101 protein-coding genes and 2 tRNA genes (1 of these 103 running past the window's edge) are annotated in these 115,343 nt (G+C 37.9%); 60 read left to right on the top strand and 43 right to left on the bottom strand.

Features of this window, described 5'->3' with window-relative positions; translation table 11 throughout:
- The 4 genes from HBN50_RS11890 to HBN50_RS11875 form a co-directional block, all read left to right on the top strand.
- Positions 1-722, top strand: the 3' portion of a protein-coding gene (locus tag HBN50_RS11890) for a hypothetical protein (RefSeq protein ID WP_273870274.1). Its footprint begins 418 nt before the window's first position; only the last 722 of its 1,140 coding nucleotides appear in the window; its start codon lies off the left edge, out of view; the stop codon is at positions 720-722.
- A gap of 78 nt (positions 723-800) precedes the next feature.
- Positions 801-2,093 (top strand): hypothetical protein, encoded by a 1,293-nt coding sequence (locus HBN50_RS11885; RefSeq protein ID WP_273870272.1) that lies wholly within the window; start codon positions 801-803, stop codon positions 2,091-2,093.
- Positions 2,094-2,357: 264 nt separating this feature from the next.
- A complete protein-coding gene (locus HBN50_RS11880; protein ID WP_273870270.1) occupies positions 2,358-3,671 on the top strand; it encodes a PhoH family protein in 1,314 nt (437 codons plus the stop codon).
- Positions 3,668-4,237: a PilZ domain-containing protein gene (locus HBN50_RS11875; protein WP_273870269.1), complete on the top strand. Its 570-nt coding sequence runs from the start codon at positions 3,668-3,670 to the stop codon at positions 4,235-4,237. Before HBN50_RS11880 ends, HBN50_RS11875 begins: the two co-directional genes overlap by 4 nt.
- Here HBN50_RS11875 and HBN50_RS11870 read toward each other — a convergent pair.
- From HBN50_RS11870 to HBN50_RS11855, 4 genes are all read right to left on the bottom strand, one after another.
- Positions 4,232-4,579: a hypothetical protein gene (locus HBN50_RS11870; protein ID WP_273870267.1), complete on the bottom strand. Its 348-nt coding sequence runs from the start codon at positions 4,577-4,579 to the stop codon at positions 4,232-4,234. The genes HBN50_RS11875 and HBN50_RS11870 overlap by 6 nt on opposite strands.
- Positions 4,580-4,821: 242 nt before the next feature.
- A complete protein-coding gene (locus HBN50_RS11865) occupies positions 4,822-5,415 on the bottom strand; it encodes a DedA family protein (protein WP_273870264.1) in 594 nt (197 codons plus the stop codon).
- A 93-nt stretch (positions 5,416-5,508) separates the two neighbouring features.
- The gene (locus HBN50_RS11860) at positions 5,509-6,573 is read right to left on the bottom strand and encodes a hypothetical protein (protein ID WP_273870262.1); all 1,065 of its coding nucleotides are present in this window, start codon (positions 6,571-6,573) and stop codon (positions 5,509-5,511) included.
- Between the two features lie 116 nt (positions 6,574-6,689).
- Positions 6,690-7,289: a peroxiredoxin gene (locus HBN50_RS11855; protein ID WP_273870260.1), complete on the bottom strand. Its 600-nt coding sequence runs from the start codon at positions 7,287-7,289 to the stop codon at positions 6,690-6,692.
- 291 nt (positions 7,290-7,580) lie between these two features.
- Here HBN50_RS11855 and HBN50_RS11850 point away from each other — a divergent pair, with 291 nt between their 5' ends.
- From HBN50_RS11850 to lon, 6 genes are all read left to right on the top strand, one after another.
- A complete protein-coding gene (locus HBN50_RS11850) occupies positions 7,581-8,180 on the top strand; it encodes an ATP-dependent Clp protease proteolytic subunit (protein ID WP_273870858.1) in 600 nt (199 codons plus the stop codon).
- Between the two features lie 60 nt (positions 8,181-8,240).
- Positions 8,241-9,548: an ATP-dependent Clp protease ATP-binding subunit ClpX gene (gene clpX / locus HBN50_RS11845; RefSeq protein WP_273870259.1), complete on the top strand. Its 1,308-nt coding sequence runs from the start codon at positions 8,241-8,243 to the stop codon at positions 9,546-9,548.
- A 176-nt stretch (positions 9,549-9,724) separates the two neighbouring features.
- Positions 9,725-9,970 carry a hypothetical protein gene (locus HBN50_RS11840; RefSeq protein WP_273870256.1) on the top strand — a complete coding sequence of 82 codons (246 nt, stop codon included), beginning with the start codon at positions 9,725-9,727 and terminating at the stop codon, positions 9,968-9,970.
- A gap of 27 nt (positions 9,971-9,997) precedes the next feature.
- A complete protein-coding gene (locus HBN50_RS11835) occupies positions 9,998-11,341 on the top strand; it encodes a DUF3373 family protein (protein ID WP_273870255.1) in 1,344 nt (447 codons plus the stop codon).
- Between the two features lie 189 nt (positions 11,342-11,530).
- Positions 11,531-13,567 carry an ATP-binding protein gene (locus HBN50_RS11830; RefSeq protein WP_273870253.1) on the top strand — a complete coding sequence of 679 codons (2,037 nt, stop codon included), beginning with the start codon at positions 11,531-11,533 and terminating at the stop codon, positions 13,565-13,567.
- 413 nt (positions 13,568-13,980) lie between these two features.
- On the top strand, positions 13,981-16,392 hold the full coding sequence (lon, locus tag HBN50_RS11825; protein WP_273870251.1) for an endopeptidase La: 2,412 nt from the start codon (positions 13,981-13,983) through the stop codon (positions 16,390-16,392).
- Positions 16,393-16,434: 42 nt separating this feature from the next.
- Here lon and HBN50_RS11820 read toward each other — a convergent pair whose 3' ends face one another.
- Entirely contained in the window at positions 16,435-17,121 is a 687-nt protein-coding gene (locus HBN50_RS11820) for a hypothetical protein (protein WP_273870250.1), read from the bottom strand.
- A 131-nt stretch (positions 17,122-17,252) separates the two neighbouring features.
- Between HBN50_RS11820 and HBN50_RS11815 the strand changes: the two genes are divergently transcribed.
- From HBN50_RS11815 to HBN50_RS11785, 7 genes are all read left to right on the top strand, one after another.
- A tRNA-Val gene (locus HBN50_RS11815) sits at positions 17,253-17,328 on the top strand.
- 153 nt (positions 17,329-17,481) lie between these two features.
- Entirely contained in the window at positions 17,482-17,895 is a 414-nt protein-coding gene (locus HBN50_RS11810; protein ID WP_273870249.1) for a hypothetical protein, read from the top strand.
- Positions 17,896-17,934: 39 nt separating this feature from the next.
- Positions 17,935-18,423, top strand: a complete 489-nt coding sequence (locus tag HBN50_RS11805) for a hypothetical protein (RefSeq protein WP_273870247.1) — start codon at positions 17,935-17,937, stop codon at positions 18,421-18,423.
- A 355-nt stretch (positions 18,424-18,778) separates the two neighbouring features.
- Complete coding sequence (locus HBN50_RS11800; RefSeq protein ID WP_273870245.1) at positions 18,779-20,845, top strand: chemotaxis protein CheA; 2,067 nt, start codon at positions 18,779-18,781, stop codon at positions 20,843-20,845.
- 1 nt (position 20,846) lies between these two features.
- Positions 20,847-21,347, top strand: coding sequence for a chemotaxis protein CheW (locus tag HBN50_RS11795; protein ID WP_273870244.1), 501 nt, complete (start codon positions 20,847-20,849; stop codon positions 21,345-21,347).
- An 82-nt stretch (positions 21,348-21,429) separates the two neighbouring features.
- Complete coding sequence (locus HBN50_RS11790) at positions 21,430-23,304, top strand: CheR family methyltransferase (RefSeq protein ID WP_273870243.1); 1,875 nt, start codon at positions 21,430-21,432, stop codon at positions 23,302-23,304.
- Between the two features lie 11 nt (positions 23,305-23,315).
- Positions 23,316-24,749, top strand: a complete 1,434-nt coding sequence (locus HBN50_RS11785; protein ID WP_273870238.1) for a protein-glutamate methylesterase/protein-glutamine glutaminase — start codon at positions 23,316-23,318, stop codon at positions 24,747-24,749.
- A gap of 31 nt (positions 24,750-24,780) precedes the next feature.
- On the opposite strand, the gene folE2 is transcribed toward HBN50_RS11785, so the two are convergent.
- A complete protein-coding gene (gene folE2, locus HBN50_RS11780) occupies positions 24,781-25,716 on the bottom strand; it encodes a GTP cyclohydrolase FolE2 (protein ID WP_273870236.1) in 936 nt (311 codons plus the stop codon).
- Positions 25,717-26,016: 300 nt separating this feature from the next.
- On the opposite strand from folE2, the gene HBN50_RS11775 reads away from it, so the two are divergent.
- Positions 26,017-26,229 carry a hypothetical protein gene (locus HBN50_RS11775; protein ID WP_273870233.1) on the top strand — a complete coding sequence of 71 codons (213 nt, stop codon included), beginning with the start codon at positions 26,017-26,019 and terminating at the stop codon, positions 26,227-26,229.
- Here HBN50_RS11775 and cdd read toward each other — a convergent pair.
- Together cdd and HBN50_RS11765 are read right to left on the bottom strand one after the other, a co-directional pair.
- Positions 26,226-26,636: a cytidine deaminase gene (cdd, locus tag HBN50_RS11770; protein WP_273870231.1), complete on the bottom strand. Its 411-nt coding sequence runs from the start codon at positions 26,634-26,636 to the stop codon at positions 26,226-26,228. The genes HBN50_RS11775 and cdd overlap by 4 nt on opposite strands.
- On the bottom strand, positions 26,630-27,958 hold the full coding sequence (locus HBN50_RS11765) for a dihydroorotase (RefSeq protein WP_273870229.1): 1,329 nt from the start codon (positions 27,956-27,958) through the stop codon (positions 26,630-26,632). The genes cdd and HBN50_RS11765 overlap by 7 nt, the downstream gene beginning before the upstream one ends.
- 136 nt (positions 27,959-28,094) lie before the next feature.
- Between HBN50_RS11765 and cysS the strand changes: the two genes are divergently transcribed.
- The 4 genes from cysS to priA all read left to right on the top strand — a co-directional run bounded on the left by cysS (position 28,095) and on the right by priA (position 34,362).
- Positions 28,095-29,558: a cysteine--tRNA ligase gene (cysS, locus tag HBN50_RS11760; RefSeq protein ID WP_273870227.1), complete on the top strand. Its 1,464-nt coding sequence runs from the start codon at positions 28,095-28,097 to the stop codon at positions 29,556-29,558.
- Positions 29,559-29,827: 269 nt separating this feature from the next.
- Entirely contained in the window at positions 29,828-31,516 is a 1,689-nt protein-coding gene (locus HBN50_RS11755; protein ID WP_273870225.1) for a hypothetical protein, read from the top strand.
- Positions 31,517-31,572: 56 nt separating this feature from the next.
- Positions 31,573-32,301 (top strand): DUF6901 family protein, encoded by a 729-nt coding sequence (locus tag HBN50_RS11750; RefSeq protein WP_273870224.1) that lies wholly within the window; start codon positions 31,573-31,575, stop codon positions 32,299-32,301.
- 57 nt (positions 32,302-32,358) lie between these two features.
- Positions 32,359-34,362: a replication restart helicase PriA gene (gene priA, locus HBN50_RS11745; protein WP_273870222.1), complete on the top strand. Its 2,004-nt coding sequence runs from the start codon at positions 32,359-32,361 to the stop codon at positions 34,360-34,362.
- Here the strand turns inward: priA and dacB are convergent.
- Complete coding sequence (gene dacB / locus HBN50_RS11740) at positions 34,359-35,840, bottom strand: D-alanyl-D-alanine carboxypeptidase/D-alanyl-D-alanine endopeptidase (RefSeq protein WP_273870220.1); 1,482 nt, start codon at positions 35,838-35,840, stop codon at positions 34,359-34,361. The two genes, priA and dacB, sit on opposite strands and share 4 nt — an antisense overlap.
- Complete coding sequence (gene yidD / locus HBN50_RS11735) at positions 35,773-36,033, bottom strand: membrane protein insertion efficiency factor YidD (protein WP_273870219.1); 261 nt, start codon at positions 36,031-36,033, stop codon at positions 35,773-35,775. Before yidD ends, dacB begins: the two co-directional genes overlap by 68 nt.
- 82 nt (positions 36,034-36,115) lie before the next feature.
- Between yidD and nth the strand changes: the two genes are divergently transcribed.
- The 3 genes from nth to HBN50_RS11720 are packed head-to-tail and all read left to right on the top strand — an operon-like array spanning position 36,116 to position 38,256.
- Positions 36,116-36,769: an endonuclease III gene (gene nth, locus HBN50_RS11730; protein WP_273870218.1), complete on the top strand. Its 654-nt coding sequence runs from the start codon at positions 36,116-36,118 to the stop codon at positions 36,767-36,769.
- Positions 36,770-36,777: 8 nt separating this feature from the next.
- The gene (locus HBN50_RS11725) at positions 36,778-37,449 is read left to right on the top strand and encodes an alpha/beta hydrolase (RefSeq protein ID WP_273870217.1); all 672 of its coding nucleotides are present in this window, start codon (positions 36,778-36,780) and stop codon (positions 37,447-37,449) included.
- A 12-nt stretch (positions 37,450-37,461) separates the two neighbouring features.
- Positions 37,462-38,256 carry a DUF2797 domain-containing protein gene (locus HBN50_RS11720; protein WP_443135174.1) on the top strand — a complete coding sequence of 265 codons (795 nt, stop codon included), beginning with the start codon at positions 37,462-37,464 and terminating at the stop codon, positions 38,254-38,256.
- A 1-nt stretch (position 38,257) separates the two neighbouring features.
- Here the strand turns inward: HBN50_RS11720 and HBN50_RS11715 are convergent, their stop codons facing one another.
- Both HBN50_RS11715 and HBN50_RS11710 read right to left on the bottom strand, forming a co-directional pair.
- The gene (locus HBN50_RS11715; RefSeq protein WP_273870213.1) at positions 38,258-38,515 is read right to left on the bottom strand and encodes a hypothetical protein; all 258 of its coding nucleotides are present in this window, start codon (positions 38,513-38,515) and stop codon (positions 38,258-38,260) included.
- A 48-nt stretch (positions 38,516-38,563) separates the two neighbouring features.
- Positions 38,564-39,214 (bottom strand): response regulator, encoded by a 651-nt coding sequence (locus HBN50_RS11710; protein ID WP_273870210.1) that lies wholly within the window; start codon positions 39,212-39,214, stop codon positions 38,564-38,566.
- Between the two features lie 77 nt (positions 39,215-39,291).
- Between HBN50_RS11710 and HBN50_RS11705 the strand changes: the two genes are divergently transcribed.
- Positions 39,292-39,747 carry a DUF4442 domain-containing protein gene (locus tag HBN50_RS11705; protein ID WP_273870209.1) on the top strand — a complete coding sequence of 152 codons (456 nt, stop codon included), beginning with the start codon at positions 39,292-39,294 and terminating at the stop codon, positions 39,745-39,747.
- On the opposite strand, the gene HBN50_RS11700 is transcribed toward HBN50_RS11705, so the two are convergent.
- Positions 39,731-40,117, bottom strand: a complete 387-nt coding sequence (locus tag HBN50_RS11700; protein WP_273870207.1) for a hypothetical protein — start codon at positions 40,115-40,117, stop codon at positions 39,731-39,733. The two genes, HBN50_RS11705 and HBN50_RS11700, sit on opposite strands and share 17 nt — an antisense overlap.
- A 111-nt stretch (positions 40,118-40,228) precedes the next feature.
- On the opposite strand from HBN50_RS11700, the gene HBN50_RS11695 reads away from it, so the two are divergent.
- Positions 40,229-41,089 (top strand): alpha/beta fold hydrolase, encoded by an 861-nt coding sequence (locus HBN50_RS11695; protein WP_273870205.1) that lies wholly within the window; start codon positions 40,229-40,231, stop codon positions 41,087-41,089.
- Here the strand turns inward: HBN50_RS11695 and HBN50_RS11690 are convergent.
- On the bottom strand, positions 41,086-41,733 hold the full coding sequence (locus HBN50_RS11690) for a type 1 glutamine amidotransferase (RefSeq protein WP_273870204.1): 648 nt from the start codon (positions 41,731-41,733) through the stop codon (positions 41,086-41,088). The two genes, HBN50_RS11695 and HBN50_RS11690, sit on opposite strands and share 4 nt — an antisense overlap.
- On the opposite strand from HBN50_RS11690, the gene HBN50_RS11685 reads away from it, so the two are divergent.
- The 3 genes from HBN50_RS11685 to HBN50_RS11675 all read left to right on the top strand — a co-directional run bounded on the left by HBN50_RS11685 (position 41,732) and on the right by HBN50_RS11675 (position 43,947).
- Entirely contained in the window at positions 41,732-42,193 is a 462-nt protein-coding gene (locus tag HBN50_RS11685) for a methylated-DNA--[protein]-cysteine S-methyltransferase (RefSeq protein ID WP_273870202.1), read from the top strand. The genes HBN50_RS11690 and HBN50_RS11685 overlap by 2 nt on opposite strands.
- A 79-nt stretch (positions 42,194-42,272) precedes the next feature.
- On the top strand, positions 42,273-43,391 hold the full coding sequence (locus HBN50_RS11680; protein ID WP_273870200.1) for a trypsin-like serine peptidase: 1,119 nt from the start codon (positions 42,273-42,275) through the stop codon (positions 43,389-43,391).
- 136 nt (positions 43,392-43,527) lie between these two features.
- Complete coding sequence (locus HBN50_RS11675) at positions 43,528-43,947, top strand: hypothetical protein (RefSeq protein ID WP_273870199.1); 420 nt, start codon at positions 43,528-43,530, stop codon at positions 43,945-43,947.
- Here the strand turns inward: HBN50_RS11675 and HBN50_RS11670 are convergent.
- A complete protein-coding gene (locus HBN50_RS11670) occupies positions 43,944-44,156 on the bottom strand; it encodes a hypothetical protein (protein ID WP_273870196.1) in 213 nt (70 codons plus the stop codon). The genes HBN50_RS11675 and HBN50_RS11670 overlap by 4 nt on opposite strands.
- A 182-nt stretch (positions 44,157-44,338) precedes the next feature.
- On the bottom strand, positions 44,339-45,595 hold the full coding sequence (locus HBN50_RS11665) for a M48 family metallopeptidase (protein WP_273870193.1): 1,257 nt from the start codon (positions 45,593-45,595) through the stop codon (positions 44,339-44,341).
- Between the two features lie 92 nt (positions 45,596-45,687).
- Here HBN50_RS11665 and HBN50_RS11660 point away from each other — a divergent pair, with 92 nt between their 5' ends.
- From HBN50_RS11660 to HBN50_RS11650, 3 genes are read left to right on the top strand one after another with little or no spacing between them, the layout of a single operon-like run.
- Positions 45,688-46,467 (top strand): hydroxyacylglutathione hydrolase, encoded by a 780-nt coding sequence (locus HBN50_RS11660; RefSeq protein WP_273870192.1) that lies wholly within the window; start codon positions 45,688-45,690, stop codon positions 46,465-46,467.
- 16 nt (positions 46,468-46,483) lie between these two features.
- On the top strand, positions 46,484-46,960 hold the full coding sequence (bcp, locus tag HBN50_RS11655) for a thioredoxin-dependent thiol peroxidase (RefSeq protein WP_273870190.1): 477 nt from the start codon (positions 46,484-46,486) through the stop codon (positions 46,958-46,960).
- Positions 46,961-46,974: 14 nt separating this feature from the next.
- A complete protein-coding gene (locus HBN50_RS11650; RefSeq protein WP_273870187.1) occupies positions 46,975-48,081 on the top strand; it encodes an endonuclease/exonuclease/phosphatase family protein in 1,107 nt (368 codons plus the stop codon).
- A gap of 36 nt (positions 48,082-48,117) precedes the next feature.
- Here HBN50_RS11650 and HBN50_RS11645 read toward each other — a convergent pair whose 3' ends face one another.
- The gene (locus HBN50_RS11645; RefSeq protein WP_273870185.1) at positions 48,118-48,438 is read right to left on the bottom strand and encodes a hypothetical protein; all 321 of its coding nucleotides are present in this window, start codon (positions 48,436-48,438) and stop codon (positions 48,118-48,120) included.
- Position 48,439: 1 nt separating this feature from the next.
- A complete protein-coding gene (locus HBN50_RS11640) occupies positions 48,440-48,688 on the bottom strand; it encodes a hypothetical protein (RefSeq protein WP_273870183.1) in 249 nt (82 codons plus the stop codon).
- A gap of 136 nt (positions 48,689-48,824) precedes the next feature.
- Between HBN50_RS11640 and HBN50_RS11635 the strand changes: the two genes are divergently transcribed.
- From HBN50_RS11635 to HBN50_RS11615, 5 genes are all read left to right on the top strand, one after another.
- Positions 48,825-49,553, top strand: a complete 729-nt coding sequence (locus tag HBN50_RS11635) for a tetratricopeptide repeat protein (RefSeq protein WP_273870181.1) — start codon at positions 48,825-48,827, stop codon at positions 49,551-49,553.
- Between the two features lie 21 nt (positions 49,554-49,574).
- Positions 49,575-51,704: a LysM peptidoglycan-binding domain-containing protein gene (locus HBN50_RS11630; RefSeq protein WP_273870179.1), complete on the top strand. Its 2,130-nt coding sequence runs from the start codon at positions 49,575-49,577 to the stop codon at positions 51,702-51,704.
- A gap of 83 nt (positions 51,705-51,787) precedes the next feature.
- Complete coding sequence (topA, locus tag HBN50_RS11625) at positions 51,788-54,280, top strand: type I DNA topoisomerase (protein WP_273870178.1); 2,493 nt, start codon at positions 51,788-51,790, stop codon at positions 54,278-54,280.
- Positions 54,273-55,250 (top strand): DUF368 domain-containing protein, encoded by a 978-nt coding sequence (locus HBN50_RS11620; RefSeq protein ID WP_273870176.1) that lies wholly within the window; start codon positions 54,273-54,275, stop codon positions 55,248-55,250. The genes topA and HBN50_RS11620 overlap by 8 nt, the downstream gene beginning before the upstream one ends.
- Positions 55,251-55,431: 181 nt before the next feature.
- A complete protein-coding gene (locus tag HBN50_RS11615; protein ID WP_273870174.1) occupies positions 55,432-56,934 on the top strand; it encodes a PAS domain-containing sensor histidine kinase in 1,503 nt (500 codons plus the stop codon).
- Here HBN50_RS11615 and HBN50_RS11610 read toward each other — a convergent pair.
- Complete coding sequence (locus HBN50_RS11610) at positions 56,931-58,328, bottom strand: L-serine ammonia-lyase (protein WP_273870172.1); 1,398 nt, start codon at positions 58,326-58,328, stop codon at positions 56,931-56,933. The two genes, HBN50_RS11615 and HBN50_RS11610, sit on opposite strands and share 4 nt — an antisense overlap.
- 143 nt (positions 58,329-58,471) lie before the next feature.
- On the opposite strand from HBN50_RS11610, the gene HBN50_RS11605 reads away from it, so the two are divergent.
- Positions 58,472-58,548 (top strand) — tRNA-Arg (locus HBN50_RS11605).
- A gap of 255 nt (positions 58,549-58,803) precedes the next feature.
- On the opposite strand, the gene HBN50_RS11600 is transcribed toward HBN50_RS11605, so the two are convergent.
- Together HBN50_RS11600 and HBN50_RS11595 are read right to left on the bottom strand one after the other, a co-directional pair.
- Positions 58,804-59,100: a hypothetical protein gene (locus HBN50_RS11600; RefSeq protein ID WP_273870170.1), complete on the bottom strand. Its 297-nt coding sequence runs from the start codon at positions 59,098-59,100 to the stop codon at positions 58,804-58,806.
- 85 nt (positions 59,101-59,185) lie between these two features.
- The gene (locus tag HBN50_RS11595) at positions 59,186-59,590 is read right to left on the bottom strand and encodes a GNAT family N-acetyltransferase (RefSeq protein WP_273870168.1); all 405 of its coding nucleotides are present in this window, start codon (positions 59,588-59,590) and stop codon (positions 59,186-59,188) included.
- 286 nt (positions 59,591-59,876) lie between these two features.
- On the opposite strand from HBN50_RS11595, the gene HBN50_RS11590 reads away from it, so the two are divergent.
- Positions 59,877-60,350 (top strand): hypothetical protein, encoded by a 474-nt coding sequence (locus HBN50_RS11590; protein WP_273870167.1) that lies wholly within the window; start codon positions 59,877-59,879, stop codon positions 60,348-60,350.
- Positions 60,347-61,651, top strand: coding sequence for a response regulator (locus HBN50_RS11585; RefSeq protein ID WP_273870166.1), 1,305 nt, complete (start codon positions 60,347-60,349; stop codon positions 61,649-61,651). Before HBN50_RS11590 ends, HBN50_RS11585 begins: the two co-directional genes overlap by 4 nt.
- Here the strand turns inward: HBN50_RS11585 and HBN50_RS11580 are convergent.
- Together HBN50_RS11580 and HBN50_RS11575 are read right to left on the bottom strand one after the other, a co-directional pair.
- A complete protein-coding gene (locus HBN50_RS11580) occupies positions 61,646-62,398 on the bottom strand; it encodes a hypothetical protein (RefSeq protein ID WP_273870165.1) in 753 nt (250 codons plus the stop codon). The genes HBN50_RS11585 and HBN50_RS11580 overlap by 6 nt on opposite strands.
- On the bottom strand, positions 62,395-64,212 hold the full coding sequence (locus HBN50_RS11575) for a hypothetical protein (RefSeq protein WP_273870163.1): 1,818 nt from the start codon (positions 64,210-64,212) through the stop codon (positions 62,395-62,397). The genes HBN50_RS11580 and HBN50_RS11575 overlap by 4 nt, the downstream gene beginning before the upstream one ends.
- Positions 64,213-64,388: 176 nt before the next feature.
- Between HBN50_RS11575 and HBN50_RS11570 the strand changes: the two genes are divergently transcribed.
- The 6 genes from HBN50_RS11570 (at position 64,389) to HBN50_RS11545 (ending at position 70,359) form a co-directional block, all read left to right on the top strand.
- Positions 64,389-64,685 carry a hypothetical protein gene (locus tag HBN50_RS11570; RefSeq protein ID WP_273870161.1) on the top strand — a complete coding sequence of 99 codons (297 nt, stop codon included), beginning with the start codon at positions 64,389-64,391 and terminating at the stop codon, positions 64,683-64,685.
- 86 nt (positions 64,686-64,771) lie between these two features.
- The gene (locus HBN50_RS11565) at positions 64,772-65,260 is read left to right on the top strand and encodes a hypothetical protein (RefSeq protein WP_273870159.1); all 489 of its coding nucleotides are present in this window, start codon (positions 64,772-64,774) and stop codon (positions 65,258-65,260) included.
- A gap of 2 nt (positions 65,261-65,262) precedes the next feature.
- On the top strand, positions 65,263-66,672 hold the full coding sequence (locus HBN50_RS11560) for a sensor histidine kinase (protein ID WP_273870158.1): 1,410 nt from the start codon (positions 65,263-65,265) through the stop codon (positions 66,670-66,672).
- Positions 66,669-67,442, top strand: coding sequence for a S1/P1 nuclease (locus HBN50_RS11555; RefSeq protein ID WP_273870156.1), 774 nt, complete (start codon positions 66,669-66,671; stop codon positions 67,440-67,442). The genes HBN50_RS11560 and HBN50_RS11555 overlap by 4 nt, the downstream gene beginning before the upstream one ends.
- A 64-nt stretch (positions 67,443-67,506) precedes the next feature.
- Complete coding sequence (locus HBN50_RS11550; protein ID WP_273870154.1) at positions 67,507-68,811, top strand: C1 family peptidase; 1,305 nt, start codon at positions 67,507-67,509, stop codon at positions 68,809-68,811.
- Between the two features lie 60 nt (positions 68,812-68,871).
- Positions 68,872-70,359, top strand: a complete 1,488-nt coding sequence (locus tag HBN50_RS11545) for a PAS domain-containing sensor histidine kinase (RefSeq protein WP_273870152.1) — start codon at positions 68,872-68,874, stop codon at positions 70,357-70,359.
- A 1-nt stretch (position 70,360) separates the two neighbouring features.
- Here the strand turns inward: HBN50_RS11545 and HBN50_RS11540 are convergent, their stop codons facing one another.
- Entirely contained in the window at positions 70,361-70,915 is a 555-nt protein-coding gene (locus HBN50_RS11540; RefSeq protein ID WP_273870150.1) for a pentapeptide repeat-containing protein, read from the bottom strand.
- A gap of 116 nt (positions 70,916-71,031) precedes the next feature.
- Between HBN50_RS11540 and HBN50_RS11535 the strand changes: the two genes are divergently transcribed.
- From HBN50_RS11535 to pdxH, 3 genes are all read left to right on the top strand, one after another.
- A complete protein-coding gene (locus HBN50_RS11535; RefSeq protein ID WP_273870147.1) occupies positions 71,032-71,988 on the top strand; it encodes a LysR family transcriptional regulator in 957 nt (318 codons plus the stop codon).
- 170 nt (positions 71,989-72,158) lie between these two features.
- Positions 72,159-74,084, top strand: a complete 1,926-nt coding sequence (locus HBN50_RS11530) for a hypothetical protein (RefSeq protein WP_273870145.1) — start codon at positions 72,159-72,161, stop codon at positions 74,082-74,084.
- Between the two features lie 105 nt (positions 74,085-74,189).
- Entirely contained in the window at positions 74,190-74,807 is a 618-nt protein-coding gene (gene pdxH, locus HBN50_RS11525) for a pyridoxamine 5'-phosphate oxidase (RefSeq protein ID WP_273870143.1), read from the top strand.
- Here pdxH and HBN50_RS11520 read toward each other — a convergent pair whose 3' ends face one another.
- Together HBN50_RS11520 and HBN50_RS11515 are read right to left on the bottom strand one after the other, a co-directional pair.
- The gene (locus HBN50_RS11520; RefSeq protein ID WP_273870141.1) at positions 74,808-75,638 is read right to left on the bottom strand and encodes a hypothetical protein; all 831 of its coding nucleotides are present in this window, start codon (positions 75,636-75,638) and stop codon (positions 74,808-74,810) included.
- Between the two features lie 118 nt (positions 75,639-75,756).
- Complete coding sequence (locus HBN50_RS11515) at positions 75,757-76,332, bottom strand: superoxide dismutase (protein ID WP_273870138.1); 576 nt, start codon at positions 76,330-76,332, stop codon at positions 75,757-75,759.
- 197 nt (positions 76,333-76,529) lie between these two features.
- On the opposite strand from HBN50_RS11515, the gene HBN50_RS11510 reads away from it, so the two are divergent.
- From HBN50_RS11510 to HBN50_RS11490, 5 genes are all read left to right on the top strand, one after another.
- Entirely contained in the window at positions 76,530-77,495 is a 966-nt protein-coding gene (locus tag HBN50_RS11510; protein ID WP_273870136.1) for a hypothetical protein, read from the top strand.
- Positions 77,496-77,657: 162 nt separating this feature from the next.
- Positions 77,658-78,140, top strand: a complete 483-nt coding sequence (locus HBN50_RS11505) for an NADH-quinone oxidoreductase subunit B (RefSeq protein ID WP_273870134.1) — start codon at positions 77,658-77,660, stop codon at positions 78,138-78,140.
- Positions 78,133-78,777, top strand: a complete 645-nt coding sequence (locus HBN50_RS11500) for an NADH-quinone oxidoreductase subunit C (protein WP_273870133.1) — start codon at positions 78,133-78,135, stop codon at positions 78,775-78,777. Before HBN50_RS11505 ends, HBN50_RS11500 begins: the two co-directional genes overlap by 8 nt.
- Positions 78,778-78,792: 15 nt before the next feature.
- Entirely contained in the window at positions 78,793-79,929 is a 1,137-nt protein-coding gene (locus HBN50_RS11495) for an NADH-quinone oxidoreductase subunit D (protein ID WP_273870132.1), read from the top strand.
- A complete protein-coding gene (locus HBN50_RS11490) occupies positions 79,926-80,462 on the top strand; it encodes a 4Fe-4S binding protein (protein ID WP_273870131.1) in 537 nt (178 codons plus the stop codon). Before HBN50_RS11495 ends, HBN50_RS11490 begins: the two co-directional genes overlap by 4 nt.
- A 38-nt stretch (positions 80,463-80,500) precedes the next feature.
- Here the strand turns inward: HBN50_RS11490 and HBN50_RS11485 are convergent, their stop codons facing one another.
- From HBN50_RS11485 to HBN50_RS11445, 9 genes are all read right to left on the bottom strand, one after another.
- Positions 80,501-81,256: a hypothetical protein gene (locus HBN50_RS11485; RefSeq protein ID WP_273870129.1), complete on the bottom strand. Its 756-nt coding sequence runs from the start codon at positions 81,254-81,256 to the stop codon at positions 80,501-80,503.
- Between the two features lie 93 nt (positions 81,257-81,349).
- Positions 81,350-82,099, bottom strand: coding sequence for a hypothetical protein (locus HBN50_RS11480; RefSeq protein WP_273870126.1), 750 nt, complete (start codon positions 82,097-82,099; stop codon positions 81,350-81,352).
- Positions 82,100-82,160: 61 nt separating this feature from the next.
- Positions 82,161-82,913 (bottom strand): alpha/beta fold hydrolase, encoded by a 753-nt coding sequence (locus tag HBN50_RS11475; protein ID WP_273870125.1) that lies wholly within the window; start codon positions 82,911-82,913, stop codon positions 82,161-82,163.
- Positions 82,894-83,865 (bottom strand): M14 family zinc carboxypeptidase, encoded by a 972-nt coding sequence (locus tag HBN50_RS11470; protein WP_273870122.1) that lies wholly within the window; start codon positions 83,863-83,865, stop codon positions 82,894-82,896. The genes HBN50_RS11475 and HBN50_RS11470 overlap by 20 nt, the downstream gene beginning before the upstream one ends.
- A 45-nt stretch (positions 83,866-83,910) precedes the next feature.
- A complete protein-coding gene (locus HBN50_RS11465) occupies positions 83,911-88,848 on the bottom strand; it encodes a beta strand repeat-containing protein (protein ID WP_273870119.1) in 4,938 nt (1,645 codons plus the stop codon).
- A 151-nt stretch (positions 88,849-88,999) separates the two neighbouring features.
- Complete coding sequence (locus HBN50_RS11460; protein WP_273870116.1) at positions 89,000-94,435, bottom strand: beta strand repeat-containing protein; 5,436 nt, start codon at positions 94,433-94,435, stop codon at positions 89,000-89,002.
- 179 nt (positions 94,436-94,614) lie between these two features.
- The gene (locus HBN50_RS11455) at positions 94,615-98,247 is read right to left on the bottom strand and encodes a fibrinogen-like YCDxxxxGGGW domain-containing protein (RefSeq protein WP_273870114.1); all 3,633 of its coding nucleotides are present in this window, start codon (positions 98,245-98,247) and stop codon (positions 94,615-94,617) included.
- Entirely contained in the window at positions 98,248-102,459 is a 4,212-nt protein-coding gene (locus HBN50_RS11450) for a tail fiber domain-containing protein (RefSeq protein WP_273870112.1), read from the bottom strand.
- Between the two features lie 171 nt (positions 102,460-102,630).
- Entirely contained in the window at positions 102,631-104,007 is a 1,377-nt protein-coding gene (locus HBN50_RS11445; protein ID WP_273870110.1) for a hypothetical protein, read from the bottom strand.
- Positions 104,008-104,285: 278 nt separating this feature from the next.
- Here HBN50_RS11445 and HBN50_RS11440 point away from each other — a divergent pair, with 278 nt between their 5' ends.
- A complete protein-coding gene (locus HBN50_RS11440; protein WP_273870108.1) occupies positions 104,286-105,341 on the top strand; it encodes a gamma-glutamyl-gamma-aminobutyrate hydrolase family protein in 1,056 nt (351 codons plus the stop codon).
- 5 nt (positions 105,342-105,346) lie between these two features.
- Here the strand turns inward: HBN50_RS11440 and HBN50_RS11435 are convergent, their stop codons facing one another.
- The 3 genes from HBN50_RS11435 to HBN50_RS11425 are packed head-to-tail and all read right to left on the bottom strand — an operon-like array spanning position 105,347 to position 107,367.
- Positions 105,347-105,802, bottom strand: coding sequence for a DMT family transporter (locus HBN50_RS11435; RefSeq protein WP_273870105.1), 456 nt, complete (start codon positions 105,800-105,802; stop codon positions 105,347-105,349).
- Positions 105,803-105,814: 12 nt separating this feature from the next.
- Complete coding sequence (locus HBN50_RS11430) at positions 105,815-107,077, bottom strand: class I SAM-dependent rRNA methyltransferase (RefSeq protein WP_273870104.1); 1,263 nt, start codon at positions 107,075-107,077, stop codon at positions 105,815-105,817.
- Positions 107,077-107,367 (bottom strand): hypothetical protein, encoded by a 291-nt coding sequence (locus tag HBN50_RS11425; RefSeq protein ID WP_273870103.1) that lies wholly within the window; start codon positions 107,365-107,367, stop codon positions 107,077-107,079. Before HBN50_RS11425 ends, HBN50_RS11430 begins: the two co-directional genes overlap by 1 nt.
- An 86-nt stretch (positions 107,368-107,453) precedes the next feature.
- Here HBN50_RS11425 and HBN50_RS11420 point away from each other — a divergent pair, with 86 nt between their 5' ends.
- From HBN50_RS11420 to HBN50_RS11410, 3 genes are all read left to right on the top strand, one after another.
- On the top strand, positions 107,454-108,329 hold the full coding sequence (locus HBN50_RS11420) for a hypothetical protein (RefSeq protein ID WP_273870101.1): 876 nt from the start codon (positions 107,454-107,456) through the stop codon (positions 108,327-108,329).
- Positions 108,330-108,419: 90 nt separating this feature from the next.
- The gene (gene ettA, locus HBN50_RS11415) at positions 108,420-110,105 is read left to right on the top strand and encodes an energy-dependent translational throttle protein EttA (RefSeq protein ID WP_273870100.1); all 1,686 of its coding nucleotides are present in this window, start codon (positions 108,420-108,422) and stop codon (positions 110,103-110,105) included.
- Between the two features lie 3 nt (positions 110,106-110,108).
- Positions 110,109-111,260 carry an aspartate kinase gene (locus HBN50_RS11410; protein ID WP_273870098.1) on the top strand — a complete coding sequence of 384 codons (1,152 nt, stop codon included), beginning with the start codon at positions 110,109-110,111 and terminating at the stop codon, positions 111,258-111,260.
- Here the strand turns inward: HBN50_RS11410 and HBN50_RS11405 are convergent.
- The gene (locus tag HBN50_RS11405; RefSeq protein WP_273870097.1) at positions 111,199-112,350 is read right to left on the bottom strand and encodes a CpaF/VirB11 family protein; all 1,152 of its coding nucleotides are present in this window, start codon (positions 112,348-112,350) and stop codon (positions 111,199-111,201) included. The genes HBN50_RS11410 and HBN50_RS11405 overlap by 62 nt on opposite strands.
- Positions 112,350-113,510, bottom strand: coding sequence for a hypothetical protein (locus HBN50_RS11400; RefSeq protein ID WP_273870095.1), 1,161 nt, complete (start codon positions 113,508-113,510; stop codon positions 112,350-112,352). Before HBN50_RS11400 ends, HBN50_RS11405 begins: the two co-directional genes overlap by 1 nt.
- Before the next feature lie 184 nt (positions 113,511-113,694).
- On the opposite strand from HBN50_RS11400, the gene HBN50_RS11395 reads away from it, so the two are divergent.
- Positions 113,695-113,826 carry a hypothetical protein gene (locus HBN50_RS11395; protein WP_273870094.1) on the top strand — a complete coding sequence of 44 codons (132 nt, stop codon included), beginning with the start codon at positions 113,695-113,697 and terminating at the stop codon, positions 113,824-113,826.
- A 66-nt stretch (positions 113,827-113,892) separates the two neighbouring features.
- Here HBN50_RS11395 and HBN50_RS11390 read toward each other — a convergent pair whose 3' ends face one another.
- From HBN50_RS11390 to HBN50_RS11380, 3 genes are all read right to left on the bottom strand, one after another.
- Positions 113,893-114,216, bottom strand: coding sequence for a hypothetical protein (locus HBN50_RS11390; RefSeq protein WP_273870092.1), 324 nt, complete (start codon positions 114,214-114,216; stop codon positions 113,893-113,895).
- Positions 114,200-114,682, bottom strand: coding sequence for a hypothetical protein (locus HBN50_RS11385; RefSeq protein ID WP_273870091.1), 483 nt, complete (start codon positions 114,680-114,682; stop codon positions 114,200-114,202). Before HBN50_RS11385 ends, HBN50_RS11390 begins: the two co-directional genes overlap by 17 nt.
- A gap of 75 nt (positions 114,683-114,757) precedes the next feature.
- On the bottom strand, positions 114,758-115,258 hold the full coding sequence (locus tag HBN50_RS11380; RefSeq protein WP_273870089.1) for a hypothetical protein: 501 nt from the start codon (positions 115,256-115,258) through the stop codon (positions 114,758-114,760).
- Positions 115,259-115,343 lie beyond the last annotated feature (85 nt).

Below are 115,343 nucleotides of genomic sequence, written 5' to 3'. Positions count from 1 at the left end.
TGAACGTGAAATATGCACTTGATAAAGGATTTGCTACTGGCTTTGCATTTTCTTTTGGTAATGGAGCAACAAGAAAAAAGGGATCTAAAAAAGTTTCTCCAGGAAGTCGAACGAGTGTCGGACTTGGAGTTAAGTTTATTAAAAGAGAAGGTCTTGATTCATCTTTTGACCTTTTTAGTACTGACATTCTTAATACTGTTAATAACGGCGTAGAAAGTGTAGCCGATCTAAGAGAGTCTCTCGGTTTTTCTAGAGGAAAAGGTTGGGGTTATGATCTTGGTGTTGAGCACATTTTTTCAACAGGAATAACTGAATTTCGCTTAGGAGCAAGTGTTCTCGATGTCGCCGATACAAGATTTAAGAAAACGAGTGGTGACGATGATATTCCAAGACAGGAGATGGCCGTCAATTTTGGTTCATCGATTCGACAGGACTTAAAACTTCTTGAGTGGACACTGGCCTTCGATCTTCACTCTCTTAATCAGCCTATTGACTACAGAAGGAAAATTCACGTCGGTGGTTCTTTTCGCATCTTAAACCTTGAGTTTCTTGGTGGATTTAGCCAAGGGTATGTCAGCTATGGTATTGGACTTAATCTTTGGCCGATTAAAATTATCGCTGGGTTCTACGGTGTCGAACTTGGTGAAAAGTACCGCGAAGAGAAGGGGAGCCGAGCGGTTATCCAGTTGAAACTTTTAGAGATTGACCTCGACTTATATTAAGCCAATTGACTAAAATATATACAGTATTTAGTCTAAAAACCTTTCTATTTTGGCCTTTCAGTTGCATCAAAAAGACCTATGGTGCGCCTTTTATTATTAACGCTATTTTTATTTACAACGCAAACTTTCGCAAAAGAGTATCGTCTCTTTGAAAGATCAGGTCACCCTGCTCAAAATTATAACTCTCTCATGAGAGCATTCCCCTTCAAAGAAGGTGATCATTTCTTCTTAGAAAATAGAAATTTAGAAGTTGTAAAGTTTCTAGGAAATGGCCGAGTCACCTATGTTTTTGAAGTTCTCGATGAGAAGGGAAATACTTTTGCTCTAAGAATACCGCGAAAAATGGGTGTCTTTGATCGCTATTACAACTTCACTGACTACCATGATTTCTTTATAAAAGGTCATAAGAAATTACAAAAGCACCAAGTTCTTACTCCTAAAATTAATTCGATGGGAACAAATTTTGTCCTAGTCGAAAGAATCGATAAGGCCTTTGACTTGTACGATTATTTAAATAATAAATCCTCGTTAGACTTCCACCATAAAGTTATTGCAGAAGATCGATTGAATCACTTTATAAGTGAGACGGCTCATTTTGCTAAAATTGGAGACTTTCACTTTGAGCAAATTGTATTTGATCAGACGAAGCTTGAATGGGTGCTGTTAGATTGGTCCAATTCTCACTCATTCGTTGATGGTCCTGATAATAAAGAAAGTAACTTCGATAAGTATATCTCTAATCTCTATTTAATGGGCAGGGGAAAAGATATTGATGAAGAGAATCTTTCTCTTCTTATTAAAAATGCGAGAAGACCTTCTGAAATGGAGAAGGCATTTTTTAGAAAAGCAGAATTTATTATCAAAGAAAAGAGAAAACAACTCTATAAGAAAGAGTTGAGTCTATTAAACCATTTCAAGACAATAAAAACGAATAAGGAGCTCTCTTCTTTTATTCAAAATCTGCCCGCAAAAGTAACGACTTTTCTTGGTGATCAGATGGTCGATCTTATTATAAAAAATGAAAATGAATTTAGTTATTCTTATGAGTCTTTAAGTGAAATACGCAACCGCTTAGAATTCTCTTTATTTCCCTATATCAGTCTTACACGAGAAATCGGAAAGTTCATTGAGAGCAAAAATCAGCTTATTCGACTCTTTACTGACAATCATAGTTATATTAATGAAGTGAAAAGAAGAAAGGTCTTTATTTCACTTCTTTATAAGTATCCTCACTTTATTTTCACTGAGCATGAAATCGAGCAACTATCACAAGGGGCACTAGGAGCGACATTTATTAAGCATTTTGCAAAAGAAATGAAGCGAAAGCGCAATAAAATGGGATGCTTTAGAATGGTCTATGCCTACTATTAAACCGATGGAAATGCTCGGGTAATTAAAAAAAAAGAACTGTTTTCTTGTCTTTTTACTCATGTACTTTAGAATATTAATATGAACTCACTGGAAGAGTTCATCGGGTTAAATTGTCCTGATATAAGAGTCAGGAAACAAAGGTAGAAAGATTAACCAGATAAAACCCCAAAATTCCTATTCTATTTCAAATTACTTTTCTTGCTATTCAAGGATTAAAGAATCGCTACTTTATTTTAGGAGTAGTGGGTCCCAATATCGGAGGTCATGTTGAAAAAAACATTTGTCATTGACACTAACGTTATCCTTTTTGATCCTATGTCGATCTTTAAGTTTCAAGAACACAATGTGTTTATTCCACTTGTCGTTGTTGAAGAAATCGATCGCTTTAAAAAAGATCAAAATGAAAATGGGCGTAATGCTCGTAACTTTTCTCGTATTGTTGATGATTTAAGAAAGCAAGGTTCTGTGACAGAAGGTGTTTCGCTTGAGCACGGTGGTAAGCTTATTATCTCTGTAGATAGAGAAGTTAGTAGTAACCACAGACACATTGATCTCACTTTAAACGATAATAAGATCTTGGCATCGGCCCTCTCTTTAAAAGAAGATGGACAAGATGTTCATTTGATTTCTAAAGATATCAACCTAAGACTTAAGGCCGATATTCTTGGTGTTACAGCTGAAGACTATGGAAAGAAAAATGTAAAACTTGAAGAACTTTACTCAGGCCAAAAAGTATTAGAAGTAACTGAGGAAGAACTACAAGAATTTGAAAAAAATAGATTTCTGTTTATTGAAAATACGGAAGAGAAAGAAATTTTTCCTAACGAGTATCTTATCATTCAAGTTAAAGGCAATGATAGAAGAAGAACTCTTGGACGTTATTCGAAACAAAAGGGTGGAGCTGTTCCTCTCATTCCAATGAGAGAAGGTGTTTGGGGAATTTACCCAAAGAATATGGAACAACAATTTGCTCTTGATGCTCTTTTAAATGATGAGATCAAGCTTGTAACTCTCGTTGGTAAAGCGGGGACAGGAAAGACTCTCTTAGCAATTGCTGCTGGGCTTGAGATGGCCATAAACCAAGAAAAGTATTCAAGACTTCTCGTTTCAAGACCTGTTCAACCTATGGGACGTGACCTTGGTTTCTTACCAGGGGATGTAAACGAAAAGCTTGCTCCATGGATGCAACCGATTTTTGATAATATGGATTTTCTCTTTGATCAAAGAAGACAGGGAACAAATTCATCATATGAATCATTAATTGAGCATGGTCTTCTTCATATTGAACCACTTACTTATATTCGTGGGCGTTCAATCCCTGGGCAGTACCTGATTGTTGATGAGGCACAGAACCTTTCTCCTCACGAAGTTAAAACAATTATTACACGTGCCGGAGAGGGAACGAAAATTGTTCTAACAGGAGATCCGCAACAGATTGATAGTCCTTATCTCGATGAGATTAATAACGGACTTGCTTATACTGTTGAGAGGTTAAAGTCGGAAGATATTATTGGACACTCAACACTTAAAGTTGGGGAGAGATCTGCTCTATCAGAGGCTGCTTCTAAGTTCCTATGACATCAAAAAGTTTTAGAAGGGCGCATCTACGCGCCCCTTTAATGACATCAATACTCTACGTCGACGATGACTATGTTCATCGTTGTCGTAGTTTAAATATTTCCAAAGGAGGAATTCTCCTTGGAGAGTTACCGCATATTCCAGAGATAAACGCACTTCCAATTATGTTTGCGCTTCCTGAAATCCCTCTTTTTTCTAAGTTGCTCCATCACGAAATTCTTGCACTTAATGAAGATCAATTTCATGTTGATATTGTGAGAGTGAAGGCCCGTATGGTTCGTCAATTCGATAAGAAGCAAAGGCTAGATGCTATTTTTACGAAAAATATTGGATGTGAATTTGTTAAAGCAAGTGAACAAACAAAAGATAAAATCGAATTATATGTACAAAGAATGGCCAAGAATACGGTCTTCTTATTAAGCCTATTTGAGAATAAGGCGAAGTCTGAGACAAATCTTAAAGTCATTCGTCGAGTTAGCCGACTTCTTGGCTACGACGAAGAAGAGAAGCTATCTCTTCTTCGCTTAAAAGTGCTCCACGATTACCAGAGCCTTGAGAGTCTATAAGAGATCATTTAGTTTGATAATATTCGCTTCAAATTGATCTTTCATTAAACGAAGTGCTCTTGAGAGCTTTTCGTTGCTTTCGTGATCGGCGCGATCTTGAAATTCCCTCATAAGTTCACTTGAAATGAGAGTGACATCGTCTCCAAGTTTTCCATTAGAAATCTCATTGATAACTTCTTGTGTTTCATTGATTAACTCATGAAAGCTTAGAAGTTTTAAGTAGGTGCGTACCGATTGGCGCGTTCCCCGTTGAGTTGATTTGAGTCGTTTCCAATTGGCCAGCGAAACGATTTTATCTTCTGGATTGAGGTTTTGTTGTTGTTGGTGTTGTTGTTGAATCACAGCTTCTCCGTTGTTGTTCACAAAGCTTGTGAATGTTATGCAGCTTTGAAACTGAATTCGCAAGTTTTGTGAACGAGAGTGTGGAAAAGTTTACACAGATTTTGTGAACATGTAAGAAGTTGTTAGAACTTGAGAATCAAAATCTTTGATTTCGGTAGTTTATAGGGTCAAGGTTAGGATTTTATTTTTGTAAGAAAGGGGTATTTTGGGCCATAAATAAGAGTTATGGCCCAGGGTTTTGACTATGATTTTTGTTTTTTCTTCTTGATAAAGAGACCAAGGGCCACGGCAATAAAGATGGCAAAGATAATTGTGTTGGCCTGTTTGACGTAGCTAATAACTGTCTCACCAAAAGTGTAGTAGAGATAGAAAAAGCTTACACATGAAATCGTACAGGCAATCAAGTCGCTTATAGCAAATTTGAGAGCGTTCATCTTTCCAAGGCCAGCCGTTAAGAAGAGAGCATTTCTAACACCAAAAGGAATAAAACGCCCCAAGATTAGCGTTAAAATTCCATACTTTTTGTAGAAGTTACTAACTTTCTCAATACGCTCTGGCGGGGCCATATTTGCAAAGAACTTAATTTTAAAGATCTTATTACCTAGGTAGCGTCCCATAAATCCATAGCAGATAAGGTCGCTGATATAGGCACCAGCAAATACTCCAATAAAGAGTGATGTTGTGTATTCTGGGTTTTTCGCTGCTAGAATTGCAGAGATAAAAAGCATGGCATCTTCTGAGACGGGAATATTGAATCCCGCAAGAAAGAGAAGTCCAAAGATTAAGAAAGGGGCCATGGCAATATTGGCCTGAATCATATCCATTAAAGAAGTCATGTCCATAAAATAAGTACCATTGATTGAATGCTAATAATGGCACTTATTTTATTCCAATTATCTAGTCTTGAATAGAATTATCGAAAAACAGCCTTAAAACTTACTGGCTAGCTTTTCCCATTGGTCGAGCATTTTCATTTGAGTATGAAAGAGTTGAAGGCTCATATAAGTAGGAATAAAGAGTTCTGGCATGTCGTTTAAATATTTTTCATATTGAGCAAGGGCCTCTTTTTCACCAACGCTCAGATACTGAATAACAGCGTGAAACGTTCTCGATGAGTAGGCGTGATTCTCAGTGAGTTCTTTTGAAATATCGATCATCTCGCTTAAAGAGAGATCTTGTATGGAAAAAGTGTAGGAGAGAAGTCTCTCTTGCGCTTTGTAGAGAACTGGAGCTAAGTAATAGACTGCGCCTTGTGCAATTGCATCAGGGTTACTCATTTTAGCAAGTTTTGGTCCTGCATATTTTGTATATAGACTTCTTAAAAGGGCCCTTTTATTTCCAAGGCGAAACATATCCTTTCTCTTTGCGAGCATAAAAAGAGCATTCACTTCCGCAAAACTTTCGGCCATGTGAAATTGATGAGCACCTCCATTAGAAACTTGAGCACGAGGAATGTACTTTGGATCTAGACAGTGTGAAAGCTCGTGATAGAGCGAATAGAGTAGAAATTCCTCGGCAGTGAAAAGGTCTTTAAGAGCGTTAATATCTTTTCCTTCGTAATTTTCAGGAGCAAAAGAGTAGCCACTTAGGCGCTTTACTTCTTCCATTGCCGATGGTGTTTCTTCTCTTGGAAAGACGACACACATTTCATATTCCATAGACCAACCCTTCGTAAAAGGAAAGGCGAGTGGGCTTGGAGTCTCTGTCATAAGGTAGTCATCGAGAGTGCTAAGTTGCCCTTTGGAGAGTTTTACTTGAACGCGAGATTGAACGTATTGGTCGATATAGTCGAGTCTCTCTTTTTCAGATTGAATCGCTTTTTCAATTATTTCCTTTTTAAGTTTTTCGCGTTCAAAAATTAAGATTGGGTACTTTGAATAATGGTTAAACTCTTCGTTGAGAGCTGTGATCTCTTCGTGCACCTCAGCGGCAAAAGTGGTTTGGAAGATATTGAGGATAAAGAGTGTCGCAATAAGTGTTGTAAGTGTTTTCATGGACCGATTTAAAAGCAAAATCAGTTATTTTATAAGGGAATTGTGAAGAATTTTCATGAAATGAGAGGAAATGAAAGAAAAAGGACCCTGCTGAGAGGGTCCTCGTAAAATGCAAATTAGAGCTTGTTGAAATACTCTTGAGAACCAGATGGATCTGGCTTCATTGTATCTGAACCATTTGTCCAACCAGCTGGGCAAACTTCCCCGTGCTTAGCTGTGTACTGGTAACCTTCAACAAGACGAGCGATTTCTTCAACGTTTCTACCAACTGAAAGGTTGTTGATTGAACACTGTTGAACAACATTGTTATCGTCGATAATGAATGTTCCACGGAATGCAACAGCATCGTCCATAAGAACACCGTAGCTTCTTGCAACATCTTTTGTAAGGTCAGCAAGTAGTGGGTATTTAATTTCCCCAAGTCCACCTTTGTTTCTTGGCTGTTGAGTCCAAGCAAGGTGAGAGAATTCAGAGTCAACTGAACAACCGATAACTTCACAGTTAAGGTTTTTGAACATTTCAATTTTGTCAGAGAAAGCTGTAATTTCTGTTGGACAAACAAATGTGAAATCTAGTGGGTAGAAGAAAAGAACTTTCCACTTTCCGTTATAGTCTGAAAGTGAGATTTCTTTAATTGCACCGTTAACAACGGCATTACCTTTAAATTCTGGCGCTTGCTTTCCAACAAGTGTTGTTGGGTAAACTTTTTCAGTCATATCCATCTCCTGTGTTATTCGTGGATTTTCTAGATTGTACGCAAAAACCTTAATGGGAAACGGGCCGTTAATCAAGGCTAGGCACACCATTTTGAAATAGATTTTATTGGAATAGGGGGAGTTTGTTTATCCTTGAAAAATTAACCACTTATGATGCACTTAACCGTTTTCAAACTCTTGCTCTAAAATTATCCTAGATCATTAAAGATTTGGCGATCTTACGCCGATATGAATCAGAGTAATGGATAATATTGCAAAAGGGAAAAAGGGGAAACTATGAACAAGCCCGCTATGAATTACATTCCAAACCCAATCGTTATTGAGCAAACATCTAGAGGTGAGCGTCAGTACGATATTTATTCGAGACTTCTCATTGATAGAATTATCTTTCTAGGGACTCAGGTTAACGACACTGTCGCCAACCTTCTTATTGCTCAGATGCTTTTCCTTGAGCAGGATAATCCAGAAGATCCAATTCACTTCTATATTAATAGTCCAGGTGGATCAGTTTACGCTGGTCTTGGTATCTACGATATTATGCAACACGTTTCTTGCCCAGTTTATACTTACTGTGTAGGTCTTGCTGCTTCAATGGGATCACTTCTTCTTGCTGCTGGTGAAGCTGGACACAGACACGCTCTTCCACACTCAAGAATCATGATTCACCAACCACTTGGTGGAGCTCAAGGTCAGTGTTCAGATATTCAAATTCAAGCACAAGAAATTCAAGATCTAAAAGATCAGCTTAATGGAATTTACATCAAGCACTCTTCTAAAGAAATGACGATGGATAAAATCGTTCAAGAAACAGATAGAGATAATTACCTATCACCGCAAAAAGCGATCGATTTAGGTATTATTGATTCGATGATCGAACCAAAAAAGAAATAAGACTACAATATGGCGAGTAGGGCGTAGGCCTTACTCGCTTTGATAAAAGGGTGTTAAAAAATGTCTGAGAAAAAAGCAAGCTACAACAGCACACTCCACTGTAACTTTTGTGGGAAATCACAAAGAGAAGTGAAAAAGCTTATCGCTGGTCCTGGTGTTTATATCTGTGATGAGTGTATTGAGCTTTGTAATGAAATCATCTTTGAAGATTCGGTAAAGTCGACTTCAAAAGCGGCCCTGGACAACGTTCCTAAGCCACATGAAATTAAAGCGAACCTCGATCAATATGTTATTGGTCAAGATCGTGCTAAAAAAATTATTTCAGTTGCTGTTCACAACCACTACAAGCGTCTTGCCCATGGAGATATGAAGCTTAAAGATGGTGTTGAACTGGCAAAATCAAATATTCTTCTAGCTGGACCAACAGGTTCAGGGAAGACTCTTATTGCTCAGTCTCTTGCTAAGTTTCTAAATGTTCCATTTGCAATTGCTGATGCGACATCTCTAACTGAAGCTGGTTATGTTGGTGAAGACGTTGAGAATATCATTCTTAATCTTCTTCAAAATTGTGACTACGATGTTGAGAGAGCTGAAAGAGGAATCGTCTATATTGATGAGATTGATAAGATTGCAAGAAAATCTGAAAACCCATCAATTACAAGAGACGTTTCTGGTGAAGGTGTTCAGCAGGCCCTTCTAAAACTTATCGAAGGAACTGTTGCAGCTGTTCCTCCTAAAGGTGGGCGTAAGCACCCTCAACAAGAATTTATTCAAGTTAATACAAAGAATATTCTTTTCATCGTAGCAGGTGCTTTTGTTGGTCTTGATAAGATTATCGAAAAGCGTATGACGAAAAGACCTATGGGGCTTGTAAAAACGGCCGATAAAAACCAAGAGCAATCTGTTGTAGAAAAACTTGGTGGAATCGAGGTTGAAGACTTAACTCGTTTTGGTCTTATTCCTGAATTTATTGGACGTCTTCCAGTTAACGCTCTTTTACAAGAACTTGATGAAGAAGCACTTGTTTCAATTCTAACAGAGCCAAAGAATGCGATTACGAAACAGTATACGCGTCTTTTTGAATTTGATGGAATTGAGCTTGAGTTCGAACAAGATGCTCTAATTGAAGTTGCTAAGATTGCGCTTGAAAAGAAAACAGGTGCACGTGGACTTCGCGCAATCCTTGAGCAAACAATGCTCGATGTAATGTATGAAGTTCCTGCTAATGAAAAAATCAACAAGGTTATCGTAACAGTTGATGCCATTAGAGGGAAAGAATCACCTAAACTTGAAGAAGGTGAAAGAAAAGAATTTAAGGTTTCTGAAAAAAATCTTAAATCAAAATCTAATATCGAATCAGCCTCTTAATTCTCAAGAGAATATAAAGGCACCCTAAAATTTCTTTTTTATAATTGGCCCACTTTGTTTTAAGGTGGGCCTTTTTTGTTGATCTTTTTGGTCAGTCATAAATAGCTTTTATTTTTAAGACCACTTAAATATAATAAATCTCAACAATTTATTAACTTTAGAGAGGGGAGAGTTTCATGAAGAAATTTACCTTGGTAATGCTTGTCCTTATGAGTGTGGCGCCTGCCAATGCTGGTGTAAAACAAGACTTTATCAAAGCTGTCGAAAATCAATGTAAGAAGTCAAAAGAAGAAGCTAAGAAGTTAGCGACTCCTGGAAGAGCTGGAAACGTGATCAAGTTTAAGACTTGTTCAAGTGCGACGATCACAATTGGTGATTGTACACTTAAGTGTAATGATGCTTCATCTTCTATTGGTGGATAATTATTAATTTCAAGGAAGGAATGAAAAATGATTAATAAAAAGAATATCACTACGTTATTACTTGCCGGAACACTTGCTGCTCCAGCATTTGCTGCAACAACAGCTGAACTTGAAGAGAGAATTGAAGAACTTGAGTTTGCTAATGATTCACGTTTTTTCAACTGGACGGGAACTCTTGAGAACCGTTATGACTATACAACTTCTGAAGAGAAGACAACAGGAAGCGAAGCTTCTGGTAACCAGTCTTACTTTCACTCTCAATTTCACCTAGATATGGAATCGCGTCCATCTGAAAAGTTAAGCTTCTTTGGTCGTCTTTCAATGAAGAAATATTGGAACGATGGATCTTTTGATGCGAACAAGCCAACATCAACTGAAAATGGTGATGCTAGAAACTCTGATGGTCTTTTTGATACTTGGGGATATGGGCGTGATCATGGAACAGCTGCTGTTTATGTAGAAAGAGCATTTGTTAACTACGATATGGGAATGAATCTTACGTATACTATTGGACGTCTTCCAACAATTGATGGAATGCCAAAGCATATTAATTCGGGTTCTCCTGCTCTTGGTTCATATCCAACACTTGCTTTCTCGGCAATTCTTGATGGTATGGCCCTAACTCACAATGCAGCGGTTGCTGGTGGAAGTTTAAAGACAAGACTTATCTACACTCCACTTCAATTTGCTAACTTTGATGGTGGGACAACTACTGGACGTGGAATTGATAACACAACAGATCTTTCTGGTGTGACAATCTCAACAAACTCACCAATGTATTCTTTCATGCTTGATTACACAAAAAATAATACAAGCTTTGCTAATGGAATGAATCTAATTTTTCAATGGGTTAAGATTGATAATGTATTCTTTGGTTCATCATCTACTTCAGCTCTAAGACTTACAAATAACCGTTTTGCTTTCTACGCTGAAGCAACAGGTGTTGCTGGCACTGGTTTAGATTTTGCTGCTCAATTTGCAATGTCTAAGTCTGAGTCAGAAGGAAAACTTGGTGGAGCTCAAGGTGTTTACTGTAATGATTCTAAATGTGATGAAGATGGTAACTCTTATGTTCTAACTGCTAAGTACAACTTTTCAAAGTTTGCCCTTGGATATGAGTACATTAAGCATGAGGAAAATTCTTTTGCTTATGATGTCGCTAACCGTGGTCCACTTAATATTTATGGAACTGCAGCTTCAAACACTCACCATATCTTTGCAAACTACAAAGTTGATAACAACATGAAGTTTGTTTTTGGTTACCAAGTGCAAGACATTGATCAAGTTTATAACTATGGTCTCTTTGGTAAAGGTACTGATGTAGATATTAAAAGAGATAATTTCTACACTAGAATGATTGCAACATTCTAAGATTAAGGCTTCTTAAGTCTTAGAAAAGTGCCAACTTGAAAGCACAAATTTTGTTTATCTTGTAATTAGGCCCGCTCTTTTGCGGGCCTTTTTTATGAGTAAATCTTCATCTTTGCTTAGAATTAAAAACTTAGGCTCTTAAGGGAAGTTTGAGTCTTTCTTCTTCTTGTTCACTTCTATACTTGAAGTATGAAAATACAAAAAAGACTCTACACAATTTTCTTTCTCTCCCTTGTTATCTTTGCTTTTTCGCTCTTATATGTGCGTGATCGAAATGCAAAAATCCAGGATCATTTAAACATAATTGCCGACCAAGAAATTCGTCTTGTGCAACAGACTTTTGGACTTGAAAGTGAAGTTAGAAACGTCTCGAATTCCGCAGCTAAAATTCTCTCTTTCATTCGTTCAACTTCTTATGACAAGGAGATTCTGATTCGAAATCTGCCAGCTCTTATTAAAGAATCTAAATTAGAAATGGATGAGTCTATTAAAAACACTCAGATCGTTTTGGATAGTATGAGGGAGACGATCAGTGGTGTCGGTGCAGCTTCAGACGCTGCTAGACTTGGTGTCTCTTCTTTTAGAGAAGAAATCGAGGGACTCAAGGCAATCGTTAATAATCTTCGTCCAGAACTGGAATTTGCTGTTAATAATGATAACCTTGAAAATTTAGAACAAAAATATGAAGAAGTTGTAAAGAGAACAGAATTCATCTCTAAGGCCATTCAAAATGATTTTCACTTAATATCGGCAACATCGAGAAGTTCAATTATAAAAGATTCGAATTCTATTTATAAATTTGTCTTCATTTCTTCCGGAGTACTCCTTCTGTGCGTGGGCCTTATTTATTTCTATATTTACAGAAAGATTTTTAGACCTCTAAACTTCGCCAAGCGTGTTGCTTATGATGTGAAGCGAGGAAGAAGAAAAATCTTTTCAGGGAATTTTGAAAATAATGAATTAGGGGACTTTTTAAATTCTGTTCGCTCAATGACTTATTCTCTTAGAGAGTATGAGCACAAGATTGAATTTGAAAGAAATAAGGCACAGCAATCAGAGAAGTCTTTAATTAACTTTTTAAAGAATCTCAATCACGAAGTGAGAAACCCGCTGTTTGTGATTTCTGGTCTGATAAATGAGTTGCTAGAAAATATGAATGAAGGCCATGAAAAGGAAGTTCTTCGAGAAACAAACTTAGAGATTAATCATATCCATCATGTATTTGATGAAGTGATGGATTTATTGACACTACGACTTGGAAATATGGATGTTCAGGATTCACCAATAACGATGACTGAGCTTAGTAGGTACTTAACTAAAGAATTCCACGCGAGGTCACAACAAAAGGGGATTGGCTTTAATATAAATGTTGATAAAGCTCTTGAAGATGTCATGGTGAAAACTGATAGCGAACTTTTAAAACGAATTCTTTTTGAGGTGATTGATAACTCAGTTAAAAATACTTTTGTTGGTGGAATCGATATCCTCTTTAAAATGACTGAAGAGAACTTCTCTATTCAAGTGAAAGACACGGGTGAGGGGATTGCAAGAGAGAAGCTTGATCGTTACTTCACAGGCTATGGAGCAGCGGGAGAAGATAATATTAATAAAGGCTCTGGGCTTGGTTTGGGACTTCTTCTTGTTAGCAAATTGGCCAAGAACCTTGATGGAAAAATTATCTATAAGACAGCACCAGGGAAAGGATGTTGTGTAACAATAAATTTTGAGCCTGAAATTATCACTGAAATTTCTGCTTCAAATCGTGATCTTCTTCCCGATGCTCTCGATACTTTCTCAATGAATGAAGCATTGATGGCCATGGGTGGTTTAAGAGTTCTCGTTGTTGATGATGATGAAGAAAATTACTTTCTATTAAAAGAACAATTAAAAAATTTCTTTATTCTCGATCACGCTATCAATGGAAAAATGGCCATGGAAAAAATTAAGTCCGATACCTACGATATTGTGATTATGGATTTACAGATGCCAGTCATGGATGGGATCGAAGCATCAAAACTCATTCATAAGTATGAAAAAGAACAGGGGGTACACATCCCGATCGTTGCCTTAACTGGTTATGCACAAGAAAAGGAAGAGAGAACGGCCAATGAAGGGGAGTTCTCGGCCTACTGTTTAAAACCAATTCGTAAAAAGGCGCTCGTGCGTACTCTTTTTGAAGTCTCAAATAAAGAAGAGGCCACAAAAGAGATGGAGCAAGCGGTATAAAGTTGAGCAATCAAATTAAGTATAAATTGAGAGGGCAATCTAATTCATTTTTATTAGCATAATTCTCAGGAATACTTATTGATTATAGTGTCTCTGCCTTCTACTATGGTCATAAATTGGATTCTCATTGGGCCTTTTTCTTAGAAATTAAATTAAGAAAAAGGCCTTTAAATTATTCCTTACAAAATCTAACTTTTTTCTATCCTCGTTTGACGGCCAGTTCTTCCTTTTAAATTCAGCTTTTTATCGGCTCTTTGGCGATCAAGTAAATTTGTGTAGGTTATGTTTGCCTCTCGATTTTTTTTGAGCCAAATCGGTTTCTGTGTCACAATTTTATTAAGACTCAAAGTAACTAGGGACATGAGGTCCATGTTATTTTGAATTTTGAACCCTATAATAGTGCAGGAGGTGCTATGGCAGACAGTAGGTCTGAAGCTTCCAAAAAGTTCCCACTTCTCCCTCTGAGAGACGTTATTATTTTCCCGCATATGGTGGTTCCACTATTTGTTGGAAGGGAGAAGTCGATCGCAGCTCTTGAAGAAGCCAGCAAGAACAACAACGAGTTATTCCTAGTCACACAACGCGACCCAAACATCCTCAATCCTGACAGAGAGGATCTCTACAATGTTGGTACGGTTGTTAACATCATTCAGATGCTTAGACTTCCTGACAATACTGTAAAAGTTCTCATCGAAGGGAAGTATAGAGCAAAGATTGATTCTTTCCATGCTTCAAGTGACGGGTACTGGGCAGAGGTTTCAAAGTGCGTTCCTGAACAGAGCAATCCTGTTAACATTGAAGCGACAATGCGTTCTATTAAGAGTGTGTTTGAGCAATATGTTAAGCTGAACAAAAGAATTCCACCTGAGCTACTGATGAGCATTTCTAGTATCACTGATGCTTCAAGACTTGCAGATATCATTGTTGCTCACCTCAATATGAAAATCCCTGAGAAACAACAGATTCTCGAAGCTGTTGAGATTGAAGCGCGTTTAAAGCTTCTTCTAGAAAAGATGCAGGGTGAAATTGAGATCATTAACGTAGAGAGAAGAATAAGAACTCGCGTTAAGTCTCAAATGGAAAAGTCTCAAAAAGAGTACTATTTGAATGAGCAGATGAATGCCATTCAAAAAGAGCTTGGGCAAAAAGATGACAAGACTGAACTTCAAGAAATGGAAGAGAAGCTTGCCAAGAAAAATATGCCAGAAGAGGCGAGAGCTAAAACTGAAAAAGAACTTAAAAAACTTAAGTCTATGTCTCCAATGTCAGCTGAAGCTGCTGTTGTGAGAAATTATGTCGACTGGATGCTTTCTCTTCCATGGGGAGAATATACAGAAGACAACAATAATATTAATCACGCTAGAGAGATTCTTGATGAGCATCACTTCGGAATGAAGGATGTTAAAGATAGAATCGTTGAGTATCTTGCTGTACGTTCTCTTGTTGGAACAGAAGGAAAAGGAACTCTTCTTTGTCTAGCTGGTCCTCCTGGTGTAGGGAAGACATCTATTGCTCGCTCACTTGCTGAGTCTCTTGGAAGAGAATTCCAAAGAATCTCTCTTGGTGGAGTTAGAGATGAATCTGAAATCAGAGGACATAGAAGAACTTACGTTGGAGCAATGCCAGGTAAGATTATCAATGCACTGAAAAAAGCTGGAACTTCAAATCCTGTTATTCTTCTCGATGAAATCGATAAAATGACGAGTGATATGAGAGGTGACCCTTCAGCTGCAATGTTAGAGGTTCTCGATCCTGAGCAGAATAAAAACTTTGGAGATCACTACATTGAAGTAGAATACGATCTTTCAAAAGTTATGTTCATTATGACGGCCAACGATCTTTCTAAAGTACCTGGTCCTCTAAGAGATAGAATGGAGATTATTAGTCTTTCTGGTTATACGCCTGATGAGAAACTACAAATCGGTAAGCGCTATCTTCTTGAGAGAGCTAAAAAGAACAACGGTCTTTTTAACTACGATGTCACAATGAATGACAAAACAATGCTAGAAGTTGTTCGTGGTTATACAAAAGAAGCAGGTGTTAGAGAGTTTGAAAGACTTCTTAACACTGTAGCAAGAAAGATTGCTACAGACGTTGTTTCTAAAGATATTGAAGAGGGAAGAAAGTTTAATGTTTCTTCTAAACAACTACCAAAACTACTTGGACCGAAGAGATTTGAAGGGACAGGAATTGAGCAGGAGCCACAAGTTGGTCTCGTTAATGGACTTGCTTACACTTCTGTTGGTGGTGAACTTCTTCATATTGAAGTTGTAACAGTTCCTGGAAATGGAAAAATCCAAATTACAGGTAAACTTGGAGAAGTAATGCAAGAATCTGCAAAAGCTGCTCTAAGTTATGTTCGCTCAGTAAGTGCTCGTTTAGGGATTTCTTCTGAGTGGTACGATAAAAATGATATTCATATTCACGTTCCTGAAGGAGCGACTCCAAAAGATGGTCCGTCAGCAGGTGTTACAATGACAACAGCACTTACATCCGCAATTACTGGGATACCTGTTTGGCAAAACGTGGCCATGACTGGAGAAGTTACGATCAGAGGACGAGTTCTTCCGATTGGTGGTCTCAAGGAGAAACTACTTGCAGCTAAACAAGCTGGAGTAACAAAAGTTGTGATCCCTAAGAAGAATGAAAAAGACCTTGCAGACATTCCAAGTGAGATTAAATCTGGTTTAGATATCTATCCAGTGGAATCTGCTGAAGAGGTTTTAAAGCTTGCACTTCAACTGCAAGAACCAGAGAAGTTTCTTCAACATGTTGGGCTTACTGTTATCGAAACAGACAGCTCTACAATGGAAGTGGCCAACTAGGTTCTGATTATAGGGTAAGTTATAGGGTTATAAAGGGTCGACTTAGTCGACCCTTTTTTTATTTCGAATTGCCTTTTCCACACTAAAGTCATTAGTGATAATTTGTTCTTTTAGCTCTTTTGTTATCTTCTCTTTGTATGGGAGAAGAGTATTGGAAATGTAGTGGTAGAGTTCAACGGAGCGCTTGGGTTTTTCAAGATAAGTAAAGTCTGTACTGTTGTAATAATACTTCGTTACCTTTGGTCCAATAAAGTAATCCGCCCTTCTTTTTTTCAATAGAAGAAAGGAAACATCCATATTGATTGATGTTATTATCTTTCTCGGTTTTAAATCTCTTGCAAAGTTGTTAGCAAATATGGAACCTCGCCTGTGGATAATTGAGGATTGTTCAAAAGGAATAGGGTCACTATCTTTAAGCATCCAGATAACATAATCAATAGGATCACCAAGCTGGACATTAATGATCGTTCCATTTTTTAGAATATTTTCGATGTAACTCGTTTTAAGAAAAAGTGTATCACAATCACCAATATTAAATTGATTCACTAAACGAATCTCTGGAACCAAGATGAAGTGGCTTTCAAGACCTATTTTTGAGTACGTGCTTTGTAGAATCGGAACGACTGTGGGAACGATCTGTGCGATGTCTTTACTAAGGCAATGACGAACAATGAGTGCCTTGGTTTGAATAGAGAGTGTGAGGGCAACGAGTACAATAATAAATTTCATCTATTTATTATAATAGTGCACCGCTTTGTGTGAAAAAAATTTAGCCTTAATTTTAGACAAATAAATTGTTGACAGTATGAAATGGATCACTTAATATTCAGGAACTTCAAAAGGAAACATCCTTTTCTTTTGGGCGATTAGCTCAGCTGGGAGAGCGCTACCCTTACAAGGTAGATGTCGGCGGTTCGATCCCGTCATCGCCCACCAAATTTTTTTATAACAAAAGCCACTTCTCGTAAGTGGCTTTTTTTTTGTCTTTTTTTCTTTCATTCTCTTTGAAATTTCAGCTCTTTTTGGTAGAACACCATCGTTCACAAACTTTGTTAACACAAGCACAACAACACAATAGGGGATACTAAAATGAAAAAAATGATGGCTTCAGTTTTACTACTTGCTGCATTTACTACTCAAGCACAAACATTCACTGTTTCATGTGAATCTCAAGATCTTGCTTACTTAAATAAAATGAATCTTGAAGCGTCTGTTTCAATCTCTGGGTCAGACTCTTCAACTCTAAGTGTATCGAGCCTGGTATTAACACCAGCTGGTTATGATGCCGAAGCTTTTGAAGTTGCTCCATTTAACACAAAAGGAACATTCACAAATTATCCTTCAGATGTTTTTGGTAGAGAAATGACAAGTCTTGTTTATCTCGTTGAGGGAAATGAAGAAGTGGCCTTTATTCGTATGAACATTGGTCTAAACACTCCAATCAATTCAGAGATCAGACTAAAAGATGGGTACACGTACCACGGAAAATGTCTTAAAAACTAATTTAACTGACCCTCTTTTTAGAGGGTCGCTCTTTTGCCTATGAAATTATATCTTGTTCTCTTTTCTTTATTCTTCGCTGCTTCTTCTTTGTCTTTCGAATCTGGTGGAATTCCCTTTTATGAGAATCCAAAGATTAATCAATGTTGGCCCAAATCGCCTTATTCGAAAAAGTACATCAGTGTTAAAAAGAAGTTATTTAAAAAGACTTACGTGTTTACTTGTCTCTACTCTTGCTTAGATCGCGATGGACTTGAGCATGAAATCGTGGGAACAAGAACGGTTAAAGTACGTTTCATCGACAGTGGCAAGAAAGTTGTTTGCAAAGGCTATGAAAAGGACATGATTTGGGTTGAAACACCGAGAGATCCTAAATATTGGGGTCATTGGGAAGTAGGCCAAGTACGTCCATTTCAAGCAAGAGGTTCTAAAATCGCCGAGATTGAACAGTGGGCCTTAGACTATACTAGCTCTTCAAAAAGTATGCTTATGCAATATAATGATGGCACAGAAGGCTTAGATAACGAATAATTCTTGCCTGTGCTACATTTGAGTACAATTTTTTTAATCTTAATTTTTTCTTCGAAATTCGCCTAATAAGAGCATATACCCAAGTAATAAGCTTAGGTATGAGTGTCTGTATTTTTTAATAATTCTTAATATTCAAGCTTTTATAGGCGAAACCTTTGCATGTAACTCTTTGAGAAAGTGACAAATCTTTAGACGTTCAATATGCGTGTTGGAATGAAAAGCTGAAGCTAATAAAAATCACAATTTGAAACCGGTTTGGGACTAATCTTTTATTAAAATAAAAAAATAAACTGACGATATGCTTCAAGAAGTAAAAGGATTTTTCGTCAATTTTTGAATTGATTAAGGGTTAGTGATGGATGATTTCGAAAGAGAATTAAAAGAGGATTTCCTTGAAGAGTCGATACAATTGCTTGAAGACTCTGAGCAAGCTTTCCTTCAGTTGGAAAACGACAAGGATAGTACTGAGTTAATGGATCAGATTTTTAGGCTGGCCCATAACTTAAAAGGAACTTCTCGTGCAGTTGGCTTTGGTGAAGTTGCCGAGTTTACACATGAGATGGAAAACCTCATTCTTAAAATTAAGACAGGAGATGTTACTGTCACTGATAGTACTGTGACTGTCTTATTAGAATGTAATGATCATATTACACATATGATTAATACTCTAAGAGATGATCTCGATGCAACTTTTGATAGTGCTGATACTGTAAGCCGCATTCACGCCGTTTTAAATGGTGAAGAAGTAGGTGAAGCGGGAGTAGATGCTGAAATTGAAGAAGTTGTTTCTTCAAGTGATATTCCTGATGCCTCAGACTTTGAAGAAGAACCAAGTGATGAGTGGGAAGGTATTGAAGATAGTATTGGCGAAATTATAGAAAGTTCTTCGGCACCAGAGGTCACTCAATCACAGGCAGCACAAGAACAAGCTGAAGATTTGATTGCCTCATCTCCCGATGAATTTGATGATGGTGAAGGTGAGATTTCTGCTGCTGCATTAGAATCGTTAAAAGAGCTGGGAATATCGGATCAATCGCTTTTAAGCGAGCTAGAAGTTAAAACTTCGAAGGCTCCTCAAGCGGATGAAGGTATGACAATTAAAAAGGGTGATGAAGTCATCGCTACACAAAATGTTACACCAATTGAAACAGCTAAAAAACCAGAAGCTCCAAAACCTGCTGCTTCTGCTAGTGCTGCCCCTGCAAGAAAAAAGAATGAAGATGAAAGTATTAGAGTTTCTCTAGCAAGAGTAGAGGAACTAAATAACGCCGTTGGCGAGCTTGTTATTTTACAAACGGTATTAGAGCAAAGACGCAATGGTGCGCTCGATGATGCTCTGGCCACAAAGTCGATTTCTCAACTGGGAAAATTATCAAAAGAAATTCAAGAGATTTCAATGTCTCTTAGAATGGTTCCAATTAAGTCGACTCTTCAAAAGATGAACAGAATCGTTCGAGATACTTCGAAGGCACTTGGTAAGAAAGTTCAATTGACTCTCGTTGGAGAGGAAACGGAAATTGATAAGACCGTGCTTGAACACCTTTCTGATCCACTTGTTCACATTGTAAGAAATGCCGTTGATCATGGTCTGGAAGATACTGAAGGTCGTGTTAAAACGGGGAAAAGCGAAGTCGGACAAGTTCAGATTAAGGCCTTCCACGAGGGGAATAACCTCGTTATTGAAATAAGTGATGATGGAAAAGGTATTGATGCTGAAATTATCAGAAGAAAGGCCATTGAGAAAAACCTTATTTCTGAGAGTTCAAATATTAGTGATCATGAAATGATCCAATATATTTTTCACCCAGGCTTTTCTACGAAAGAGCAGGTAACTGAAGTCTCTGGACGTGGTGTTGGAATGGATGTTGTAAAAACAAATATTGAAAAGCTCTCTGGAGATGTTCAAGTTATTACTAATATCGGATCTGGTTCTGTTTTTAGAGTTGTATTACCACTTACAATGGCAATTATTGAAGGGATGGTTGTTCGCGTTGGTGGAGATAAGTACATTCTACCTCTAGCTCAAGTACATGAGTCTTTAAAACCAACTAATGAAATGATCCACTCTATTACGGGGATGGGAGAATGTCTCAATCTTCGTGGAGAAGTTCTTCCTCTGTTTAACATTGGTAAGACTCTCAATAGAAAAATGGACGATACTATTTCGCAAGAAAAAATTGCAATTATCGTTCATTCAAGCAAATTCCATTATGCAGTCCTTGTCGATGATATCCTCCATCAGCAACAGGTTGTTATTAAAAAACTTGGTGATGAAATTAGAAATCAAAAAGGATTTATGGGAAGTTCAATTCTAGGTGATGGGCGTCCAGCTTTCATTTTAGATCTTAATGAATTGTATGCAACATCAATGAAAAAACAAAAAAGTTCGGTAAAAGATAAATTAATAGGAAAGGCGGCATAAAATGGCAGATCAAAACTTAGCAAAACTTGAAAAAAATGAAACTTCTAACTATGAACTTCAAAGATTTCTTGAGTTCAGTCTAGGAGAAGAAGATTATGCAATTCCTCTACTAAGTGTTAGAGAAGTTATCTCTGTTCCTGAAACAACTCCTATTCCAAAGGCCCCTGCGCACTTTCTTGGAATCATGAACCTAAGAGGACAGGTGATTTCCGTTGTAGACCTTAGGACAAAATTAAAAATTAAGCCTCTTGAAAATAATAGTGAAGAATCTGTTATCATTGTAGATATTAACGGCATGAATCTTGGAATCGTTGTTGATTCAATTAATAAAGTTCTTGCTTTTCAGGTTGATGAAATTAATGAAGTTCCTGAAATTGAATCACAAGTCAATGCTGAATACATCCAAGGTGTTTACCGCAAAGAAGATTCATTAACTGTTCTTCTTGACGTAGCAAAAGTTCTAGATCTTAAAGACAAGACTTTTGTTAAAAAAGCAGCTTAGTAAATAGTAAAATATTTTTTGATCAATATATAGGCCTTGAATTCTTATTTGGATCAAGGCCTATCGTTCTACAGGAAAGCTTATGACGGCACCTTTGAAATCGAGTAATTTTGAATTTAACGATCTAGTAAGAAAAGTTTCTGCAATAGTCGCTAAAATATCAGGTAATGTTCTAGAAGAGAAACAAGCATTGATGGTGCAAACTCGTGTAAAAAAACGCATGAGTGAGTTAAGTATCAAAGATCCTGCAGAGTATCTTAAACACCTTGATAAAAATATTAAGACAGAATCTCAAGTTCTTGTTTCGTTACTAACAACTCACCATACGTTCTTTTTTAGAGAGTTTGCTCACTTCGAATATCTTAAAAAGAATTTACCAGAAATTATCTCACGCGCTAAGGCAAGAGGTGATAAAAAGATTAAAATTTGGTCAGCTGCCTGTAGCCGTGGTCAAGAAGTGTATTCTCTGTCCATGTTTTTAAATTTTTATTTACCAAAAATAGATCCTTCAATGAGTTATGAAATTCTTGGTTCTGATATCGATCCTGAATCGGTAAAAATTGGTCAAAATGGTGTTTATCATAAGAGAGAAATCAAAACGGTTCCAATGAACTACCTTGCTGATCACTGGGCAAGAGGAACAGGTGATATATCTGACTTTGTAAAAGCGAAGAAGTCATTAACGGACAAAACTCGCTGGAAGGCCTTAAATCTTCTCGATTTTTCAGCAGGAATTGGTCGTGAAAAATTTGATATTATTTTCTGTCGTAACGTTTTCATATATTTTAGACCTGAGCAGATTAAGTCTATTGTAAATAATTTTATGAGATACCTTGAAAATGGCGGACTTCTCTTTTCCGGGATTTCGGAGTCATTAGGAGGACTTGATTTAAATATTAAAAACGTAGGTCCTTCAATTTATGTCGATAAATCTTTTGTTGAACAAAAAGCTCCTGCTGCAGTTACTCCAACTCCGAGTGCAAGGGAAATCATCTCAAGGGCACCAGCAAAACCTGCTGTTGCTGAACTACCAGATGTTCTTAGAGTTCTTTGTGTGGATGACTCTTCAAGTGTTCTAACGCTGTTGAAGAAAATCTTTTCAATGGACAAAGGTTTCGAGGTTGTCGGGACAGCTAAAAATGGTGTTGAGGCCCACGAATTTCTAAAAAATAATAAAGGTAAAGTTGATATCATGACTTTGGATATTCATATGCCAGAACTTGATGGGGTTAGTTATCTTGGCAAATACCATAATAGCCAGCACCCTCCTGTCGTTATGATTTCATCCGCTAGTCGTGAAGACTCATCTGCTGCCATGAAGGCCATTAGAAATGGAGCGAGTGATTTTATCGAAAAGCCAGCTCTTAATAATTTAATGGAGCGTGGTGAAGAGATTAAAACAAAGTTGAAAGTAGCCTACATGGATAAAGCACTCGTTAGCTCTCATGTAACGACTATTGATAAGCAATTTGAGCATGAAATTAAAATCGATAAAGCTGATACGAAGTTTAGAATGATTATGTCTTCAATTGCTGATCAGAAAAAAGTTGAAAAGTTTTTCAAGGAACTTGTTGGAGATCAACCTCCTACAGTCATGTTCTATGAGGGGCAAGACAATATTTTAGAGGCATTGAAAGATGACTTGAAGTTAAAAATATCTCGACCAGTTGAGGTCTTAGATAATATGAACGCAAAACTTGAAAAGAACAAAGTTTATCTTGCAGACTTTTCTAAGCTATTTGACGACGTCAAAGGCAAGTATGAGTCTAGTGCAACATCGATGATTGTTTTTGGAAAGTGTTCATCTCATGCTGGTGATAAACTCATCCATTGGAATGGAGCTCATCTTTTAATTGAAGACATCAATTATAAGTGCGATCTTTCGGATGTTGCGACAGATATTGTTCCTGCGACAAGTTTTGCATATATGTCATGTGAGTATTTAAGTAAGAAATAAAAGGTTTGGGCGTGAAAACAAATTCATTCATAAGTTCTGAGTTAGGGAAAGACTTTTACTTAAGAATAAAGGATATGCTCTTCGTTTCTATTCATGGAAGTAAAGATGCCTGTGCTATTATATTCAAAGATGGTGAAGTTACAGCTATTAACATTGAGGCCTTTATTGAAAAGGCTAAATCTATAAAATTTTCTTCAGCGACAGCGAAGTTAATTGGTCCAAGAACATTGATAATGAGAATGAAAACTCATTTATCTCGTCTTGGATTCAAAGACTTTAGAGAAGTAGAAAGACGAGGCGAGTTTGAAATCGTCTTTACACCAAACTCCGGTGCACTACGCGTTTCTAAGGCAACTGAGTCTGCCAATGTCAGTTCAAATGCTGCGAGAGAAATCAAAAAACAGGGCGACGTTAAAGTTCTTGTAGTTGATGATTCTAAGACTATTAGAAATCTTCTCTCACGTATTCTCAATCAAGCACCAGGTGTTAATGTTGTTGCAACAGCAGAGAAACCAAGTGATGTTGAAGAACTTATTAAAAAACATAATCCAGATGTCATCACTCTTGATATTCATATGCCTGAGATGACTGGGGTAGAGTTATTAAAAAAGATTCATCCCAAATTTAAAATACCAACGATCATGGTGACTTCAATTAGTATTGAAGAAGGTCCATTAGTTTTAGAGGCCCTCGAAAATGGTGCCTTTGATTATATTCAAAAACCAAAGATGGAAGAACTTGCTGAAGTGGCGCCTATTCTCATTGAGAAAGTAAGAGAGGCCTCAAAGTATGTTGAATCGAGCTCGCGTTCCTCTCAAACTAAGAGTGTTGGACAATTTAATCAGGAATCACTTGTGGTTATTGGCTCTTCAACAGGTGGTACCAACGCTCTAAAAGATATCCTAACTAAGATGCCTTCACAGATTCCACCGATGTTGATCGTTCAACATATCCCACCAGTTTTTTCTAAGGCCTTTGCCGATCGTTTGAATACGCTCTGTCCTTTTACTGTTAAAGAAGCTGAAGATGGTGAAGTGATTGAGCAAAATAAGGTTCTCGTAGCTCCTGGTGGAAAGCAGATGAAAGTCGAAAAGAGAGGGGGCAAATTGCATGTTGTGATAACAGATGATGCTCCTGTGAATCGATTTAAACCATCTGTTGATTATCTTTTTAATTCGACACTTGAAATTAGTAAAAGACGCCACGTTGTAGGTGTTATCTTAACTGGTATGGGTAAAGATGGCGCAGAAGGTTTATTAAAGCTTAGAAAGAATGGTGCTTATACGATTGCACAAGATGAAGAAAGCTGTGTTGTTTATGGAATGCCAAGAGAAGCTGCTCAGATTGGGGCCGCTATGTGTATTGAGCATAAAGATGATATAGCAGCAAAAATAGGGGAACTTTCTTTCCCCGATTCACAAGACTCAAAAAAAGAAGCTTCATAAAAAAAGGCCCTTATATAAGGGCCTTTTATTTTTATACTTTCGGATTTTCTTTGTGAATGTAAGCAACAGCGTTGTGGCTGTGAAGAGATTCAAGGTGTTCAACCTTGGCCGTCCAATCTAGGATCGTATCTTCGTGTTCAAAGACTGTAGAGAGTCTTCTTGTTGCGTGCTCGACAAACATCGGGTTATCACCATTAAGAATTGCAAATGCTTGCTCATCAATTCTTTTAACAAGTGATTGTGTTTCAGTTGGTAGAGCAATTCTTAAAAGTTCAATGAGTCTTTCAATATGAAAACCTGAATCAACATCGTAGACAACTTTAACTGTTGCTACTGAACGTTGAGAGTGGGCCGAAGCGATTCCTGAACCTTCAGTAATTTCTCCATTTCTGTATTGCTCTTCATATTGCTTTGACATTGAAAGAGAACATGGACAAGTAGAAGAGTATTCATACTTGATCGTAAGGTGCATAAGAACGCGACCTTCTTTGTTTTCAATACCTTCCCATTCACAAGCATAGTATTGCCATCCCCAGTTTTCTGACTTGAGTGACTTTTGCTTAACAGGATAGTTAAAGTTTAATTTTAAGTGTGCTTGTTCAATGAGTGCTTCATCGTCAAAGTCACGTAGGTCTGCTCTGTATCTTCCAAGAACTGTTTTGAAGAATTCGTGGTTGACGCTTTTTTGTCCACCTTCTTCTTGTAAAATTTTACAAAAGCGGCTCATGTTAGCACCTGTCTTGTGTTTAGCTAGGTAAACAAACATCGAGGCTTCTGCATCGTGGTTCATCGTGTGACCATCGTGGTGTTCGAAAGTTAGAGGAACGCGAAAACGCTCAATTCCAACGCGTGGAATAGCAATTTCGACCTGGTTTGGCTTCTTTTGGAAGTCGTTTAGACCAGATTGATCCTTAACCTCACAGTCCATAATATCATCACGTGTTTCTCTTAAAGCTTCTACATTCATAATCGTTTTCCCTAAATAGGTTATAAAAAACCTTATTTTTTATCTAAGCGATACCTTTTTATATGACATACCCAATGTTGTAAACCACCGGAGTCCCATAGTTATAAGCATAACAGGGTATTGGGTCCCACCCTAGAACATTGTCACATCTCTAAGTACTTGAAAAATAGGGAAAATCTATCAGTTGATAAAGAAATTCAATGACTTTGAGAGATCCTCATCAAAAACTAGACAGATTTACTAAATTATTTTTTGTGATTTTCCGATACTGATTTATGATGAAAAGAGAGGGAGAAGCCTATGGCCGCAAATAAACTCTATGAAATAGAGACTTATGAAGGTTATAAAATCGAAGTTGACGAAGTGATCAAGCAAATTGAGGATTGTCCAAAGTGTGGGGCCAAGCTCATCTTGACCCACTATAGCGATGCTAAAAACATGATGATGCAAGAGACCTCAAAATGTCTTGAGTGTGATTATGGCTCTCGCGATGTCCTTCATATTTTAAGCTAGCAGTCTAACGTATTAAATGGCATTGGAAGAAGTTCTTTAAAGAGGACTTTCTTCTTAATGCTTTCTAAATCTCCTAGATAGACTGGCATATCTTCACTAGCAAATTCACTCATTACTTGTAGGCAAAAAGCACAAGGAACTGTCACTGGATTTGTATCAACACTAACAACGACAAATTCGATTTCTTGTTTGGCATTTTCGATGATTCCTGAAAAGATAGCCGTGCGCTCTGCACAGACTGTTCCACCGTAACTGGCATTTTCAACGTTACACCCACCGTAGATTTTGTCGATTCCTTTAAACTTTACGGCTGCTCCAACTTGAAAATTTGAGTAAGGGGCATGAGCGTTTTCACGAGATTTTCTTGCAATCTCAAAACCCTCTTGAACTTTTGCATCAATTAACATGATCCTTCCTTTTTAATAGGTGTACTGGATTTACTTGGCAGTATCTTTCCATTTATCATGACAGGACTTCCCATGACAATAGTCGCTTCAACTTTTCCTTTGAGTTCCATACCATCAAAGGGCGTCCATCCACATTTTGAAGCTTGCTCAGTGTTTTTAATCTCTGTTGTTTTGGAGAGATCGACAATAGTAAAATCGGCATCTCGTCCGATTTCGATTCTTCCTTTATTGAGTTGGTAAAGCTCAGCAGGTCTTTCACAAAGAAGGTCGACAAGCCTTCTTCTATCGAGCTTACCGTTTAAATGGTGGTGAAGCATTAGGGGGAAGATTGTCTGAACACCTGGCATTCCCGACGGTGAGGCAGGGTAGGGATTTGATTTCTCTTCTAAAGTATGAGGTGCGTGGTCAGAGCCAATAACATCAACTGTTCCATCGAGTAGACCTTTCCAAAGACCATCTTGGTGATCTTGCGTTCGAATCGGTGGATTCATTTGAGCAAGAGTTCCGATGCGATCATAAATATCAGGAGCGTTTAAAGTGAGATGTTGAGGTGTGACTTCTACAGTGACATGTTCCTTATTTTCTTTTAGAAATTGCATTTCTTCTTTCGTTGTAATGTGGAGAACGTGCACTTTTCTCTTGGCCTTCTTTGCGATGTCGACGATCATTTTAGTCGAGCTTAGGGCCGTCTCAGCATTTCTCCATTCATAGTGAGCATGAACATCTTTGGCATTGTCGCGAATTGGCAGTCGCTCGTTGAGCATGACCTCTGATTCAGAGTGAACGGCAATCATTCCTTGAAGTGATTTAAAAATCTCTAATAGCTTTTCTTCATCATAGAGAAGGAGAGATCCGGTAGAGCTGCCAAGAAAGATTTTTACACCACAGCAACCCTCTAGGTCGTGGGCCTTTTTAAGCTCATCGAGGTTTTCTCCTGTTGCACCTATAAAGAAACCAAAATTGACATGGGACTTTTCTTTAGCAAGGTTTACTTTCTCTTTAATTGATTCGATAGTCGTTGTTGGAGGCTTGGTATTTGGCATTTCAAGAAAGGTGCAAACGCCTCCAAGTGCTGCTGCGCGAGAGCCGCTTTCTAGGTCTTCTTTATGAACGAGCCCTGGCTCTCTAAAATGAACCTGAGTGTCGATAATACCTGGGAAAATATGCATGCCCGTCGCATCAAAGACCTCTTTAGCATGACCTTGAAGATTTTTCGAAATAGATTTTATTTTTTTGCCAGATACACCGATATCAGCTATAGTTTCACCATCTTTTAAGATGAGGGTTCCGTTTTTTATGACGAGATCAAATTCAAAATCCATTCTTGCCTTCCTTTTTTCAGCAAACTCTTGTTGTTGCTGTTGCTGTTGTTGTTAGAATAAACAACTTCCCCCTATCATTGTAACGAATTCAATTTAAAATATAAGTTAAAATTTTGTTAAACGGAGAATAAATAAGATGAGCCTCGTAATTTATAACACTATGACCAAAGAAAAAGCCCCATTTAAGCCTATCGAAGAAAATAAGGTGAAAATGTATGTGTGTGGACCAACTGTTTATGACTATCTCCACATTGGAAACTTTCGTGGTCCTATCTTTTTTAATGCTGCTAGAAATTGGCTCAAGCACTTAGGTTATGATGTGACTTACGTTTATAACTACACAGATGTTGATGATAAGATTATTGATCGCGCTAAAGAAAGTGGAACGAGCGCAAGTGAAGTGAGCGAGAAGTTTATTAAGATCTTCGAAGAGGATTATAATCGTCTCGGTCTTGATAAGCATGATCACAATCCAAAAGTAACTGAGTATATGCCTCAAATTATCGATTACGTTCAATCACTTGTTGATCAAGAGAAGGCCTATGTTATTGATGGTGAAGTTTTCTACGCCATAGATAAATTTGATAACTATGGAGCACTCTCTGGAAAGAAATTGGAAGACCTGAATGCCGGACAACGTGTCGATGTTGATCAGCGAAAGAAGAATCCTTTTGACTTTGTTCTTTGGAAACCAGCTAAAGAAGGTGAGCCTTCTTGGCAATCTCCATGGGGAGAAGGTCGTCCAGGATGGCATATTGAATGTTCTGCCATGATTAAATCAATCTTAGGTGACTCTATTGATATTCACGGTGGAGGAATTGATCTTATTTTTCCTCACCATGAAAATGAAATCGCTCAAGGTGAGGGATGCACTGGTTGCAAGTACGTAAACTACTGGATGCATAATGAATTCATCAATATTAAAGGTGAGAAGATGAGTAAATCACTTGGAAACTTCATCACTGCTCGCGCTTTTATGGATGAATATCACCCAGAAGTTTTAAAATTTCTTATGCTCTCTGCGCACTATAGAAGTTTTCTCAATATTAGTGATGAGAAAATTGATCAGGCCTTCAGTGGACTGGCGCGCGTTTATCATTCATTAAAAGCAGCAAATACGATTGTAGCGACTTTTGAAGAAAAAGAAGGCGCAACTGTACTAAAGAGTTTCTCTCAAACTCTTGCGCAGCTTGATAAGAAAATTGAAAAGGCGATGAACGATGACTTCTCTACAAATGAAGTGATTGCTTCAATCTATGAAGCTGTTCGTGCCTTCAATTCATTAAATCTTATGAAAAAGAAGAAAGACCCTTCAACTGTACCTACTGCAAAGGTCTTTAAAGAGTGGCTTCACAAGTATGGACAGATGATGTCTCTTTTTGACTTAGAAGCGGAGAGCTTTTTAGTTGAAATGGATGATATCCTTCTTAAGAAGAAAGACATCAAGAGAGAAGAAGTCGATGCACTTGTTCAAGAGCGCTCAAAAGCAAGAGACGATAAGGATTTTGCTAAGTCCGATGAAATTCGCGACAAGCTCATTGAGATGGGGATCGACTTTCAAGACACACCTGAAGGACCTGTTTGGAATGTTAAAATTTAAGGGAGCGAAAGCTCCCTTTTTTGTTTTTGACAAGTATCTCGGCCACTTTTGAAAAGAAGGTCATTCTTCATAAATGTGATTGTTCTTAAATAGACCTTAACTATTAAGCATTTAAAACTCTAAAAAAACCACTCATTCAAATGAGAGATAAAATGAATGAAGAGGTTTTTATGACAATTAAGTCCCTTTATTCATGGCCTTTGCTACTCTTGATATTGGTCTTGAGCTCTCTTTGTAGCTCTTGTGGAAAGTCGAGCGGAGGGTCTTCCGTGACTTTGCTTGTTAGTGGAATTAAAACGACAGGGCCATCAAGTCATGTGCAGGGAGGAATTTATCTTTTAGGAAGACGAATCGATGACTTTCAAGATATTGCGGTAGGACTTAAGCTCGATGGAACTGATTATATTCTAGAATTAGAAAAGGGGACGTGGGAATTTGCGGCAGTGGGTTGGGAAGGTGGTGAAACGGGAAACTTAACAGGAAGGGCCAGATGTGCTTATACCGGCTTTGTTAATCTTCTCTCGGATAATGAAACCGTTTCAATTAATCTCTCAACAAGTAAGTGTGCAGAAGTCATCTCTACAAATGAGCGATTTAGCAATTCTAGCGACATCTCTCCAGCAGGCCTTGGCTTTAAAACGGTAAATTTCTATTCTTGTTTAGACCTCTCTAGTCCAACAAGTTTAAGTTCAAGTGATTGTGCTGGTTATGCTCACAATGGTCAAAATCTTGGACTCACGCGTTCTTATATTATTTCTTATGGTGGGAATCTGAGAACGGGAAGTTCTAATCAATCTCTTCCTGGAATAAGTTCTCGCTGTATCGACATTGAAAGTAACTCGGCCCTTAGAATTCCAACCGGCTTTAATGGTGATGCTTTTATTGAACCATTTCTAACAGCATTCTCTGAACCTAATTGCCAAGGAAGCGGCGTTGGTTATTTTTTTAAAGACGGGCTTAGAGTCAATAGTACGACAGTTAATAAAAGGTCCTATTTTCTCGCCTCTGACTATATCAACACATCTGATATTTCTGTCTTTTTTGAGCACAATGAGTTAACTAGTTCTATTCAAGCACCTCTTTATGGAAATGGAATTCTCGGTAATTTGGTAACGAGCCTAACTCTCGATTCAAGTTATTCTCTTCCGGTATCTGGTGTTCTTGCCAGTAACTCTTTTGCTTATACAACTTCTTTTGGTAGCCAGATAAATAACTATGATGAAGTCATGATTCATGTGAGTGTTGATGATGGAACTTGTGGGAGCGGGTATGGTTCGGGACGCTATGAATTTGCTAGAGTAAAATCCAAGAGTGCATCTTCTATTACTTTTTTTAAATCTCTTACGAGCTTGTTTGGAACAAGTTCTCTGCCATCTCCTGGAACGGGCTGCCGCATCCAAGTTGTTAAAGTTTTAAATTATGACAACATTACTTTAAATGATTCTAGTTCAATTAAACCGATGGCCTTTAGTGAAGCAGATAAACATGGTGGGATACTCGCGCTTAGAGTTCGAAATATTCTCTCCCTTCAAGAGGGAACAACATCTGCTCATTTAAGTGCAAATCAATATGGTATGACGAGTACTTATTCAAAGGCCCAGTGTCCAGCAAATACAAAGTGTGCTCCTCTTGGAAATGGGGATGGAACAAATAAGGGAGGTGGATTCATTTCACTTTTTGCAAGGAACTTACAGGCACAAGAAGTAAGTGCTTCAACGAGTAATACCGCCATTGATGCAGGCGGATTATCTGGAACAGAAAATGGGCATATTCACTATGTCGTGAGAAATATCACAACATCTGGAACTCTTGGGCTCAAGATTCATCTTGATGCTGGCGCGACAAATGGCCTTATCTTTGGACGCTATTGTCAACTCACTGAAATTAATGGAGGACTCACGGTAGATCCTGGTGCGGGATCACAAAATATTCAGCAAGTTAGCGACATCTGCTTTTAGATCGAATTAAATTTAAATTAAGGTCTTTTACTCTAGAGCTTTTTTATAATAGAGGTATGACAGATCCTATTATTAATTACGACTATTTTCTGAAATTCAAAAACGGTGAGACCTTTGAAAAAAAAGTCTCACTCAATAAACACTCAGGTGAGTTGATCTCTAAAACCTCGGCACCCATTGAACATGAGGAAATAGCAAAATTAGAAAATCACCAATGTGAAAATTGCCCTTACTCAAGTGAGGATTTTAAGAATTGTCCTGTCTTCGAAAATATTCTTCCCGTTCTCACTCTGTTTAAAAGCCACGAGTCAACTGAGGAAGTTGAGGCCATGGTGCGAGATCGTAATCGTACGTATCACAAGAGGACTCCACTTAGTGTTGCCTTGGCATCCCTTGTCGGTCTTATTATGGCCACAAGTGAATGTGAGCATTTTGACTTTTTAAAACCGATGGCCAAAACTCATCTGCCTTTCTCTGATGCTGAGGAGACCTTGATTCGCTCTGTTGGCTTCTATCTTATGGATCGCTATTTATGTGGCTCTTCAGAAGTGGCGAGCCTTAAAGATTTAAAAAAATCGTATGATCAATTGAGTGTCGTCAATCAAGGAATACTAGAGCGTATTAAAGATTTAAAGGGAGAAATGAAGCCTGATTCATCGGAGTCACTTCATATTCTTGAGAGCTTCATCCAGATGTTTGAAGTTGAATATGAAATTAATTTAGAAGACTTGAAAACATACTTCCACAAGAGTGATAATTTCTTTGATTTTGAAATTGATGATTAAAATGCACTCCGTGTCATGGGTTTGTTTCTGTTAAAATGAACTGAACCTAAGGAAGTTATGTTATACGCTCGTGTCGCAGTAAAGTACCCTGGTAAAGAAGGGATTCTCACATATTCACAAGGAGAGTTTGAACTCCAAACTGGAGATCTCGTCTCAGTACCTCTTGGAAGAAGAGAAACTCAAGGCTGTGTTCTCGAAGCAAACCTAGCACATGAGCAAGTTCAAAAAGAAATTGAAGGCTTTAAAATAAAAGATGTGGTTGAGCTCTTTGATCGAGACCTCTCTCTTAGTGTGTCTGAAATTTCCCTCTATCGATGGATGGCCAAGTACTATCATTACAATCTGGGAATGATCATTTTTGAATCCCTTCCAAAGATCTTAAAGAGACCAAGGAAAATTGAACTTCAAAGGGGAGAGGGAAGGGCCTTAGAACATCAGATGAGCTCTCTCCAACAAGCGGCCTATGATTCCATATCTAAACGTGGAGATCATTTTGATCGCTATTATATTCATGGAGTAACAGGAAGTGGTAAAACGCTTATATACCTGAATCTCATTCGTGATACGCTCTCTAAGGGAAAATCTGTCCTCTTTCTCTTACCTGAAATTAACCTGACTCCTCAGTTTACGGAAACTTTTCTAAACTTCGTAGATTGCCCAGTACTTGCCTATCATAGCGGTGTTTCAAACTCTGAAAAATTCACGATTTGGAAAAAACTCAAAGAGGCCGATGGTCCCGTGATTGTTATGGGTGTACGTAGTTCTGTGTTTTTACCGATGAAAGATTTAGGTCTTGTCGTTGTAGATGAAGAGCATGATAACTCCTTTAAACAAAGTGATCGTTGTCCTTATAATGGGCGTGATGTGGCCATAAAGAAAGCTCAAATAGCCAATTGTCCCGTCATATTAGGATCGGCGACACCATCAGTTGAAAATTATCATGCTTTCAAACAAACTGATCGCTACTTTACATTAAAAGAAAGAGTCGCCGGTAGCTTTCCTGAAATCGAACTTCTCGATGCGAGAAGGGGAGGAAGAAAGATTACTGAAGGAGAACTTGATATATGGCCTTTTGAGCAAAAATCAATTGATCTCATTCAGGGAGCACTCGATAGTGGTGAGCAAGTTCTCGTTTTCGTCAATAGACTTGGATTTGCAAATTATGTTCAGTGTCGCTCGTGCGGCCATAAGTTTGAAGACCCTAATACAGGTGTGGCCCTCAGATATTTTAAAAATAGAAACGTTCTTTCTTCGGCCCATAGTGAATATGAAATTCCTATGCCTGAGATGTGTCCTGATTGTGGAAATATGAGCTTACTTCAAAAGGGATATGGAACTGAGAGGTTACAAGAAGTTCTCGAAGCGCGATTTTCTGATCGTCGCATCGATCGATTTGATCGAGATGAAATTAAAAATCTCGATCAATTAAAAGATAAGTTAGACCGCTTTCACTCTGGAGATATCGATATTCTCGTAGGAACGCAAATGCTATCAAAAGGCCATAACTTTTCAAAAGTTAACCTCGTTCTTATTTTAGGTGTTGATAGCATGATGAACTTCCCTGACTTTAGGGCCATTGAAAAGACTTACCAAACGATTACACAAATTCTTGGACGTGCCGGACGCTATTCGAAAAAAGCTAAGGTGGCCATTCAAACACTTGTTCCTGAAAATGGAATCTTTCATACAATTAAGGAACATTCTTTTGATGGCTTTTATGAGGATGAAATGCAAATTAGAGAATTTGCCGAATTTCCTCCTTATTCAAAACTCGCTGTCATTCACTTCTCTTCTAGATTTAGAGAAAAAGTTGTCCAAAACTCAATGGCCGTTGCACGAGCACTCGAAGATTTTATTTCAAAAAATTCACTAGACGTTCAAGTTTTAGGCCCTGCACCAGCAAGTATTGAAAAAAGGGCCAACCAATATACTTGGACTATTCTTTTGAAAGGGAAGAATGTTAATCATTTACACGGACTTCTCAATTTCTTTGAGTCGCAATATATCCGTGTTTCAGGCATATCTTATAAAATAGATGTCGATCCCTACCACACTCTTTAATAATGACTCCACTGCTCGATAAGGGCGTCTATTACTTCATCAGTTTGGTGGTTCCATTTTTTTGAATCTAGGCGAATTGAATTAACGTAGTCATTATTTTCACTTTCAAGAATTTTTCTCTTTTTAAAATCATTGATGAAAATTGTATAACTTAGATTTTTACCTGTGTTAGTTGTAAGTACACCAGCAATATTATTAACATAATCAAGAGAACCTGTTTTTGCCCAAACGCGATAAGATGTATCTTTGCTGTTAAATCTCTTTCGAATCCATCCATTGTGGCCAGATAGAGAGAGAAGGGAGTGAAAGTAAGAATCAGAGAATTTTGTCTTCGCTGTATGGGCGATAAATTTCGAGAGAAACTCTGGCGTCAGTTGATTCGTAACACTAAGCCCAGAACCATTGGCCAGGCGAACTTGTTTCCAGTCGAGTTCTTTCAAGTTTTTCTCATACCAGCTTTTCATCTCAATCGCAGCTTGCTCAATCGAATTGACTTTCTTGTTAAGAGATTGAGCCGCTTTAATCAACAAGGACTCTGTAATGAGATTATTAGAATATTCCATCGCTAATTTAGAAAGCTCCAGATGTGTTTGGCTTTTGTGCGTATAGATTGATTTTAGGCCACTTTTATTTGTTATGAGAGGGGCCTTCAAATCAAGTCCGTGAAATTTTGCAACAGTTTTAAAGACATTGGCACTAAAAAGACTAGGGTGACGAATAGGGATTTCTTCAAGATAGGAATAGTTTTTTAATGTTGTGACTGACCAGGTCTCTTTGCCTTCTTTTAGTCCTTCATAACGAAATGTTCTTCCTGGTGTAAAGGTCTTGTAGTCTTTTACTATTTGTAGAGAGTCGACAGGCGGAATGATTTCAAAATCAGCTTTTGCTGTATATTTTGAATTGACCCTTCTGATTTGAAAGCGATTAAAGTCAATATTCAAGCTTCCTAGCCCTGGGTTGTAAGTTTGATCATCGAGTCCAAAGTCGGAGAGACGCTGTATTTCTGGGAAGCTATTGGAGACGAAATAGAAGTTACCATCGACTTTTGTAATTCCCTTGTCTCTTAAAGCATACATAAAATTGATGAGATCTCCACTAATGAGCATCGGATCGCCACTACCTTCTAGATAGAGGTTGCCTTTTAAAACGCCCTTTTGAATTTGACCATCATAAGAAAGACTTGTTTGGTAGCGACTATTCGGTCCTAAAACCCTTAGTGCAAAATAAATGGAGAGGATCTTATTAAGAGATGCGGGTGTAAATTCTGTTTTAGAGTGTGCTGTATCTAGGAATTTTTTATTTTTAATATCGTAAAGAGCGTAGCCGAGTTGATTCTTTTGAAGTCCTTTTTCCTTAATAACTTTTTGAAGAAGAGTCCCGCCTCTGGCCTCTAGTTCCTGAGCAAGTGAATTACTGTTTAGAATTAGAGGAATGAGTGCAAGAGCAATCTTTATTGTGTTTTTTTGGAATAGGATCATATCCGCCCTCGTGAAATGGATGACACTTAAGTATTCGAGTTAACGAATAGTATAAGGCCCAATACCAAGGAAGGGTAGTGAAACATTGTTTGGCATAATTAGAGCAAGTTGGATGGAAGCGGCACCTCGGTCCAAGAAGAGGAGAGATAAAGTATTGATAAAATTTAATGAGGAGCAGGGCCAAGCTTTTCATAGGGCAACCATACGAAGGATTTTGACTTGCGTCAATTACAAATGGTTCAAAATTTGTTAAATGTAGCCCTTAGGAGAAAACTATGAAAAAACTAGAGAGAGTTGCTTATATTCACGAGCGTCTGGATGACTTATTTCCTGAGACTCCAGTTCCGCTAGACCACACAAATGCTTTCACTTTACTCATTGCTGTTTTGCTTTCAGCTCAATGTACAGATGAGAGAGTGAATAAAGTGACGCCAAATCTCTTTAAACACGCTGACAATCCTTTTGATATGGTTAAGCTATCAATTGAAGAAATTGAGGCGATTGTAAAGCCATGTGGGCTTGCTCCTAGGAAGGCAAAAGCGATTTGGAATCTTTCTCAAATTCTTATTGATAAGCACAACGGTGAAGTCCCTGCAAGCTTTGAGCATTTAGAGGAGCTTCCTGGGGTTGGTCATAAAACAGCTGGTGTTGTTATGGCCCAGGCCTTCGATGTTCCGGCCTTTCCTGTTGATACACATATTCACCGTCTGGCACAGCAGTGGCAATTAACAAGTGGAAAAAATGTAGAGCAGACCGAGAAAGATCTTAAAAGACTTTTTCCAAAGGAAGCGTGGAATCGACTTCACTTACAAATTATTTTCTTTGGAAGAAAATTCTGTAGTGCTCGTCAGTGTGATGGCCTTCAGTGTGAACTTTGCCAAACTTGTTTTCCCGATAGAAAGCGACCAAGAAAGTATAAAAAGGCTTAATTATGGAAATGAAAAGAATAGCAGATATTGATTGTTTAGTAGAAAAAGGTTCGTCAAAAAAGGCTATCGTTGTTCTTCATGGCTATGGAGCAAGTTGCCAGGATTTAGCGCCTATTGGCAATTATATTGATCCAGATCAAGAGTATCATTGGTACTTTTTAGATGCTCCTTTATCGGTGGATTTGGGATATGGAATGCAGGGCAGAGCATGGTTTCCTATTGATATGATTGGCTTGCAACAGGCGATTATGAGTGGGCACTTTGCTAGTTTTTTTAAAGAGCTCCCTGAGGGATTTGATCTTTCAACTCATAAAGTAAAGAACTTTTTACAAACAATTGAGGACGAGTTTGATGAAATCTTACTTGGAGGTTTTTCACAAGGCTCGATGATAAGTTCTAATGTTGCCTTTTCAAATGAAGGTCTTGTTTCTAAATTGTTTTTACTTTCAAGTACTTTTGTTAATGAGACTCATTGGAGAGATCTACTTTCAAAGGGAATTAAATTACCAATCTTTCAAAGTCATGGAACAGCTGATCCGGTACTTCCTGTCAGTGAAGCGCAAAGGCTTCGAGATTTTCTAAAAGAAAATGATCAATTTCATGAGTACTATGAGTTTCAAGGCGGGCATGAGATCCCAATGCCAATTTTAAATAAACTTCAGAGCTTTTTAAAAGGGTAAGAGATGATTCAAATGGAAGGTAATATTTTAAAGATGAAGAGCTCTCTTGAAGAGGTCGTTCAATACTCTCTACCACTTGGAGATGAGCTATTGGAGATGAACCCTTTAATAGGTAAAAAAGTGAAGATTACTTTCGAGGGGCGTATTAATGATATCTATAATGGTGAGTTAATTAAAAAGTCCTATGGCCAAGGGTTTTCATATAAATCGTTTATTACTCTTGCACGTTGTGATTCCTGTATTGTAAAGCCCGAGCTTTGTCATTACGAGGAGGGGACTTGTCGTGAGCCAAAGTGGGGAGAAGAGAATTGTCTTATTCCGCACTATATTTATCTCTCTGTAACTGATCAAATGAAAGTGGGGATCACTCGTCACACTCAATTGCCTACAAGATGGATCGATCAAGGGGCGAGTTATGCCCTTCCTATAGCTGAAGTTTCTACGAGAAAGATTTCAGGTCTGATTGAAACGGAAATTAAGTCGATCATGAGTGATAAAACAAATTGGCGAAAGATGCTAAAAAACGAAGTGCCAGAGATTGATCTCTATGAAGAAAGAGAGAGAGTCTTTGAGCAATTTGGCGACCTCTTTGATGAGTTTGATGCTCTCGATTTGGATGATGACCTAACTGAAATTAAGTACCCTGTTTTAGAATATCCAGAAAAAGTAACTTCGATGTCACTTGATAAAAAGCCTATTGTTGAAGGGACTCTTATGGGGATCAAAGGGCAGTACCTGATTTTTGATAACGGTGTTATCAATATGAGAAAACATCAAGGTTATTATATTAAGATAGAGGCAAATTAAATTATTGCCTCGTTTCTTTTTTTATAATGAGCTGCTCAATTTCGCTAATTTTTATATCTTTTGCATGTTGAGTACTGAGAGATTTCTTTAAAAGAGCTAACTCAATTCCATTAGAAATGAGAGCGAGATTTTTCTCATTGTGACGGCAATTAGGACACATGGCCATGTGTAGTTTAGTCATTAAACGCGATAGAGGACCCTTCTTTTCAATTCCTCTCATTTTTCTCATCGTTAATTGTTTACATGTTGGCATAAGCATAGATCACCTCAAGTTCGCTGATAGTATACTTATCTTTTGAATTCAAAGCTAGGTCTTTAAATGATCTGTATTGTGGGATTTATCATCGATAAGGGCTCCCTTACAAAGTTCGTTGAATTGTTTCTCTGAAATTTCACTAACTTCTCTAACGATAGAAGTGATTTCATTAAGTTTATTTATGATCTGTGAACATTGCTCTAAATTTTGTTCATTGATTGAACGCTCGAGCTGCTTTCTGGCAACAGAAAGTGGTTCTTTAATTCTTCCGTTATAAGTCGAGATGATTCGATTGATCGTTTGGATCTCACGCTTTTTAAGATTGAGCATATAAAGCTCCCTAATCTTTAAAAGGGATTGAACTCGCGCTCTTAGAACTTCTTTATTAATAGGTTTAATTAAGTAGTCATTGGCCCCTAATCTCAAATAGTGGATGATCGTTTCATCTTCCATGGTGGAGGTTCCAACAATGATGGGGAGTTCATTCTTATCAAAGCTTTCACGTATTTTAGGGATCAGCTCTTTTCCATTTTGTCCTGGTAATTTGTCATCAATAATAATGAGATCAATGGGAAATTGTTCTATGGCCATAAAGGCCGAGCCACCATCTTCAGCATGGAGAATTGTCATTTGATCAGTGATAAAAATGTGTTCGACGCTCTTTCTAAAATCAAGATCGTCATCGATGATTAGGACTTTCATTATTTAATATTATGAAAGAGAATGGGAAAGAAATATTTTAATTAATTCTCAAGAGAACGTACCTTTAAGGGGTTAGATTGAAAAAGTTAATATCTAAGAAAATGCTCTACCGATTTATTAATTTTTACCCACCTTTCATTGGCGCAGGGGTCAAGGTTAGGGTTTTAAATGATGAGTGTTCAGAATTAGAGGTGAGCATGAAGCTCACTCGTTTTAATAAAAATTACGTCGGTACTCACTTTGGTGGGTCTTTATATTCTATGTGTGATCCCTTTTATATGCTCATTCTAATGCAGCACTTGGGGCGAGATTATCTTGTTTGGGACAAGAGTGCCTCGATTGATTTTAGGCGCCCTGGTAGAACAAAAGTGAAGGCCCATTTCAAAATAAGTAAAGATAGAATCAAAAGTATAATTGATGAAGTGAATGAGCTCGGAAAGTGCGAACCCATTTTCAATGTCGATGTTTTAGATGAAAACGATAAACTCGTTGCGACTATCGAGAAGAAGCTTTGGGTTAAGAAGAAGTCTTAGGTCCAAGATGAACTTGAACGCTATATTTCTTAGAAAGCTTTTCTAAAATGCCCTCAATTTTTGTTCTACTGACCATTACGTCTAGAATTGAAAAGCGATTGGCCATAGGAACATTGCATTTTTCTTCGCAAACAACATCTGAAGTACAAAGCTGAATTTTTGTGATGGCCTCTTTATTTTGAAAATTAGAGTACCATCTGAAAAATTCTTCGAGCTTCTTTGTGAGTTCCTCTAGAAAATGAGGATCATCAATATCATCAAGGTTGTAATAGAATCTTCCCGCATCCATTTGCTTATCATTAAGAATAACGTGAACCACGCCACTTGCACTAAAATTGAGAGTGTTGTTCATACACACCGGGCAATACATAGAGAATCCTTTTGTTGTTAATGTCTTATCGGATTTTTTTTTACGAATATTAGTTTCCTCTAAAATCTTTATTCTCTCCATGCTATTCTAATACTAATTGAGGTGAAATTTATGAAAGCTGAATATCAAACGTTGTGCTTAAGAGATGGAACAGACCTCCATCTTAAGGTTAAGGAAGTTGGTAGTCCAATATGGATCGTTGCCACACATGGAATAGGGGAGCATTTAGAAAGACATAGTTATTTAACGAAGCTCTTTGGAAGTGACTTCAATATTTGCCAATACGATCTTCGAGGACATGGAAAAAGTGGTGGAGAAGGCGCTTATGTCGACTCTTTTGAGCACTTCTATGAAGACCTAGAAGAAGTGATCCTCTATTTGCAGTCAAAGTATAAGATGTCTCGCTACATTCTTTTTGGTCACTCTATGGGTGCCCTCATTACATCAGGATTTTTACAAGAACGTTTAAGTAACGTTACAAATCCTGAATTAGTTTACTTAAATGCTCCACCAATAGGAATGCCTGGGCCAATGGGAGATGTCTTAGATCTCGCACCAAAGTCACTCTTTAGACAGTTGGTAAAGTTGCCTCTATCTCTTAAACTTGGTGGTTTAGTTGATTTGAGTTTTCTCTCTCATAATATCCAAGTTAAAGACGACTATATTCACGATGAACTCAATCATGTGAAACTTCATTCTAAACTTCTTTTAGAGCTTGTGAAGGCCTCGAAGTATGTCTATTCAAGACCTTTACGAGTCGATTTTAAGGCCTATTGCAGCTATGGTTCAGAAGATAAGGTTGTTGGAGTTGAGGCCATTGAGAATTACTTTAAACACACTGAGAAGGGATTTAAAGTGAAGTGCTTCGAAGGTGCTTACCACGAGATTCACAATGAGATTGATAAATTTAAAAGACCTTACTTCAAATATTTAAAAGAAGTCTTTCATAGCTGTCTCTATCCTGATTCTTAAAGTTCTATAAAACGTCTAATAATCTCAAGGCCATCTTCTTGGGCCTTGAGAATTTCTTGTTCTTTTATTATTTTGACCTGTCTTTGAATGAACGCCATGGAAGCTTCTGGGTGACCTTGGAAACTATAGTAGGGAAGGGCCTTGTGGGCCAATGCTTCATAGTGACAGGATTTTGATGTTGCAAGGTGAATAAAATCTTTTGGCAACACTGTAACTTCATAGCTATGAGTGATAACGGTTTTGAAACTTTCTCCTTTTTGAAAAAGGGGAGTATCACTGAGAATTTCAAATTGGCGGGTTCCATTTTGAGGTAGGTTATTATCGCTGATTGAGCTGACTTGTCCACCAAAGCGATCGGCCATTAGCTGGTGACCAAAGCAGATTCCAAGAAAGGCATGGCCCTCTTTTATTTTTTCATAGGAAAAGTCGGCCAATTCTATTTGCCAAGGCAGACGATCTTCAACATTTGATAAAGAACCGAGAATAATGGCCTTGTTAAAGTCACATTTTTTTAACGACTCCATTCCATAGAGAGAGGGAAGATGATATGTAAATGGCATATCAAAGTAATCAACCAGTCTGTTAAAGCATTGATGGGCGGGCGTTTGAATTGAGCAATCAATTATAGCAATAGGTTTAGTCATGGAAACATTCCTCTCTACTCCAATAGGAGTACTTAGAATAATCGCAAATGAATCGGCTTTACAAGCTGTAGAATTTCAAAAATCGATGCCTAAGAACTTTGAGGAAGACCTAGAAAACAATGTCATATTAAAAAAGGCGAAGACTCAGCTTACAGAGTATTTTGAAGGAAAGAGAAAGAGCTTTGATTTACCGCTTGATCTCTCTAGGGGGAGCGAGTTTCAACAAAAAGTTTGGAGAGGGCTTTTAGAGATCCCTTTTGGTGAAACCAGAACTTATGGTCAGCTTGCAAAGGCGATTGGAAATCCAAAGGGGCAAAGGGCCGTCGGTGGGGCCAATAATAAAAACCCTCTACCTATTATCGTCCCTTGTCACCGAGTTGTTGCAAAGAACTCAATTGGTGGCTTTGCGCTTGGACAAAATGTTAAGATCTGGCTTCTAAGTCGTGAAAAAAATGCATGATGGCCTGTACAAAATCCTAGAATAGTTCATAGTTCTCTGTGTGAGAAAGTCTATTTCAAAACAATATTTTCAGATAGTTATGTTTCTTTTGTGCGTGATTTCGACACCTGCACTCGCTCGTGAGCAGAGGAAAACAGTTATTTATGGCTCTGACACTCGTGTCGAGGCCCTTGAGTCTCATGATCCTATGCTTGTTGATTATAGTTTCTCTGTCGCTGGCCTTGTGCGCGAATATGATCTTTTTCCAGCTCAGGGAAAGGGAAGTTTTGAACTAGAAGAAGACTTGAAAGAAGAGGTTGAAAAGCTTCGCGGAAAAGTCGATCGTGAGACTTATAACTTTCTTCTATCACTTTTAGAAAGTGAAGAAAATGAAGAGCAAAAGAAAGAGGACGAAGAGCAGATCCTTGCTCTTTCAAGACTAAAATCAATTAAAAAGCTTAAAGGGCGTTCTAAAAATTTATTACGTTATTTTCTCTATCGTTTGACTCGTGGAGATTACAATGGTGATGTTTTTAAATTCGATGATAACCAATCTGTAACGAGTGTCTTTAATGCGTGCCCAAATGAAAGGTTTGCCGAGCAAACGGTCTTACCTCAGTGTACGGGATTCCTTGTAAAAGATGATGTTCTTTTAACGGCCGGTCACTGCCTTAAAACGGTAGATGATTGTAGAAACTCTCTGTGGGTATTTGAATACTATAAAGGCGCTAATGCAATCCCTGCTAGAAACGTCTTTAAATGCAAAGAAATCCTTGCTCATAAAGAATCGTTGAAAAAAATCTTCACAAGCAAGTTAACTCTCTCTGTTCGTGATTACACATTGGTTCGTCTCGATCGAAAGGCCAAAGGAAGAAAGCCCTTGAAGATTAGAACTAAGGGAAGAGGCCCTTTAAAAGGTGAGAAGCTCGCCGTTATTGGACATCCTCTTGGGCTTCCTATGAAGATTGCCACAGGTGAAGTGACGAGTTCATTTCACTGGTCATATTTTAAAACGAATTTAGACACTTTCTTTGGAAACTCAGGTTCTCCCGTTATTAATTTGAAAACCGGTGAAGTTGAAGGCCTTCTCTTTGATGGAGAAAATGATTACATAGAAGATAAGAGTGACGATATTTCTTGCCGTAAAACAAATGTTCTTTCCCGTTCTAAGGGAGATGAAAAGGTTTTAAGGATTTCGAAGGTCCCAACTCTTAAGTAATTTTCTCTATCTCGTTGAAATAAGATTCATCATAAAAAGTTCTTAAAAATCTTTTATATTTAGTGACCATTTCCTCAAGTTTATTTGTGAAATACCCGATAGGGTTGGTAGAGTATTAAAATGAGCAACGGAATTTATGAGTGTAGGTAAGCCTAAAAAACATTCAGAGCAGAAAGAAAAGAAGCACGACATGTTCGAGCTAGAGTTTTCTGCGACTCATTTAGTGCATGGAGAAATTGCTGAGAAAGCAAAAGTTGATGCTCCTGTCGCAAAAGAGAATGAAGGTAATGTATTGCCGATAGGTAATGCTGTAGCTGAAGCTCAGTTAAATGAAGCTGAAGTTCGTGCTCAAGTGGCCGAAGCAAAGACTGAGATTGTAGCTCTTTATGCTCAAGAAGCGAAACTATTAGAACAACAGATGGATGTGCTTATTAAAAAAGTTTTCGCACAAAATCCCGAACTAAAGCCGTACTTACTTCGCATGAAAAAGCTACTGGCCGATCATTCCGATATTAAGAAGATTATGGATAAAGACCCTCTTAAAAAATCAGCTTAACCAATAAGAGATTGAAGAATCTCGTCAATTTTATCTTTTCCAGACTTAGGTTTATCTTTTTCACCTTTACCACCTTTTGGCGGATCAGTTGGGAAAGGGTTTTTCTTTTGGCTCGCTAGAATTGTTGTTGAGTGCTCTAGTGTTGTTAGAGTTTGGATAGAAGAACCAGCAAAGAAGGCAAGTAGGATCATCGTTAATGCAAGTTTCATAATTTCCTCATAATAGTTGTGTGTACATTAATGATTAGGGATGAAGGTGAATCCTGTCAAAACGAGATGCATCTCAATTTTTAGTAAAATTACGAGAAATCAAGAGGTTGGCTTTAGTTGTGTAAGAATTTTTCTAAAGTGAAAGAATTTAAAGAAAGAGAGGGCCAAATTGGCCCTCACGATTATTTAAGAAATTTTTCTAGAAATTTAACACGAATGAGTGCTGGTGGGTGAGAGTGATACCAAGCACTGTAAGTTGGATCTGGAGTTAGCGTACTAGCGTTATCTTTATACATTTTAACGAGGGCCGTGATGAGATCCTGAGCGTTAGAGTGGTTGGCAGCAAATTCATCAGCTTCGAATTCATACTTTCTCGATTGAAGTGAACTTAGTGGTGTTAAGAAGAATGTATAGATCCCACTTAGGAGCATAAAGAGAATAAGCCCCATATGAGTTTCCATACTCTTTACACCGTGACCGAGATAAAATTGATCCCAATTCATAAGTTGTCCAAGAACAAAAAAAGCAACAAGTGTCATGACAACGGTTTTTGCGAGCATTTTGATAATATGTTTTTTCTTAAAGTGTCCAAGCTCATGGGCGAGAACAGCTTCAATTTCCTCGGCGTTGAGACTGTTGATCAACGTATCAAAGAAGACAATTCTCTTGTTTTTACCAAAGCCTGTAAAATAGGCATTTCCGTGGCTAGAACGACGAGATCCATCCATGACAAAAAGCCCATTTGATTCAAATTCTGTACGCTTTAGTAACGCTAGAATTTTATCTTTCACTTCTCCCTCTTCGAGTGGTGTGAATTTATTAAAAATTGGAGCGATAAATGTTGGATAGGCCCACATTAATATGAGCTGAATACCAATAAAGAAGGCCCAGGCATAGATCCACCACTGATTCCCAAGCGCGCTCATAATCCATAAAATTCCATAAAGGATAGGGATGAGGATAACTAAGCCGACGAGTGTCGATTTAATGATATCGATAATAAATACTTTCGGTGTCGTTTTATTGAAACCAAATTTTTCCTCTAAAACAAAAGTAGAATAAATACTTTGTGGAAGAGAGAGGAAAAAAGAGATGGCCATAAAGAGAAGAAAGAAGACAACTCCACCTGTGAGTCCTCCCTGTGGATAGATGGCCTTAGTTAGTTGGTTAAGTGATTCCAACCCTCCACCAATCGTCCAAAGAAGAAGGACAATAAATTCAATAAGGTTAAAGAACTTTGAGGCCTTAATTTTTGCAAGACTGTAATCAGCTGCCTTCTGATGATCTTCTAGAGTGATTGAGTCTTTGAACTTCTCAGGCACTTCATTTCTGTGCGTGAGAATATGTTTTTTATTTCTGGCATCAAGATAGGCTTCGATTAAGGCCTTTAAACACAAAAAGATTAAAAAAATCTTAGTGACCAGGTATGTATTGACCATGGAGTTCCTCTTTGTTTTTCTATTGTAGATAAAATAAAACTTTAATAATCATAACTTATAATGATGTCTCCTTGCAAAAGGTCGGTGAAGAAATGAAAGTCCATCAATTTTATACATTTAGTCCCCTTCGAAATTTTTGCTATATTTTAGAGGATTCTAGTGATGAACTTTATGTGATCGACCCTTTCGATGGTGCAGATGTTTTTCAACGATGTGAAAAACTTGGAAAGAAAGTGAAGGCCATTATTAATACGCACGAGCATCACGACCATGTCATGGGCAATGACGAGCTGCAGCGACTTTGTGGCTGTGAAGTTTGGGCCCACGAAAAGGCGCGTGGCAGAATTAAAAATGTTGATAATTATTTAAATGATAATCAAATCTTAAAAACAAAAGGTAATCATTGTGTTAAGGTTCTCTACACTCCAGGGCACACATTGGGTCATCTTTGTCTTCTCGTTTTAAGTGATGAGGGGAAGCAGAGCTCTCTCATTTGTGGTGATACGCTTTTTAATGCTGGAGTGGGAAATTGTCACAATGGCGGAGATCCAAGTGTTCTCTACGAAACATTTCGCGATCATATCTTTACGCTTGATGACCATGTTCTCGTTTATCCTGGGCACGATTATTTAAAGAATAATTTGTTGTTTACTCTCGATAGAGAGCCTGGAAATGAGATGGCCAAAAAGAAACTTGAAGAAGTTCAGGATTTTCCAGACGGTCAATTTGTCGTGACAACGATTGGAGAGGAGAGGGAGATTAATACTTTCTTTCGTTTAAGTAATAGTGAGATAAAGAAAAATCTTAGTGCCCTTGAGTGCAGTGAGAAAGATATTTTTATTAAGTTAAGAGAAAAGAGAAATCATTGGTAATGAAAAGGAGTTTCCTATGAGTTTTCCAAAAGTTGGCAATATGGCGCCGGCATTTACTTTGAAAAACCAAGACGGTGAGAAAGTTTCACTTAAAGATTTTAAAGGTGAGAAAAATGTTGTTCTCTATTTTTATCCAAAAGCGATGACACCAGGGTGTACAGTACAAGCTTGTGGGATTAGAGATACAAAAAAAGAATTTGCTAAACTCGATACAGTTGTTCTTGGTGTCAGCCCAGATGAAGAGAAGCGACTTGTTAAGTTTATCGAAAGAGATGGACTCAACTTTGATCTCCTATCTGATCCAGAACACAAAATTGCAGAGAAGTATGGATCATGGGGCCTTAAGAAATTTATGGGTCGTGAATATATGGGAATTTTAAGAACGACTTTTATCATTGGTAAAGATGGTCGTCTTAAACTTGTTATGGATAAAGTTAAAACAAAGTCGCACCATGATGATGTTATTAATTGGATTAAAGAAAACCTCGAGTAATAAGGATTAATGAAGTGAAAAAATTTGCTCCTCTATGTTTTATTTTTCTTTTGTTCTCTTGCTCTCACGCAAGAACATTAGAAGTTATGTCTTATAACGTTGAAAACCTCTTTGATACAAAACACGATGAAGGGAAACTCGACTGGGCCTATCTTCCAAAAGACACGGAAGGCAAGACTAAAGAGTGTAAGAAAGTTAAAAGTAGAAGAAGACGTAATGAATGTCTTGATGGAGATTGGACGAAAGAAAAATTTGATATCAAAATTGGTCAAATCACTGATGCGATTGTTAAAGAAAGAGGAAAGACTCCAGATCTTTTGGCCCTTGTTGAAGTTGAGAACGAAAATGCAGTTAAGGCCCTTGCTGACTCTTTAAAGTATAAGAGCTTTGTCGTATCAAATGGTCCAGATAATAGGGGAATTGATCTCGCTCTCCTTTATAAAGAAGAGAAGGGTTTCAAATTAATATCTAAAAAAGAAATCAAAATTGAAACTGAAGAGTTTAAGAAATGGCCTACAAGAAATATTTTAGAAGTAGAGTTCCTTTATAAGAAAAAATATCCGCTTACTGTTTTCGTTAACCACTGGCCGAGTTTAGCAAATCCAACGATCAATAGAATTCGTGTGGCGACAGCTCTTAAAAAGAGAATTGATGAGCTACTAAAAAAGAATAAGAATCACTACATCATGGCCCTTGGAGATTTCAATACGAATGACAAAGATCATCCACATCCATTTAAAGATGTTCTTTTGAAAGATGAGACAATGTTTGATCTACATGAGTCTTATAGAAGTGATAGAAGTATCTCTTGGGATGAGAAGAACTCAATGCCTCCTGGAACACATTTCTTTGCTCCTGAAATGAGTTGGAATATCCTCGATAGAATTTTCCTATCTAAGAATTTTAAAGATAAAAAAGGAATGAGTGTTAAAAACGATTCTTATTCTATTTATGCACCTAACTTCTTAACTGATACTTATGAGTACAGAAGTCGTAAGAAGTATTTAAATGGTTCTAAAGTAAGAGGTGTTCCACGTCGTTACAATCATAGTGCTAAAAACACTGGTGATGCTGGATACTCTGATCACTTTCCTGTTCTATTTAAAGTAAATGTAAAATAATGAATTGAGTGCTCCCCCAAAAGGGGAGTACTTATCTTATTGAACTTTGCATTTAAAGCGAATTTGGCGAACGTTCTTTCCAAAGAGTTTAATTTTCTCTCCACCCTTTTCTGTCGAACAAACATTTTCTTCTTCAATGTAATAAAGATTTGGGCTACAAATTTTTGATATGCGCTCGAGAGTTTTCTTTCGACGGTAGCGCTTTTCTTTATCTGTACCATCGATGGAGTAAATAACTTCTCCACCAATTGGGTGATTCTTGTGAACAAATATTTTTTCACCATCAGGAACTGTTGGAGTCATAGCACAAGAGGCCAGAAGATTAATAGAAATAAACAGGCAAATTTTTCTCATCATCTTACTCTATAATTTCATCGACAAGAATTTCAATCGGGTATTGTTCTTTGAGCTTACCGATGATTCTCGTGACTTCTTCTTTCATCTCTAGTGTACCCTTGATCATAATATCGCGAAACCCCTCTTTAACAGAGGACTCTAAAGTTGAGTAGAAACATAGGTTTTCATTGGCCTCTAGTTGAAAGTAAGTGAAGGCAGATTCTTCTTTAGGTACGCGAATAATATAATGAAAGATTTTTTGTTCTATCATAGATCCCTCGAGAGCCGGCAAGCCAATTATCATTGACTTAGATTCGATCTCTACTAAAATAAGTAATATATATCAAAAGTTTCCGCTTTTGAGTTTATGTCATGGAGGACAAAAAGTGAAAAGGAATTCACTGAACTTGAAGCGAATACTTGGTCTAAAGAGTATTTGTACCGTATTGTCATTATCGATGTTAACTTCTTGTGCGTGGTTAGAGCAGAGGCAAGCTCTCTTTGATAAGCATGACGAGAAAATGAATCAGACTGCTCAGATGGTTCCTAAAACTCAATATGATCAGCTACTTGGAAAATATGAAACACTTTTAAACCAAGTTAAAGATGCTGAGATGGAGAAGAAGAAATCTGTCGAGAGCCCATTCAATGGAAAAGATCCATCAAATTTAGTTAATGAATTGAGCAAAGTTCAACCTCCTAGTGAACTTGTCGAAACCGTTGATGCTTTCTCTGTAAAGGCAAAAGCAAGTAGTGATGTTAATGAGTCACTCTTAGCAAATCAGCCGATGATGAGTGAAAATGCTATTGAAAATCAAATTTTAAGACTTAAAAAAGCGATTAACCTTGTGAACTCAAATCGCTTTGATCAGGCCCTTGGTCTTTTAAAAGACTTAGAAAAATCTCCGGTCATTCAAATAAAAGTAAGAGCGAAGTACTATTTGGCAGAAATGCTTTTTATGCAAAAGGAATATGATCTTTCGATGCAGCTTTTTGAAGAGATCATCGGAAGTCATGCCTATAGTGGCGTTGTTATTAAGTCGCTCGGTAGGCTCATTGTTTGCTGTGAAAAATTAAAACTCTCTAAGAAAAGAGATAGATATTACTCAATTCTTCATGACTTCTTTGAAGCTTAGAATTGAAACTTGGAGTTAGGATTGGCCAATAAGAAATGGTTTTTACCTCTCATTTTTTGTTCTCTGGTAAGTTCTCAATTGAGTTTTTCTCAGGGGAGTAGTGATCTTGAGCTGCTTGATGCTAAAGATCTCGAATTGCTGGAGCAGGGGACTCCTGATCTGGACATTTCTGAAATCGAAGAAGTGGATGATCTTGAATCGCTCAAAAATGATGTTGGCGAAAATGTTTTTAATGAGAAAAAAGAAAAGAATGAAGAAATAAAAAAAGATAACGCAATCTATATCAATGACGATGTTGATTTTGTTTTTGATAAAGAAAACTCGGCCATTGTTAATGAAGGTGAAAAAGAGAAGGGGCAATCTCCTAGAGCACCTCTTATCTTTGATGTTGGTCAAGAAGAGAAGAAGCTTCTTGAAATTTCTAAATTCTTAGAAACTAAAATTCCAGACACTGAATGGGAAGAAATTAGTAATCAATCTAAAGAAGAAAAATATGTTGTCCAAGAGGGTGATTATCTTTGGAAAATTTCTGAGAGTCTCTTTGGATCAGGGTTTTATTATTCTAAAATTTGGGCCATGAACCCACATATTACTAACCCACACGAGATCGAGCCAGGTATGGTCCTCGTTTTCAATTCGGGAACGAGTGATGAATTTCCAAATGTTTCTTTTGGAGAGTTTGAAAATGCTCCAGCGGAAAAAAATATTTCAAAAAAATCTACGAGAGGATTTAACCTCGATCGCTTTGGTGACGAATCAAAGCCTGGTTGGTTAGAAGAGAGACAAAAGCTCATTGATCAAGGTGTCTTCTTTCAATTTGCTTCCGAAGAGACTTTTGACGATCTTCGTGAGCTTGGTGAATTTGCTATTCGTGATGAGTATAGAAAGTATGAACCACCTGTGCCTGAAATCTTGATTCAGGAGCCGGGGGATGAATATGATGCTTCTGGTTTTGATAGGGCCTCAAAAATTGAATATGAAGTTAAAGAAGGTTTCTTTTTAAACTCTTTTTTAACGACAAACGTTGTTCAGGATCTTGGTACGCTGACAGATAAAAAAGATGAATCAATTTTTGTTAAAAGCCATGAGAAGGTTTTTGTCGAATTTGATAAGGGTGTCAAAGTAAAGCCAGGTGATAGATTTTCTATTTATACGCCTGAAGGAAAGAGCTCTCATCCGATCTCCGATAGAACAGGTTACAAGTATAATATTGCAGCGCAAATAAAAGCTGTTAGAAAACAGAATAATAAGTGGGAGTGTTTGGTAACAAATCTCACTGGTCTTGTTCAGCGCGGTGCGCGAGTCACTATTTTTACGCCTAAGATCGATAAGATTTTACAGACTTTTAATAGACGCTCGATTGAAGCGGCGATTATTGACAGCTATCGTCAAACGGCCGATGGAATTTCTTTTGGTGATGTTGTCTACATTGATCGTGGTAGAGCAGATGGTGTTGAAATGGGTAATGTGTTTGAAATTTACTCGTTTGTAGATAAGGGAACGGATAAAAGAATTACACCAGACCCAACATATAAAATAGGTGAGTTGACAGTAATTACACTTACAGATAACTTCGCTACCGCACTCGTTACCAATAGCCGCGTTGAAATTCCTATGGGTTCACTTGCTCTGGCCAAGACAGAAGAGCAAGCATTGCGCGAAGCAAAACTCAAGGGGAAGGGCTTCGCAGGTCAAGTTGAGAACATGGAAGCAAGGTCTCTTGAAGAGCTTGACGTTGAACTTAACCTGAATAATCTTGGTGATGATCTTCTTGATCGCGTCGATAAGATTCAATTAACTGAAGACGAGCTACAGGAGCTTGAGCGTCAAGAGCGCGAAAAATCAGTTATTAAAGAGCATGAGAAGGATCTTAAGGAACTCGAGAGATTAGAAGGTGAAATCATCGATGCTGAGAAATCTCTGAATGAAGCAAAGGTCGATGAAGACAAGTTCCTTGAGCAACAAGACCTCGATACGATTGAGAACAATCAGAAAAAACAGGATGCTAACGCGTTTGAATCAGTAAATGATATTGAAAAAGAGATTGGACGCAAGTATCTTGATCAAGACCTCAATGAAAAGGAAAACCCTTACGGTCTTACTGAATTTGATCTTGAAGAAATAGACGAGTTATTGAATACTGAAGAATAAAGAAACAAATCTATATATAAGGTAGTGCTTAGCAAGTAAAGGCTCCTTTGGAGCCTTTATTTTTTTAAGTAAAAAGGATTTATATGAGCGCAGCTGAAGAAAAAACAGCGAAGAAAACGGCTAAGAAGAAAACTGCGAAGAAGAAGACTGCTAAGAAAAAAGTCTCAAAAAAGACGGCGAAGAAGAAAACGACTAAAACAGCAGAAGAAAAGTCCACTAAGAAGACCGCTAAAAAAGTGTCTAAAAGAAGTCTTGGTGAATATAACTTAGTTGTTGTGGAGTCTCCTTCAAAGGCGAAGACAATTAAAAAGTACCTCGGTAAAGGCTATCAGGTCGTCGCTTCAAATGGGCATATTAAGGACCTTCCTAAGTCAAAGCTTGGTGTTGATATCAAAGATAACTTTGAAATTGATCTCGTTCCTATCACTGGGAAGAAATCTAAGATTGAAAGAATTCAAGAGCTTGCTAAAGACGCTACTGAAATTTTCCTGGCACCTGACCCCGACCGTGAAGGAGAGGCCATTGCTTTTCACTTAGCTGAAGAAATTGGTGTGAGAAAAAAGAATATTCACCGTGTCGTTTTTAACGCTGTAACAAAGAATGCTGTTCAAGCTGCCATTGCAACTCCTACTGAGTTGAATCGTAGTATGTACGATTCTCAAAAGACGAGAAGAGTACTCGATAGACTTGTGGGTTATAAGATTTCTCCAATTCTTTGGGATAAAGTACAAAGAGGTATTTCTGCTGGTCGTGTTCAGTCGGTTGCTCTTAGAGTTATCGTTGAGCGTGAGGATGAGGTAAAGGCCTTCGTTCCTGAGCAGTGGTTCTCTATCCACGGAGAAATGGAAAAAAGTAATACTAAATTTGAAATTAAGTATTATGGAGAAGAGGCCAAGAAGAAAACTGATCTAACAGATATTGAATTCACTCAACAGATTGTTAATGATGTTAAGGGAAAAGATTTTGAAGTTACTGAAGTTAAGAAGCGTGAAAGAAAACAAAACCCAACGCCTCCTTTTACGACATCTAAGCTTCAGCAGGAAGCTGCAAATAAGTTAGGATATACTGCTAAAAAGACAATGATGATTGCGCAAAAACTATATGAAGGGATTGCGCTTACAAATCATGGTCAACAAGGTCTTATCACTTATATGAGAACGGACTCTGTTCGTACCGCTCCTGAGGCGATGCAAGAGCTTCGCTCTTTTATCACTGATAAGTATGGAAAAGAATATCTTGCTAGTGAAGAGATTAATTATTCTAAAAAGAAAAAGAATGATGGAAAGGTTCAAGATGCCCACGAGGCCATCAGACCAACTAGTTTAGAATTCACTCCTGATGAAGTTCGTGGAGACCTTTCTCCTGATGAGCAAAAGCTCTATGAACTTATCTGGAATAAATTTATTTCTTCGCAAATGAGTCAAGCTGTCATCGATCAAACGACTGTAAGCTTTATTTGTGAAGGCCACTATTTTAGGGCCAATGGATCGATCATTAAATTCCCTGGTTTCCGTCACGTTTATCTTGAAGCTGCTGCTGAAAAGAGATCAAGACGTGGAGGCGATGATGAGGAACAATCAAATGATGTAAAGTCAGGTCTTCTACCGGATATTAGTGAAGGTGAGAAGATTAAGCCAATTAAAGATCCTGCTGAGCTAGAGCACTGGACTTCTCCGCCTCCTCGCTTCAATGAAGCTTCTCTTGTTAAGACACTCGAGGAAGAGGGAATTGGACGTCCATCAACTTATGCTTCAATTATTTCAAACATCCAAGACCGCGGATATGTTGAAAAGATTGAAAATCGTTTCATGCCTACTGAGCTTGGAATGGTTGTTTGTCGTATGCTTATCGAATCATTCCCAGATGTCATGGATATTGGATTTACGGCCAATATTGAAAAACTCTTGGATAAGATTGAAGACGGCGAAATTAAGTGGAAAAAAGTATTATCTGAATTTTGGAAGGGGTTTGAAGTTACGCTTGAAAAAGCAAAAGAGGAAATGAAAAACCTCAAAAAACAAGAAATCCCAACTGGAATTAAATGTCATAAATGTACTGATGGGGAATACCTTATTAAGTGGGGAAGAAACGGGCAGTTTCTAGCTTGTTCTAATTACCCAGACTGTACTTCGACACATGACTTCAAAAAAGATCTTGAAGGTAACATTCACCTTCTTCCTAAAAAATGGTTTAGAGACCCATGTCCAACATGTGGAAAGAAACTTGAAGAGAAGAAGGGAAAATATGGACGTTTCGTTCGTTGTGAAGATTATCCAAAATGTGAAACAACTCTTCCTTATACAATTGATGTGACATGTCCAAATTGTAAAAAAGGAAAGTTTGCAGAAAAGAAATCACGTTACGGTAAAATCTTTTATGGATGTACGAACTATCCAGATTGTGAAACCGCTGTTTGGACGAAGCCATATATTTACGATTGTCCATCTTGTGGAAGCGCGATTATGTGTGAAAAAGAAACAAAGCGTGATGGGAAGCACCTTTCATGTCCTAAGTGTCGTCACAAAGTTGAGTGGGAGTTAACTCCTTTTGCAAAAGAGGAGGATGCAGGTGAGTAAAAAGACTTGGAAAGATGTTTGGAATGCTGGACCGGGACCTGTTGGAACTAAAGAGATGACAACTCTCTTTACAAAAGGTCTTGCCATGGGAACAGCTGATCTTATACCAGGTGTTTCTGGTGGAACGATTGCTTTTATCACAGGTATTTATGAAGGTTTATTAGAGGCGATTGCTTCAATTAATAAAGACTTTTTCAAAGACCTTCTGTCATTGCGTTTAAAGAGTGCTTTTGAAAGACTTCATTTAAGATTTATCATTCCTCTTGGACTTGGTATTGCTGTGGCCATTCTTGGACTGGCCCGCTTAATGCACTTTCTTTTAAATGAACATCCAATTCCAACATGGGGAAGCTTCTTTGGTTTAATAGCTGCTTCTATCCTCGTTATTTGGAAACAACTTGATGCTCCATTTTCTGCTAAGAATATGGGGATGATTGTGATTGGAGCTGTTTTTGCTTGGATGATGGTCTCTCTTATCCCTGTTGATACTCCAAACGATTGGTGGTTTATCTATCTTTGTGGTGTCATTGGAATTACGGCCATGATTCTTCCTGGTCTAAGTGGGTCTTTTCTCCTTCTTATTTTAGGAAAGTATGAATTCATTACGGGTGCCATTAAAAATCCATTTCTCGTCTCGAATCTTGCAACGATTGGAGTCTTTCTTTGTGGAACTGTAACTGGACTTCTTGGATTTTCTAAAATCCTCAACTGGTTTATGAAGCATTACCATAATCTTACAATGGCCTTTCTAACAGGAATCCTCATTGGGTCGATGAAGAAAGTGTGGCCTTGGAAAGTGATTGTTGAATCAAAAGTGATTCGCGGAAAAGTTAAAGTGATTCGCGATGCTAATATTCTACCGTCAACAATTGATGGCGAAACGGTTGTTGCCTTCACTCTAATCATCCTTGGCTTCATCGCCGTCATGTGGATGGAAAATTATTCGTCTAAAAAACGTCTTATGAATTAACTTATAAAAGGCCAATTTTATTGGCCTTTTTCATTCTTTAAATAAAAATCCTTACATTTGTAAACGAAATGTGAATAAAAATTCACATTTCGCCCAGAAAAAGTCCAAGATGCGTTTAGAATTACCCTGTTTTATCCGAAAAAAAACATGACGGAAATTATGTAACGGGGAATATATTTTTATGAGTAAGCTACTTGAATATATCGATAAGCTTAAACAGGAGAGTCCAACATTTTATTATGTTTGTTCTCCGAATAAAGGATGGCCAATTGTTCAGATCTCGAAAAACATCTCAAGTATTGGTTACGATAAGAATGAGTTTGAACATGGACAAATGGGATTTCAACATCTCATTTATGAAGAAGATATAGATAGAGTAACTGAAGAATATGAATTTGCCCTTGCTAATAAAATGGACTTCATCGAATTTGAGTATCGAATTTATAAAAAGAATAGAGAGCTTATCTGGGTAAAAGATAAAGTTATCGTTGAAAGAGATAGAAGAAATCAGGTGAAGAGTCTTCACGGTGTTCTCATTGATATCACAGAATTTAAAGAACAAAGTGCTGAGGTTGCTGTTGCTCGTGATATTAAAAAGCAATATAAGGTCATGCTCGATAAAGTCGCTATTGTTGCTTCCACGGATCGAAAAGGAATCATTAACTACGCTAATGATAAATTCTATGAGATCTCTGGTTACAGTGAAAAAGAAGTCATTGGAAGTACGCACCAGCTTGTTAATTCGGGACTTCATCCAAAAGAATTTTTTAAAGATATGTGGGCCACAATTGGTAGTGGAAAAATTTGGAAAGGTGAAGTTTGCAATAGAAAGAAAAGCGGTGAACTTTACTGGGTTGATACGACAATTATTCCTTATAAAACAAATGGTAAAATCACACACTATATGGCCATTCGCTTTGATGTAACTGAGAGAAAACTTTTGGAAGATAAAGTTGAAAAGGAAAAACAAATTTCCAAACTCTCTTCACAACTTGCTCTTGTTGGTGAAATGTCGACAGGGATTGTTCATGAGATTAATAATCCATTAACTGTCGCTGGCCTTCATATTGAGCAGATTAGCAAAGAACTTGAAAGTAAGTATCTTGATAAAACAAAAATTCAAGACAGTCTCTTTCGCATGGAAGAGGCCTTAAAAAGAATTGGTATTATTTCTAAAAATATTCGCGACCTCTCTCACGTTGATTTCTCTGAGGGCCTTGAAAAGGTGAGCCTTTTTAAAGTCGTTAAAGATAGTGTTGAAATGAGTCTTGTGAAGCTTCAAAAAAATGGAGTTTCTGTTCGCATCGTCAATAAACTAAAAGATTCAGATATCTATACGAAACCAGTAGAGATGTCACAGATTCTCATTAACTTAATAAGCAATGCCTGTGATGCTCTTGAGAAGTGTCCTGAACGTCACATCAATTTATCCTTGCAAGAAAATGGCCCTAACGTTCAGATTCTCGTCGAAGATACGGGAAAGGGTGTTCCTGTTGAAATCCAAGATAAGATTATGGAGCCATTTGTGACGACAAAAGGTAAGGGGAAAGGAACAGGAGTTGGTTTAAGCCTCTGTTCTAATCTGGCAAAGAATTTAAATGGAAAAGTCTTTTTAGATAAGCATGCTAAGAAGACAACTTTTGTCTTAGAGATCCCTATGTTTGACTGCGAAGCTGTTGCTTAACATTCTGGAACATTGACGGCAAGCCCTCCGCGGCTTGTCTCCTTATATTTGGTTTCCATGTCAGCCCCTGTATCTTTCATTGTCTTCATGACTTTATCAAGAGAGACATAGTGCTTACCATCTCCGCGTAAGGCCATTCTTGAAGCATTGATCGCTTTAATTGAACCCATGGCATTTCTTTCAATACAAGGAATCTGAACGAGTCCACCAATTGGATCACATGTTAACCCAAGGTTGTGCTCCATTGCTATTTCTGCTGCATTTTCAATTTGCTCATTTGAACCACCCATGGCCTGAGTAAGTCCACCGGCCGCCATAGAACAAGCAACACCAACTTCGCCCTGACAGCCAACTTCAGCTCCTGAGATTGAAGCGTTCGTTTTATAGAGAATTCCAATTGCCCCTGCAGTTAATAAGAAGTCTACAATTCCATCATCATTACTTTTTGGACAAAAGCGATCATAGTAATGAAGCACGGCCGGAATGATTCCAGCTGCACCATTTGTTGGAGCTGTAACAACTCGTCCACCAGCAGCATTTTCTTCATTAACGGCAATAGCATAGAGATTAACCCAATCCATAATGGTAAGAGGATCAGTTAGAGAGGCCTCTGGCTTTTCTAAAAGACCTTTGAAAATTGAATGGGCCCTTCTTCTTACCTTGAGTCCACCTGGAAGAGTTCCCTCTTGAGTGCACCCTCGCTGAACACATTTTTGCATCACATGCCAAATATCGAGTAGTCCTTTTTTAATTTCTTCTTCACTTCGCCAAACAAGTTCATTGGCCAGAACAATTTGGGCGATGGTCATATTGAGAGTCTGCCCAAGCTCAAGAAGTTCTTCTGCTGTAGAGTAGGGATGAGGAACTTTTAAAGTTCTAGGCCCATGAAAGTGATCATCACTTTTAACAACTTCCTCTTCAACAATAAATCCTCCACCAATGGAGTAGAGAGTCTTTTTAAAGAGCTCATTTCCAGACTCATCGATGGCCTGAAAGCACATTCCATTACTATGGTAGGGAAGAGTTTCTGATCGATGAAATTTGATATCCTCTCTTGGATCAAATGAAACAATCTTCGCTTGATCATCGCCTTTTAAAAGTTCAATTTTCAAATCGCGATAAGCACTCTCTAAAATTTCATCGATGTGATCGGGATCAACAGATTCAGGTTTATGACCTTCAATTCCAAGAATGAGCGCCTTATCTGTTCCGTGTCCCTTACCCGTAAGAGCAAGAGATCCGTAGAGCTCTAGATTGAGTTTTTCAGTTTTTCCCAAAAGATCTTTCTCTTTGAGAGTTAAAATGAACTCTCTGGCAGCTCGCATTGGTCCAACTGTATGTGAGCTTGAAGGCCCAATTCCCACCGAATAAAGATCGAAAACACTGATACTCATAAATAACTCCTGTGTCTCATTGTATAGTCGAAAACTTAATTCTGGGAAAGTAAAATCTGTAAAAATGGCCTGTAAAGAGACGCTATTTCAAAACTTTACATGCTTTTCATTTGGTTGGGGGCCAGCTATAATGGAATTTCTCGGGGGCGTTAGCTCAGCTGGATAGAGTAGGAGGCTTCGAACCTCTTGGTCGGGGGTTCGAATCCCTCACGCCCCGCCACTTCTTTGGATTTATTTTAGTCATTTTAGGTTTTCTACGAGAGTTACCGGGATTCGAATATTCGTCGCTCGCTTGGCGCTGACGCTTCGGCGCGGACTCCTCACAAACTTTGCATTAATTTGCGATGCAAATTACCGCAAATTTGTCCCTCACGCCCCGCCACTTCTTTGGATTTATTTTAGTCATTTTAGGTTTTCTACGAGAGTTACCGGGATTCGAATATTCGTCGCTCGCTTGGCGCTGACGCCCGCCATTTTATTTTTCGAAATTGTAGTTAAGAGTCTTAGCTTTTCCATTGCGGATAATCGTTAGACTCTTGATGTTAGGGGCTTCGCTCATTAATTCAGAAAGAGTCTTAATTTTCTTACCATTGATGTGAGTGATCTTATCACTTGATTCAAGTCCAAGCTTCTTTAAAAGACTTGTTGAAGAAATATCTTTTAAAAGAAATCCTGATTCTACATTCATTTTTGGTTGAATAGGACTATTCGACTTTTGATTAGCAAAACTAGTTGAACAAATTAAAGTAAGTACTAAAAGAGTTATTTTCATTTTTTTCATCCTGGTGTTGTTTCATCAGTAACCATTGTTTATAGGATAAAAGTTTTTCGCGCAGTGTTTAATATAACTTTATGAATTAATTACCTGATTGCCTGTCATAGTTTCTCATACAGGCTCCTTGAGCTTTCATCATACCGAGCTTTTCATAGTAACTAATAAGCTCTTGGTCACAGAGTAAGTCGACCATGTAAAGGTGCTCTAATTCTTTTTGAATTCTCTTGATTAGCTCTTTTCCTATTCCCTTATTATGATGAGTTGGAAGTACTTCTAGTAGGGGAATGTAGGCCGATAAAACACCATCTGAAATAGAGTTTACAAATCCTACAAGTTTATGATCTTCAAAGGCCAAAACAGCTTTGTAACTTCCTTCTAAGAGCTTTCTAAAAACAGTGCTCGATGGTGGACTTGGCCATCCAACAAAGAAGCCTTCGATATTCAATTTTTCTAGGAGATCTAGATTCGTGCTGTATTGAATTAACATATTTTATTCCTTTTTTTGGCCTTACTTTGTTCTTTTAAGGCCTTTCTTCAAAGATCGTCAAATTGATAAAATCGCGTTTTTATGATCGAGATTAGGCTTTTTATAGGCACTCAATTTCCAAACGGGGAGTTTATTTCCTTGTTCGAATTTAATTGATTCGCTTCATATTTAAATTGTTAGTAATTTCGATGACTTATGGCCGGAAAAATCTTAAGAATTAATTTTAACTTTCAAGTATTTAGGCCACTTTGATTGCAATCTATAATAGAGAGTAGAGGATTGTTGAATGGAAAAAGATCTAAGTGAATACCTATGCCATGAGGACTTTAAAACTCTCAAGCATACCTTTGTTTTAAAAAATGAAACTTCAGGGCTTTTCATTGAAGAGTATCAATGTATCCACCCTGGAGAATTGGATAAAAATAAAATTTGTCTTTCACTACCACTCAATAGTGCTAGAGAAGGACAGAAATTTGTTATCTATATTTTTGATTCTAAAGTTCCTAAGAAAACAATTGAATTAAAGATGGCCAAGAATACTTTCCAAGGTGTCTTTAGTATTTTCGCGAAAGTTGTAAGAACTGAAGTTGATGAAGATTCTATGATGGCCGAATTTAGTTTTTTAGAGTTTGAAGAGAGTAAATGGCGCCGCTTTATTGCACTCTATAAGAATATTCAAAATAAAGTTACTTCGATTTCCTCTCCCATATCTCCTGATTATGATGTTGAGCTAGATGATGCTGAAGAGGAAGAGCTATGAGCAGTAAGTTGAGTGCGCAAGAAAAGAAAATTAAAGAATATTGCGAGAAATTCTTTTCTAAGAAGACGGCCCTTATTGTTACGCCTGATAGCATGAATAGAACTTCTCTTAAGAAGCTACTGGTTCAATTTGGTATGAATGGACAAAAAGTTCATATCTGTGAATCGTTTCAAGAGGCAAAATCTCACATCGAACAGACGCGACCTAATATTGTTATAACAAATATTACTCTTGGAAAAAGAGATGGACTTGAGCTTTTAGAAGATCATATTCAATATCATCCTAACCGAATGGAAGCTTGCTTCTTTGTTGTCACAGATGACAATTCTCCATCTTCAGGTTGTATGGCCTTAGACTTAGATGTTGATGCTGTTCTAGTGACACCTTTCACCATTAAGTCTTTAGAAGAGACAATTATTAAATCGATTAAAGTAAAGATTAGGCCCTCTCCTTATCATCAAACTGTAGAGAAGGCACGAGCATGTCTTAGTCAAAAAGATCGAGACCAGGCCTTAAGCTTGTTGGAAGAATCAATTAACTTAACAAAAAGTCCGCTTCTCGCTAAGAGTTTACTTGGAAAGATTTATCGTGAAGACAGAAATTTTCAAAAGGCCGAAAACCTTCTCATAGAAGTTCTTTCTATTATGGAGAGTCATTATCCAGCTCTTCGAGAACTCTTTCTTCTCTACGGAGAGACTAAGAGATTTAGTGAACAATACAATATTGCTTGTGATATTTTGAAGCATCATCCTCTTAATCCTGATCATATTCCAGATTATACGAGACTAAGTATTATTAACTCTCGTTATGAAGATATAATGAACTACAGTAAAATCTTTTCTGAAGTAAAGTATGCGAACTCTCACATTCAAAATTATCTCTCTGCTGGTTTGGCCATCTGTGGACGCTTCTTTGTTGGTGAAGAGAAAATTGATGAGGCGATTAATATTTTAAATAAATCGGCCCAACTAAGTAATGGAAAGGCACAGATCTTTGAGAGTTTAGTGAAGAGTTATCTCATGGCCGGAAGACCAGATGAAGCTTATCAAGCGATCTCTATCAATAAAACAGATGAGACAGACATTGATTTATACGATGCTTTAGAGTTTCAGATTAACTCATTCAATTTAACAGATGGAAAGAGAATCGAGGAAGGAGTGAAGTTAATACGCGCAGGGAACAAAGATGAATCGATTTTTAAAATTGTTCTAAGTGCTATGGAACGATTAAATATTACTTCGTCTCAACGTGAAGACATTGAGTACGAAGCAAAGAAGTTATATCCAGGTTTTAAATTATAATCGATTGGTGTATCGATACTTTCTGATTGCGGCCTTTAGAGCAATCTGAGTCTTTGAACCCTTCGGTAGACGAGTTGAGAATGTAATGAATTGATCATACGTTCTCTCATTAAGGAAAGGGAAAATGTGACTGCCAAGCTTTTCTCTTACCATGGGAGAACTTGTGCTCAAGACCTTAGAAAAACTATTCATAATTTCATTTTCATGCGTTTCTTTATACTTTAAAAGCTCAGTCATTGACTGCTCTATAAGAGCATCATCATGATAGAGAAGGGCATAGTCGACAATTGTTTCAAAGCTCTTTTGCGAAGGAGGTTGAGTCGAGAGAATATTTAAGGCCTCTTCTTTGACGTGACCATCGGGAATTTTCAGATAATGATTTGCTAAATCTTCGTAACGAGAGTCAACGAGTTCTCCCTCTTGAATTTTATCATAGATTTCATTTAACTCTTTTGAAATAGCAGAACCAACGGCTAAAGCATAGCTTCTTGAATCAGATTGATCAAAACCACAAACTTGTTCGTTGTAACATTGCTCAAGCATTTCAAGCCTTAGGGAGATCTTTGCAACGTCTTCGCGTTTTTTCTCTATTAGTGAAATTTCCACATGATCAATACTTGCAGGGCTTCTCATGTAATTTGCTCTTTGATGAGCACCATAATTAAGTTGCTCTTTAAACGAATAAAAAGAACCTACGAGAAGAAAAGTAAAACCAGTTGCTGATATAATGAGTTTTTTCTTTTTCATAGAAACTGAACATCCTTTTCTTTAATGAATCCACGTTTGCCATTTGACTTAATTAAGTACCAACTATTTTCTTTGTAGATGATCTCAAAGCTCTTCCCTCCAAGCCTAGGTCCACGAATATAGCGAATATGGGAACAGCGACTGGAAGCGCAACTTTTCATTGATCGATACCAAGTAGATGACTTAAGCTTTCCATATTTCTTTTCAATTTTTTCAGGCTTTTCCTCTTTGCCTGTCTCGGTTGTTGAATTCTCTTCAACATAGTTTTCGACAAACTCATCTAGGTTCGTTGTCGGTCTTGTTGAACCAACATAAATATAACCTGAATCGGAATCAGTCTGAACTTTGAAAAAGAAGCTATTTTCTTGGCCTTGAAGGCGATAGGCCTTCACTATGAGAATTTCTTCTTTTTGCAGGTTTCGAATAGGTCTTAAAAGTTCATCTAGTAAGACCGTTTCCTTTTTTGTTTTAATTTCACTTTCAAGGGCCACAATGATCCTCTCATTTGGTGCCTTTGTTGTTTTCTTTGCCCATTGAAGAGAATCATCTTTATTTCCTGCGTAGATATAACCCTCTTTATTAGAGTGGATCACTTTGTAGTAACGTTTGTATTCTGGAGCTTCTTGAATAATGAAATCTAAGACCTGATAGTTTATATCCTTTTTTGATGTCGTAAGAAGTTTTCCGCCTGGTGTTTCTCTGACATTAATATTTTTTCCAAGATCGATGGTATCGCCTATAGAGTAGAGTCCTGGAACTTTGGAGCATGATTGATGACGGTCATATGTTTTCTTTTCATATTGATCCATATCAATGCGAGTGCTTTGATAAAGCTTTTCAGATATACTCGTTGTTTCATAAACTTCTTGAGCGAGACAGATTCGATCTTCTGTTGAATCGATACAGTGAAGTTGATCATCTTTAAATACGCAGACGCTAGCATCTTCCATTTTGTAAAATCGTTTTTCAACCACTGCAACTGGCGCTGTTGGTTCCATTCGACAATTTTCACCACCCTCTGCCAAGCAAGCTATATCAACTTTTGCTAGGGTATTAAAATCATCAACATACTTTTCCCAGTCTTTGTTTCGATACTTGTCGTAGTATCCGCGGTCATTTCTCGCCCAGCGATCTCCTGAATTTGTCCAGCGACAAATTTTAGAAGGGCCACCATTATAGGCACTATAGGCCGACCTTGCTCTTGCTACCCAGTCGGTTTGTGAACGGACACAACTTTTAGAAGGTGCACTTTTCCAAGCGTGATAATATTCTTCAAGCGAGTAGATCATATTGAGAACGATATTGGTCGCCTTACCTGATGTGACTGCTTCAAAGTGCCAGCGATCATCGACTTGCATAATCCCATGTCCATGACCGTAGTCTCCTCTCATAAATTGAGTGTGACCACTTTGGGCCTGTCGGTAGTGACTCCAGTAACTCTCTTGATGAGCGATGGCCAAAGAGGCGTGAATAAATTGTTCTACCTCTTCTTCACTTACCTCACTTTTTTTAGAGCGAATAAAGTATTCAGATGTTTGAACGATGAGTGCGTACATCTCACTCATGTAGCGGCGTCTTTCTTCTTGGTGATCGATTGCATCTGAAAAAATCAATTCAGCATAGTCGCGCTCGACAAATTCCATATCGATAAACTCATGGCCATCACAAATCTGTGGGGCCCGTCCAAAAATCCACTGGCCACCTTGCCGGTTATAGCAGCGCCAATAATTGGGAGTATCATTGTAAGCGAAGGCCTTTATTGATAGGCATGTTGATAAGATAAGTCCTATAATTCCTAGTGTTTTTGCTCTCATAGGGACTCTATCGGTTCTTTTGACCTTTTATTAACAGGGGTTCGAGCTTTTTCTTAAGAATTCTTTAAATAATCAGTTGATGGAGATATTTTTGACAGGTATGACTCGATGAGTAGGGCCGGTTTTAATATCTTTATGCTAAAGAAGTAGCGCAATACGATGCCATGGGGATTTTTATGAAACTTTTTTCTGTTATTACTTTATTTACACTTCTTTTAAATATTTCATCATTCGCTTGTCATGATCAGGTGAGTGCTGCAGTTGAAGACTCTGCCAAGGCCTATGGTACGATCGTTGATCAAAGAGGCGATAAAACAATCGATATCGAATATTTGGGCGATGGTTTCTATGAAGCTCAAATTGTTGTTTGGGAACCATTCAATCGTTTCAATAAATTAGTACTAACTTATGAAGTTGTCGTTAAAACAAGCTGTACTGATTTAGATGTGGTACTCGTCGAACGATCGAACTAAACAGAAATTATTCGAAGTATTAGTTGATTAATGTCTTTTGCATAGGCAAAATATAGAGATTAATCTGCTTAGCTTCGAGTTGTTTTATGAAAAAAATCATTATTCTTTTTTCTCTGGCTTTCTGGTGTGTGAATTCATTTTCGAGTTCGAAACTTCCACGCCAAAAGATTTATATGAAAGGGCTTGTAAAAAGCTCAGTAAAATCTAACTTCAAAGTTGATTATCTCAAAACATTTACTCATCAAAAAATTAATGTCTTCGATCCTTATCAAGAAGATAAATTAGTAACTTTTTCAGCTTTCAGTCTTTGTAATGTTTTCGATCAATTCTCAATAAAGAAGGCAAAGAAACTCGTCATCGTTGCCATCAATGATTACACGAGAGAATTTGAAAGATCGAGCTGTGAGAAGTCGAATATCTTTATTGCCTTTGAGGAGTCTGGACACTTTTTTTCAGCTGATAAAATGGGACCTGTTCGTATAGTAAAACCATCAAATAAAGCGATTTCTGCAGCTGAACTTGCTAAAGAGGGTGTTGATTGGGTTTGGATGGTAAGGGATTTTATTTTTAAATAAATATGAATAAGGAATGGTTAAAACGGTATTTAAAAGGAACTTCAGTCATTGGATTGATCTTTACGATCATCGCTATGATCGTCTACATATCATATGATGAAGGTGTCAGCCGACTAGAGAAAGCTCAGTTGAAAGTTTACTCTTACCGCCTTTTATCAAGGGGCTACTTTCAAGCTATCTCTGCTAACAACGCAACATTAAAGCATCTCAGTGATTATAAGAGAACCGAGGACTTTGAAGATTTAGAAGGCGCCTATATTCGCCTTATGTCAGGGAAGGGCCTTTTTTCAGTTCTTTTAAGAGAAGCTCAAAGAACAAATTCTGGCCAAATTGTTCGAGACCTCAATGAATCAGAGTCTCTTCTTAATGAGTACTCTTTATTGGCCAATTCTTTTTTAGAGATACTCGATGGATTAGAAGAGAAGAGCTTGTCTCGAAAAGAGGTCGCTGTTGAATTGGCGAAGCTCGAAAATAAGATTGTTCGCATTACGAGTGTTCTTGCTTTTCAAGAGTCGGAGTACTGGGAAAGTCGCGCTGTTGACTTTGATGGTCTTAGAAATCAGAACCAAGTAACAAAGAGAACTTTTATCATTCTTTGTGTTGTCCTTCTAATGCTGCTCATTTATATCTCCTTTGCTCTTTGGAGAAGAACACAACTTGAAGTTCGATTAGAGAGAAACCGCTTACAAATGATTTCAAGTTCGAGAATGGCGAGTCTTGGTGAGTTTGCTGCTTCTGTTGCTCATGAGATTAACAATCCTTTGACGATCATTTTATGGCGACTAAAATCCCTTAAAAGAATTATTCAAAAAGTGGGGGACGAAGAGATCGATAAGGCCATTAAATCGATTGATGAACAGGCCCATCGTGTCGACTCGATTATAAAAGGAGTCAAGACACTTTCCAGAAACACAGAGCATCAAGAAGATAAACTCTACAGCGTCTACGACACTCTTGAAGAGCTCCATGAGATTGTTCTTAACAAATCCCTAACAAATGACTTCGATTTCGAATTAATTCATGACAGGCCAAAGGCCCTTCTCTATGGTAAGCCTGTACAGCTGATCCAGGTTCTCACTAATCTCATCAATAATTCTATCGATGCAATTAGTGAGATTGAAAAGAAGTGGGTTCGCGTTGAGTGGGTATTAGAGTCGAGAAAGATTAAGATTTTTGTCACTGATAGTGGAGAGGGGATTCCTGAAAATGTGCGTAAGCACCTTTTTGAACTCTTCTATACAACTAAAGATACAAAAGGGACGGGAATTGGTTTAAGTCTTTCTTCTCAAATTATCAAAAGCTATGGTGGAAGTATTAGCTACAATCCAAATGGCCAGAACACTCAATTTATTGTTACTTTACCACTAGCTAAATTAGATAACTCTAAAAGAGAAGGGGAATTAAAATCATGAAGTTATTAGTTACAACACTGGCCGTAGCCTTTTCTATGCAGTCATTTGCTTGGGGACCGAATGGTCACAGAATTGTTGGAGAAATTGCCTCAAAACACCTAAGTGCTAAAGCACAAAAGGAAGTCAGAAAAATTCTAGGAACCGAGACTCTCGCGCAAGTTGCCGTATGGGCCGACTTCATTAAATCAGATCCTAATTGGAGACATGCTAATCCTTGGCACTATGTAAGTATTCCCGATGGAAAAACTTATAAAAGTATCGATAAAAATAAAAAGGGTGATGTCGTTTCAGCTATTGAAAAATTTACGAAAACTTTAGCGAATAAGAAAGCGAGTAAGAAAGAGAGAAATGAAGCTTTGAAATTTCTCGTTCACCTCGTTGGTGATATTCACCAGCCTCTACACGTTGGACATGCACATGACCGTGGTGGAAATAGTGTTGAAGTTGAGTGGTTTGGAGAAGATTCTAACCTTCATAAAGTTTGGGATGAAGATCTCATTGAAATGCAAAAACTTAGTTTCACAGAATATACAAGCTTCATTAATCATGCTTCAAAAAAAGATATCAAATCTTGGCAAAAAGATGGGATTCAAGTTTGGGTTAAAGAATCAATGTCACTTCGTGAACAAGTTTATGAAATCGTAAAAAATAAAAAGAAATACGGTAAATACAAAGAGTACACTTATAATTTTGTTAATATTAACGACCTTAATAAGAGACTCTTACAAGCGGGTATTCGCCTCGCTGGAATCCTAAATAAATCTTTGTAAATTAAGTTGAGTGTACTTTCATTGGGCCTTAAAATAATGCTAATTCATTATTCAAGGTATCAAAATGAAAAGTACACTCATTCTCTTATTCTCTTTATCATTTAGTTCATACGGACTTTCTAATAAATCGAATTTAATACTAAGTGAAATCCAAAAATCTATTGCTCGAGATTTTAATATCTCTAATGAATTGAAGATTGTTGAAGAAGTTGAGTATGTGGATAAAGTCGTTGCTAAAAATAAAGTTGAAATTCAATTAGATCAAATTAGGATACAGGCACAGAAAAAACTTGGACTCCCAACAGATCGTCCTTTAAGTGGAAAAGAGAGAGTTGAATTACTTAAAGAAATAAATCGTCAAAAGATTAAAGCGAATAAAGAACAAGCTCAAAAGAAGGGCCTTGCTAAAAGCTCAAATTGGATGGATTCAAAAATTGATGAGCAACAAAATTGGCAAGAAAAGAAGAAAGCTCAAATTAAGAGTTGGGAAGAAGAGAAGAAGAAAATTTTAAATAATTGGAAAGTTGATAAAAAGAGATACCAAAAAGAGATCCCTCAGTATAAGCAGTCGCTAGAAGAAATTCCTGTACCAAAAACAAAGACCATTAAAGTTAAACAAGTCAAAAAAACAAAGATTAAAGTTGAAAATTTCAAGGACTACCACGTTGTAAAGGGGAGTCTCGATCTGGATATTAAAGATCAAGGCCAAAGGCCTACTTGTGCTTCATTTGCTGGGGTTAGGGCCATTGAAATTGTTTTAGCGAAACAAAATAAAAACCTCTCTTTATCAGAACAATACTTTTATTTTTCAAGTAAGCCACAGTGCCAAACAAGTCCATGCCAAAGAGGTGGCTCTTGGGTTTATAATGGTTTTATGAGATCAAAGTCTTCTGGTGACTATGATATTCCTCTTAGAAAAAGTTGCCCTTATGTTAAAACACAAAAGAGTTCAAATGATACGCAGATTCCTCTAGCAACTGGTTGCCAGAGGGGAGTTGCGAAGCTGGATTCTTTTTATGAAGTTAGAAATCATGATTCTATTCTAAAGGCCCTAAAGGATGATCACCCTGTCGTTAGTGGGTTTAAGCTCTCGGATAGTTTCTATAACAATGATGGGTATGTCTTTAGTACAAATCAAACAAAGCTTGCAAATGATTCACATGCCAAGGGGCATGCAATCGTTTTAGTCGGATATATGAAATTGCCTAAAAGCTTAGAAAGCAAAGAAGGACGCTTTTGCTACCTTACGGCCAATAGCTGGGGTAGTGGTTGGGGAAAAGGTGGCCATGCTTGTCTTAGTGAAAGATGGGTCGATCAATATCGCTACGACATCCCTTTTCTAGCCGTTAGTAAAGCGAGCGCTAAATAAATTTGGTGGCAAAATGTTCACACTTTAAAGGCGTAAGAGGATAAGTGACAATAGATGAATATGAATAAACCAGACCAATCGCAAAAACATCCAAAATTAAAAGAAGGCGTTAAATTTTATCGCTCTCTTTTTGATAATACTAAAAGTCCTATTATGCTTTTGGATGAGGATGGCTTTTTTGAATGTAACCAAGCGACAGTCGAATTATTTGGTCTTGATTCTAAGTCTGATTTTTCTAATTACGGTCCTAGTGATCTCTCTCCAGAATTTCAACCAGATGGTTCAAGATCAGAAGTGAAAGCAAAAGAGATGATTGAAAAGGCGGTCAAAGAGGGACATAACCATTTTAACTGGACTCACCAGAAGATTAACGGTGTTCTCTTTGAAGCTGAAGTAACACTGAATGCTTTTGAAGTCGAAGAGTCTTGGATTCTTCAGGCCTTTGTAAAAGATATCTCTAAAGAATTACTTATCTCCCGCGAACTCGAAGAAAAAAATAGTTATATTCAAGCGATTCTCGATGGGATTCCTGGACTCGTTTCTTGGATTGGAAAAGACTATCGCTACTTAGGGGTTAACTCGCGATTGGCAGAACTCTATGATCTTGAACCAGATCAATTTGTCGGAAAGAAAATTGGTTTTCAAGAAATTCAAAGTGATCTCGATCTAGAGGTACTTTGTCAGAAATTATTTGATGGTGAAATTGAAAACTACTATCAAGTAGAAATGCTCGTAAATACACCTTCTCAAGGTCAGAGAAATTATATTCTTACTCTCAATCTCTTCAATAATGGTAAGGGGATTGTCCTTATTGGAATTGATAATACCGAACTTAGAAAGACCCAAATTGAACTTGCTAAAGAGCAAGAGAATGCTGTTTCTAGAGCTAAGCTTGCTTCTCTAGGGGAGATGACTGCTGGAATTGGGCACGAGATTTCAAACCCACTTTCTATTGTTGATGGTTACTTAAAGCGCTCTTTAAGGAAAATTCCAGAGCCTTATAAGAGCGATATTGAAAAGGCTTCGTGGGCAGTTGAAAGAATAGATAAGATTATCATGGGCCTTAAAAGAATTGCACGTAATGATGAGCTTGAATCAAAGAAGCTCGTTCTTCTAAGATCAATTATAGACGATACAATCTCTTTTACTAAGGCCAAGCTCAAAAGAAGTGGAGTAACACTTCAAATAGCTCCCTACGATGAAGACCAACATATTTTGGCCCGTCACGTTCAGCTGTGCCAAGTTCTTTTAAATCTTGTGATAAACGCAAAAGATGCCGTTGAGCAATTAGAGCGCAAGTGGATTCGTATTGAAATTGAAGATAGCCGTGATGAACTTTTAATTAAAGTTATCGATAGCGGTGCAGGAATTTCAAAAGAAAATAGTGAAAAGATTTTTGAAACTTGTTTTACAACAAAAGAAATGGGTAAAGGAACTGGGCTGGGTCTAAGTTTATCAAAGAAAATTATGAAAGCTCATGGAGGAGATCTTTATCTTGATGAGAGCTCCTCCAATACTTGCTTCGTTATTAAGCTTCCTAAAAATTAATTTAGTGGAGTCCTATATTTTGGATACCAAGCTTTTTGGCCGTCTCATGTCCAAAAGGCAGTTTGGTATTAATATCAATAATCGCACCCTTCAAATTACATTCTACAAAGCGAACTTTTGAAAGATCACATCCTGAAAAGTTGGCTTTTCTAAGATCACATTTTTCAAAGACGGCCTTATCAAGTTTTGACCAACTTAAGTTTGCACCTTTTAAGTTACTTTCTTTGATATGGCTTGAGCGCATATTTGAAAATTGAAGGTCAGCTTTTTGAAAGTTGTTCTTAATAAATTTATTTCTAGAAAGGTTAGACCAAGTAAAACTTGTTTTCTCAAAATTTGAATGAGTAAAAGTCGCACCCTTGATGTTGCATTTATTAAAATTTGCTTTCGTTAAATTAGAATTTTCAATATTCAAATTATTCAAAGAGGAAGATTCCACGTTGGCCGAAGGGAGGTTCGACGCACTGATTAATTTTAAGCGATCGTTATTTTCAAGGTTTGAACCCTTGGCATTCTTACGTCTTATCGCTGTAAATGCTTGATTATTCATTGTCATTTCAACCATCCTTGTTTAGGTCGTTCAATCATACTAACTTAGTTTTATTTTTTCGAGACTTATTCTCGTTTTTTCGGTATTACCGAATTTTCAAGGGCAATCTTTAAGGAGTTTTCATGCTCAATCTAAATTGGAACCATCTTCATTGTTTCTATCAAGTGGCCAAGGCCAGCTCTTTAAAAGATGCATCGATCGCCATGGACTTGGCCCCTTCAACAATTAGTGAGCAGATTAAAAAACTTGAAAAATCTATTGGGGCAAAGCTCTTTGTTAGGAAGTCTAGACTTATGATTCTAACGGCCGAAGGGAGAAGGATTTTTACTTACTCCAAGAGGATGTTTGAAACGGGAACGCGCTTGATGGACTCTCTTTCTGATAAAGAGGTTGGAGGATATCCTGTGACCGTTGGGATTGAAGAATCTCTGGCCGATGATATCGTCACTGAGTTTACTTCTCAATATTGGGATCTCTTTACGCCCTTTGGAACTGTAAATACGAAGAGCTTTAAAGATGCTGATCTTCTTATGAATAACTTGCATAGCGGTCTTATTGATTGGGCCATCTCTTTTGAAGATCTCCAAAGAGAGGGAATTAATTCAAAAAAAATTGGAGAGTATTCACTTCGCTTTTTTGTCTCTAAAGAACTCTATAATCTCTTTCGAGATCCAAGAGATCTATTGAGATCAATTCCCATGGCGAGGAATGCTTCGGCATCAAGATTTAATAAGCACCTTCAAAACTATCTTCTTCGAAATGAAGTACAGCCAAAAGAGTTTATAGAAAGTGATCACATTAACTACCTTTGGCGATTGTGCTTGAGGGGAAGGTGTGTACTCGCTCTAGCCCAGGAAGATCGCATTATTGCCGACAATGAAGAGGTGGTCTCTTTTGAGCTACCCGAGCGCTTTGTTATTCAACTCTTTGCTCTTTGGCGTTTTCAAGATCGCAATCTCGTTTCAATTAGAAAACTCAAAGAACTCATCGGTCTCGATGAAGAGCCGGTTCGTTACTATGATCCGAAACTTCAAGTTGAAATCAGTGATGTTCACAATGATTTATTAACTAATAATTAGTTTGTAAAAAGTTCTTGTTTTTGTGCAGTGAGCTTCGATAAAAGATCTAGATAAGTCCTTAAATATTGGTCGTTGACACTTTTAGCGCTATTTTGTCAGAGAAAATCCCCCTAAGTTTCAATAATTACAGTATAAGAAGGCCAGAAAAGTTAAGAATTGAGGGAAGGGTTATGAGAGTAATGTTGAAGTTAATATTCCTAGTTGTCTTTAGTGCGACAGCTTTTAATACTCAAGCTGGAATTACGGATTCACTTGAGAAGTCAAAAGTTGTAACAAGACTAAAGCAAGAAGTCGCTGACTTAGATGTTAAGTTTAAATTAGACTTTTTGGATATTGACCTCTTTGAAGGGATTTCTCTTTCTAATCGCTACCGCTATGAAGTCGAGCCTTCTTATGAAGCTCAGTTCTATTCAAGAATCGATGACTGGTCTTTAAAAACAAATATTAATGTTGGCGATATTATCGAGTCGAGCTCTCCTGTTTATTTTAATATGAACCGCGAAGCTCACGTTAAATTTGTCAGACAATTTAAATCACAAAAAGAAGCCTTAAAGGCCCTTCCTTATACTCTCGCTCAGTTACCGCTTACTGCAAAAATGGCCCGTAAATTAGAAGTCGGTGACTTCGTAAGTTTACCTGCTACATTAAGTGTGGTCGTAGGAGCAAAAACAAATCTAGGCCCTACAGACGTACCTGTTGAAGGTAAGATCTACTACCTGGTGAGTGGACAGTTCATCGTTAATATTTTTAGAATGGCCAATAATAGAGTTCGTATGAAGCTTATTGCTGATAGAGGACGCGAAGGTGGAATTACAGGTAAAGCGGGTGTTGATTTTGAGATCGCAGGAGTTCGCGTTGTCGATAAGGCCATTGAAAGGATTCTTGATTTAAATCTATTTGAATCCAATACTTCAAAAGGGGTAAGACACCAATTCATTCTCGACTATATTTTTGATTTAAATGACCAAGATGCAAGAGAGGCCTATGATAAAATTTTAAGCTCGACTTATAAATTTAAAGACCTTTCTATTTTCGCAGACAATTTCAACAGTGGAAGTTTAGAAAAAACGATGGTTTCGACGTTTGAAGGTGCTGACAAACTTGCCTTGGCAGATCTTGGAGAAGATCACAGAAGAGTCGATCGTCTTTTCAAAGGTCTTAATGATTATAAGATTAAAAAGTCGAATCTAAAATTGGGACTTATTCTCGCAAGCTTTAAAAAGAATAATTCATTCAAAAAAAGTACAATTACCTATGAAGATGAAACAGGTGAAAGAAGACGATACTACTATCCTGTTTACACAAGATACAAGCAATCAAAGTTAAGAACGTGGCCATTTAAATATAAAGAAGAAACTGAATCACAACTATTTGGACTGGTTCCTGTTGATGATCAAGATCTTGGAGATCATTATACAGACTTCGGTTTCAACTACTGGAGAAAAGATAAGAACTTCAGTGGGGAAGAGCAGGCGAAGGTTCATCAGATCCTCATTGATAATCTTCCGACAACTCTTTATAAGAATATCGACTGGGATCAGTGGAAAGAATTCAATAGAAAAAGAAATGCAAGAATCTTTTTTCAAGTTATCTTCAAAGGTGATGCCTTTGAGAAAATTGAAAACCTCACTTACGCTCAAGTCGAAGCGCGAATGCTTGCTTATCTAAAAGAGAGAAAGAGACTATACGCAGGGAAAATTGGTGGAGTCCTTACTCAGGTGTGGAGACGATTTAGAAATTTAGTAAGAATTAATAAAATGGAGGCCAAGCGTCTCGCAAAGAAAATTCATGCTATAATTTCAGATAAAGGCCTTAAAGGAAAAGAGAAAATCGAAAAGATTCTTGATCTTAATGACCAAACCATTTTTCGTCAGATGGGAGTTGGTTTCCTTGCTTCTCTTTTGGAAGATAAAGACTTAAATGATTCTGTTTATTTTGAATTTAAACTCATGGCAACGGATGTTGAGCCTCTTGAGATTAAATTTGGAGAGAGACCTTTTAGTGACATTTATAATGAACTTCTTCAAATCCATAGTGCGATTAATGATCGCTCTTACGATATGAGAGTAAAAGGTCCAAAAATTCAATTACACTAAATAAAATGGCCCTTTTTTAAGGGCCTTTTTTATCACCCTTCTATCTGATACAGATCTCCTTTTTTTCCCTTGCTAAGGTCTTTTAAAGCATATTATTTTTAAGTCATGGATAATTTAGAAAAATATGAAATTACAAGTGACCCTTATCAAACATTTGAAACCTGGTTTCAAAAGGCCTTAACTCTCGAGGAAAACCCGCATGCGATGGCCCTTGCGACATCGACAAAAGACGGGGTCCCAACTGTTCGTACAGTTCTTTTTAAAGGAATTAAAGAACAAGATGGTGTGAAGTACTTCTCATTTGTTACAAATTATGAAAGTCGAAAAGGGCAAGATATTAGTGAGAATCCTCATGTTGCTCTCTCTTTTTATTGGCATAAAAGTGAAAGACAGGTGAGCTTACGAGGAATTGCTACAAAAATGAAACAGGAAGATTCTAAGATTTATTTCCACTCTAGAGCAAAAGAGAGTCAAGCCGCCAGTGCCATTTCACGCCAGTCTTCTGTCGTTTCAGATCGTGATGAATTGGTAAAAAAATATAACGAATGCTTAGAAAGATTCGCCGATCAAGATGTTATTGACTACCCAGAAAACTGGGGAGGATATTTGATTGAAGTTTCAACAATTGAATTCTTTGTTTATGGAGAGTTTCGATTGAATGATCGCTTTGAGTTTTCTAAGGCGAATGATTCTTCATGGCAAATCAAACGCCTTAGTCCATAATTAATTGAAATGTATTTCGACTCTTTGTGAGCCTTTACAATCAATTGTCTCACATGAGTCGACACTCGCCGGTGCTCTCGTTTGACGAATTGGGCTCAAAAAAGAATTTCCTGAAACTCTCATTTTAGATTTCAAATCTTTATTAAAATCTGTTGAGTTGAAATTCGTTCCTAGCATCAATTTAGATACGGCGTGAGCTCTTTTGAAACTCATTTCCATTTCTTTTTCTATGAGTTCGTCTGTGGCTTCTTCTGTTGCAATGAAGTGTCCTTTGTAAAGGGGGCTACTGTGACCGATAATTGATATCGTTGATGCCGTTGAAGAAATGTAATTTTCATTAATATATTTTGATATCAATTCTTTTAATTCTTTTTTCTTCGATGGCTGAATTGTCATTCCATCATTTGTAAAAAAGTCTGAGCTGATCGTCAGGTGGAAAGACTTCTGTTTCACACTCGCTGGCATTCTTGACTGGGTTTTTGTTCCAGTAGAAAGAGCAACGTAGTTATTTTTTACTTCTTCAAATCTCTGTGAAAGTTTAGTTATTTCTAGCTCTTTCTTTTGAACTTCTATATTAGATAAGTTCATCTCTGCAACCAGTTGGTCATTCATAGACTGGAGCTTAAAAATTTCTTGTTCTTTATTGTTGAGAACAATTTTATTTTGATCGAGTAGTCCTTCGGCCTGTCTTAGTTTTCCAAGCATCTTTTGCATATGGTTCGATTGCTTTTGTAAGTAGATCGAAGCAGCGGGATCTTTTGGTTTTTCACTTTTTGCAAAACTTGAAATACAAAGGGCTCCAAAGAGCAGAGTCGTCGTCATTTTCTTCATTATTATTCCTTAACTGATTGAAACCAGTTGTTAAACCTTATTAGTCTTATCGGTTAATGGAGAAGAAAAGTTTAGTGAAGAGCAAAAAAAAGGGGCCCGAAAAGGCCCCTTATTGGAATTACATATTTGAGTTAACAAATTCCCAATTAACTAGCTTCCAGAAAGCGTCAATGTAGCTTGGACGAGCATTTCTGTAATCAACGTAGTAGGCATGTTCCCATACGTCGATTGTAAGAAGAGCTGTTTTTCCGTCTGTCATTGGAGTTTGAGCATCGTCAGTGTTAACGATTTCAAGCTCTCCTGCAGAGTTCTTAACTAGCCATGTCCAACCTGAAGCGAAGTTTGTAGCAGCGCTGTTTGTGAATTCTTCTTTAAATTTATCAAAAGATCCCCATTTCGCGTTGATTGCTTCAGCTACAGTTCCTGTTGCTTCTCCACCAGCGTTTGGTGCAAGACAGTTCCAGTAGAAAGTGTGGTTCCAAACTTGAGCTGCATTGTTGAAAAGACCACCCTTAGCTTTCATGATGATTTCTTCAAGTGTCATATTTTCAAATTCAGTTCCTTGGATTCCTGCGTTTAGCTTTGTTACGTAAGCATTGTGGTGCTTTCCGTAGTGGAATTCAATTGTTTCTGCTGAGATTAGTGGAGCAAGTGCGTCTTTTGCCCATGGGAGTTCTGGTAATTTATGTTCCATTTTTTTTCTCCTTTTGCCGTCTATAAGCGAGACGGTTATCCGAATTGGGTTTAGGTTAAACATGTTTTCGCCCTTACTTTATAAAATTTTCGCCACTTAACTGCAAGTCACTTCGCTTCAAGGAAGAGTATTCCAGACGCGTATTGTCAGATATAAAAGACTAATTCACCTCGGATATCGTGCCGAGAAGTCTAGCAATGAAGATTCTACTTATATCAATGACATTATTCTCTTTATCGCTAACATCACTTGCACATGAAATGTACAAGCGTGAGATTCAAACAATTTATACTGAGAATATCAATTATCAAAAGATGAAGTGGAGATTTCTTGCGGCCAGTGAAAATGAGGCCATTTTAGAACTTTTAAAAATGATCAAAAGCTCTGATACGGGAGTGAAGCTTATTACAAGAGCAAGAAGTGTCGCAGCTGAACAGGGGATGACACTAACTGATGTGATTATTCCAAGTGGTGGTTCATTAACTGATACGACACTCATTCGAAAGTTCAATCCATCAACACCTGAACACGTTGCCTATGAATCTCGAACGAAGGTCTTTCTAAATAGGGACTTGAGCGTTCTCGATGCCACTCTTGACCTGGCCCATGAGCTTGCTCACTTTGCTTTTCGAAGTCCTTTCAATCCTTATGTCGGTCACTTTGATATGAAAAACTTTGTCACTTCAACTATTGAAGGGCGCGGTGGAGAGGTGGATGCCTACCTTATTGAATGTCGTGTCTATGATGAAGTCTTTAGAAGTCGTCTTGGCAAAAAGAATAATTGTGAGCTTGTTAAAGAGAAGAATAAATATTCTAGAAAGATGGCGATCAATGAATTTTATAAAGTAGGGGCTTTTCACGAAGAATTTTCAAAGGTTTTAAAAGAACTCGAAATTAATGAAAAAGAGTTTAGCTTTGTGAGTCCTAAGCAAGTTGTCTTTGTCTCTTCGGCCTATAGTTTGCCATATCCTCTTGCCGCAGTGAAAGAATACTACACAATAATGGGCAAAGCTTGCGAAAATGACCGCAAGAGAATGGCCTATGCCAGACAAACTTTAGGCAGAGCGCCTGCGTCAAAGAAGCGTTCTCCAAGCTCTTTACGCGCTGTTGAAAAACTCGAAATGAGCTATCTAAAGCGTTGTTCTCACATTTCTTCTAAATAAGTTTATCTACGATGCGTTGGCCTATAACGCAGTGGCACCTGTGAAATAGGTGACTTATCCAGTACTTTTTTCTCGGCTTTCATTGACTATGAATCGCCAGAAAGGTAAAAATAAGGCATAATAACATCATGATTTAACTCTAAAACTTAAAGGATTGCGCTAATGCAAGATGGCGTTGTTTTAATGAAGGTTGATGACTTCCTCAACTGGGGAAGAAAGAATTCACTATGGCCAATGACATTTGGTCTCGCTTGTTGTGCTATTGAGATGATGGCAACTGGTGCTGCTAAGTACGACCTCGAGCGTTTCGGGTGTGGGGCATTCATGGCCACTCCAAGACGTGCCGATCTTATGATCGTAGCGGGTACTGTTACTTTAAAAATGGCTCCAAGAATCCAGACTCTCTATGAGCAAATGGCCGAGCCGAAATATGTTATCTCAATGGGTTCATGTGCGAACAAGGGTGGGCCTTACTGGCAACACGGTTATCACGTACTTAAAGGTGTTGATGAGATCGTTCCTGTTGACGTTTATGTTCCAGGTTGTCCTCCAAGACCAGAAGCCCTTATTGAAGGTCTAATGACTCTTCAAAAGAAAGTCGCAAATGAAAGACTTCTTAGAGACAAGTGGGTGAAGAATGCATAATCAAATTATTGAATTTTTAAATAAAGAAATTGCTGCAGCTAAAGCAACTTTCAATGAAGCTGAAATCGGTGATTCTTCAATTACTGTAGAAGCTTCTGAAATTAAGAAAGTTTGTTTTGCTCTAAGAGATAGTGATGAGTTTAACTTCAATGTTCTTCAAGCAATCACTGGTTGTGATTATGAAGATAGACTAGAAGTTTCTTACATTCTTGCTTCATTCACAAAAAACCTAGAGTTAATTCTAAAAGTTAAGCTTTCAAAAGATGGTGAAGCTCTTCCAAAACTTGATTCAGTTGTTGATGTTTGGAAAGCGGCTAATTATCAAGAGAGAGAGTGTTACGATATGCTTGGTGTAGACTTTGTTGGACACCCTGAGCTTGAAAGAATTCTTTGTCCTGATGACTGGGAAGGTTACCCTCTAAGAAAAGACTATGTTGTTCAAAAAGAATGGCAAGGACTTGAGGTAAACCCTGCACACAAAATTAACCAAGATGACTTTGACTTCATGACTAAGCTTAAGCTTGAAATGGAAAATCCAAAGCTAGTATCTGGTTCTTGGAGTGGGAATGTGTCATCTGACCTTGAAGATCAACTGAATAAAAAAATGGCAAGCCTTGCTGAGAGTAAAGGCGAATAAAGGATAGCGTTCATCATGGATCACAATAAAGAACAAGAAAAGCTACATACTGATCTACTGACGTTGAACATGGGTCCTCAGCACCCTGCAACTCACGGGGTTCTTCGTGTCGAAATTAAGACAGACTCTGAGGTTGTTGCCCATGCGAAACCACACCTAGGATATCTCCACAGATGTATGGAGAAGCACTCGGAAAATTTAGATTACCGCGGTGTTATTCCTTTTACAGATAGACTTGATTATCTTGCTTCTATGTCAATGGAGTGGGGTTATGCCCTCGCTGTTGAAAAGATGCTGGGAACAGAAGTTCCTAAAAGAGCAGAGTACGTAAGAATCATTATTGCAGAACTTCAAAGAGTCGCATCACACTTGATGTTCTTTGGAACGTACGCAATTGACCTTGGTGCTTTCTCTCCATTCCTCTATGCTTTCCAAGATAGAGAGACAATTCTAAGAATCTTCGAAGAAGTTTCTGGTGCTCGTCTTCTTTATAACTATGTTTGGATTGGTGGTGTTTGGAATGATCTATCAGATGATCACCTAAGAAGAATTGATAAATTTGTTGATGAGATGGAAGAAAATATGAAGAAGTACCACAATCTTGTTGGTATGAATAAAATCTTCCGTGCTAGAACGGCAAACGTTGGTGTAATCTCTAAAGAAATGGCCTTCGATTACGGAGCTACTGGACCAGTTCTACGTGGTTCGGGAGTTGAGTGGGATCTAAGAAAAGAGAGACCATACGGAATCTATGATCAATTTGATTTCGACGTTATCACTGGTAAAGGTGAGATGGGAACTCTAGGAGATTGTTGGGATCGTTACCACGTACGTGTTCTAGAAATTTACGAATCAATTAAGATCATCAGACAAGCTCTAGAAGGGATCGAAGAAGGTCCTGTTATGGGGAAAGTACCTAAAATTATCAAGGTACCTGCTGGTGAAATTTATATGAGAACTGAATGTCCACGTGGAGAGCTTGGATACCACCTTATTTCAGATGGTGGAAAGACTCCATACAGACTTAAAGTTAAGTCATCATGTTTTACACACGTATCTATGCTTCCAGATATGGCTCCAGGACAGCTTATTGCTGACTTCGTAGCATCAATTGGTAGTATCGATATCGTTCTTGGAGAGGTTGACCGATGAGCGCAAATAACGAAGTAAGTGTCCTTACTGTAAATAGAGAGCAAGAAACTCTGACGGTAGGAAAGTGGTTTAAAAATATTTGGGATGGTGTTTCAACTGTTCTCAAGGGAATGGCCATTACTTTCCGTTATGTTTATGGGGTTAAGCCTGTAACAATTGAATACCCAGAAGTACGTGAAGAGCTTCCAGCGAACTCTCGTTCAAGACTTTTCAACGATGCTGAAAACTGTATTTCTTGTTATCAATGTGCTGTTGCTTGTCCAGTTGACTGTATTTATATTACAGCGACAAAGAGACCAAAAGAAGCTCCGGCCCTTAAGGCTTCTAACGGAACGCCAATTAGACTTGATCTACAACAGTACACAATCGATACAGCTCTATGTTGTTACTGTGGTCTTTGTACAACGGTTTGTCCTACTGAGTGTCTAACTCACACGACAGATTACGAATTTGCACAATACACACTTTCTGACATGAAGTATGACTACCTTGCTCCAGATATTAGAGCTTGGCGTGATCGTATCGTAAAATAATTCTTAATGAAAAAGGCTCCTATAAGGAGCCTTTTTTTTTAGTTAATTTGATTGATGATAATATCTTTGTCTGAGAGAAAAATCTCAGGCATCCATTTTGGATAGAGAGAAACTGAGTTTTTAAGGCCTTTCTTTTTCTGAAAGAGTTTACTTAGTCCCTTTCTAAATGTTTCTTGGCACTGAGACTTTCTAAGTCCAACAACACCACCAAAGTTGGTATCTTGGTCATCTTTTATATAATTAAATTTATTTTCGATTCGAAGCTTTTCTCCTAGAAAGTAAAGATAAGTTGCATGGACATCAATAATGTAATTGATCTTCTTTTTATTTAATAAGTTTAAGAGCTCATGCCTTTGTGCTTCAATAATATTGACACCGAATTTCTCTAGGTTCATGCGAGCTGATTTGTAGTTTTTCATAATTCCCACACTGACATCAGAAGATAATTGATGAGAGGCATTGGGGTGATTTTTCTGTTCAATTAAAACATAGTTAAAACGAACAAAGGGAGTGAATGAAAGTTTTCTTCTCGTGTTGGAATCAAAATCTAGAACTGCACCAATAAAAAGATCTGCCTTTTTCTTAAATAGAGTTTCTGGGCCAAGATTATATTGATGAGTAATCCATTCTACTTTCTGACCCATCTCTTCAAAGGCCATGGCCACAATGTCATTCATATATGCTGGAGTATTGGTCTTTTGCGCTTTTACCCAAGGAGGCATATCAAAGGTGGCCACACGGCAAGCGTATGTCTGCGAAGATAGGAAAAAAGTTAAAAGAATGATGATCTTCATATTTCTCATTATAATTAATTTTTCTTTATACTTGGTGATTTTGTTAGTTAAGATTTCTTACTCAATAAAGCATTCGAAAATGAATAAAAGGGATTAATTTAAGCTGTGTCTTATAATTTCATCTTTAGAAAGAAAGATCGAAGGCAACCATTTTGGCCAATTGTTCGAAGAGAAGGTTGAAAGAGAATATTTGAGGGTCAATTTGTGAAGACCTCTCTTAAAGGCTTGAAAACATGGAGAGTTTTTAGCTGATATGACCCCTCCAAAGTTAATGTCGTCGTTACCTGAAAGATAGTCGAATTTATCTTTAGGGTATTTCAGAGTTTTAATTTCAAAGAGGAAATTGGTGTAGATATCGAGCATAGAATCAATTTCACCGCTTATGAGTTTTGTGAGAAGCTTCTCTCTTGTGCCGTGAATGATAGATTGTCCTTCTTGAGTATACTTCTTAACGACAAGTTTGTGGTAAGGCAGCATTCCAATGATTTGCTTCTTCTCTTTTTTCTTTTTATGAAGAGAGATCATCGAGTAGCGATAACTAAGAAGAGGAATGAAGCTTAATTTTCTTCTCGTTCTTGAAGGAAGTTCTAAAAGTGCACCAAAGGCCAGATCCATTTTATTATTTAAGAGATCACTGTCGGCCTGGTAATGATTGTAGTCAATCCATTGTGTTTTAAATCCCTCTAAGAAGAGAGCTTCCTTAATAATCGCATTGGCCGGTGCTCCATGAACGCTCTTTGCATCTGCAAGGGCGGGAGGGCTACTAAAAGTTCCAACGCGGCAAATGCTCTCAGCGTGAATCTCTAATGAAATAAATGTGAAGATAAAAATGAGCTTCTTCATGCTCGCAATATAGCGAATGATTATATTTTTGTTGAGCAGAGAATCCCTTCATTAAGATAAATTACCATTGATGAATTTTTTCGAGAATCCATTCGGGATCATCGAGAGGAAGGTCGTGTCCAGCTTCTTCATGTATGAAGACTTTAGCTTGGAATCGTTGAGAAAGCTTAACAGAGCAATGGTAGTCGACAAGTCTATCTTTTTTACCTACTAAAAAGAGAAGGTCACCATCAATGCGTTTTGGTGCCTTAAAAAGAGAGGCGCTAAGAAGCTGTCTTAGTTGATTCTCTTTGCTAATAGGTCTTTTTGTATATGTTTCACTCAATTGATTTGTGAGTTCTTCTTTCTTCTTTTCATCTAAGAGATTTGTCGTGAAATTAAGAATTGTTTTTACTCGTTCGTGCATTGTTGTTTTAGTTGCGACATTTAAAAAGAATTTAATCCCACTTGGTTTTGCTCTTTTATAAAATGGAGCAATATCTTTAGAACTAGTATTGAGAAAGATCGACTTCTCAAAGTCTTTTGGAAAGAGTTCTTTCCATCTCATTCCAATCATTGCACCCATGCTAATGGCAACAAGTGCATAGGGGCCTTGCTTTTTCTTTGCTAAGAATTTCTCTCTTAAAAAATAGACATAGTGATCAATAGAAAGAGGGGACTTCTCTTGGAAGTGATCTCCTGCTCCAGGAATATCGAGGCAGAGAACGTCTTTTTCTTCCGCTTCGCCTTCAATCATTGTTTTAAAACGACTCCATTGCGCTTGCTCTGTTGCTAGTCCTCGAAGGAGTAACCAATTATATTGTTGCGCTTTCATGGCCAATCCAATTTTTATGATTTCGAACTGCTTTAGAGAGAAAGTCTATAAGAAGAAAATGTCTTCTCATTGTTCTTTGGTAGCGATGGTCTTTAATAGGATTAAAGAGTCCTTCTGCTGAAAAAATTTGAAGAGGATTCTTTTTTACCCAACTCCAAGAACCCATCTCTAGCGTCCATGGAAGGTAGACCCCTTGGCCTCTTGAAATATGTTCATCAAGTAGATAATCCCAAAGATCTCCCTGAATAGCATAGGAAGCACATTGAGGTTCTATTTTATAGACGTGGTGGGGAATCGTCTCATTAAAAAGGTTTGTTAGTTTATCAATTTCTGGTTGTCGAATAGAGGCCGACTTCGTGTAACCATAAGGGTACCAAAGTCTATCTTTTAACCCAAAGCCAGAGTGGAAGTCCACAGATAGTGACATTTGTGATTGAAAGAGTTTTCTCTCTACAAATTCGACAACTGAGCGGGATTCAATTTCCATTTCATTGGGATCGCCTCTAAACCAGGGGATCTTTTTACTATAGCTTTGACCTGAAAGTAGGGGCATTGCATTTTCTATATTCGCTTTCGTCGGAGCATTTCTCATAAGATCAACGCCTCTTGGATTTGCTCTTTTAAAATAGGCCATCCCAGCAGGGTTAATGAGGGGAATAGAAACAAGGCGATAATTTTTAAAACTCTCTCTTAGTTCTTCATCCCACTTTAGCTGAGTCATAATGCTACTTAAATAACTAAGAACGACGTGAGTACCAATTCGCTCAAGGCCGTGAACGCCACCAAAAAGTCCTAGAGTTGGTGCTTTAGGGTCTTTTGATCCGATTGAAAAGGAGATGAGTGGAAACTTCTTTCCTTTATACTCAACGTGACTTAAGACCTCAGTTTCAATGATGTCATCTTTTATCTCTTGTAACTCATAAATTGTTTTTAGCTCTTTAAGTGTGTCCATGGAGCTATTATCAAGGATAATGAATAGGAATGAAAGGGTGATTATTTAGTAGCAGTTGAAATTTGTATTTCCGACTCTTCCCATCATGTGTTGGATTTCCCAATGTGAGCCTGTCCAGTAAAGAGTTGCACTGACTTGTCCAAGCCCTGTTGCAACTGAAGTATTTGCAGCATTGTAGAGTGTTGTATTCCAACCGTTCCACTCAAGTCTTATTAGGGGTGCACTATCGGAGACTCTTTTAGAAAAATGGACCGTATAAGCTCCATTCCATTCATTTGATGTGTCAACAAAGCGGTGAGAGGGGTTGTCACCTGAACCACATCCACTAGTATCTCTCAAGTCTGGTCCTTGTGCAGACCAGTTTTTTGTATAGCCCACTAGTTGGAGAACATCATCACCTGTCCACGGGATATCAACTGTTCTTGTTGTACCATCATAATTGGCCACAAGCTTTCCGTGATTAGAATTTTTTACACCTCGTTTTGCATAAATACGAGCAGTCGAAATTGCATCTTCTATTTCAGTTGTACCATCAAGTCCAAAAGATTCAACACTTGTAACATCGTCGTCGTAAACAAGTGTAAGACTCTCTGCTGATCCAGACGAAGTATTTTTCATAAAACCAGTAAACGTTCCCGAATAAAGTCTTGAGTTGCTCAAAATCCTTAAGGCCATGTACTTGATGCCATTATAGGTTACATAAACGAGAAGAGTATCTTCGTTATGGGCGACATAAGAACCTCTGCATTTTGTATAAGAACATGATGAATTAACTTCAACAGTAAACTTCCTATTCCATGCAGCTGTTCCCCCCCTAACAAAGTGGATTTTTCCATTTACATAGTGCTCATTTAACGCCGTTCCTTCATAGGCCCTATGAAGAAGGATGTAATTATAGCCTCCAGCATCCTCAGTGCTTGTTTGGCCACCAAGAGGCATATTAACAAAGTAGTCCTTACTACTACTTGTAACTGTGAGCTTGGCCTGAGGGGTAGTCGTTCCAAGCCCAATATTACCATCCCATATGAAGTTCTTGTCATTGAGATTCATATACCCAACAAGAGAATTGGCATCACTTTCTACAAAACCTATTAAGGCATCAGACTCTATTAACATTCCATTTCCAAATGGAGCACTAGGGCCTAGTCCCGTCAAAGTGTTTACATTCGCACTGTAAGGTGTAAAAGCGTATCGATCTGTCGTGCTGGCAATAGCGCGACCAAATGAATTGTTATCACTCACTTCAATATTTCCCGCGACGTCTAGTTTTTGATCTGGAGCCGAAACTCCAATACCAAGATTTCCTCCATTAAAGTAGCTAACTCCATTAGAGTCCAATTTTACTTTATTGGTATTGGTTTCATCGCGAATAAATATTTCCCCGTCGTTACCCGCTCCCTCGTGAAAAAAGGCAAGGAGGTTAGTACTAGTAGAAGCTTCAAGGGCGATACCTGCATTTGATACGGAATCATTTTTTACAACGAGAGGATAGATTTGATCTGTCACACCCATTCCAATTGTTCCATCGGCCTTGATGTTCATTTTCGTGTTGAATGTATTGGCGGTATTTCCCGTTTTAAATTCGATGGAACCATTTGTGGTTGATTTAGAGTTGTAAGAACCAATGAGAAAATTATTATCGTAGTGAATAATCTCATTTCCGTCCATTAAAATTCTATGATCAGAAGTATTCCCTTCGATATGAATGGCCGCTTTTTCTTTTGCTGCATTCGGGTCAGTACTAAGGCCAATTGTATCAGTTGATTTAACGTGAAGGTTACCGCTTGGAGTGCTTGTACCAATACCAACTTTACCAGTGGAACTGACGAGAAAATCTATATTTCCTGTCCCTCCAGTTCTAATGGCGATCTCACCGTTGGCATCAGCATTATCAATATAGCTCACTCCATTTCTATTGAAAGTTAAAATATTGCTACTTAAAGTCGAGTAGTAGGAATCAGTTGTTTGCCCTAGTTGAAGATTGCCACCGACTAAGTTGAATAGACTTTCTGGGGTAGAAGTCCCAAGTCCAAATGAGCCATTATTTGTTAAAGTCGCTTTTGTCGAACCACCCGTTTGAAAGAGGACGGCACCACTAGAGTTGCCATCACTATCAGCATTAATAATAGCATCAGTTGTATTGCTTGAACTAGAAGCATTGATTCCTGTCAATGAAGAGCCATCTCCAATAAATGAAGTCGCTTTGATATTTCCCGAAACTTCAAGTTTTTCAGTCGGTGCAATTGTTCCGATTCCAATATTGTTACTCTTTGTTGAATAAAGAGTTCCCGCTAGGCGAGTGTATTCTTTTACACTAACTTCCGCAGTTAAATCAGCGTTGTCCTGATCAATAAAAGTGAAGGCCTCAGCGTCTGTATTAAGTTTGTAACCTTGAAAACCAATGTTATTAGCGTGAAAATCACTTCCAGTATCAAACTTTAAGGCCCACCAGTTCTCGCCCTTATAAGTGATTTGTGCAAGAGAGACCTTTTGATCAACACGATAAATTTTAGAAATTTCTCCAACATCAGTATAGGCCGAAGAAGTATCGATGATGACATCGACATAGTATGGCCTAGGAATCGCTGAATCACTTCCTCTATGTCCATAGATTCGCCCGTAGACTTTATCATTACTCGATGTTTTAGCGAGTAGGAGATAGCTTAAATCCGTATAGTCATAATTTGCATAGGTAATTTGAGAGTTTGTATAGAAACCAGAAAAGCTAGCTGGTCCTTGAACATCTAGTGAAAGACTAGGTGAGGTTGTCCCAATACCAACTCTACCATCGCGAGTAATTGTAACAAGTTCATCTTCATCAAGAGTTCCCTCATCACCCATAATGTGCATCTTATTATTTACTCCTGAAAGTCTTCCATCATAGACCAATGACATCGAATGGTAGACCGTATCATTTTCAGAAAAAATGAGTCCTCTAGAGGCCGCATCACCAATATTTCTAAATCTAATATTTCCCGTTTCAATTTCTAACTTATCAGTCGGAGTGCTCGATCCAACCATGACATTTCCAGTGCTATAAGAGAGATCATTCGTCGTTTTAGTCCAAAAGTTAATGGCATCGACATCGGCACTGAGTGTGAGATCACTAGAAAGAGCTCCTCCTCCTAATAGTCCCGTTCCTGTATTGACAAGACGAGATGTCGAAACTGCTCCAATGTCTGAAGCACTCGCTCCTGACTTATCAATTTTTGTCCAAGTAATCGAGGCCGTTGAACTAATGTCTGCATCAGCAATAGTTCCATCGGTAATTTCAGCGCTTTCGATTGTTTGACCAAGCTTAGTGACAGTTGAACTTAAAACAGCATCGGGAAGAGTTCCTGTTGAAACTTTACTTGCATCAAGTCCCGTTGCAATTTTTGAATTTGTGATTCCACTGTCTTTAACTTGTAGGTTATTTGATCCGTTTACTTCAAGGGATGCTCCATCTGTGCGAACAGATATCTCGGGTGTTGTACTCGTATTTGCTACATCAATTGCTCCGGTTGAAGCGCCTGTAACACTTGTCACTGTTCCTGCATTACTACTTGGCCATGATGAACGGCAATCTGAACCAATACAAAGTTGAGTTCCTTTAATATTCCCATTTACATCTAGCTTTTCAGTTCCAGTTGTTTTTCCAATAGCAATATTTCCATTTCCACTCATGCGCATGACTTCAATCGAACTACCACCTGAACCTGTTTTAAAAATAATTCCACTGTAAAGCGTTTCAAGAGTCATCATGCCTGTGGAATTGGTATAATCAATAGATGCTCGTTGGGCACCGGAGTGGAGAAAGTTTAATGTTCCACCATTGAGCCCATCGATACTCACTGAAGATTTCGCTGAACCATTAGCAACATGTAATAGGGCCCCTGGAGAGTTCGTTCCAATTCCAACGTTCCCGCTACTTCTATAGATGTCTCCACCATTTTCTGTCCAAGCATTTGTTGAAAGAGATGATGAGTCGGCACAGATAAATTGATTGAGAATAAGATCAAATTTTACGACTTGATCTGAGCTACAAGAACTTGGATCAAGCTTTGTCAGAGCAATTGTCGAATCTGCTAGATCGTCATTTGTTATGGTTCCATCTTGAATGTGAGTCGTCGTTATGGCCGGAAGATTTACATCGGCAATAACCCCACTGATTTTAGTAGCAGAGACACTTGAGATTTTGACATCGCTGATTACTCCGTCTTGAATATGAGTGGCACTAATTGTATTTGCAGGTATTTTAGTGGAAGTAACACTATTATCTTGTATCTTTAAAGTAGAGACTGCATTGTCTGATAATTTCGTCGTGCCAATCGAAGCATCTTTAACTTCAAGTTGGTTAGAGTTAAGTCCTATTGTTGTATTGTCATAGAGAACATTAATTGTAGCATCATTGGAAGAAATCGACACATTGATGGCCTCTCCACTCGATACATTTTCGATCGCACTCGTAAGTCCCGTTTCATCATTGGCACATATAAATCCACCGGCGCCATCTGATTTGATTACTTGATTGTTTGTACAAGTCGATGTGAGTTTTGCAACGTCTAAACTTTTATCGGCAAGCGCTACACTTGCAGCTCTTTTTGCATAGAGGGCCATGGGAGCGAAGTTAATGACTTGCATAGGATAGATCTTCGCATTTGTCGCATCTGTGACTTCGATGTAAATTGCTTGATTACTGGCCATGGCCGACTCGATAATCTCCGAGAGATCTCTCGTATTCGAGTCACAAGAGCTTGCGTAATTTAAGTTGAGATTAAAGACACCATTATTTAGAGTGACTCCGTTAATTGCTTTATCGCATTGAACGACTGGATTGCCTGGAGTTGTCTCCTGATAGATCTTTATTGAAAGATCGACTGGTCCTGTTAATGGTATACCTGTGGACGGTTGGACGAGTCTTCCAGAATAGGAGATGGTTTCTGCAAGCGAGCAAAAGCTTAAGATAAATAGGCAATAGAAGAGACTCTTTTTAAAAAACATTTGATATCTTTGAGAAAAGTTAACAAATTCTTATATTGTCCATCTTATCGAATAGTTAGAGAAATACCCTTGTAATAGCTTAACTATTTGAAATGATTTTCTAACTAAATATTGAGGGATTCTGATTTCGACTAAAAAATAGGGCAGGGGTTTATTGGCAAAAAGAGGCGTCTGGTTTTATTTCACAAACCACACTCTGAACTTCGATAAGCTGTGATTTTAGCTGCTCATTTTCATCTTTCAATGAAGCAATCTCACGACTTTGCTGCTCGTCTCTTGAACTGATATTTAAATAAATATCTCCGCTAGCAAGGCGGTGACCAATCACTTTTCCATCAAGAGTTTTTACAATTCTTTTTTCTTCAAGAACTTGATCGGCGTTTACGGGGACTTGACCCATCAAAGCGACAAGAACAGTATCTTTTTGATTAGCGAGTAATCTATTTCCTACAATTCCAGGTTTGGTAGAAACAATTCCTAACAATTTATCTCCGGTCTTATAAAGTCGAGCGAGTCCATTTTCTGGATTTAATCCTACAAGATCTCCTGGAGAGAGTTCTCCCTCACTGTGAAAGTATTCCGCGTAGTCAGCAGCTGTTACACTTGAGCTTACAGCATAGATGACACCTTCAGTATTATTATCAGTGTTACAAGTTGCATTGTTTCCAACACAAAGTCCTCCACCTGAAACCTGTAGTCGCGCTTCTGGAAGAGCTGTTCCGACTCCAAGATTTCCTGAATCATTGAGTACAAGCGATCCCTCTGTTGATCCAAATCCTGAACTTGCCCCATTTGTTTTAAAGTTCATTGTCGTACCAGAACCAGACATCCAAATACCACCGTATCCTGAATCTTTAAACACAATACCTCCACCTGATGAGCCATCAAGAAGAAGAGCAGCGTTGCTATTAGAAGCGGGGTCAAATGTCGTACTGTTATTAATGTGAAGCTTTGCTCCACTAGGATTTACTCCAACTCCAACTTTCCCCAAGCGATTCATTTTTAAGATAGTTGAACTTTCAGGAGTGCTAAAAGTTAGTGCACCACTACCTGACTCACTATCACTACCACTATAGCCAATTTTAAAATGGTCAACAGTAGCATTCTCGGCGAAAATGATAGAAGAAGAATCAGCAATATTTGCGGTGGCAGCTTGAAGTCTTAGACTTTCTCCATCACCGTAAACTGTTAGTTTATCGACAGGACTTCCTGTTGTTCCAATGGCAACATTACCTGTTGTTTTTTGAATCATCATTCTAGAAACTTTTTCATCAAAACCTAGGTCATCACTTGTATAGGCCGTTGAGTATATATGAAAGTTTCCTTCACCATTTTGAATGGCAAAGACATTTTCTCCTGTTTCATTATCATCGTATAACCCAATGGCCGCTCTCGAACCTTGCACTGTAATTTGTGGTCCTGACACTCCACCTTCTGTCCAACGGGCCTTTTGTATATGAAGTCCACCGATAGGAGAGGTTGTTCCAATTCCGACATTACCTCCGGCCGAATTTAAAATGAGGTTTCCATCATTTGTTGAACCAACATGTTTAGCTTGAATGAAGCCATATCCAGCTGTTCCTGCCCCGGCCACTGCTCCTATCTTTACTCCAACATCATTCGTTCCTGTAATCGTATCAAAATTTGCAATCCCAAAAGAACTTGGAGTATCAGAAGGACCTTTTACATTAAGTACGGAGGATGGAGTATTCGTGCCAATTCCCACATTTCCTGAGTCATTTTCTGTGACCAATTTGTACCATGGCTTGAAATCTCCAGTGTTATCACTGTGACGGATATAGGCCTCAGGAATTTCTGTATTGTTTGAGCGAATATGCAATTGAGCAACAGCACCTGAAGCGACACCACTTTGCATATTAAGCACTGCTCCACTATTTCCGGGAGTCGGGCTTCCTGTCGAACTTGTGTTGGACATATAGAGTCCGGCCGGCAAAGTTTTATCATCAAATGTGTTACTTGGAGGAAGGGAGAGACCCATATTGTCGGCGATGAAAGTTCCATTGACATGGAGTTTTGCACTTGGGTTTGTTACACCAATACCAACATTTCCAGATGGTCTTAATACAAATTGATGAGCTGAAAAACCTGTGTAAAAGTAATCGTCAGCACCACCGCCTGCGGAGTAGGCAACTCCCATTGTTAGGATGTCGTCGACATTGGCATTGGCCGTTCTGTCTAAGCTTATAAATTTATCATCAGTTCCTGCAAGAGAGAGAAGGGTTGTCGGGTTACTTTCTCCGATTCCAACCATTCCATTGCCATTAATTCTCATTCGTTCTTTGTTAAGATCGGCAATGATTGGACCACTCGTTCTAAAAACCAGCGATGATTTTCCATAGTCTGCATTACTTCCGGATGTCTCTTGAATAGAAGCTATTGAAGCATTAGCTACTTTTGATGTGCCCGAATAAGTCGAAGTAAATAAGATATTTGATTCTGCTCCAGCAGATGGATCTGTTGAACTAATTTCGAGCATAGCTGGAAAATTTCTAGAAGCTGCTAGGGAAACCGTTTGATCAACACCTGTCAAAGATAAAAGTGAATTAGGAGTAGAGGTTCCAATTCCTACATTTCCAGAACCATTAATGATCATTGCTGTTGATAAAGCATTATCACTCGTTCCACTTGAACCAGAAGGTGCGGTTTGAAAAAGAATACTACTGCTGCCAGTTCCTGTTGAGACACCGGATTTTAAAACGAGGTTTCCACCATTTTTATCGGTTGCTCCTGTCGTAGCCCCTCCTGCCGCAACTGATAAACTTCTACCCGAAGTATCGGCGACGGTATTTCTATTTACTAATAAAGATCGTCCGGAGTCACCATTAAGGCTAATATCTTCAGTTACGGCACCTGAGATATTTGTTAGTGCTGAACCATCTCCGGAGAAACTTGCTGCACTTATGCTGCCAGAAACATTTAAAGCAGTTGCTGTGACTGTTCCTGAAACATCTAGGGCAGTTGTAGGTGTTGTCTTACCAATGGCAAGATTACCCGTTAGATAGTTATCATCACTTGATGATTGTTCAACTTTTGAGACAATTTGTTTGTTATTGGTTGTTGTAATTCCTGTGTAACTACTTATGTCTGTTACAAGAGAACTTGTCCAACCAGTGAACTTAGATATTGTCGTAAAATTTGAAACGACACTTTTTACTTTGATTTGAGGGTAAGACCAAGAAGAAGAGACATCTCCAATGATGATAACGACTTTTCCTGAGCCATTGAGCCCAAGTCTAACCATCGGATTGATATTCCCTGATCGAGTATAGCCATGGCTGACAAATGAAGACGTTGATGTTCCGCCATTATAATACTTATAAAAAGCTAAATTGAGTTGCTCAAGGTTTGGTGAGTCTGAATAATTATAAAGAGTAATTTCTAAATCATTAATCCAAATACCTGTATCAGTATCATCCATATTTGTTGTAATGACGAGCGCTCCAGTTAAAGCTGGGCCACCCTCAAACCTAGAGGTAAGATTATTGTATGTGGTTAGACTTCCTGGGGAGATCGAAAGATTTGAAACAGAAACATTTCCCCCTGTATAGCTAAGATCACTACCAGATTGAGTCCAGTAGTTAATTCCCGCGATATCAGCATTGACAGTGACATCACCAGAAAGAGCTCCGCCACCAGTTAGCCCTGTGCCAGCGATAACAGATGTCGTCGAAGAAACTGCTCCAACATCTCCTGCAACAGCTCCTGTTTTATCGACTTTCGTCCAGGCAATGGCAGCCGTTGAGCTAATATCTGAATCGGCGATTGTTCCATCTGTAATTTCTCCTGATTCAATTGTTGAACCAAGTTTTGAAACATTCGTGCTTAAGACTGAATCGGGCAGTGTCCCTGTACTAACTTTAGAAGCATCAACTCCTGTGGCTATTTTTGCATTAGTAATTCCACTATCTTTAACTTGAAGATTATTAGAACCATTAATTTCTATCGTTGTATTATCAACTCTTGTCGTTAGCTCAGCTGTTGTAGAGCCATTGGCCACATCAATGGCACCACTTGCTGCTCCGGCAACACTTGTGACTGTTCCTCCCGAGCTTGAAGGCCAAGAAGAGCGACATGTTGTACCGATACAAAGTTCGGTTCCTTTGATTTTACCGCTAACTTCTAATCTTTCTGTAGGAGCCGTAACTCCGATCCCTACATTTCCGTTTGATCCATCAATAACCATATTTGTCTGTTGTGAACCAAAGTTAGAGGCTGAATCTCCAAAGATAATCTTTCCTGTGGAATTTGAAACGATGGCCAAGTCCCCTGAGGCTGCCGTAAGAGCACTACCATTAGCGCCAACATTTAAAATAGAGCCACCAGAATAAGAGTCAGAATATGTTGTGAGATAAGTGATATTTGAACCCGATTGATTGGCCATGGCCGATATTCCATCACTTGTTGGTTGAATCAATCTGAATCCAGGAAAATTAGAACTTTCAACTTCTAGTGTTGTTCCTGGAGTTGTTGTACCGATACCAACATTTCCACTTGATCGATAAATATCACCGGAATTCTCTGTCCAAGCATTTGTCGAAAGGGCAGAGACATCAGCGCAAATGAATTGATTAAGAATGAGATCGAATTTTACAATTTGATCTGAATTACAACCTGTAGGATTGAGTTGTGTTAGAGCAATTGTTGCACTGGCAATATCGGAACCGGTAATTGTTCCATCTAAAATGTGAGTTGATGTGATATCTGGTAAATTTGCATCGGGAACAATTCCAGAGAGTTTTGAGGCCGAGATTCCTGTGATTTTTATATCAGTAATGGCGCCATCTTGAATATGTGCCGTTGCTATTTGATTAGAATTAATCTTTTGTCCATTAATGGCATTGTCTTGAATTTTAGCAGTCGTGATTGCATTGTCTTGAATCTTTGCAGTAGCGATTGCATTGTCTTTTACTTCAAGTTGATTTGAACTAAGTCCTATTGTTGTGTTGTCATAGAGAACATCAATGGTTGCATCATTTGAAGAGATCGTTACATTTGTCGCTTCTCCGCTTGAGACGTTGGTAATGGCAGAGCTGAGACCTGTATCATCATTTGCACAAGTGAAGCCTCCTGAGCCATTTGATTTGATGACTTGGCCATTAGCACATGATGAAGTTAATTTAATAACATCTATACTGTTATCAGGAACAGAAATACTTGTAGCTTTTTTTGCATAAAGGGCCATAGGGGCGAAGTTGATTTGTTGTCGAGCATAAGTTTTAACATTTGTTGTATCTTCAACTTCGATATAAATTTTTTGATTATTTGTAACGGCTTCTTCGATAACTGTTGAAAGATCTTTTGTATTGGAGTCACATCGAGATGAATAATCTAGTTGTACTGTAAAGACACCATTTGATAAATTAGTATTCGTTGTCGATTGAGTACATCTTAGATTGAAAGTCGATGTTGGAAATTCTGTATACAATTTTATCGAAAGAGAAACGGGTCCACTTATTGGAGTACCTGTCGTTGGATTCACCAATCGACCAGAATAGGAGATCTCTTCACCAAAACTAGTGAAGCAAAAACTAAGGGCCATAATGAAAGCACTTATTTTTTTGATCAAACTAACTCCAAACTCAAATATATGGGAATATTTGAAAAGTCCAACAATATGTATTTTATCGGTAAGTTAGAAAAAATAATGATATTTTTCTAACTATTTAATTATAGAGGGCTACTTAAGAGGTTTAAGGTTTTAAACATTCGAATTTATGCCGAGATTAAGTGGCTTATCTATAAAGATCATCGGACAAACATGAGTACTTGATTAGAGTCATCGCCAATCGTAGTTCCACTACAATATGGGCCTGATCTATCATTGGCCTCTCCACAATAAGTTGTTCTAAGTCCTGACCAATTAATGGCATAGAGCTTATTAGGACTACAGCAATCTCTAGTGAAATAACCCTCCGTTGAATTTGTAAACCCCATATGCCTTTGCATTAAAGGAACAGTGGAATAGGACCATGAGGGCCTTTGAATCCATGATCCTGGAACATCACTAAGAAGAGTGGTTTGATAATCACTGACATTCTTTTTAGAAATCGTTCTCTTAATAATATGATATCCTGGAACATTGGTTGTTGCCGTTTGCTGACCAATCATAAGTTCACTAAAAGAAATTTCTGTATTCATGACTCCAAGAGAATAGGGCGCTGTCGTATCAAGAACAGTTCCCGTTGAAGAATACCAACCATAGTTATAGAGGGCCCGGTCGGGAATCCATTGACCACTATTGGTCGTACAATCCGTTTGATTAGTATAGGCACCAGCGCCAACCGTACAGACGTATTCACTCGATTCAGCTGGGTGAGTTCTGGCTAGAAGTGTCCAACCTCCTCCATCAGTTGTCATATCACAGTAGGTAAGAGTTGAATTCGAACTAGAGGGACCATCTGGTTTAATGATGTAGTAACCATCTCCCTTAGAATATCCAAAATCGAGGATCTCTTTACAACTTGTAAAGTTCTTAGAAACTCTCGTATAGAGCTCTACTATAGGTGCCCCGTTACCTGTTCCATGCGTATCTGAACTGGCCGGAATTCCAATTGTTCCCGTTCCCCAGGCAGCATAGGATGCCACAGCAAAGTACCAGCCTCCTGTATTGACGGCGCCATCTAAAAGAGAGCTTGCTCCATTTCCTGGCCCGTGAGATCCATTTCCAAGCTCAAGTCCTCCCCAGTCATTGCTCGTTGCATCGAGATAGAGTCCATTGTAGCCAGCTACATCAACGTCATCTGTTGGTAGGCTCGTTTGTGTCCAAATATTTCTTTTGCCATTATCTGGCCATCGGATCTGTAAATGATAAGGACCGTATTGGTTAAATAGTGGAAGCTTATCTAGGATTGAATAGAGTTTAGCTTCTGGCCAAAGTTCATTTTTATTAAGAGCATCAGTGGCATTGGTGAAGTAGCCTCCTGAAGTATCTTGATGAACAATTCTTGCTAAACCTCTTCCTGAATCGTAAGTTTCATCAAATTTACAATAGACTCTCATAGGAACTGAAGAGCTATCCCAAAGAGGCCAGATCGTATAAAAATCATTTTTAGTAACTCCTTGTCTTGCTAACACATCACAACTAGCAACATAGGGAATTGAAAAACGTTCAACATCTTTTAGTTTTACAATCTCACTAGCAGAAAGTGCCCTTTCAAAAACAAATGATCGTGAGAGATCGCCACTAAAAAAACGTCCACCACTATAGGCATTACTGGAAGTTCCGCCAATAAAGAGGTTTCGATTATAATTGGTGATAGAATAAGTTGTAGAGTATGCTAAGACACCATTGTGATATATACTAATGGCCCCATTGTCATACGTGACGGCCACATGTTGCCATTGATCTACAACGATAGGATCAGTTGTTGTACAACGATTTGTATCAACAGCACCAGTACTATATTCATGGAAGCAAATATTGTTATTATTTAAAATAATCCCTGCATCGATATTATTTCCGTAGCCTGAACCAATAACTGTTCTAAATCCATTTAACGAGTTTGGCTTTATCCAAATGGCCAACGTGAATGTTTGTTTGTCTTTGTAATTAGAAAGGGAATAGACTTTGTCATAAGTTGTTGAGGCTTCAAAAAAGAGAGCTTTATTTTCTAAACCAAAGGGACCCGTTGAAAAGCTTGCTCCTGAGATTGTGGCATTGATTCGGTATGGACCGTTATCGACGAGTTGTCCTGGAAAATTTGTATTCTCTTCAAAAAGAAGATGAGAGAGAAGTCCAACTTTAAGTGAATTTGAAAAGTCACAGTAAACTTCTATTTCATTTTTTCCATCTGGATAAACTTTATATTTCCCATCTGCTAATTCTGGCGAGATTGATTTTAAATCTTCACAACTTTTTGCAAGGGATTTTCCTCTAATATAATATCTTGCCTTTACACTAGAGAGACCTCCATTAAAACCACCCACACCTCTAACTCTTGAAGTATCAGTATTAGAAACTCGATTATAAATCCAATCGCGTGGATAATTTTCTACATCAGATGTAGAAGTTTGATCAAGACTTGTTCCAATACAATTTCCCCAGCCAATATTTGAACCAGAACTTCTTAGCTGATTAAACTTATAAGAGAGTCCTTGGCTATTTCGGAAGATAAATTGTTCTGAATTGGGGAGATCTGTACATGTCTCTGTCCCTGGTACAAGATTTCCTTGGATAAGAGAATTCAAAGTGGAATGACTTTCAAAAGAGAGTGCACTAAATTCATTAGCACTCCAATTTGCTAGGTCTTTGGCCATCATCTCTGTGGCCTCTGGAAAGTTATCTATATTGAGCATTCCTGTTAGATTGATATTGCTGTGATCATAGCTTGTAAAATCAATTCCAGGTGTATTGCTCACATACCAATCAAAGGACTGTTTAACAGGTAGAGCGGCATCAGCACTATTGGCATAGAAAAGTGTCCAGCCTCCACCATTTGTACTCATATCGCAGTAAGCATCGTAGGGGGCATCTCCACCTGGACCATCATGATCGATAAGATAGAGACCAGAGTTAGATGATGAATGGGCTTTAATTTGTGAGCATGATTTTGGGTAGTAGGGCCTTATCCATAATTCGCTCTTTGTTGTATTTGTATCAGTTGTTCCATCGTGAACACCAGGAATAACACCCGAAGAATAATCAACAAAGCTAGCTATTGCATAGAACCAGTTTGAATGATTTACACTTCCATCCATGAATGAACTCGTACAGTTAATGGCACAGTTTCTCTCGAGACCACCCCAGTATTGACCGGAATAGGTGATATCTATTGGGAAATATCCACTAACTGCCTGATCTAAGGTTGGGTTTGAGGATTGGGCCCAAATTTGATTACCACTAATTCCATCGAGAACTAGGCTGAAGGTAAAATGTCCTTGATCTCTAAAGAGTTCAAGCTTATTTAAAATAGAATAATCACTAGAAGTCGGACTTGATACATTTTTGTAATAGGCATCATTGATTGTAAAAAGAGTGGGGCGCGTCTGTCTAAAAAGAAGAGTCCATCCACCATCACTTCTAAAATCACAACTTGCATTAAAGGCCGCTTGTTGGCCAGGGCCGTCGGGATCGATTTGATAAATGCCATCTGCTCGAAGACCTGCTTGATAATAGGCATGACAGTCTTTCAGTGCGCTTTGCGCTTGCACACTAATTCCACTTGGAGGGGATGCTTGAAAGCTATTCCAGGAACTCGTAGTTTGAGTTGGAATATAAATATTATTGTTCGAAGTATTAGTGATAAGAAAGTAACCACTGGGTGTATCGATATAGCGAATAGAGTTTGCTTGAATTTCATAGCCCTCAGTCTTAGAGTTCATTGAGAACACATTTGAAGAGATAAAAAGAGTAAGTAGGATGATGATTGAGTTAATCAATTACTGATCCTTTTTTAATTTTTCTAGTCTTTCTAGTCTCTCGATCATAGTTGAAATTAAAAGTGACTGATTCTCTATTTTCTTTTTAAGAATGGTATTCTCTTCTTCTAAACTTGCTATTCTTCTTTCATTTTCAATTTGATTTATATTTAACTCTTTTACTGATTCAACTAGAGGAGCTACAAGGTTTGCGTATTTAACCGCCTTGAGTCCTGTGATTTTATCTGTAACAACAAGCTCTGGGAATATCTCTTCAACTTCTTGAGCAATGAAACCATAAGTTTTCAGATCGTTTCTTTTCCATACAAATGAGACTCCACGAAGTTGTAATATTTTTTCAAGAGCAGAATCTATCGTATAAATTTCTTTTTTAAGTCTTCTATCAGATGTTGTTAAATAAGAAGTCGCTTTAACGTTATTGGCAACTTCTAGTTGTTCACTCGGTGTTGTTGTTCCAATACCAACACGACCCGTATTTGTAATGGTTACTTTTGCACTTGGATTTGTTTCAGTTGAAAGTTTGTTGACGAATTGAAATGTTCCTGTGTCCTCTTGAATATGTTGAATGTAGAAAGCATTTGAAATGGCACCATCATAAACACTTGTGTCATTACCATTCATGGCAATATCTACACCCGAAATTCCAGAATCTTGGAGAAGTCTTAGTATTGGATTTGAGTTTTCATAAGATGTATTATTGTCAGTATCCGACTCAATGACAACGATAGCATCTCCATTTACTCCGGCGCCTCTTGTAAAATGTGCCGTTCCAGCTGGAGTGCCTGTCCCAACTCCAATGCTTGCACCTTCTGAAGCACCTCTAATTGTAAACGCCGTGATTGAGTTGGCATTTGCTCCTGCATTGGATTCAGTATCTGAATTGGTTACGCTAAATCGTATCTGACCAAAGGCCTCGTCATTATAATAATGAAAATCTGTTGTTGTATCACCAATACCCACAGAGAGATATTCATTTGAGTTACTATCCAATCTCGTAACTTTTAGAGGATTTGTATTTGTGGAAGTATTAAATAGTGAAGAACCGTTTACTTGAAACTTCTCTTTTGGTGCCGTTGTTCCAATACCGACATATCCACTATGAAGGATATTAAAAAGTGGGGAGAATGAGTTCATGGCATCTGAATTTGATCCAACAGTTAAACGGTTCCCTGAGGCTCCATTGACGTTCATCAATTGAAAGTTCTTTGCATCGACTGGAGCAGGAGAGAGCGGGGCCATAAAGTCTATGACAGCAGTGGATGCTCCAGAAGCATCTCTATTTGATTCGAGACGAAGAGTTGCCTGGCTATTTGTTGTTTCTTTTATGTGTAAATCAACGACTGGAGCTGATGTTCCAAAACCAATATTACCGTTGTCATTATCTAAAACAATCGCATCAGGACTCCCTGTCGGAGCTCCAAGGTGAGTATTATCGGAAGCATCAACATAGATTCCAAAGCTAGCTGTGTTTGCGTTGTTTGTAATGCGAAATCCTTCGTGAGCAGCATCACTACTTTGTTTGATATGAAATTTACTTGCAGGGGAAGTTAACCCAAGTCCTAGACTTCCCGTGTTTGTTAATGTCGCTTTGGTTGATCCACTTGTTTGAAGAAGTATTGAACCAGAACTATTACTATCACTATCGGCACTTAAAACGACATCTGTCGTATTAGAAGAGTTTGAGGAACTGACATTTGTTAGTGCGGACCCATCACCAGAAAATGACGTGGCCTTTACTGTTCCTGATACATCAAGAGCTGTTGTAGGTGCTTCATTTTTAATACCAACATTTCCATTATTTCTTCGAATCGTAATTACGTTTGAATCACTAGTAGCAATTGAGTCATTTGTCTCATGAACACCGATATGAAGAAGATTCGTTGAAGAGGCATCATAGTGAATAAATGATCCTTGGTATGTTCCATTTCCTTCTGTGAAGCGAATTCTTCCACCTTCTGTTTGATTAATTGATGAGCCTGAGAGAGTTAAAATAGGACCGTTGTCTTTGTCATCACTCCCTGCCAGAGAGAGAAGAGACATTGGAGAATTTGTTCCAACACCAATATGCCCATTTGATCTCACGGTAAATCGAGACTTTGTTACTGCTCCATCATAAATTGAAAAACTTCCTGCTCCAAGAGAGTGACCGTCTGATGTTGAAAGAAGATAGTAATTCCCGCCATTCGTTGCCGTGTTTTCAATATTTATACCAACAGCATCGTTTGAAGCACCGGTTCTTTGAATATGGAGATCTTTTGTAGGAGCGCTTGTTCCAATTCCAATATTTCCTGCAGTGTATCCTAGTGCTGTAGACGCCTTCGTCCAATAGTTAATCGCAGCTAGATCAGCATTGAGAGTAATATCACTTGAAAGTGATCCTCCTCCTGTTAATCCAGTTCCTGCCGTGACAGTTGTCGTATCTGCTACGGCACCAATATCACCTGCAGCTGCTCCCGTTTTATCAACTTTAGTCCAAGCAATAGATGCTGTTGCGCTAATATCTGAATCCGCAATTGTTCCATCAGTAATTTCTGCTGATTCGATTGTCGATCCTAGCTTTGAAACATTCGTACTTAGAACAGAGTCGGGAAGAGAGCCTGTCGTAACTTTTGAAGCATCAATTCCTGTTGCAATTTTGGCATTTGATATTCCACTATCTTTTACTTGTAAATTATTTGACCCATTAACTTCTAAGGTAAGTCCATCAACACGCGTTGCAACTTCTGCACTTGTTGTACCATTAGAAACATCAATGGCTCCATTTGCTGCCCCTGCTATATTCGTCACTGTCCCCGAAGTATCACTAGGCCAGCTTGAGCGACAAACCGTTCCAATACATAATTCACTACCTTTTACTTTTCCATTAACCTCTAGTTTCTCAGTAGGAGTGTTTGTTCCAATACCAATATTTCCACCAGCAAGAATTGTTAGGCGATCTCCTGCTCCTGTTTCTCTTAAAATAAAGCTATCGCTCACATCTCCTCGCACTCCCATTTGCCAAGAGTCGGCATCGTTAATGAAGGCAATTTGAGCAGAACCATCGGCCGAAGTATTTTCAACATGAATTTGTTCAGTATCACTTGCTACGACATGCAGGGCCTTTGTTGGTGAACTTGTTCCAATTCCAACTTTTCCTGTTGTGCGATAAATATCTCCCGAATTTTCAGTCCAAGCATTTGTTGAAAGACTGGAAGCATCAGCACAAATAAACTGATTGAGAATGAGATCGTACTTAACAATTTGATCTGTACTACAGCTCGTAGGATCAAGTTGATTCAAGTCAATTGTTGCACTCGCTATATCTGCTCCAGTAATTGTTCCATCCTGAATATGTGTCGATGTAATGGCCGGAAGATTGGCATCAGGTATAGTTCCAGATAATTTTGAAGAAGAGATACTTGTAATTTTGACATCAGTAATGGCTCCATTTTGTATATGAGCTGTTGCAATGGCATTACTTGGTATCTTACTCGTAGTAACACTATTATCTTGAATTTTAGCTGATGAAATGGAATTGTCTGCAAGCTTGGCATTTGTAATGGCCGCGTCTTTAACTTCAAGTTGATTTGAATTGAGACCTATTGTCGTGTTGTCGTAGAGGACATCAATTGTTGCATCATTCGATGTAATCGTAACATTCGTTGCCTCTCCACTAGAAACATTTGTAATGGCCGAGCTTAGACCTGTTTCATCATTGGCACAACTAAAACCTCCTGCACCATCTGATTTCAAAACTTGTCCATTTCCACAAGAAGATGTGAGCTTAACAACATCTAAACTTTTATCAGCAAGTGCGACGCTAGAGGCTTTCTTTGCATAGAGGGCCATTGGCGCAAAGTTGATAAGTTGCTTTTCGTATACTTTGGAATTCGTTGTATCTTCAACTTCAATATAAAGCTTCTGATTATTACTTGTGGCCTCTTCGATGATCGTTGAGAGGTCTTTAGTATTTGAATCACATCGAGAAGAGTAGCTAATCTGAATATTGAAAACACCATTTGATAAATTAGTACTTGGTGAATTTTGAGAACAGCGAAGGTTAAATGTTGAAGCTGGAAATTCTGTATAGATTTTAATTGAAAGAGAAACTGGTCCCGTTAGTGGAGTTCCCGTTGTTGGCTCTACCAATCGTCCAGAATATGAAATTTCTTCTGCAAAATTAGAGAAGCTTAAAAGAGAGAAGGTGAATAGAAATAAAAACTTCTTAAACAATCCTGTAACTCCGGTTACTTAGGTTGTTATGATTTTTAAATAAAATCAACAACTACTATTTTATCGGATAGTTAAGAGTATTTATTAATTATTCACTAAGTGATTTAAATCACATAAATATTAAAATTATTATCTATTGAGTTAACTTTTAGAATAGCCACTAATTTTGGGCTAGTTGAGAATGTTGAGAAGGCCTACTTCTAATTGTTGTCCCGCCTGGTTATTGATACCTTCTCCTGAAGTACCGTTTCCAAAGTGACCAAAGCTATTGAAGTGTCCTTGAAATTCCATGATTCCATTTGAAACTGACACCTGACCACTTGAGCTTGATGATGGTTGAAAATAATCGAAGTCTTTTAAGATAATATTTGTCGTTGGGCAAGAGATTAGAGGTCCATCAAGAGGAGTAGAGTTCTTAGCAACAGACGAGATGAAATTATCTCCATATTGAAGAGAGTTTCTAAGAACATCGAGAGAATAGACACCGGCCATTTGCGACATATCCAGATGAATACCAAGATCTTGTGCATTGTCGATGACATCTTCACAGTCATTTGTTGAAGCGGGAGCACGGTAAAAACTAAGAGAGTGTGAACTCTTTCCAAAGTCTAGTGAAGAGAGTTTCGTATTCATCGCTTCAGTTGTTTGCATTTGTATTGTTCCTGTCACTTGAACATCTGGAACAGTTGAATCAACAGTGTATTCATATTTTAAGATCTCTGTTTGTCCACCCGTTGAATTGTAACCAACGGCCTGAAGACAGTAACTCGATTGATTAGAAAGCTTGATGGATTCACTGTACTCGTTTCCATTTTGTGGATCGCAACAAGCAGCGTTTTCACTTAAGCAATAGCGAATCTCTGATGTATTTGTTCCTGATATAATAATATTAGGTCCTATCGCATAGACACCTGAAGCTTTATTAATACTAATTGAAGGAGCTAGGTTTGCATTTGAATCAGAAGTTGAGCTCGAATTAGAGTCACTAACTTCATCGTCAATATCAGAATCAGAAGCCTCGTTCGAATCTTTTGAACCACCCGTTGCAACAGCTGTTTCATTAGCATTCTCTTTTGCGTTTGAGTTTGCATTTTCAATGGCACTGGAAGAGTTTGAATTTGAGCTACTAGGAACCTCGTTATTAGAGCTGTTGTAATTATTGGAAGATGAAGGAGAACTTGATGATGAGTTCGTGCTGCTAGAAGAGCGATATGTATTTCTTGGAATATAAGTCGTTTTATTTGTTCCATCATTATCGATGTTATCGTTATATTGGGATTGGTTTTCTCTGTTAGAGCGAGAGTTTCTTTGAGGGGTGTTCTTTTCACTAGATGCTTGTTCTAGTGAGCTTGGCCTTCTCGAGTTATTTGGGCCTTCCCAGTATTTTTCATTTTCTTCGGCAGCGATCACTCGCTCTTGATTTTCTTCAATGTAAATATCGTTTTCAGAAACTTCAGGAAGTTTAGGTCTAATTAAAAAAGGCAGGACAAGAGTTGCGGAGAGCACCACCGATGTAATGGGAAACTGTCGCAAAATCTTAAAAATCATAAACTCATCCTTACTTCTCTTTTATATTCGGTATTTCTGAGTGATTTACTTAGTTATTTTGACATGAACTTGGAATTACTCTTTAAAGATGAGAAAAAATAGGTATTTAGAAACTTGGACTTTTAGAAACTCGTTATAAAGCTGTCAACAATCTGTGACAGTGAGTTGTGAGAAAAAGTGTTTAGTTTTTAAACACCCCTCAATGAAATAAACATTCGAAGTCTCATTGAACCAGTGATTAGGCAAAATCACATGGCATTAAACTTGCTTATAGTACTATGATGAAATTTTATTCTCTCTTTCTTATATTTATTTTCACTCTCAGTGCGAGTGCATCTGAACTCTTTGTTTGGAAGCAATTTTCTGATGGCCCTAAAATTATTCTCTATAGAGAAGATGGGCAAAGTTATAATGATGCCGTATCAAATTATTTAAACGCACTAAATAAGAGTCCTCATTTAAAAACTCTACGCCAACAAAGAGATTTATCTCAATACAAAGTCGATGGTGAAATTCAATTTGAAAAAGGACAGATCGAAACTTTAGAGAGGAGAAATTGGAAGCCACGCTTTATCGTCGTAATCAATGAAATACGCGAACTTTTCAATAATCCTATCGGAAGACGAATCGTTAATGTTGATAACATTCTCAGTGATTATGGGGCAGAGGTTTATACGCTCCCTGTCGTTCATGATGTTCATTTGAATGGAGCTAGTGCAAAAGAGTATCGAAGAAAAATTATCGAACAATTTGATGCAACACTTGTGTTAGGTGGAGCCGATATTGATCCTTATCTTTATGGCGAGAATAATACTTTTTCAAAGGGCCTCGTTCGAAAAAGAGATCTTAGTGAATTGAAGTTTGTCAGAAGCTTTATTCAAGCAAAGCGCGGAATGAGTTTTGGCATATGTCGTGGTCATCAGATGTGTGCAGTGGCCAATGGAAAAAAACTTACTCAAGATATTCAAATCGAAAAAAATGCTGATCACATCCATTTAAAAGGCGAGCACCTTATAGAAATAAAAGAGAACTCAGAACTTTCTCGCCTATTTGATAAAAAAGAAATTAAAGTAAACTCTCTTCATCACCAAGAGGTCGATGTTCTTGAAAATGATGACTTCTATCGTATAAGTGGAGTTAGTTATGATAATTGGCCTATTGTCGAGGCGCTAGAATTTAGAAATAATCTAGGGATGACAATACAATTTCACCCGGAGCTGATGCCTGACGAAATTGGAACTTCTATCATGAGAAGATTTGTCGAGTTAGCTCAAAAACAAAAAAATGCAAGATCTAATTGTTTTGAGCTAATCAACGAATATTTTAATAATTAATTTTATTACTTAGAAAAAGTAATGAAGACAACGGAAAGCCCTGCACTTAGCATTCCCATAACTTTCATAGTATTAACTGGAATTTTTTCTACAAATATATCCCAAAGAACACCCGCTATCATCTGAGCAGCAATGAGTCCTACAGTTACTTTTACTGCGCCGATTTTATAAATTCCCCAAGGCAGTCCAATAACGAACATGAAACCGAAAATACCAGGAATGATATACCACCATTTAAAAGCAGAGATACTTGCTTTTAATTCAAACATACTTGGAAGTTTGTCTGAGTTTATTTTGATATAAAAAAGAAGAAGGCAGCTACAAATCAATGTAATGGCATTCCCAAGAAGTGCTGCATGGGTAAGTCCAACTTCATTAGACATTGTTCTATTTAAACCTGCTTGTAAAATTCCGACAGTTCCAAGAATGACGGGAATTAAAAGAGCTGAATATGTACTCATTCAATGTTCTCCTTAATGAACCTTTAAAAGAAGGCCTTTTAAATAATCGCCTTCAATAAAACCACTTAAGCGTGGGCAGTCATCGATAAGATTAAACTTTTTCTCAATCGTAACTTTTTTATTTTTTAATCTTGTTTTCAAAATCTCTTGAATCTTTGTTTCAAACTTCTTCCATGTAATACTATGCGTGTTTAAAAAGATAAGAATGTTTCCATCTTTTTCTGTAATATCTACGAGCTTTGGGAGAAGTGAGCTATAGGCATTGAAGGCCTTTGTTACTTTTTTACCATCGCTTGAAGCACTAGGGGGATCACAGACGATAAAATCAAATTTTTCATCTGATTGCTTAAATTTTGAAAGTGCATCTTCAGTTGATGATTCAATATTTGTATTTCTATTTTTAAAATCTTCATTGAGTTCAATATTTTTATCGAGCCAAGAAAGATACTTACCAGAAAGATCGACACTAACCGTTTTCCCTACACCTTGAGAGAGGGCAAAGAGAGAGTAAGCTCCAGTGTATGAGTAAAGATTAAGAAGTTTATTCTTTCCTTTTAAGTAAGGAGCAACTCTTTTTCTAATGGCCGCCATATCTGTATAGATCCCAAAGTCATAGCTTTGATCAAAATAGATTTGGTAACGAACACCATATTCTTGAATGACTTCAGTTTTAATAGGAGCGCAGTTGATTTCACTAAACTTGGCCTTTTTAGAATTGGCCTTTTTATCTGAATTTCTCTGCTGAATAACTAAAGAGAACTTTTCCCCTGGGTAGAATTCTTTTAATGCGAGCTCAATTGATCTCAGTAAGAAATTCTGAAGCTTTTCCCAATAGTTCGCATAATATTGAACGAGAATTGTCTGCTTAAACTTTTGAACGTGAACACCTGGAATATAATCAGATTCACCAAAAATCAGATAGAAGTTGTCTCTTTCCCTTTCTATTTTTAATTGTTCTCTCTTTAAGAAAGCATCTTTAACTCTTTCATTGAGATCTTGTGGGAAGTGTTTTACACCTTCTACAAAAGGTTCCTTTTGTGACCAAACACGTGCCTTGACGGTCTTATGTTCTGGATCGTGAATTAAAATAGAATTCTCAACGCTCTTTCCGTTTGTCCCGACTAAGAAGGTTCTTTTTGAAGGAAATTGAGCTGAGAATTTATCGAGAGTAACCCATGGATGTCCTTTCTTCATGTACTTGATCGTCATAGGGTGAAGTGGGACTCTTGGATAAGGCCTTTGTAGTATTTCTGGAAGGATTTTCTTTCCTTTCATTATTTGTCCTGTTGTTTAATTTTCTCTAATTCTTCGAGTGTATCTTCGGTTAAAACCAGAAGTTGATTTGTTAAAGCAAAAGGATCATCGAGCGAGACGATATTGAGCGCGCTCAGCTTCTCTTTATGCTCTTGGCTTAGGGGAATGTAGGGATTGATTTCATCACAGAGAACTTTCAGTTCCTCTAGCCTTGATTCGAGAAGTTCTCGGTAGGCCTTAGGATCTTCTTTTAAAAGAAAATTATCTAGTAATCGATTGATTTGTTGCGATGCGTTGTCTCTGATATCCATAGTGGCCCATAATCCTCAAATTTGCTCACTTCGTCAAGAATCCATTGGCCTAACTTTTGCCTAGAGAAAGTGAAAGGGAGGGGTGGATGAGTTTTGTTTTGTTAGTACCATCTGTGATTTTTATTGGGTTTATTATATTGAAAGAGATTTCTATCTCATCGAAATTAATAGACTTTCTACTTTTCAAAAAGATGAGCACTGTCTTTGAAAAGCATTTAACGCAGGCACAATTTCAGTGGCAAATGGGCAGCATAAGGGTCCGAGAGCAGACTATTAGGTATAGTTTTTATACTAATTTATATGAGTCCCTTATTTTGGCGGCCACCAGTTTTGGCGCCGATATCACAGAGAGCTTGCGTTATTTAAAAGTAAGTCTAAAGAAGGAGAAAAAAGCGAAACTTAAAGCGCAGGGTGAGCTTTATTCGGGACTTGTTCAAGTGCTTCTGTCTATCTTTCTCATTCAGTCATTTGCTTATGTTGCAACGCGAATTCTACCGGAACATCTCAGTATTCCAGCTTTTGGAATTTTCCTTTTTCAGTCCATTGGAATGCTCTTCTACTGTATTCTCTTTTTTTGGCTCTTTTTTAGGAAGGAAGAACTCTTTTCTATGTGGCTAGAGAGAGTACATCTTTTCTATCTCTACGTTCGTTGTGGCCTGGATGTAGAGCTAACACTTGGAAGCTCTAAAATAAAACTCATTTTAATGACACCTACAAAAGATAGCGCTTTAGAGTATTTGCGCCATCGACTCATCGATCTCGTTTCCAAATGGAAAGACCATGGCCTAGATATTGATCAAGCGATGAAAGAGTTGATCGAAGACTTGTGGGACGTACACCTTAATGAAACCATAAAATTTTCTAAGAAAATAAAAGGGATAAAGTTTATCTTTTTGGCAATATTCGCGCTTGCTCCTTACTTGGTTATGGTTCTTAGTTTTTTTTCTGGTTTGACGCAATGATCTGAATGCTTTCATGTTGAAAACTAGCAGTCTCTATAATACTTTATCCTCTAGTATTTAAAGATATTTGGAACCAGAGGAAAAAAGACCATGAGTCAGACAAACGACAAGCAAATCATTTATTCAATGAACCGTGTTGGAAAAGTATATAAGAACAAGCACGTTTTAAAAGATATTAGCCTTTCTTATTTCTATGGAGCGAAGATCGGTGTTCTCGGTTTAAACGGAGCAGGTAAGTCGACTCTTTTAAAAATTATGGCAGGCCTTGATGACAATCACCTTGGTGAAACTCATATGGCCAAAAACTATACTATTGGTTACCTCGAGCAAGAGCCGAAACTAGATCCTGAAAAAACAGTAAGAGAAATCGTTGAAGAAGGGTGCCAAGAGATCGTTGATGCCCTTAAAGAATTTGAAGACATCTCGATGAAATTCTCTGAGCCAATGAGCGATGATGAAATGAATGCTCTTCTTGATAAGCAAGCAAAGCTTCAGGATAAACTAGATGCTACAAATGCATGGGATCTCGATTCAAGACTCGATCTCGCTATGGATGCTCTTCGTTGTCCTGCTTCTGATCAAAAATGTGGAGTACTTTCTGGAGGGGAGAAAAGAAGGGTGGCCCTATGTCGTCTTCTTCTGAGTGAGCCAGATATTCTTCTTTTAGATGAGCCTACTAACCACCTTGATGCTGAAACTGTATGGTGGCTGGAAAGACACCTGCAAAAATATAAAGGGACAGTTATTGCTGTAACCCACGACCGTTATTTCCTTGATAACGTTGCTGGTTGGATCCTTGAACTTGACCGTGGAAAAGGTATTCCTTTTGAAGGTAACTATACTGGTTGGCTAGAGCAAAAAGCAACGAGACTTGCACAGGAAGAAAAAAGTGAGTCGAAAAAACAAAAGGCCCTTAAAGAGGAACTTGAGTGGATCCGCTCAAATCCTAAGGCCCGTCAAGCTAAGTCTAAGGCACGTATTAAAAACTATGAAGAAAGAGCTAAAGACTCTCGTGAAAAAAGAAATGAAACGAATGAGCTTTTCATTCCACCAGGTCCAAGACTTGGGAATAAAGTTATCGAGGCCCAAGGTGTTTCTAAGGCCTTCGATGATAAGCTTCTATATGAAAACCTCAATTTCAAGCTACCTGCAGGGGGAATTGTTGGGATTATCGGTGCCAACGGTGCAGGTAAGACAACTCTTTTCAAAATGATTGCAGGTGATGAAAAACCAACATCTGGAACATTAGAGCTTGGTGAAACAGTAAAGCTTGCCTACGTTGATCAGGGGCGTGATCTTGATCCAACGAAAACAATCTATGAAACAATTTCAGATAATTTAGAATTCATTGATATGGATGGCTTCCAATTAAACTCTAGGGCCTATATCGCAAGATTTAACTTCTCTGGAGAAGATCAGAAAAAACTTGTTAGCGAACTATCTGGTGGTGAGAGAAACAGAGTTCACCTTGCAAAAGTTCTCAAAGAAGGTGGAAACGTTCTGCTTCTGGATGAGCCAACAAACGACCTCGATGTAAATACACTACAGGCCTTGGAAAAAGCTGTTGTTGATTATGCCGGATGTGCCGTTATCATCTCCCACGACCGTTTCTTCCTCGACCGTGTTGCAACTCATATTCTCGCATTCGAAGGAGAGGGTGAAGTCGTCTGGTTTGAAGGATCATTCTCTGATTACGAAGAGGACAAGAGACGTCGCCTAGGTGATGCCGCTGTTAATCCTAAGAGACACCAATATAAGAAATTAACAAGAGATTAAGAATTGGCAAATCGTATCGTATGTAAATTTGGTGGAAGCTCTGTCAGAGACGCACAAGCAATTGAGCGTTGTCTGCAGATCATTCAAGACACTGAAGGGGCCAAGATGATGGTCGTCTCGGCCACATACGATACGACAAACCAACTTGAAAAACTCGCTGATTTCTTTCTTTCAAATTTTGAGGCCTCTAAAATATATTTAAAATCGATTCTCGATCGTCATAAAGAGATCGCGGTTCAGCTGAATATTAATGAGTCTATGGAAATGGTTTTCCTGGGTCTTGAAAAAGAGATTTTAAAACTAGGTGAGCAGATCGCCTCGAAATCTTATCTCTACGATCATAATATGGACGCTCTCTATTCATTTGGGGAGAGGCTATCTAGTCATTTAGTCTATTTTTATGCAAAAGAGCTTTTAAAAGATCGAGATGTAAAGTTTATTGATGCACGAAAAGTTATCATAACAAATGGAGACTTCAAAAAAGCTCTACCGCTTGTTAATGATATTAAAGAAGCTGCCTACCAAGAAATTCTATCAGATGATTCATTTAAAAGTTTCTACATCACACAAGGCTTTATTGGCCAAAGCCAAAAGGGAGAGACAACGACACTTGGTCGAGAAGGCTCCGACTTTTCAGCGGTTCTCTTTGCAGAGGCTATTGGGGCAAATCGCGTTTATATTTGGACCGATGTTCCTGGTATTGCAACTTGTGATCCTAGACTGATTGAAGATGCTCAGTTTATTAGCGAGATGAGTTATGAAGAAGCTTCTGCTATGGCCATGGCCGGTGCGAAGGTTCTCTTTCCTAAAACATTAGAACCGGCCATGAGATCGTCTATCGATGTTTATGTGAAGTCTACATATGAACCTGATTGTACGGGGACTCGAATAAGTGGTTCAGTGGGAGAGGGACGAAAAATTGTTGGTCTCGCCTTTGATGAGAAAGTCATCGAAAATAGAAATTATATGAAGATTTCATTTATTGGAAACTCTCTTTTGAATGAAAACTTCAACCCTTACGATCTGCTCAAAGAATCAGGTATTTCTCTTGAAACATTCGAGCAAACTCAAAAGAAGGTTTCACTTCTTGTTCCTAAAAACCAATTTGAAAGGGCCTTGAAGATTTGCCATGATTATCTTCTAGAGTATTGCTAATCGCCTTTTTATAGAGATGTTCAAATGTAGGTCGCTGTCCATGCCATGAAATAACTTTTGATATCTCGTGTACCTTTTTGTTTTTTAGATGAACAACATAGTCAATACTTTGTGCCATTAATTGATTTATCGTTTGATGATCAATACTACCTGATGAGTCATTATAGAGACTAAAAAGGAGTGAGAGCCTAGAGAGTGTGTCATTTGCACTATTAGCGTGAACGGTGGAGAGTAGACCTTTATGGCCATTGTTCATCGATAACACAAACGGGATAACTTCACTTGATCTAATTTCCCCAAGAACCATTCTGTCTGGACTCATTCTTAGAGCATAATGGCAAAAGTCCTTTAAGGTCTTTCCTTTTTGGTTTACTGAAAGTAATTTTGTCCATGTCTCTGTCTTTCTTTCAATTTCATCAGTATCTTCTAAGATAATAATATGCTCATCCGGTTCACTTGATTCATAAAGAAGTGACTTAATAAATGATGTTTTTCCAGAGCCTGTTGAACCTGAAATAATAATATTTCTTTTATTCTTAATGAGCTCACACATAATCTCTTTCGAATTATTTTCACAAAAAGAATCCAAGGGATGAATCATTGATGACTGTCTTCTAAAGAAGGCCTTAGAATGACCACTGGGGCAAGTTGACTTGTGAATAAGTGTACAACGTAAGTCAATTTTGGAAATTGAACATTTGAAACTAACGAATGGGTTTGTATAATTCCAAAATTGCCCATTTTTATGGGCCAGGTATTCTAGTGCAGTTTGAAGGTCTTTATCATCAAATCCATTAAGAGGACACTCTTGTTTGTTTCCTTGCAAAGATAAGCTCGCTTTTTGAGGAGAGTGAATGATGAACTCTTCAAAATCATTTCTCTCAAGTATGGTTTCAACTTCTTTCAGAGAGAGAATGTTATCAAACCATTTTTTGAGATCACTAATATTTGAAATCGTATTTTTTTTAAGGCCCGTTTTCATTTCTAATCTAGTCATTAAGTTATCAAATGTTTCAAACTGCTGTTTTTGAGCTAATTGATAAAAGTCATCTTTGAACGTTTTTTCGATTTTAATTTCTATTTGATTCATTACTTTACCTGCTCAATCTGTGCGATTGCGATAATTTTTTTATAAACTTTTTCTTTAGCTTTCCCTCTAAAAGGAATTCCGATTAGAGGGATTGAGGATAGAATAGGAATACCTGTTTTCTTTTCGCCTTGTATTTCCATACCGACATCAAAGATAATAAGTGGCTCTTTTAAATTGATAAAGAAGTGACTTTCCTGCTTGTTTCCAAGGATATCTCCTGTTTTACCCGGTGTTGTTAATTCACTCTCTACTTTTAAAGAAAATTTTCCTTGTTCTTTATCTAATCCGATTTTCAGTTTTAATCCGGCAAAATTCCACTGAGTATTTGATTGCTGTAAATTATGAGTAGTGTAAGGGATTTCACTTCCTAGTTGGAGTTTTGCTTTTTTTCCTAGTCGAATAAGAGTCTGTGGTGTTGCCAGTGTTTTAATTTTGATGTCTTTCTTTTCAAGGATAAAGCGATTATTTTCAACAATCGCTTTATCATTTCCATAAAAGATATCTTTAAGGGGGAAGTTAAGTTGTGATAAACCGAAATTTCTTTCATTAGAATTTGTCGTTTGAATTTGAAGTAACTTTAGTTTGAGTTGATAGTTCTTTGGAAGATTTCTCTTTTTTAGAAGATTAATAGCAAATCTCTGTTCTAATACGGTCTTTGTTTTCTTATTGAGACTATAAGATTCCAAGTAGTAACAATCGACGTCTATTCCAAGAATGTCGCAGTGAACTTCTGGCCCGTAGTTTTGAAAAAAGTGAGTGTAAACATCAGCAATAAGACTCTTTGCTAATTCTCTTTCTAAGCGAACGTCACTTAAGAATATAAGTCTCTTTTTTCTAAGCAAGCTTTTTAAAAGTCGAAGCTGCTCGAGCTCTTCAATCACTCCCTTAACGAGTATCTTATCTCCAAAGAACTCTGCTTTTAATCCAATTTTTTCAAGCGCTCTTATATGATTGCTTAGTTCTAATGATTTAGTCTTAGAGTAAACATAGACCTGAAATGTTGATTTATGATTTTTATACCAGACAATGAGCTCGCTATAGCCCTTTTTCTTGCCTTTAATGAGCGCTGAATTTGGGTTGAACGTGAGAACATCCTTGTTAGATAAGGTGTATTTATTGATTTTAGAGAGCTTGAGTTGCCTATGTTCGCCTGTGCTCAATATTATTTTTTTATAGCTTGTAATGGAATTTTCAGTACTTGCATATGTTGCCGTGGAAAAAAGACCATAAAGTAGTGTAAATTGTAGGAAGGCTTTGACAGATGGCCCAAAAATCGGTAGAAATATGACCTTACATCTTAATATTGAAGTTAAAGTTTTAGATTGTAGATATAGGAGCATAAAGATGGTTTCACTTACTAGAATTACAAGAAATAAGAGAAGTGCTAGAAAAAAGAAAATGGGTGCTAAAAGAAAAGCAGCAAACAGAAATAAAGGTACAACACCTAAGTTTGCAATCCACCCAGACAAAGAATAATTTTTAAAGTAATTGTTCATATTTCTAAAGGGGCCTTGTTTTTCAAGGCCCTTTTTTCGTTTTAGCTTATTCATGTGCAAAGACTCCTTCTTTCCAGAAGAGTGAATACTTCACTCGAATCTCTTCCAGGTTGTTTAGGACAAAGATATTTCCTTTTTCAAGACAGAGGTGGAAGACTTTGGTTTGCGTTGCTGCTTCATTGCAGTTTGAATACTCCTTTGTCACGCGATAGCTTTTCTTTGGCATGTGCGTTGCCATAATTTTTTCTAGAGTTTGTTGAATCTGTGGTGACTCGTTATTTGCAATAGTTAGTAGAACTTCTTGAGCATTAGAAGAGAAATTCAGAAAGAATAAGAGAAAGAGTGCAACAAATTTAAAATGTAATTTCATAAGGTCCTCGCTTGAAGGTGTTAACAGTTAGCTTTTTAGGAATGTAGTTAGGGGGTGTCGCTTTAATTTTTATATTCTTCGTTGAGAGTATTTTTTTAAGATCTCTGTCGAAGACCGAAACCTCGAATAGCTCCTCCCTTTCATCGAGAAGAATTTCCTTTTGTGCCATTCTTTTAATTATATAAGCTTTCTTAGCGAGGAGATGATTGCGTTGATCATAGAGTGATACTTCAGTAGTGTTATCTAAGTTCAAAGGGACAAGGAGCTCTAGCTTAAGTCTTAGGCTCGATTCGGCCAACTCAATCTTTTTTTCATCCGATATTTGAGATGAGGGTGTACTTAACAGAAGCACGAGTATATTCGAAAGAATTAAAGCGGCGCTAAATTTGTAAATGAGTTTTTTCTTCACTTTCGATTCAATCTCTTTTGGAAAGAGAATGCTTTCATTTAATTTTTGTCCATTCACTTTTGAAGTCCTTTTGTTTGTTTACTAATTCTGCTTGAGAGAAGTTAAAGTAGTTATAAGTAAGGGCCAAGAGAGCTAGTAGGATCGTAAGGGTAATGGCAATTTCGATGGTAGAGAAACCTCTTTCCAGACGAGCTTTGTTTTTGGCGATGTATAGTTGTTCTTGAGGTGAAAAATTGCATTTAGTTTTATGATCTCTGGGTTTTTGCCATTGATTGGAAGAATATGCTTTTTTATTTCCCATTTTTTCCTCGTTATTTTAGCTGTTCCATTGAAGTTTCTTATTAAGAGAAGGCCAGAAGTTTGGCCTTTGTAGGGAAAGCTTTTAACTATTTGAGCGATATTGAGATAGCTACAAGTGGACTTTAAAGAGAGAAATTTCATTAATGAAAAAGAGTAGTGGAGTTGTTGTGCCTTTTTCGTCGCTTCATAGGTCGCTGTAGCCGCTTGAACCCAAGGTCCAGGTGTATTCTTTGAAATAAAGCTTGCCGCAATAACTTTGTTATAATTGGCCATACTCTTCAAAAGAGAAGATGAGCTTATATAGGACTTCTTGAAGCATAAAAGAGCTTTCATTTGCTGATTCATTGATTCATGGTTTCTGAAATTTGAATAAATGAAATGTATGATGACCGCAAAAAAGAGAGTAAGGAATAAGGCC

It is taken from the genome of Halobacteriovorax sp. GB3 (assembly GCF_028649655.1).
Taxonomy (GTDB): Bacteria; Bdellovibrionota; Bacteriovoracia; order Bacteriovoracales; family Bacteriovoracaceae; genus BSW11-IV.
This window is presented reverse-complemented; position numbering and strand designations above follow the sequence as displayed.

What these genes read in the sequence shown, in the direction of transcription:
- HBN50_RS11715 (WP_273870213.1), bottom strand. Translation starts at nt 38,515, where the DNA reads ATGCTTATGCCAACATGTAAACAATTAACGATGAGAAAAATGAGAGGA.
- HBN50_RS11830 (WP_273870253.1), top strand. Translation starts at nt 11,531, where the DNA reads ATGAAAATACAAAAAAGACTCTACACAATTTTCTTTCTCTCCCTTGTT.
- HBN50_RS11475 (WP_273870125.1), bottom strand. Translation starts at nt 82,913, where the DNA reads ATGAAAGCGCAACAATATAATTGGTTACTCCTTCGAGGACTAGCAACA.
- HBN50_RS11765 (WP_273870229.1), bottom strand. Translation starts at nt 27,958, where the DNA reads ATGGATTTTGAATTTGATCTCGTCATAAAAAACGGAACCCTCATCTTA.
- HBN50_RS11880 (WP_273870270.1), top strand. Translation starts at nt 2,358, where the DNA reads ATGTTGAAAAAAACATTTGTCATTGACACTAACGTTATCCTTTTTGAT.
- HBN50_RS11550 (WP_273870154.1), top strand. Translation starts at nt 67,507, where the DNA reads ATGAAAAGTACACTCATTCTCTTATTCTCTTTATCATTTAGTTCATAC.
- cdd (WP_273870231.1), bottom strand. Translation starts at nt 26,636, where the DNA reads ATGTTAATTGATGCAAAAGTTCAAGAGGGTTTTGAGATTGCAAGAAAA.
- HBN50_RS11435 (WP_273870105.1), bottom strand. Translation starts at nt 105,802, where the DNA reads ATGAGTACATATTCAGCTCTTTTAATTCCCGTCATTCTTGGAACTGTC.
- HBN50_RS11440 (WP_273870108.1), top strand. Translation starts at nt 104,286, where the DNA reads ATGATGAAATTTTATTCTCTCTTTCTTATATTTATTTTCACTCTCAGT.
- HBN50_RS11465 (WP_273870119.1), bottom strand. Translation starts at nt 88,848, where the DNA reads ATGTTTTTTAAAAAGAGTCTCTTCTATTGCCTATTTATCTTAAGCTTT.
- HBN50_RS11545 (WP_273870152.1), top strand. Translation starts at nt 68,872, where the DNA reads ATGAATAAACCAGACCAATCGCAAAAACATCCAAAATTAAAAGAAGGC.
- HBN50_RS11535 (WP_273870147.1), top strand. Translation starts at nt 71,032, where the DNA reads ATGCTCAATCTAAATTGGAACCATCTTCATTGTTTCTATCAAGTGGCC.
- HBN50_RS11850 (WP_273870858.1), top strand. Translation starts at nt 7,581, where the DNA reads ATGAATTACATTCCAAACCCAATCGTTATTGAGCAAACATCTAGAGGT.
- HBN50_RS11690 (WP_273870204.1), bottom strand. Translation starts at nt 41,733, where the DNA reads ATGACTAAACCTATTGCTATAATTGATTGCTCAATTCAAACGCCCGCC.
- HBN50_RS11595 (WP_273870168.1), bottom strand. Translation starts at nt 59,590, where the DNA reads ATGTTAATTCAATACAGCACGAATCTAGATCTCCTAGAAAAATTGAAT.
- HBN50_RS11725 (WP_273870217.1), top strand. Translation starts at nt 36,778, where the DNA reads ATGAAAAGAATAGCAGATATTGATTGTTTAGTAGAAAAAGGTTCGTCA.
- HBN50_RS11470 (WP_273870122.1), bottom strand. Translation starts at nt 83,865, where the DNA reads ATGGACACACTTAAAGAGCTAAAAACAATTTATGAGTTACAAGAGATA.
- HBN50_RS11640 (WP_273870183.1), bottom strand. Translation starts at nt 48,688, where the DNA reads ATGATAGAACAAAAAATCTTTCATTATATTATTCGCGTACCTAAAGAA.
- HBN50_RS11860 (WP_273870262.1), bottom strand. Translation starts at nt 6,573, where the DNA reads ATGAAAACACTTACAACACTTATTGCGACACTCTTTATCCTCAATATC.
- HBN50_RS11865 (WP_273870264.1), bottom strand. Translation starts at nt 5,415, where the DNA reads ATGACTTCTTTAATGGATATGATTCAGGCCAATATTGCCATGGCCCCT.
- HBN50_RS11490 (WP_273870131.1), top strand. Translation starts at nt 79,926, where the DNA reads ATGAGCGCAAATAACGAAGTAAGTGTCCTTACTGTAAATAGAGAGCAA.
- HBN50_RS11610 (WP_273870172.1), bottom strand. Translation starts at nt 58,328, where the DNA reads ATGAGTATCAGTGTTTTCGATCTTTATTCGGTGGGAATTGGGCCTTCA.
- HBN50_RS11575 (WP_273870163.1), bottom strand. Translation starts at nt 64,212, where the DNA reads ATGAGAGCAAAAACACTAGGAATTATAGGACTTATCTTATCAACATGC.
- HBN50_RS11790 (WP_273870243.1), top strand. Translation starts at nt 21,430, where the DNA reads ATGACGGCACCTTTGAAATCGAGTAATTTTGAATTTAACGATCTAGTA.
- HBN50_RS11750 (WP_273870224.1), top strand. Translation starts at nt 31,573, where the DNA reads ATGACAGATCCTATTATTAATTACGACTATTTTCTGAAATTCAAAAAC.
- HBN50_RS11590 (WP_273870167.1), top strand. Translation starts at nt 59,877, where the DNA reads ATGGAAAAAGATCTAAGTGAATACCTATGCCATGAGGACTTTAAAACT.
- HBN50_RS11835 (WP_273870255.1), top strand. Translation starts at nt 9,998, where the DNA reads ATGATTAATAAAAAGAATATCACTACGTTATTACTTGCCGGAACACTT.
- HBN50_RS11855 (WP_273870260.1), bottom strand. Translation starts at nt 7,289, where the DNA reads ATGACTGAAAAAGTTTACCCAACAACACTTGTTGGAAAGCAAGCGCCA.
- clpX (WP_273870259.1), top strand. Translation starts at nt 8,241, where the DNA reads ATGTCTGAGAAAAAAGCAAGCTACAACAGCACACTCCACTGTAACTTT.
- HBN50_RS11505 (WP_273870134.1), top strand. Translation starts at nt 77,658, where the DNA reads ATGCAAGATGGCGTTGTTTTAATGAAGGTTGATGACTTCCTCAACTGG.
- HBN50_RS11885 (WP_273870272.1), top strand. Translation starts at nt 801, where the DNA reads ATGGTGCGCCTTTTATTATTAACGCTATTTTTATTTACAACGCAAACT.
- HBN50_RS11775 (WP_273870233.1), top strand. Translation starts at nt 26,017, where the DNA reads ATGGCCGCAAATAAACTCTATGAAATAGAGACTTATGAAGGTTATAAA.
- HBN50_RS11820 (WP_273870250.1), bottom strand. Translation starts at nt 17,121, where the DNA reads ATGAAATTTATTATTGTACTCGTTGCCCTCACACTCTCTATTCAAACC.
- HBN50_RS11445 (WP_273870110.1), bottom strand. Translation starts at nt 104,007, where the DNA reads ATGATTTTTAAGATTTTGCGACAGTTTCCCATTACATCGGTGGTGCTC.
- HBN50_RS11695 (WP_273870205.1), top strand. Translation starts at nt 40,229, where the DNA reads ATGAAAGCTGAATATCAAACGTTGTGCTTAAGAGATGGAACAGACCTC.
- HBN50_RS11485 (WP_273870129.1), bottom strand. Translation starts at nt 81,256, where the DNA reads ATGAAGATCATCATTCTTTTAACTTTTTTCCTATCTTCGCAGACATAC.
- ettA (WP_273870100.1), top strand. Translation starts at nt 108,420, where the DNA reads ATGAGTCAGACAAACGACAAGCAAATCATTTATTCAATGAACCGTGTT.
- HBN50_RS11555 (WP_273870156.1), top strand. Translation starts at nt 66,669, where the DNA reads ATGAAGTTATTAGTTACAACACTGGCCGTAGCCTTTTCTATGCAGTCA.
- folE2 (WP_273870236.1), bottom strand. Translation starts at nt 25,716, where the DNA reads ATGAATGTAGAAGCTTTAAGAGAAACACGTGATGATATTATGGACTGT.
- HBN50_RS11700 (WP_273870207.1), bottom strand. Translation starts at nt 40,117, where the DNA reads ATGTATTGCCCGGTGTGTATGAACAACACTCTCAATTTTAGTGCAAGT.
- priA (WP_273870222.1), top strand. Translation starts at nt 32,359, where the DNA reads ATGTTATACGCTCGTGTCGCAGTAAAGTACCCTGGTAAAGAAGGGATT.
- HBN50_RS11680 (WP_273870200.1), top strand. Translation starts at nt 42,273, where the DNA reads ATGTTTCTTTTGTGCGTGATTTCGACACCTGCACTCGCTCGTGAGCAG.
- HBN50_RS11795 (WP_273870244.1), top strand. Translation starts at nt 20,847, where the DNA reads ATGGCAGATCAAAACTTAGCAAAACTTGAAAAAAATGAAACTTCTAAC.
- HBN50_RS11510 (WP_273870136.1), top strand. Translation starts at nt 76,530, where the DNA reads ATGAAGATTCTACTTATATCAATGACATTATTCTCTTTATCGCTAACA.
- pdxH (WP_273870143.1), top strand. Translation starts at nt 74,190, where the DNA reads ATGGATAATTTAGAAAAATATGAAATTACAAGTGACCCTTATCAAACA.
- HBN50_RS11710 (WP_273870210.1), bottom strand. Translation starts at nt 39,214, where the DNA reads ATGAAAGTCCTAATCATCGATGACGATCTTGATTTTAGAAAGAGCGTC.
- HBN50_RS11840 (WP_273870256.1), top strand. Translation starts at nt 9,725, where the DNA reads ATGAAGAAATTTACCTTGGTAATGCTTGTCCTTATGAGTGTGGCGCCT.
- HBN50_RS11645 (WP_273870185.1), bottom strand. Translation starts at nt 48,438, where the DNA reads ATGATGAGAAAAATTTGCCTGTTTATTTCTATTAATCTTCTGGCCTCT.
- HBN50_RS11805 (WP_273870247.1), top strand. Translation starts at nt 17,935, where the DNA reads ATGAAATTATATCTTGTTCTCTTTTCTTTATTCTTCGCTGCTTCTTCT.
- HBN50_RS11585 (WP_273870166.1), top strand. Translation starts at nt 60,347, where the DNA reads ATGAGCAGTAAGTTGAGTGCGCAAGAAAAGAAAATTAAAGAATATTGC.
- HBN50_RS11380 (WP_273870089.1), bottom strand. Translation starts at nt 115,258, where the DNA reads ATGAAAGCTCTTTTATGCTTCAAGAAGTCCTATATAAGCTCATCTTCT.
- HBN50_RS11810 (WP_273870249.1), top strand. Translation starts at nt 17,482, where the DNA reads ATGAAAAAAATGATGGCTTCAGTTTTACTACTTGCTGCATTTACTACT.
- HBN50_RS11495 (WP_273870132.1), top strand. Translation starts at nt 78,793, where the DNA reads ATGGATCACAATAAAGAACAAGAAAAGCTACATACTGATCTACTGACG.
- HBN50_RS11500 (WP_273870133.1), top strand. Translation starts at nt 78,133, where the DNA reads ATGCATAATCAAATTATTGAATTTTTAAATAAAGAAATTGCTGCAGCT.
- HBN50_RS11560 (WP_273870158.1), top strand. Translation starts at nt 65,263, where the DNA reads ATGAATAAGGAATGGTTAAAACGGTATTTAAAAGGAACTTCAGTCATT.
- HBN50_RS11685 (WP_273870202.1), top strand. Translation starts at nt 41,732, where the DNA reads ATGGAAACATTCCTCTCTACTCCAATAGGAGTACTTAGAATAATCGCA.
- bcp (WP_273870190.1), top strand. Translation starts at nt 46,484, where the DNA reads ATGAGTTTTCCAAAAGTTGGCAATATGGCGCCGGCATTTACTTTGAAA.
- HBN50_RS11875 (WP_273870269.1), top strand. Translation starts at nt 3,668, where the DNA reads ATGACATCAAAAAGTTTTAGAAGGGCGCATCTACGCGCCCCTTTAATG.
- HBN50_RS11675 (WP_273870199.1), top strand. Translation starts at nt 43,528, where the DNA reads ATGAGTGTAGGTAAGCCTAAAAAACATTCAGAGCAGAAAGAAAAGAAG.
- HBN50_RS11515 (WP_273870138.1), bottom strand. Translation starts at nt 76,332, where the DNA reads ATGGAACATAAATTACCAGAACTCCCATGGGCAAAAGACGCACTTGCT.
- topA (WP_273870178.1), top strand. Translation starts at nt 51,788, where the DNA reads ATGAGCGCAGCTGAAGAAAAAACAGCGAAGAAAACGGCTAAGAAGAAA.
- dacB (WP_273870220.1), bottom strand. Translation starts at nt 35,840, where the DNA reads ATGATCCTATTCCAAAAAAACACAATAAAGATTGCTCTTGCACTCATT.
- yidD (WP_273870219.1), bottom strand. Translation starts at nt 36,033, where the DNA reads ATGAAAAGCTTGGCCCTGCTCCTCATTAAATTTTATCAATACTTTATC.
- HBN50_RS11530 (WP_273870145.1), top strand. Translation starts at nt 72,159, where the DNA reads ATGAGAGTAATGTTGAAGTTAATATTCCTAGTTGTCTTTAGTGCGACA.
- HBN50_RS11670 (WP_273870196.1), bottom strand. Translation starts at nt 44,156, where the DNA reads ATGAAACTTGCATTAACGATGATCCTACTTGCCTTCTTTGCTGGTTCT.
- nth (WP_273870218.1), top strand. Translation starts at nt 36,116, where the DNA reads ATGAAAAAACTAGAGAGAGTTGCTTATATTCACGAGCGTCTGGATGAC.
- HBN50_RS11665 (WP_273870193.1), bottom strand. Translation starts at nt 45,595, where the DNA reads ATGGTCAATACATACCTGGTCACTAAGATTTTTTTAATCTTTTTGTGT.
- cysS (WP_273870227.1), top strand. Translation starts at nt 28,095, where the DNA reads ATGAGCCTCGTAATTTATAACACTATGACCAAAGAAAAAGCCCCATTT.
- HBN50_RS11660 (WP_273870192.1), top strand. Translation starts at nt 45,688, where the DNA reads ATGAAAGTCCATCAATTTTATACATTTAGTCCCCTTCGAAATTTTTGC.
- HBN50_RS11600 (WP_273870170.1), bottom strand. Translation starts at nt 59,100, where the DNA reads ATGAAAATAACTCTTTTAGTACTTACTTTAATTTGTTCAACTAGTTTT.
- HBN50_RS11800 (WP_273870245.1), top strand. Translation starts at nt 18,779, where the DNA reads ATGGATGATTTCGAAAGAGAATTAAAAGAGGATTTCCTTGAAGAGTCG.
- lon (WP_273870251.1), top strand. Translation starts at nt 13,981, where the DNA reads ATGGCAGACAGTAGGTCTGAAGCTTCCAAAAAGTTCCCACTTCTCCCT.
- HBN50_RS11520 (WP_273870141.1), bottom strand. Translation starts at nt 75,638, where the DNA reads ATGAAGAAAATGACGACGACTCTGCTCTTTGGAGCCCTTTGTATTTCA.
- HBN50_RS11425 (WP_273870103.1), bottom strand. Translation starts at nt 107,367, where the DNA reads ATGGATATCAGAGACAACGCATCGCAACAAATCAATCGATTACTAGAT.
- HBN50_RS11570 (WP_273870161.1), top strand. Translation starts at nt 64,389, where the DNA reads ATGAAACTTTTTTCTGTTATTACTTTATTTACACTTCTTTTAAATATT.
- HBN50_RS11580 (WP_273870165.1), bottom strand. Translation starts at nt 62,398, where the DNA reads ATGAAAAAGAAAAAACTCATTATATCAGCAACTGGTTTTACTTTTCTT.
- HBN50_RS11565 (WP_273870159.1), top strand. Translation starts at nt 64,772, where the DNA reads ATGAAAAAAATCATTATTCTTTTTTCTCTGGCTTTCTGGTGTGTGAAT.
- HBN50_RS11430 (WP_273870104.1), bottom strand. Translation starts at nt 107,077, where the DNA reads ATGAAAGGAAAGAAAATCCTTCCAGAAATACTACAAAGGCCTTATCCA.
- HBN50_RS11395 (WP_273870094.1), top strand. Translation starts at nt 113,695, where the DNA reads ATGGTTTCACTTACTAGAATTACAAGAAATAAGAGAAGTGCTAGAAAA.
- HBN50_RS11540 (WP_273870150.1), bottom strand. Translation starts at nt 70,915, where the DNA reads ATGACAATGAATAATCAAGCATTTACAGCGATAAGACGTAAGAATGCC.
- HBN50_RS11615 (WP_273870174.1), top strand. Translation starts at nt 55,432, where the DNA reads ATGAGTAAGCTACTTGAATATATCGATAAGCTTAAACAGGAGAGTCCA.
- HBN50_RS11405 (WP_273870097.1), bottom strand. Translation starts at nt 112,350, where the DNA reads ATGAATCAAATAGAAATTAAAATCGAAAAAACGTTCAAAGATGACTTT.
- HBN50_RS11390 (WP_273870092.1), bottom strand. Translation starts at nt 114,216, where the DNA reads ATGAAATTACATTTTAAATTTGTTGCACTCTTTCTCTTATTCTTTCTG.
- HBN50_RS11480 (WP_273870126.1), bottom strand. Translation starts at nt 82,099, where the DNA reads ATGAAGAAGCTCATTTTTATCTTCACATTTATTTCATTAGAGATTCAC.
- HBN50_RS11720 (WP_443135174.1), top strand. Translation starts at nt 37,462, where the DNA reads ATGGAAGGTAATATTTTAAAGATGAAGAGCTCTCTTGAAGAGGTCGTT.
- HBN50_RS11420 (WP_273870101.1), top strand. Translation starts at nt 107,454, where the DNA reads ATGAGTTTTGTTTTGTTAGTACCATCTGTGATTTTTATTGGGTTTATT.